The sequence below is a fragment of the Rhodococcus sp. RD6.2 genome (genome assembly GCF_001040705.1).
Taxonomy (GTDB): domain Bacteria; phylum Actinomycetota; class Actinomycetes; order Mycobacteriales; family Mycobacteriaceae; genus Rhodococcus_G.
The window spans coordinates 280,568-395,910 of the sequence record NZ_CVQP01000005.1; the positions used below are offsets into that span (position 1 = coordinate 280,568).

Consider the following 115,343-nt stretch of genomic DNA (forward strand, 5'->3'; position numbering starts at 1 on the left):
CGGCTCGTTGGACCACCTGAGCGACGCGGCCCGCACCCGCCGGACCGCCCTGATGACGCGGTACGTCATCGCGGCGCTGGCCGCGTGGGAACGTGGCGACGAGGACAGTCAGTCCCTCGACGACCTCGCACAGGACCTCGTCAGCACGTCCCTCGCGATGCTCCTGGCACCGTAGGCGGGTCCGTCACCGCATGCGGTGATCGGTGACCGCCATTCGGGGACCGAACTTCGGCTTCACGGCCTGACCGCTGACCTCCAGCAGTCGGACGGCCCGATAGCGCTGGGGGCGGAGAGGTTCCAGGTACTCGACCATCCCGGCATCGTCGAGCGGACGACCGAGCAGTGACCATCCGACCATCGCGGCGAGGTGGAAGTCCCCGACCGACAGCGCGTCGGCGTCACCGAGTGCGCGTTGGGCGACCTCGGCGGCTGTCCACACCCCGATCCCGGGGACGGCGCGCAGTCGGGTCGACGCCTCGTCCGGAGGCATCGTCACCGCCAGTTCGAGACGGTCGGCGACCGCGGCGGCGGTGACGATGGTGCGGGACCGTTTCGGATCGACCCCTGCACGGTGGAATTCCCACGACGGAATGCGGCGCCACGCGTCAGCCGTCGGCGGCACCCGCATCCCCGCCGGCGCGGGCCCGGGGGCAGGAACACCGTGCGCGGTGACCAGCCGTCGCCAGGACGCGCGGGCCGCGATGCCGTGCACCTTCTGTTCCAGGACGGCGGGGACGAGGGATTCGAAGACGCGCCCGGTCCGCGGGATGCGGAGGCCGGGCAGGCGCCGGTGCGCCTCGACGAGTTTCGGGTGCTCGGGAGCGAAATCCGTTGCGGTGTCGCTCTCTCCGAGGAGGTCAGGCAGGGTGTCGACGAACTCCCGCGCACCGTCACCCCACGCGCGGACGCCGACGGTCGTGGCGTCGATCTGCACGAGGCGACCGGTGACGGGACCGCTGCGCATCATCGACGTCCGCCACAGCGCACCGTCCGAGGCGATGCGGTGACAGGGGTCGCCCCGTCCGCGGCCGAGTATCGCGAGCGACGCCGCCATGAGCAGAGGCCGATCGCTGCGGTGCAGTGTTTCCACCTCCCCACCATTCGCGAACCCGGAACTGGTCATGGCTTCCACCATAGGGACGTGTCGGACGTCATGCCTCAGTCCGGCGGTCCGGGACGTTCGACCCTGTTGCCGCGGCATGCCGTCACGCAAGGGTGAAGGGTGAGCCCACGCGAGTGCGGGGCAGGCAGGAGGAGCCGGAGATGAGCACTGTGACCACCGGAGCGAGCGACGTTGCGTCGTGGTACGTCGACCCCGACCGGCCCTGCGCTCAGACCCCCGAGGCGTGGTGGTTCCCCGCGCCACGCGCGTCCCGGACCACGACCGCCCAGGTTGCGGCCCTGTGCGTCCGGTGCCCGGTCCGCGCGCAGTGCGCCGACGACGCTCGCACCTGCGACGACCGCTACGGCATTCGTGCCGGGGTCGACCTCGGCCACGTCGCCGAACCGGACCGGTCCCTCGTACTCGCGCAGATCGCAGGTTCGTCCACCCCGGACTGCGAGCCGATCGCGGTGGGACGTAAAGGCTTTCGCCGGGCCCCTGCCGAACTGATCCACCTGCCACGGGCCGGCGTCACGCACAGGGCGGACGCCGGTCGAGTGTCGGCAGCACCTCGTGCGATGACACTTCGGTAGGCGCTTCCGTCGGCGTCTTCGGCCGGCGGCCGACTGCCCTGTCGCTCAGCCCTCGTCGCGATCACCTGCCGCCGACCGCCCATGTCCCGCCTGGTGGGTGAGGTGATCGATCAGCGGCTGCGTGCGGTACTTGATCGCGGTGGTCAGCGCCAGGGTGGTCGAGGTGTGCGCGACGCCCTCGATGCCGAGGATCCGCTCGAGGACATGGAGGAGTTCCTCATGGGAGGGCGCCGCGATGCGGATGAGCAGGTCCTCGCGTCCCGTCGTCGTGTGCGCTTCGAGCACCTCCGGTATCCCGCGAAGCTGCTCGAGGACACCCTTCAATCTGCCCTGGACGGTCTCGGCTCCGACGAACGCCAGCACCGGTAGCCCGACGGTGGGGAAGTCGATGTCCGGGCGGTAGCCGGACACCACGCCGGTCTCCTCGAGCCGCCGCATTCGGGACGCGACGGTGTTGCGGGCGACGCCGAGACGGGAGGCCAGATCCATGATCTGCGCTCGCGGGTCCGCGGTGAGGAGTTCGAGTAGTGCGGCGTCGAGTTCGTCGATACTGATCACGGTGCTGCTCTCCCTGGAGTGATGTGGGTCACAACTGATCATACTGCCACGCTGAAACTCCGACTGTTGACGCTGCCGATACCTAGTTCGATCATTACTGCACCTCAAGGATGCAATTCGACTCCGCAGCGACCAGCAGAGGAGCCACACAATGACCGAACTCGCCGACCACCCCTCCGTAGCGAGTCCGTACGACCTCGACGACCGCTACCGACCCGGCACGGGACCCGTGCTGCTCACCGGTGTGCAGGCCATCGCCCGACTCCTCGTCGAACAGCATGTACGCGACCTGCGTGCAGGTCACCGCGTCGGAACCTTCGTCTCCGGCTACCAGGGCAGCCCTCTCGGCGGCGTCGACAAGATGCTGCTGGGCATGCCGACCGTGCTCACCGAGCACGACATCACGTTCGTCCCCGGACTCAACGAGGAACTCGCCGCCACCTCGGTGTGGGGCAGCCAGGCCGACCTGAGCGAGTTCGGCGGAACCGCCACCCACGACGGCGTCGTCGGCGTCTGGTACGGCAAGGGCCCCGGCGTGGACCGCGCCACCGACGCCCTGCGGCACGCGAACATGTACGGCGTCAGCTCCCGTGGCGGCATGCTGCTGCTCGTCGGCGACGACCCGGCTTCGAAGTCCTCCACCGTCCCTGCCGTCAGCGAACGATCGCTCGCCGCGCTCGGCATTCCGGTCCTGTTCCCGCGCAACGCCGCCGAGATCGTCACGATGGGAATGCACGGCATCGCGATGTCCCGGGCGTCGGGCTGCATCGTCGCGCTCAAGATCATCGCCGACGTCGCCGACGGCGCGTGGAGCATCGATGGAACCGTCTCCGACATCGACATCACCATTCCCGAGATCAGCTGGGAAGGACGCCCGTTCACGTATCTGCAGCGTCCGATGGCCGTCCCGACGGACAGCGTGATCGCCGAAGCCGACCTGTACGGCCCGCGTACCGAGCTGGTCCGTGCCTACGGCGCCGCCAACCACCTCGACGTCGTCGAGGTGAACCCACGCTCGGCACGCATCGGATTCGCCGCCACCGGAGCCACGTTCGACGCCCTTCGTCAGGCGCTGACGGACCTCGGTGTCGACGAGCAGGGGATGCACCGCGCAGGAATCCGCCTGCTGCGCATCGGGATGCCGACGCCTCTCGGCGCCGATCGCGTCCTCGATTTCGCCGCCGGGCTCGAACGCCTCGTCGTGGTCGAGGACAAGACCGCGTTCGTCGAGACACAGATCCGGGAGATCCTCTACGGCTCTGAGCACACGCCGCAGATCCTCGGCAAGCGGGACGCGAATGGCCGGCCGCTGATGCCGGTGGACGGCGAACTGACAGCGGGCCGGATCGCCGGGCCGCTGCGCCGCGTGCTTCGCGATGTGGTGGAGACGAAAAAGGCTCTTCCCCCGCAGCTCTCGCTGGAGGTTCTGTCGACCGAGCGCACCCCCTACTTCTGTAGCGGCTGCCCGCACAACCGCTCCACGGCACTGCCGGAAGGCTCGATCGGCGGCGGCGGCATCGGCTGCCACACGATGGTCACCATCTCGAACCGCGAGGACAGCAAGGTCACCGGCCTGACCCAGATGGGTGGCGAGGGAAGCCAGTGGATCGGGCAGGCCCCGTTCACGGACATCCCGCATCTGTTCCAGAACGTCGGCGACGGCACCTTCTTCCACTCCGGGCAGCTCGCCGTGCAGGCATGCGTCGCCGCGGGCGTGAACATCACCTACAAGTTGCTCTACAACGAAGTCGTCGCCATGACCGGCGCCCAGGACGCCCCGGGCATGCTCACCGTCGCGCAGCTGACCCACAAGCTCACCACCGAGGGCGTCAAGAAGATCGTCATCTGCGCCGACGAACCCAAACGGCACAACAGGAAACAGCTCGCCAAGGGCACCGTGCTGTGGCATCGCGACCGGCTCGACGAGGCGCAGCGGATGCTCCGCGAGATCGACGGCGTCACGGTGCTGATCTACGACCAGCACTGCGCCGCCGATGCCCGTCGTCAGCGCAAGCGCGGCACCCTGCCCGCTCGCGCCACCCGCGTCGTCATCAACGAAGCGGTGTGCGAGGGCTGCGGCGACTGCGGCACCAAGTCGAACTGCCTGTCGGTACAACCCGTGGAGACGGAGTTCGGCCGCAAGACCCGGATCGACCAGACGTCGTGCAACACCGACTACTCGTGCCTCGACGGCGACTGCCCGTCCTTCGTCACTGTCGAGGAGGCGCCTTCGGGTAAGGCCAGGTCCACCAAGAAGTCCCGCCGTACGCCTCCTGCCGTCACCGCCCCGGAGCTCGGGGCACCGACCGGAACCCAGAACGTCTACCTCGTCGGCATCGGCGGCACCGGCATCGTCACCGTCAACCAGGTACTCGGCACCGCCGCCCTGCGCGCCGGATACGAGGTGGAGTCGCTCGACCAGATCGGCTTGAGCCAGAAGGCCGGCCCCGTCGTCTCGCATCTGCGCTACTCCACCGGCGCACTCGAGCCCTCGAACCGGCTCACTCCGGGCAGCGCGGACGCGATCATCGCGTTCGATCTGCTCACCACCGCGACCCCGAAGAACCTCGCGTTCGGTGACCGTTCGTCGACGGTGACGGTGGCCTCGACCAGCCGGACACCGACCGGGGACATGGTGTACGACAAGTCGGTTCGTCACCCCGACGAGGATCAGTTGCTGGACCGGATCGGCACGATGTCGCGGTCGGTGTCGTCGTTCGACGCCCTGGCCGCCGCGCAGGAGCTGTTCGGCAGCACGACGTCCGCGAACTTCCTGCTGATCGGTGCTGCGTTTCAGTCCGGTGGGCTGCGCATCCCCTCCGACGCGATCGAGGAGGCCATCGGGATCAACGGTGTCGCGGTCGACACCAACCTCGCGGCCTTCCGCTGGGGCCGCGTCGCGATCGCCGACCCCGGCACCTTCCGTGCGGCGACGGAGCGCGCGCCACGCGCACCGAAACCGGTTCCCGCGCATCTCCTGTCGGGAACGACACTGGACGGCGAGGTTCGCCGCCTCGTCGAACGGCGCGCAGCGGACCTCGTCGACTTCCAGTCGGAGAAGCTGGCGCGGCGGTACGTCGAGGCAGTGCAGGAAGCATGGGCTGCCGAGCGTGATGTCACCGATCGCACCGAGTTCAGCGAAGCGGTGGCCCGCGGACTGTACAAGTTCACCGCGTACAAGGACGAGTACGAGGTCGCGCGGTTGCTCGTCGACCCCGACTTCGTCGCGGACGTGCAGTCGCAGGTTCCGGGCGGCACGCAGTTGACGTACAAGCTCCACCCGCCTGCGCTGCGCGCCCTCGGCCGGAAGAAGAAGATCGGCCTCGGCCCGAAGTCACATGCGGCGCTGAAGGTTCTCGCGAAGGGCAAGGTGCTGCGCGGAACCAAGCTGGATCCGTTCGGCTACGCGCACGTGCGCCGCGTCGAGCGGGACCTGCTCGCGCACTACACCGCGACGGTGCACGACCTGGCGACTTCCCTGACCGCCGACTCGTACGACCGCGCCGTCGAGATCGCCGCGCTGCCGGACCTGGTCCGCGGCTACGAGTCCGTCAAGCTCGGCAACGTCGAGCTGTACCGCGACCGCCTCCGCGCCCTCGGCGTCACTCCCCGCTAGGGGTAAGGGGAACCCGCGCCCGGTCCGACCAGGCGCGGGTTCTCCTCGTCCTGGGGGTCAGGCGTTCTGGTACCGGGCGCGGAGCTGATGCTTGACCAGCTTGCCGGTGGGTGTACGGGGCAGGGTGTCCGTGAAATCGATCGTGCGGGGCGCCTTGTAGTGCGCGACCCGCTCACGCACGTACCCGAGGAGTTCGTGGGCGAGTTCGTCGCCCGGCTCGATGCCCGGCTCCAGCTGGACGACCGCCTTGACCTCCTCGCCCATCTCGTCGTTCGGCACCCCGATGACGGCGGCGTCGAACACCTTGGGGTGCAGCGTCAGGACGTTCTCCGTCTCCTGCGGGTAGATGTTCACGCCGCCCGAGATGATCATGAATGCGGCCCGGTCGGTGAGGTACAGAAAGCGGTCCTCGTCGAGGAAGCCGATGTCGCCGCTGGTCGTCCACGTGGGATGGTCGGGGTGCGTCGCCTCCCGCGTCTTCTCCGGCGCGTTGTGGTACTCGAACGGGTGCTCGTCCCGCTCCCACCACACGGTGCCGATCTCCCCGGTCGGCAGCTCGACGCCCTCGTCGTCACAAATGTGGACGACGCCGAGAACCCCGTCGTGGCCGACGGATCCGGGCTTGGCGAGTGCCTGTTCACTGTTGATGAACGTGGCACCCGACCCCTCCGTGGAGGCGTAGTACTCGTTGATCACCGGTCCCCACCAGTCGATCATCGCGCGCTTGACCTCGGGCGGGCACGGCGCGGCGGCATGCACGGCGACCTTCATGCTGGAGACGTCGTACCGGTCGCGGACCTCGGCGGGCAGCTTGAGCATGCGCACGAACATGGTCGGCACCCACTGGCTGGCGGTCACGCGGTACCGCTGGATGAGTTCGAGGGCCTGCTCGGCGTCGAACCGGTCCATCAGGATCACGGTGCCGCCGACGGACGTGATGGTGCCGACGAAGCGAAGGGGCGCAGCGTGATACAGCGGCGCGGGGCACAGGTACACGGTGTCGGCATCGAACCCGTACAGCGGTGCGAACACGGCGGTGTACGGGTCGGGCGTGTCGTGGACCTGGCCGCCCGTCAGCTTCGGCTTGATGCCCTTCGGCCTGCCGGTGGTGCCCGACGAATACAGCATGTCCTGGCCGCGTGGCTGATCGGCGAGCGGTGACGCGTCGAACTCCGCGAGGGCGTCCTCGTAGTCGGCGAAACCGTCCAGTTCGCCGCCGAAGACGAGCCGGTTGGTGACGCCGGGGAAGGCGTCGGGAGCGAGGTCGATGGCGGCTGCGGCGTCGGCGGAGACGACGAGGGTGCTCGCGCCGCAGTCGTTGACGACGTACGCGGCCTCGGCGGGCGTCAGGTGCCAGTTGACGACGGTGATGTAGAGCCCGGTGCGCAGGGCAGCCCAGTACACCTCGAGGACCCGCAGGTCGTTTCCGGAGATCAGCGCGACGTGATCGCCCATCTTCGCGCCCGCCTCGCGCAGGTACTTCGCCAGACGCGTCGACCGTTCGTCGAGTTCGCGGTAGGTCAGTTGCTCACCGGTCGCAGGCCGGATGATCGCCGGCTTGTCCGGTGTGATGTCGGCAAATTTCCCCACGTACACGAGCGCCTCCTGAAGTGAACGTCAATTCTCACTCGTTCATACCCCAGGAGGTCGTCCGCGTCGACGGTTTCCCTATTCGAGTTCCCTATTCATGACCACAGTTATTTGACTGTGGTCACCCGATCGTCAGAACCAGGCCGGATCCACGTCGAGCAGCGTGCGGTCGAGGCTGCCGAGCAGATCCAGCTGCGGGCCCGTCCGTGGCAACTCGTACCGGAAGAAGTACCGCGCCGCGGCACGCTTGCCGTCGTAGAAGTCGCCCGAGCGCCCCTCGGCCGCGAGCAGCTGCTCCAGCCAGATCCACGCGACGACCAGGTGCCCGAACACCTCCAGGTAGATCGACGAGTTCGCCAACGCGACCTCGGGATCTCCGGTGCCCCATAGCTTTCCCGTCGTCTCGACAACCCGGCCCAGTACCGCCTGGAGCTGCGCGGCGTACTCGGCGGCAGCCCCGCCCACCGCATCCGCCCGCGCGATGGTGGCCCCCATCGTCTCCGCCAGCAGGGCCAGGCCGGCCCCGCCGCCCATCGTCACCTTGCGCCCGAGCAGGTCCAGGCCCTGAATACCGTGCGTGCCCTCGTGAATCGGGTTCAGGCGGTTGTCCCGGTAGAACTGCTCGACGTCGTAGTCACGGGTGTAGCCGTAGCCGCCGTGCACCTGGATGGCCAGGCTGTTCGCCTCGAGGCACCACTGGGACGGCCAGCTCTTCACGATCGGAGTCAGCGTGTCGAGCAGCAGCGCGGCGCGCGACGCGTCCTCACCCTCGGCGGTCTCCTGGTCGTCGAACAGCTTGGCGCAGTACAGGCCGAGCGCCATCGCTCCCTCGACATACGCCTTCTGCGCCAACAGCATCCGGCGCACGTCGGCGTGACGATCGATCCGCACGGGCGCCGACGTCGGATCCTTGTCGTCGGCGGCCCGGCCCTGCGTGCGGGTCGCAGCGTACTCGACGGACTGCAGGTAACCCGCGTAGCCGAGGGAGATCGCCAGGAATCCGACACCGATCCGGGCCTCGTTCATCATGTGGAACATGTACGATAGGCCGCGGTTCTCCTCGCCGACGAGGTAGCCGATCGCGCCCGCCCGACCGCCCGGCGTGTGGGTGCCGTCGCCGAAGTTCAGCAGCGTGTTCGTGGTGCCGCGGTTGCCCATCTTGTGGTTGAGGCCGACGAGGGTGACGTCGTTGCGTTCGCCGAGCGACCCGTCCTCGTCGACCAGCGTCTTCGGGACCACGAACAGGGAGATGCCCTTGACGCCCGCGGGTCCGCCGGGGACCTTGGCGAGGGCCAGGTGGACGATGTTCTCGGTCAGCTCGTGATCGCCGCCGGAGATCCACATCTTGGTGCCGGTGAGCCGGTAGGTGCCGTCGCCCTGCGGCACCGCCTTGGTGGTGATGTCGGCGAGGGAAGAACCGGCCTGCGGCTCGGACAGGCACATGGTGCCGAAGAAGCGGCCCTCGAGCATCGGGCGCACGTAGGTGTCGACCTGCTGCTCGCTGCCGTGTGCGACAAGCAGGTTCGCGTTGCCGACGGTCAGGAACGGGTACGACGATGTGCTCGCGTTCGCGGCCTGGAACCATGCCATCGAGGCGCGCGCGAGCACCGCGGGCAACTGCATGCCGCCGAGCGATTCGTCGAACTGTCCGGCGATGAGGCCCGCTTCGGCGAACACCTTGAGCGCCTCGCCGACCTCGGGGATGATCTCGACGGTGCCGTCGGCCAGCATGTGCGGCTCTTTGGCGTCGGCCTTCTTGTTGTGCGGAGCGAAGTGCTTGATCGCGATGTCCGCGCTCAGGTCGAGGACCGCGTCGAAGGTCTCGCGGGAGTGCTCGGCGAAGCGTTTGCGTTCGGTGAGCGAGGTGACGTCGAGCCACTCGTAGAGCAGGAAGTCGAGGTCACGGCGGGACAGCGGTGCGGTGGTCATTGGCGGACACCCTTCGTCAACTAAGCGCTCACTTAGTAGACCGTCGATGGGGCATGATGTCAACACGCGCGACACCTGAAGAGAGGCTCCCGATGAGCAAGCCGCCGACCCCCGTGAGCCCCACCGGTTCGCACTCGGGCCACAAGGACTCACCGGAAGTGGATGCGCTGTTCACCGACGTCACCTCCGACGTGGCCCGGCGCCTCATCGGTTCGGCCGTCACCGCCTTCGCCGACCGCGGCTACCACGCCACCACCACCCGTCACATCTCCGAAGGCGCAGGACTGAGCCCCGCCGCACTCTACGTCCACTTCCCGTCCAAGGAGGCGATGCTGTACGAGGTCAGCCGCATCGGACACCACGGCGTGCTGGACGCCATTCGCGCCGCCGCAGCGGAAGCCGACACCCCACTCGACCGCATGCGCGCGTTGATGCGGGCCTTCACGTCGTGGCACATCCGCTACCACACCGTCTGCCGGGTCGCGCAGTACGAGATCTCCGCCCTGACCGACGACCACTACCGGGAGGTCGCCGACATCCGTAGGGACACCGAACAATTCGTCCGCGACGAGATCCAGGCCGGCGTCGACAGCGGCGACTTCACCGTGCCCGCCGTCGCGACCGCCGCCCGCGCCCTCCTGTCCATGGGCATCGACGTGGCGCGGTGGTACCAGCCCGGCCGCCGCACCGACCCCGGCGTCCTGGTCGACCAGTACGCCGACCTCACCGCTGCCATGCTCGGTGTCCGGGTCGCCGGGACGGTCTAGACACACGCCCTAGTCTCGAACTCGTGACCCTCACCTTCTCCGCCCTCGTCGCCCGCGAGTCCGACGGGGCCATCACGCTGACCACCGAAACCCTCGACGACACCGCGCTCCCCGCCGGCGAGGTGCTCGTGCGCGTCGAGTACTCGAGCGTCAACTACAAGGACGCTCTCGCCGTCACCCCGCGCGGTGGGGTCGTCCGCGAGTACCCGATCGTGCCGGGAATCGACGTCGCGGGCGAGGTCGTCTCGTCCGACTCCCCCGCCTTCGCGCCCGGCGACCGGGTCGTCGCCCACGGCTACGACATCGGCACGGCCAGGCACGGCGGCTACGCCGAGTACGCACGGGTTCCCTCGGATCAGGTGGTGAAGCTGACGACGCTGACCCCGGCCGAGGCGGCGACCGTCGGTACCGCCGGCTTCACCGCGGCGATGAGTGTGCAGGCCCTCCTCGACCGCGGCCTCACCCCCGGCGACGGCCCGGTCCTGGTGACGGGCGCATCCGGCGGCGTCGGCAGCGTCTCCGTCGACCTGCTCGCGGCGGCGGGGTTCGAGGTGGTGGCGTCCACCGGCAAGGCCGACGCCCACGACCTGCTCACGTCACTCGGCGCATCAGAGGTCATCGGCCGACTGCCCGCCGACCCGGATGCGAAGCCGCGTCCTCTCGGCAAGGCCCGGTGGGCGTCGGCTGTCGACTGCGTCGGCGGCGCCACCCTCGCCGACGTTCTCAGCACGGTGCAGTACGGGGGCGCGGTCGCGGCGAGCGGACTGACGGGAGGCGCGGCACTGAACACGACGGTGCTGCCGTTCATCCTGCGCGGCGTCGACCTGCTCGGTATCGACTCCGTGCAGCTGCCGATCGAGAAGCGCCGCGCGCTGTGGCAGCGGATCGAGACGGACCTGCGGCCGCGGCACCTGGACTCGCTGACCCGCGAGGTTCCGGTCCAGGATGTCGCTGCGGTTCTCGACATGATCCGTGGAGGCGGCCAGACCGGCCGCACCCTGGTCCGCGTCGCGGACGCCTTCTGACACCGTCCGCGTCGCGGACGCCTTCTGACGTCCTCCCGCGTCACGGACGCTTCCGGTGGCGCGACCGGTTCGGTCACGCCACCGGGGTGCGATCAGCTGCCGAACGGCAGTGTGCCCGGCTCGATCTCGTAGCCGCTGCTACCTGCGGCGACGTTGCCGACCGAGCCGAGGATGAAGTTGATCGCATTCGTGATCATGGGTGTCCTTCCATGCTGATTCTTCGACCCGAACGAGTGATGGGCCGCCCGCAACCGTATTGACACCCGACGCCGGTGTCGACCTCGTTCAGCCCATCTGCAGCGACATGACAGGGTGTTTCCATGTGCGAACCTAACGATTCCGAGCCCACACCGTCCGACGACGATCGCCGCTCCGATGTGGACGCCGTCACGCGATTCCGCACCGACCACGGGCTCGAGCGCATCATCGACGTGCACACCCACTTCATGCCGAAGAGCGTCATGGACAAGGTGTGGGCCTACTTCGACTCGGCGGGCCCGCTGACCGGAGTGGCCTGGCCGATCCAGTACCGACACGACGAGGACGTCCGTCTCGATCGGCTCCGCTCGTACGGCGTGTACGCCTTCACCTCGATGATCTACCCGCACAAGCCGGACATGGCGGCCTGGCTGAACCAGTGGGCCGTCGAGTTCGCCGCCCGCAACCCCGACTGCCTGCACACCAGCACCTTCTGCCCGGAGCCCGGCGCGGCCGGCTACGTGGCCGACTCACTCGCGGCGGGCACCCGAGTGTTCAAGTCGCACATCCAGGTTGGCGACTACGACCCGAACGATCCACTGCTCGACGGCGTCTGGGGGCAGATCCAGGACGCGGGCGTGCCGGTGGTCATCCACTGCGGCTCCGGTCCGGCACCCGGACGGTTCACCGGCCCGGACCGGATCGAGTCGCTGATGGCCCGCTACCCCCGGTTGCCGCTGATCATCGCGCACATGGGGATGCCGGAGTACGCCCCATTCCTCGACCTGGCGGACCGCTACGAGTCGGTGATGCTCGACACGACGATGGCGTTCACCGACTTCATCGGCGACATGGCACCGTCCGATCCCGCCGATTCACGCCGGCTGCGCGACCTCGGAGACCGGATCCTGTTCGGCAGCGACTTCCCGAACATCCCGTATCCGTATGTTCACGCCCTGGACGCCGTCGCCCGCCTCGGCCTGGGTGACGACTGGATACGCGGCGTCTGCCACCACAACGCTGCCCGGGTGTTCGGACTCTGACCGTGCCCGTCCCGCGTGCGGCGCGGCGAATCAGAAGAGGGTGAGTTCCTTGGATTCGGCGGGCAGGTCGAACAACGCGGGCTCGGGATCGACCGGGCGCACCGGACGTCGCCGCACCTGTCGGGTCTTCTTCGCAGGCGAGCCGGTGGTCGCGGCACCCGTGGCCGGGGGCGTGGTCGGAGTGGTCCGGGCAGGCTGATGCGCGGCCGTCGCGGTAGCAGCGACGGCACGTGCGGCCTCGCCCGCGAGCCGGTCGGCTTCCTCGTTGTAGTGGTTGCCGACGTGACCACGAACCCAGCGGAACCGGACCGGGCCCTTCCGGTCTGCGAGGGCCTGGTCGATGTCGCGAATCAGGTCCAGGTTCTTGACCGGGTCGCCCGAGGACGTGCGCCAGCCCTTCTTCTTCCAACCGGCCACCCACTCGGACGCGCACTTGATCGCGTACTGGGAGTCGGATTCGATCAGCAGCGGCTCGTCGCCCGGATGGGCGAGGATCGCCTCGAGCAGCGCCCGGAGTTCCGCGATCTGGTTCGTGCCCGACCGCTCACCGCCCGACCGACTCGGTCCGTGATGGTTGACCCACGCCCAGCCGATCGCGCCACCGGGATTCCGCAGGCACGAGCCGTCCGTACTGACGATGATCACGGATGCACACTCTACGATGACGCGCCGACAAACGGTGCGGACGTGGCCAATCTCCCACCCGCGATTCGCCCGGCGTCGTCACTCCCCGACGAACTTCGGGGGACGCTTCTCCAGCATCGCCGCGACCGCCTCGTGGTGGTCGCGGGTGTGGTGCGCGAGCGCCTGCATCGCCGCCGACAGTTCGAGGAGCGATTCGAGGCTCTGATGCTGCCCCTCACGGAGCAGCTTCTTCGTCATCCGGAGCGCCTGCGGCGGATTCGCCGCGACCCGGGCCGCGAGGGCGTGCGCGGTCGGGAGCAACTCGTCGGGTTCGACGACCCGCGACACCAGGCCCCACTCGAGTGCGGTATCGGCGTCGATCGCGTCGCCCGTGAACGCCATCTCCGCGGCTCGCGCCAATCCGACGGCGCGCGGCAGCAACCAGGCGCCACCGTCACCGGGGATGATGCCGAGCTTGACGAAACTCTCCGCGAACTTCGCCGCCGTGGACGCGACACGCATGTCGCACATCAGCGCGAGGTCGCAGCCGGCGCCGACCGCGGGCCCGCCGACCGCGGCGATCACCGGAACCTCGCAGTGGTAGAGCGCCTTCGGGATGCGCTGGATACCCTGCCGGTAGCCGTCGCGCACGTCGGCGGGTGCACCCCCGAACATGCCGACCCGGTCCCGCATGTGCTTGACGTTGCCGCCGGACGAGAAGGCGGGGCCGTTGGCCGCGAGCACCACGACGCGGACCGTGCGGTCGGCGTTGACAGCGGCAATGGCGTCCTCGAACGCCTGCACCATGTCCGGCTCGGAGATGACGTTGCGGGTGTCGGGTCGGTTCAGGGTCCAGGTGACGATGTCGCCGTCCCGCTGGATTTCGATGGCGTCGCTCATGCGCCCAGACTAGGCAGCTTCGCCATCCGCGCGCCTTTCCGGCCGCCAGAGCAACCGAAACCACCTAGGGCTACTCGTGGGCCTTCGCGACCTCCGGGGACAGGATGGCGCCGTGGTCGGTGGTCAGCCCCGCCGCGAGCGCCGGGTCGGCGGCGGTCGCCGCCCGCCAGCCCAGGTCGGCGAGTGCGACGGCATACGGCAGCGTGGCGTTGGTGAGCGCGAACGTCGACGTGCGCGGCACCGCTCCCGGCATGTTCGCGACGCAGTAGAACACCGAGTCGTGCACCCGGAACGTCGGGGCGTCGTGCGTCGTGGGGCGGGTGTCCTCGAAACAACCACCCTGGTCGACCGCGACGTCCACCAGCACCGATCCCGGACGCATCCGCGACACCAGCTCGTTCGACACCAGCTTCGGGGCCCGCGCACCCGGGACGAGCACCGCCCCGATCACCAGGTCCGCGCCGACCACAGCTCGATCGAGTTCGTAGGAGTTGGACACCACGGTGCGAACCTGACCGCGGTAGCGGTTGTCGATCTCGTGCAGTCGGGCGGGGTTGAGGTCGAGAACGGTGACATCGGCGTGCATGCCGACCGCGATCTCGGTCGCGTTCTGCCCCGCGACGCCGCCCCCGAGCACAACCACGTCCGCGGGACGCACCCCCGGCGTTCCCCCCATCAGAACGCCGCGACCGCCTGCGTTCGCCATCAGGTGGTAGGCGCCGACCTGCGGGGCCAGCCGACCCGCGACCTCACTCATCGGGGCCAGCAGCGGCAGTGACCCGTCCGGGGCGCGCACCGTCTCGTACGCGATCGACGTGGTCCCCGCGGCCAGCAACGCCTCGGTGCATTCACGGGACGCCGCCAGGTGCAGGTAGGTGAACAGCACCTGATCGGCACGGAGTCGCGAATACTCTTCGGCGATGGGCTCTTTCACCTTGAGCACCAGCTCCGACTCGGACCACACGTCGTCGGCCGAGGACGCGAGGTGTGCGCCTGCCGCGCGGTAGTCGTCGTCGGGGAACGACGAGCCGACGCCCGCGCCCGCTTCGACGAGAACCCGGTGACCGCGGCCGACGAGTTCGTGCACTCCGGCAGGAGTGATGGCGACGCGGTACTCGTGGTTCTTGAGTTCGCGGGGGATTCCGATCCTCATGGTGGTCACCTCGGATTCGGTGCAACCGGACGGCGCGATCGGCGCCATCTCCAGTATGAAATCCCGGTGGCCTGCGCCCGGCGTCCCGCCGACAACTCTTTGGTCTCGATGCGACGCGTCCGGCCATTCAGGACGTCGGGGTGCGGCGGTAACGCCCACCACTGAACGCCGATATGAAACCGACCGTTACTTTTCCATGGGGGGACTGAATGAGGAATGCACTGATCGTCGCAACCTGCGCGATCGCATTGACACTGGGCTCCGCACCGGGAGCCGGTGCGCTCGCCCCGTTCACCGGGGTGGGCGACGCGGCACTGGCCGACGCCGCCCGCCCGATCCTGGAACGGGCACCCCACGACCAGGCGGGAGTCGCATACATCGACTCGACCGGGGTCCGGTATGCGTACTTCGGCGCCACCGAGGACTCCGAATACGAGATCGGGTCGATCACCAAGACCTTCACGGCGGAGTTGTTCGCCGACGCCGTCGCCCGCGGCGAGGTCCGCGAGGACACCAAGGTCGGGGAACTCCTCCCGGTCGCCGGCACCCCGGTGGCCGACGTGTCACTGGTCGAGCTGGCCGCGCACACGTCCGGGCTTCCACAGTTCCCCATCGCCCCGAACATGGTGCTGGGAGGCATCCAGTGGCAGCTGGAGGGCAAGAACCCCTTCACCTTCGACCGCGAGGAACTCCTCGCTCATGCCCGGTGCGCACCGCTGCTGACGAGGGGCGCCTTCGGGTACTCGACCCTCGGCTACGCACTGCTCGGCGAGGCGGTCGCCGCAGCGGCCCACACCGACTACACGACTCTGCTGCGCGAACGCATCGTCGAACCGCTCGGCATGAGCGACACCTGGCTTCCGCTCACCGCGGCCGACCTCCCACCCGACGCGAGCACCGGCTTCAACGAGCAGGGCAGGCCGGCGGACGCCTGGCCGATCGACGCCTACTCCCCGGCGGGCGGACTCCGTTCCACCGTCCCCGACCTGACGCGCTACGCCCGCGCCCTGCTGGACGGAAGCGCTCCCGGCGCCGACGCGATGACTCCGCGATGGGACCGGCTGTTCGGGGTCCGCAGCGCGATGTCCTGGGCCGTCATCCCTCGCGACGGCCGCCAGTACACCGTGCACAGCGGCGGGACGGGCGGCTTCCAGAGCGTCATCGTTCTGGACCGGGAAGCAGGCCGGGCGCTCGTCATCGCGACCAACAGGCTCGCCGGCCTGGAGATCGGCGCCTTCGACCTGCTGAAGGCCTTGGACGGCTGAGCGGGCCCACTACGGAAGCAATCTGTCCAGGAGAGGATTGGTGAAGATCCGGTGCGGGTCGTACGCGTTGAACGCCGCGCCCGCGGAATCCCAGTTGTCTCCGGACGGCACCCCCGCGCGATAGGTCTGCGGGATGACCGTGCCGATGGTCTCGGCGTCAACGAACGCGGCCTGGTCCGTGAAGGCCCAGCCTTTGGCCCACTCGGGACGGAACGTGGCGTAGTCGCCGCTGTAGTTCGCGCGCATGAAGCGCTCCATCTCGCGGAAGTACGCCGCCATCCCCGGCGTGCCCGGGACACCCACCACATTCATCCAGATCGCGGTGTCCCACTCCGGATGGTCCGGTCGCGGACGCAGGGCCGAGATCGTCGGCGGGCCCGCGGTTTCCACCGTGACCTCGGACTGGTCGTCGAGGCCGCACAGCCGCACCTCGAACGGGCCGTTGATCGGGTACTTCCCCTTCGCCTTGAGCTCCTGCTGCCGCTTGTTGTGCCAGGTGACGAACTCGTTGATGACCCGGGCGATGTTGGAACGCCTGGTGATAACGACGCCGCCACCGGCCGTCATCCGCAATGTCGTCGCCCGCAGGTAGAACTGAACGTCCTTGGACCAGCCCCACAGGTCGGCGCCGTTGGTGGCGGCCAGCCCAGCCTTGAAGGTGGCCAGTTGGGTCTGTCCGAACAGCGGGGTCAGCGCACCGGCGCCGTTGACGATCTGTCCGAGCAGATCCGTGACCGGCTTCGGCAGGTTGTCGGAGTACGGGTAGTTGTAGGGTCCGGTCACCTCCCGTGACTTCGACGGCTTGGTGGGGGTCGGGGTCCACACCTTGAGGTACGGGGTGTCGGTGAACGGGAACCAGATCGCCTCCACCCGGCCCGACTTCGCCACGAAGCTCTCGAAGGTCCGGCCCGCGGATCCGGCGGGCGCGAACAGCTCACGCCACGGAATGTCCGTGGATGACTCGCACCGCAGCCGATAGTTCGGTCCGGCCTGCAGGGTGACCTCGGTGACGAACGTGCGGCCGAGGTGGGTGAGCAGCGGCCGGATGCCCGGATCCGCCCGGGTGAACTCGCGCAGCACGTACTCGCCGCGCCCGGTGTCCCACACCACCGCGGTCAGCTTCGTGATGAGGTTGCTGATCGATCCGAACGAGGCGCCGGGGAGCACCGTCTCGCCGTCGGCGGGCAGGGTGGCTCCGTGCGCGTCGATCGCGAGGATGCCCGCGAGCGACAGTTCGCCGATGGCCGGCGAGTTCGCCCAGCCCAGGCCGTGCTTCTCCAGCTCCGTCAGCACGGCCATGAGCATCGCACCGCCGCCGGCGGTCACCGTCGAGCGCCCCGGCTCGGTGGACGGGTTGACGACGACGTGGTTGAGGTGGCTCAGAGTGTCGACCAGAAGAACCTTGTCGACGTTCTGTCCCGGCACCAGGGTCAGCGGGCTCCACCCGTGCATGGTGCCGCGCGGGCGCAGCCGGTAGCCGTTGGCGTGCGCCCAGTTGGCCACCCGCACGACGTCCTCCGCGGTCGCGGGCGCACAGGTCCACACCTCGTCGAAGACGATCTCCTTCACCCAGTTCTCATAGCCCTGCTGCGAGAGGGGGATGCCTTCCGGGAAGGCGGGCAGCGGCGGGAGCGTGACCCGAGCATCGCTCGACGGGAGCGCGTGGGCAGGTGTCCAGCCGAGGGTGGTCAAGGCGGCGGCCCCCGCCGCCGCGGTAGCGAGAAAGCCGCGCCGGGAGAGTTCCTGAGCAGTCATGCGGGACAACTTAGAACATATTCGAGGCCGGTGGTATCGAAATTGGTCCGATCCGATCGACCCTCTCGCCGACCGCGCGAAATGCCGCCTGTGCGTGGTGTACTGGACCGCATTGGTGGACCCCGAACCGCGCATTCCGAACGAAAGACGCCAGGGACCCGATGACCGACGTGGACCTCGACACCGAACCCGCCCGGTACCCGCCACCCGCCCCGCGCCGCGGGTGGCCCGTCCTCGCCGTCCTGGTGCTCGCCGTGCTCGTCTTCCTCGTGGGCGGCGCGGGCGGGGCCTACCAGGGCAAGCTGACCGAGGTCCAGAAGAACGACAACGCCGCGTTCCTACCCGAGTCCGCCGAGTCCACGATCGCCGCGAACGAGGCAGCGACCTTCGTCACGGTGCAGACCATCCCTGGATTCGTGGTCTACCACCGTGACGGCCCGCTCACGCCGGAGGACCGAGCCTCGATCGCGCGTGCCGGCGAGGCGGTCGCCGGGGTGGACGGCGTCGACGCGACCGGAATGACCCCGACCCAGTATTCGGCCGACGGAACCACCGCCGCCCAGTACGTCCCACTGGTCGCCAAGAAGGACGGCACCGACGTCACCGGCGACCAACTCGCGGCCACCGAACAGCAGGTCATGGACGCCGCGAAAGCCGCAGCGACCGCCGAACTCGAGGTGCTGCCCGCCGGTCCCGGCGGACTGCTCGTGGCATTCATCGACGCGTTCGAGGGACTCGACAGCACGCTGCTGTTCGCAGCGGTGCTGGTGGTGATCGCGATCCTGCTCGTCGTCTACCGCTCGCCGGTGCTGTGGTTCTTCCCGCTGCTGTCCGCCGGTTTGGCGCTCGGACTGTCGTCGATGCTGATCTATCTCCTCGCGAAGGCAGAGGTGCTGACGCTCACCGGACAGAGTCAGGGCATCCTGATGGTCCTCGTGCTCGGCGCGGGCACCGACTACGCGTTGCTGCTGATCTCCCGCTACCGGGAGGAGCTGCACCACTTCCCGAATCGGTTCGACGCGATGATCCGGGCTTGGCGCGAATCCGCCCCGGCGATCACCGCGTCCGCGCTCACCGTGGTTCTCGGCCTGCTCTGTCTCGGGTTCTCCGAACTGAACTCGAACAAGGGCCTCGGCCCCGTCGCGGCGATCGGCATCGGCTGCACCTACCTGGTGATGATGACGTTCCTGCCGGTGTTCCTCGCTCTGGCCGGCCGCTGGGTGTTCTGGCCGCGGATCCCGCACGTCGACCATGCCGCCGACCTCGCCACCCACGGCTGGTGGGGACGGATCGCCGCCGCCGTCGGGCGGCGCGACCGCCCGGCCTGGGTCGGCGCCACCGCACTGCTCGTCGTCCTGTTCGCCGTCGGGATCGGCAGCCTGCACACCAGCGGCCTGACTTCCGCCGAGAATTTCACCAACACCCCCGACGCCGTCACCGGGCAGCAGATCTACGACACCCACTTCGATCCCGGAACCGGAGCGCCCGCGGTGATCGTCACCAACGCGGATCAGGTGGACGCGGTCATGGCCGCGGCGGCCGCCACCCCCGGCGTCTCCACCGCGCCGGGATCGGTGTGCCTGCAGGTCGACTACGCCAAGCTGGCAGAGCTCGCCAAACTCGGCGCCGGCACCGGCTCCGCACTCCCGGCCGGCTGTCCCCCACCGATCCTGACCGTCCAGCCGATCGACGGTCGCACCGTGGTGAACGCGACGCTCGCGGACTCCTACGACTCGCCGGAGGCGCTCGCTACCGTGGACCGGCTGCGGGACGCGGTGCACGCGGTGCCGGGCGCCGACGCCCTGGTCGGCGGCAGCACCGCGGCCACCGCGGACGTGCAGGCCGCCTCGGTGCGGGACCGCAACGTGATCATCCCGATCGTGCTGGCGGTCATCTTCGTGGTGCTGGCCCTGCTGCTTCGCGCCCTGCTGGCACCGGTGATTCTCATTGCGACCGTGGTGCTCTCGTTCGCGGCGACGCTCGGCGTGTGCGGGTTCGTCTTCACGCACGTCTTCCACTTCGCCGGAGCCGACCCCTCGTTCCCACTGTTCGCGTTCGTGTTCCTGGTCGCGCTCGGCATCGACTACAACATCTTCCTGATGACGCGGGTGCGCGAGGAAGCGCAACGGCACGGCACCCGGGCCGGAGTGCTGCGCGGCCTGGCCGTCACCGGCGGGGTCATCACGTCCGCGGGCATAGTCCTCGCCGCGACGTTCGCGGTGCTCGGGGTGCTGCCGCTGGTATTCCTTGCCGAGGTCGGCTTCGCCGTCGCGTTCGGCGTCCTGCTCGACACCGTCGTCGTCCGCAGCGTCCTCGTCCCCGCGCTCTCCCACGACATCGGGCGCGCGATCTGGTGGCCCTCGGCGCTCTCGCACGCCGACCGCTGACCGGCGACACGCCCGGGCCTCCACCTCGGCGCGACACGCCGACGCGACGCGCCGGTCACCCACGAAGCTCGTGTGCAATCCGCACGACTAAGGCACACTCGTAGGCTGTCACCACCTTCCGTCGGGGCAACCATACGAAAAGGAGTGCCATGCAGCATTATTCGGTATCGAGGCGTATTCGACGTCTTACCATCGCAGCCCTCTCGACCCTCCTCGCCTCCGCTGCAGCGGTCACCGTGTCCGCCCCCGCGCACGCAGACATCACCCCCACCACCCTGGTCAACGGCGTCCTGTCGACCATCGGCGGCTGCCAGAGCCCCGTCCGCGACGCCATTGTCGGCTGCACCCGTATGGAAACCCTCACCACCCAGTTCCCCGTCGTCCTCGACCTCAACCAACTGGGAACCAACATCGTCGTCCTCGGTGCCGGCCTGTTCCCCGACGGCACAATGCGGCCCGTGCTGATCTCCCGCCTGCAGGCCGCCCTCCAGGTGGCCCGCCGCTACCCGCTGTCCCCGATCATCGTCTCGGGCGGCGTGCCCAAGAACGGGATCACCGAAGCAGGCGCCATGCGCGCGTGGCTGATCGCGAACGGCATTCCGTGGTTCCGCATCACCGAGGAGAACACCTCCCGGTCCACCGTCGAGAACGCACGCAACACCAACGGCATCCTCGCCGGCCGCGGCGCGACGAGCGCGGTGGTCGTCACCTCGCCCGACCACCTGCAGCGGGCGATGGTCGACTTCCGGACCGCGGTCGCGGGCCGGATCCCCGTCGCCGGGGTGGTCGCACCCTGACCGCATGACATCGTCGATGCGGTCTCGATTCGGTGAATCGTCAGCGGCACCGCCAACACGGGTGGCAGCCTTCAATCATGACTGCCAACGCACGTCGCGGTGATCGCTGATGGCTCGGCCCGTACGGGTGGTCGTGCTCGGCGCAGGGTCGTGGGGAACGACCGTGGCGTCACTGGCCGCGCGCAACACCCCGACTCTCCTATGGTCGCGTGACGCCGACTCCGCCGACGAGATCAACACCGCGCACCGCAACAGCCGGTACCTCGGCGACCATGCGCTGCGGAAGGACCTCCGAGCCACCTCGGACATCGTCGAGGCCGCACAGGAGGCGGACGTCCTCGTCGTCGGCGTGCCGTCGCACGCGGTGCGGGAGACCCTCACCCAGATCTCCGAGGACGTGCGGGCCTGGGTGCCGGTGCTGTCGCTGGCGAAGGGACTCGAGCCGGGGACTCGGCTGCGCCCGACCGAAGTGATCGCCGAGTGCCTGCCCGGACATCCGGTGGGGCTGATGGCCGGTCCGAACCTGGCGAAGGAGGTCCTGGCCGGCATGGCCGCGGCGTCGGTGGTCGCGATGCAGGACGAGCGAGTGGCCACCGCGCTGCAACCGCTGTTCGCGTCACCGGTGTTCCGCGTCTACCGCAACACCGACGTCCTCGGCTGCGAACTCGGCGGCATCCTGAAGAACATCGTCGCGATCGCGTCGGGCATGGCCGACGGTCTCGGCGTCGGCGACAACACCCGGGCAATGGTGCTCGCCCGCGGCCTCGCCGAGATGATTCGGCTCGGCGAGGCGATGGGTGCACATCCCCGAACCTTTTCCGGCCTGACCGGCGTCGGGGACCTGATCGCGACCTGTATCAGCCCCAGTTCCCGGAACCGGCGGGTCGGCGAGTACCTGGCGAAGGGCTTGACGACCGAGCAGGCCGTCGCGGAGCTAGGGCAGGTCGCGGAGGGGGTCAAGACCGCCCCGACCGTGATGGAACTTGCGCGCGACCACGAGGTGGAGATGCCGATCGCGGCCGAGGTCGAGGCCGTCATCGCCGGACGCCGGACCGCCGAGGACGCCTACCGCGGACTGCGGCACGTCGAGCCCGGGGACGAGGAGGACCTGGCCTGAGGCGTCTCGTTCGACCGAGAACAGGCAGGCAATGACAAAAGGCGCGTCGCCAATCCGGCACGCGCCCCGCCTGGTGTTCTCCGACTTCGGCACCCCTGCCGTCCGGCTGACAGGGTCGACCCATCAGAGTGTTTCGACATGTGCCGCCGGAAGTGCTCAGTCGGTGGTGCTTTCACGGTCGGTCGCGTCGCTCGATTGCTGTTGCGCCTGGCGGAGTTCGGTGTTGATGCGTTGGGCTTCGCTGAGCTGGTCTTCGAGGACGATGATCCGGCAGGCGGCCTCGATCGGGGTGCCCTGGTCGATCAGTTCGCGGGCGCGGGCGGCGATGCGGAGCTGGTAGCGGGAGTAGCGACGGTGGCCGCCTTCGGATCGCAGCGGGGTGATCAGTCTCGCGGTGTCGAGGCTACGAAGAAACGCTTGGGTGACGCCGAGCAGTTCAGCGGCCCGGCCCATGCTGTACGCCGGGAAGTCCTCGTCGTCGAATCTGTCTCCCGGGCCGCGGGCGTTCGGGCTGCTACTGCTATCTGGCTTCGGTGAAATGCGCGTGTCGCCTTTCGTATGAACGGACGTGGGCCCCGGCGCTTGTGTGGCGCCGGGGCCCGAGGGGAATTACTGAGCCAGACCGGCCATCAGGCCGGCATCCTTACCTGTTCCCCGCCTCGGCGGACGGGACGCGATTGTGTAACAGCTGACCGTGCACCACCTCCCAGTCGGGGACCTTCCTTCGATGTTCCGGGGCAGCGATCTCACCACCGCCCCGGATGCGGCGCCCAACCAACCGGCGCAGCAGATCCTGCAACTACCTGTTCCCTGCATTTCTCTACCGGCCGCCTTGACTGACCGGTAGATGGCGGGACGCATCGACTCTTCATGAACACATCAACACTCTTCTCGACGCGTCCCGCCCTACCTACCAGGTCTTCACCTTCATGCAGGTAGTTCGTCCTCTACCTGCCATCCCGGATCCTTCTGTATCGACGAGAGGAACAGTACAACGGGTAATCAGGATTGTCTACAGTCGCCACTGAAGATTTTTCGTGACGGCCTTCACTCGCGCGTAGGTGTAGGTCAGGAGGACATCGAATGCGGTACCGGCGGTGGCGTGCAGCGTTCTGGCGCCGCGTCCAGCGGATCGACAGCGCGTGGACGACGAGCGGGATCCGGCGGCAGGAGCGGATCGACGTCGACCGGGCCGGGATGCCGCGGTGCGGGCGGTTCCGCGCAGTCATGCCGCCGCGAAGAACTCCGCGCGGGCGGAGTTGGCCGCCGTGGCGGGACCGTGGAGAGCTCACACGGGTCGTTCACCCACGAAAGACACTTCGCCCCAGAGGGTTCGACAATGCGGCGGCGGTCCGGGCTCGTCGCGGTGTTCTCAGATCAGTCTGCGTAGCTTGGTTTTTCCCGATGATACGAAACACGTCGGGCCCCGCCCCCTACATAAGAGGGGCGGGGCCCGACGTTGCCTCACATCCCCGCGAGGGGGAAAGCGGGGGTGGATCAGATGACGGTGATTCCGGTCGCCTGGGGGCCCTTGGCGCCCTGGCCGATATCGAACCGCACATGCTGGCTCTCTTCGAGGTTGCGGAATCCGCCGCCCTGGATCTCCGAGTAGTGCGCGAAGACGTCAGCGGTGCCGTCCGAAGGTGCGATGAAGCCGAACCCCTTCTCGGAGTTGAACCACTTCACGGTGCCCTCTGCCATGTGTATCTCCTCTTGTCACGCTCAACAGCTCTACCGAAATGGGTAGAGCTGGGCCGGTATCACCCACGGCGATTCCTGAACAGGAGATCCATCCGCCCGCAACAAAGAATTTGCGAGCGCGGCTAAACGCGAACAAAAACTACGACCGAACGCAGTCAACCACACATTCGACGGCGTGTCCCCATTCAGTTGGACCACCGGAAGGCACGGCAGCGAGCGTGATGACGACAAGCGTTGCCGCAGAGGATCATCGGGCACCGAAATCGCGCAATCGATCTCCTCACCACTTCTTGGCACCGGGATGTCGATCGTCCGCGCCGCCGACGCAGGTAGGCGCCGCGGCGCGGACCACCGCACTCTCAACCGAACGAGCATTGCCCGGGTCCGCACTCGGCGGCTGTCCCGACAACGACCGTCCGGCGCTCAGCTGGAGAAGACGGAGTTGCCGGAGCCGAGGAGATTGAGCTTGACGCCCATCTCGGGCCACGCGAGTTCGGCCATTCCGTCCACCTCGATGGCGAGGCCGCTGTCGAAGACGCCGGGGCTGAAGTTGAGTTCCTTCACCGAGTAGGTGACCTCGAAGGTGACGCTCTTGTTGCCGATCGCCGACACCAGCCATCCGGCGGCATTGCTGACCGCGACCCCGACGTCCGCCGACGCGGAGGCGTTGACGTACGCGGTCGTCAGCTGACCGTCCTGCCAGGCGGTGACCTTGGCGCTGCCCTCGACGTAGACGAGTCCGATCGGGTTCAGGTCGACGATCCGCTTGATCAGCCGATCCGGGCCGTCGCCGGCCGAGATCGTGGTCCGGTATGTCACCTGGCCGTCGATCGCGATCGAGTTGCTCCCCACGATCGACTTCGTGATGGTGAGGTTGTCGACCTTCACGGTCGCCGAGGCCGGGATGTCCGGGACGCTCGCGGTCGAACCGAAGTCGCCCAGGATGGAGGACTGCGCCGTGGCGGTGGTCGCGGTGGCGAAGAGACCACCGGCGAGCAGCGTGGTGGCGGCGGCAACGGATGCGACACGGCGCAACGTGGTACGGGACATGCAGGATCTCCATTCGCTCGGGTGGACGCCGCGCATCGGTCCCCGGTCTCGACGAACGTGCGTCGGGTCATCGTAAGGAGGCGCGCCGATTCCCGTTGGAGAATAAAAAATGCTGCGGGACAGTATCTTTCGCAAGACTATGGGGCTAAGCATGCTGGACGAAGGCCGCCCCATCAGACAATCGCCCCGACTCGCGATTCCGTTTCGCATGGCATTCCCACAGCGTGACGCCGGTCGGCGGACGCTTCGACGACAAAGGGGCCGCCCGGCACACGCCGGACGGCCCCTTTCTCTGTGGTGTTGCTAGCTGCCGTTGCCGATCACGCCGCTGATGATGTCGGCGATGAAGTCGGAGGGATTCTCGATGATCGAGGACCCGGCGGAGCCGGTGGTGCCGCCCTCGCCGTCGGAGGAGCCGAGACCCAGGCCGGCGGAACCGCTGGCAACGCCCTCACCCAGGTTCTGCGTGCGGATGGTGGCGAACACGCCCATCGGATCCCAGCCCTGGCTGGTCTGGAAGAACTGGACGTCGAACGCCAGGCCGCTGTCGAGGGCCTCACCAACCTTGGCGTCCGAGGGCACCAGGTAGGTGGCCTCGAAGGTCAGGGTCTTCGCGTCGATCGACGAGACCAGCCAGCCGAGCGGATTGGCCACCCGGATGTAGTTGCCTTCGACGTTGACCTCGGGCGTGACGTTGACTGTCTTCTGTCCGCCGATCAGGTTCCAGGCGTTGATCGTCGCACTGCCCTCGACGTACTGGAAGCCGGCGGGGTGGACGTCCTTGATCTTGGTGATGGCGCGATCGAGGCCGCTCGGGACGGTGAAGGTGGTCCGGTAGGTCACCTTCTGACCCGGCGCGACCTTGCCGTTGCCAACGACCTGCTTGGTCACTGAGATGTTGCTGGCGGTCTTGGTGACCGCGTGCGGCTTCTGCTCGGCGGCGGCATCGGACGAGCCGACACTTCCGAGATCGGCCGAGCCGGCGGCGACGGCGGTGCCGGAACCGAGCGCGAGACCACCCGCGAGCAGAGCGGTGGCGGCGACGATGGATGCGCCCCGGCGCATCGACTGACGTGACATGCAGATCCTCCAGACGAATGGAACAACGTGCACGACGGTTAGCTGCCATGGCGCCCGACCCGCCGTTTCCTGGTCCTTTATATCGGACAAGCGTCCAACTTGATACTCGTTCCACTTACCCGAACCGAGTGGCCTGGGTCACTCGACGCGACCGGTTCCGGCAGGCGAGGATTGTTGCGCATCCTCACGACGCCGCCTATGGTGGCGTCCATGACGCGCATTCTCGTAGTTCGCCGCCGCAGCGGGGTCTGATTCGGACCGACCCCTCGTTGCGGGTCGTTGAGCTACGCGTTGGTCCTCCGTTCAACTCAGGAAGACCCCTCCCATGAATGCCTCGTCGAACACCACCACCGCTTCCGCCGACCCGTTCTCGGCCCGTTTCGGGATGCCGCTGCCCACCGAGATGCGCGCAGAGTGCGCGGGCATGAGCTGGCGCACCTTCCTCGCGACGTACTCGCCGTCGGGCGGTCCCATCCGCTTCGGCCGCTGGTCGGCGACGCCGCGCGGCGCGGGCATCAGCGAGTTCAAGGCCACCCTCGGCATAGGCGACGCCATCGCGCAGACGACCGCGACCGCGTGCGGACCGGTGTCCGCGCTGACCACGATGCTCTACGACGCCGGCTTCCAGATGGAGATCCTCTCCTTCCATCAGCTGCACATCGCGGCCGACCGGATCGCGACCGTCCTGCTGTGCGAGCACGACGGTCACCGGCACTGGGCTATCGGGTTCGGAGCCGACACGACGGAGTCGTCGATCGAGGCGATGATCTCGGGCGCGAACCTGCTTCACCGCTGACCACGACGCGCCGCGCATCGCTCCTCCTGCGCCTCGACTCTGCCGCTCCTACAGTGAAACCTGCACCCTCCGACCCACCCGTGTAGGCATTTCGGCAGGAGCACGCATGACCGCGAACACGCCCGACGACGTCCACACCGCCACTGCGCAGGACCTCCTCGCATCGCTGGGAGTCGACGTCGACCGGGGCCTGTCCGACACCGAGGTGAGCCGCCGCCGCGCCGAATACGGCGAGAACGTGCTGCAGGAAGAGGCCGGAGAGTCGGCGCTGCGCAAGATCATTCGGCTGCTCGCGGACAAGATGACCCTCGTGCTCGTGGTCGCGGCGGCGATCAGTGCACTCGTCTCCAAGGAGTGGGAGACGCCCGTCGTCATCCTCGCCGTGATCACCCTGAACACGGTGCTGAACTACGTTCAGGAGACCAGGGCGGAGGACAGCCTGCAGGCCCTGCGCGACATGTCCGTCTCGCAGTCCCGGGTCCGCCGCGACGGACGCGAGCAGCTCGTGCCCCGAACCGAGCTCGTCCCCGGGGACATCGTGCTGCTGGAGGCCGGTGACGCGGTGCCCGCCGACGGGCGGGTGGTCGACGCGGCCCGCCTGCAGGTCGCCGAATCCGCGCTCACCGGTGAGTCGCAACCGGTCGACAAGACCGTCGACGCGCTCGACGATCCGGATCTGCCGATCGGCGACCGCACGAACACCCTGTTCATGAACACCGAGGTGACGCGCGGACGCGCGGCGATGGCAGTGACCGGGACGGGCATGAACACCCAGATCGGTGCGATCGCCACCCTGCTGGGCACCGCAGGCACCGACAAGACACCGTTGCAGCGGCGCATCGACCAGCTGGCGACGCTGCTCACCGGGATCGCCCTCGTGGTCGTGCTGATCGTCTTCGCGCTCGGCCTCGCGCGCGGCGAGTCGTGGTCGGATCTGCTGCTGACGGCGGTGTCGCTCGCCGTCGCCACCATCCCGGAGGGGCTGACGGCGGTCGTCGCGTTCACCCTCGCAATGGGCGCCTCGCGCCTCGCGAAACGGGGCGCGATCGTAAAGCAGCTGGCGGCCGTCGAAACCCTCGGCAGCACGACGCAGATCGCCACCGACAAGACCGGCACCCTCACCCTCAACGAGATGACCGTGCAGCGGCTGGAGGCAGCAGGGCAGAGTTTCCGCGTCACCGGCGAGGGCTATTCGACGGACGGCCACTTCCTCAGCGACGGCGAACTCCCCTTCCCCGACCTGCGACGTGGCTTTCTCGCGATGGCGCTGTGCAACGACGCGTCGGTTCGCGACGCCGCACTGGTCGGTGACCCGACGGAGGGCGCGCTGGTGGTGCTCGCCGAGAAGGGTGGCATCGACGTCCAGGGTGCGCGCAAGAGCCACCCACGACTGGCGGAGGTCCCGTTCGACTCCGAGTACAAGTTCATGGCGACATTCCATGCCACGAGGACACCGGAAGGGGTCGACCGGATCCGCTGTTACGCCAAGGGCGCCGCAGGTGTGCTGCTGACTCGCGCGACCCGCCTCCGCGAGGGTGACACCGACCGCCTCATGACCGACGCGGACCGCACCACGATCCTCACAGCAGTCGATGATCTCGCGCGGGACGGCCTGCGCACACTCATGATCGCGGGCCGCACCCTCGACGCCCTGCCCGAGGACGCGCAGGCACTGCAGGACGCCGTCGACGACCTCACCGTCTACGCCGTCGTCGGCATCGTCGACCCGCCGCGACCGGAGGCGCGCGACGCCATCGAGATCGCGCACTCCGCGGGCATCGAGGTCCACATGATCACCGGCGACCACCTGACGACGGCATCGGCGATCGCAGGTGACCTCGGCATCGTCGGCGACGCCCTCTCGGGTGCCGACCTCGACCGGATCGAATCCGAGGCATTGCGTTCCCGCGCAGAACATCTCGGTGTGCTTGCCCGAGTCGCACCGGAACACAAGATCCGCTACGTCGAGGCGCTGCAGGCGGAAGGCCACATCGTCGCGATGACCGGCGACGGCGTCAACGACGCTCCCGCCCTGAAGCAGGCCGACATCGGAATCGCCATGGGCATCACGGGAACCGACGTGTCCAAGGGCGCGGCGAAGATGATTCTCACCGACGACAACTTCGCCACGATCGTCGCGGCGGTGCGCGAGGGTCGCGGAATCTACGCGAACATCCTCAAGTTCGTGAAGTTCCAGCTCACCACGGCCTGGGGTTTCGTGCTGATCTTCCTCACCGCGGGCGTTTTCGGGATCGCGGGGGGTGCACCGTTCACCGCGCTGCAGATCCTGTGGGTCAACATCATCATGGACGGCCCGCCCGCCCTCGCGCTCGGTGTCGATCCGACCAACCCGGACATCATGAAGGACAAGCCGCGCCCACCCGACGAGCGGCTCCTCACCCGCAACCGTCTGCTCCGCATCCTCACCCTCGGTGTCGCGATGGCCACCGGCACCATCCTCGTCCTCCAGTTCGCCGACGACGTCTTTCCAGAGAGCGCCGACAATCCTCTGTTCGCAACGACACTCGCATTCACGACGTTCGTCTTCTATCAGGTGTTCAACCTGCTCAACGTGCGCTCGGACAGGGGCAGCATCTTCTCGATGCAGACCTTCACGAACCACACCATCTGGGTCGCACTGGCAGGTGTCGTCGTCCTGCACGTCGCGGTCGTCAACGTCGCCTTCCTCCAGGACCTGTTCGACACCACGTCGTTGACGGCAAGCCAGTGGCTGTTCGCCATCGCGGTGGCATCGTCGATCGTCGTGATCGAGGAGATCCGCAAGGCCGTCGTGCGAGCGGTGTGGAAGTGACCGGAAGGGGAACCCGGACATGCTGACCAATCTGATCGTCACGTACCTGTCGCGCTATCGACGGTACGTCGCCGCGGTGGTGGTCCTGCAGTTCATCGCCACCGCCGCGATGCTGTACCTGCCGACGCTCAACGCCGACATCATCGACAACGGCGTCGCGAAGGGCGACACCGAGTACATCCTGCGAATCGGCGGCTGGATGCTCGTGGTCGCCTCGGTGCAGGTGCTCTGCATGGTGATCGCCCAGTTCTTCGGTGCCCGAGGCGCACTCGGTGTCGGCCGCGACCTCCGGCACGATCTGCTGCACCGCGTGAACACCTTCTCGGCACGCGAAGTCGGCACATTCGGCGCTCCCTCGCTGATCACCCGGTCCACGAACGACGTCCAGCAGATTCAGCTGCTGCTGGTGATGGGGGCGGCGATCCTGGTGATGGCACCGATCATGTGCATCGGCGGGATCGTCATGGGTCTCCACGTGGCACCCGGACTGGCCTGGATCCTCGTGGTGGCGGTCCCCGTGCTCGGAATCGTGATGGCACTGATCATCCGGGTGATGATCCCCGGATTCCGGGCGATGCAGACACGCCTGGACAACGTGAACCGAGTCATGCGCGAGCAGATCACGGGCATCCGGGTGGTGCGCGCGTTCGTCCGGGAACGCCACGAGATGCAGCGGTTCGCCGTCGCCAACGACTCACTCGCCGACGCCAGCCTGAGCGTCGGTCGCATGATGGCCCTGATGTTCCCCGTCGTCATGCTCATCACGAACGTGACCATCGTCGCGATCATCTGGGTCGGTGGGCACAAGGTTGCCGACGGCAGTGTGGAGATCGGCGCGCTCACCGCGATGATCAGCTACGTCATGCAGATCTTGATGTCGGTGATGATGGCGTCGTTCCTCGCGATGATGGCGCCGCGCGCGGCGGTGTGCGCGGAGCGGATCTCCGAGGTGCTCGACACGGAGTCGTCGGTGGTGCGCCCTGTCGCCCCGGTCGGATTCACCGGCAATCCCGGTGTCGTGGAGTTCCGGGGGGCGGAGTTCCGGTATCCCGGCGCCGACACTCCGGTGCTGCAGGACATGACCTTCCGTGTCGAGCCCGGCACCACGACGGCGATCGTCGGGTCGACGGGATCGGGCAAGACGACGCTGATCGGACTGGTGCCGCGTCTGATCGACGCCACCGCCGGATCTGTAGCGGTCGGCGGCACCGACGTCCGCCGCCTCGACCCCGACGCCCTGCGTTCCGTGATCGGCCTGGTGCCGCAGCGGGCGTACCTGTTCTCGGGAACCGTCGCCTCCAATGTGCGGCACGGGAAACCGGACGCGACGGACGACGAGGTCTGGGAGGCGCTGCGGATCGCCCAGGCCGACGAGTTCGTCCGGGCGATGCCCGAAGGGTTGGACACCCCGATCGCCCAGGGCGGCACCACCGTCTCGGGTGGCCAGCGTCAGCGCCTCGCTATCGCGCGGGCGGTGGTCCGCCGGCCGGCGATCTACCTGTTCGACGACTCCTTCTCCGCACTCGACCTCTCCACCGACGCCCGCCTGAGATCGGCACTGAGACCCGAGACGATGGCGGCCGCGGTGATCATCGTCGCGCAACGTGTCTCGACGATCATGGACGCCGACCAGATCGTCGTTCTCGACCGCGGTCGCATCGTCGGCCTCGGCAGACACGACGACCTGGTCACGGACTGTCCGACCTACACCGAGATCGTCCAGTCCCAGCTCGCGATTGCGGAGCAGTCGTGACGGGCCCGCGGGGACCGATGACGGCGCCGGTCCGGAAGGCACGGTCGTTCGGACCGTCGATGAAACGCCTGGTGCACCTGCTGCTCACCTACCGCGGCTTCATGGTCACCGTCCTGCTGACCATCGTCGGGGCCGTCGTTCTCACCGCGATCGCGCCGCGGGTACTCGGCCACGCCACCGACCTCATTTTCAACGGCGTGATCGGACAGACCCTTCCGGCCGGGACCACGAAGGACCAGGCGGTCGCGGGGCTCCGCGCGCAGGGCCAGAACACGTACGCGGACATGGTGAGTTCGATGGACGTGATCCCCGGCGTCGGCGTCGACTTCACCGCTGTCGGGCGGGTCCTGCTGATCGTCCTCGCCCTGTATGTGGGGTCGGCACTGCTGTCGTGGATCGGCGCCTACCTCCTCAACATCGTCGTGGTCGGAACGATTCGGCGACTGCGTGCCGACGTGGAGGCGAAGCTCCACCGGCTCCCGCTGCGGTACTACGACACGATCCCCCGCGGAGACCTTCTCAGCCGCGTCACCAACGACCTCGACAACCTCTCGCAGAGCCTGCAGCAGACCATTTCCCAGCTGCTGAACTCGGTGCTCACCGTCATCGCGATCCTCGTGATGATGTTCTCGATCTCGCCGCTGCTGGCGCTCATCTCGCTGGTGACGATCCCCCTGGCCCTCGTCGCGACGATGCTGATCGCACGCAGGTCCAAACCGCACTTCTCCGCGCAGTGGTCGTCGACGGGCAAGCTCAATGCGCAGGTCGAGGAGGCGTTCACGGGACACGAACTCCTGCAGGCGTTCGGCCGCCAGCGTGAGGTCGAGGACGAGTTCGACGAACGCAACGACAAGCTTTACCAGTCGAGTTGGCGAGCCCAGTTCATCTCGGGTCTCGTGCAGCCCGCGATCATGTTCCTCGGCAACCTGAACTACGTGGCGGTCGCCGTCGTCGGCGGGCTGCAGGTCGCATCCGGCTCGCTCAGCCTCGGGTCGGTGCAGGCGTTCATCCAGTACTCGCGTCAGTTCACCCAGCCACTCGCGCAGATCGGCGCCATGTTCAATCTCCTGCAGAGCGGCGTGGCGTCCGCGGAACGGATCTTCGACATCCTCGACGCCGACGAGCAGACACCCGACCCGACGCAGCCGCTCACACCGCAGACCAACTGCGGGCGCATCGAATTCGAGGACGTCTCGTTCCGGTACGTGCCCGAGAAGCCGCTCATCGAGAACCTCACGCTGGTGGCCGAACCCGGGCACATGGTCGCCATCGTCGGACCGACCGGTGCGGGCAAGACGACCCTGGTGAACCTCATCATGCGGTTCTACGACGTCGACACCGGGACGATCCGCGTCGACGGCGTCGACTCACAGGAGATGACCCGCGACGACCTCCGCGAACGCACCGGCATGGTGCTGCAGGATTCGTGGCTGTTCGGCGGCACCATCTACGAGAACATCGCCTACGGCGACCCGTCCGCCACACGCGAGGAGGTGATGGAGGCCGCGGAGCTCAGCCACGTCGAGCATTTCGTGCGCACTCTGCCCGACGGGTACGACACCGTCCTCGACGACGAGGGGGGCGGCGTGAGCGCCGGTGAACGGCAGCTCATCACGATTGCCCGTGCGTTCCTCGCCAAGCCAGTCGTCCTCATCCTCGACGAGGCGACGAGCTCCGTCGACACCCGAACCGAACTCCTCATCCAGAAGGCGATGGCGAACCTGCGCACCGACCGGACGAGTTTCGTCATCGCGCACCGACTTTCGACGATCCGTGACGCCGACGTCATCGTCGTCATGGAGGACGGCCACATCGTCGAGCAGGGCACCCACGACGAACTGCTCGCCGCACGCGGCGCCTACCGGGACCTGTACGTCAGCCAGTTCACGGGTCCCGCCGAAGTGGATCCCGAGGCCGTCCCCGTGCACGGCGGCTGACGCTGCCCACCTGCCCGCCGTTCCCTGGTTCCCTGATGTCACATTGGGTCACCTCAGGTTATCCAATGTGACATCAGGGAACTTGCGCTTGCGCCCCACGAACCGATCAGGATTCGAGAAGCGGGCGGCACCGTCCCGACGTAGCGTGATTCTCATGAACACAACGAGTGAAGGTTCGGGATTCTCCTCCGACGAGAAGGCCGCGATGAAGCAGCGCGCCGACGAGTTGCGCTCGACGAAGGGCCTCAAGGGCGCCGCGAAGCAGGCTCGCGAGCTCGAGGCGTGCGTCGACGCAATCGACGCTCTCGCCGGGATCGACCGCGAGGTCGCGACGACATTTCATCGCGTCGTCGCCGAGGAGGCTCCCGACCTGCGCCCGAAGACGTTCTACGGGTTTCCGGCCTATGCCGACGCCGACGACAAGGTCGTCATGTTCGTGCAGCCCAAGTCCAAGTTCGACACGAGGTATCCGACGGTCAATTTCGACGAGAAGGCCAACCTCGACGACGGCGACATGTGGCCGACGTCGTTCGCCGTCGTCGCCGTGACGGACGCGGTGGAGAAGAGGCTGCGCACGCTGGTGAAGCAGGCCGTGTCCTGACCGATCCTGCGTCGCGGAACACCCGATGGGTCGGGATCACGATCGACTGCGCGAACCCGACACGCCTGGCTTCGTTTTGGAGCGCGATCCTGGACATTCCCGCCACCTCGGAACACGGCGATGATCCGGGATGGGCAACGGTCGGCTCGCGCTTCGACGGCTGGCCACGCTTGACCTTTCAGCGTGTGGCCGAGCCCAAAATCGGAAAGGTCCGCATCCACCTCGACATCGCGGTCGACGACATCGACGCCGGCCGCCGCCGGGTCGAGAACCTGGGCGGGCGCTGGTCCGGTGTGCGGCACGACTACGACGAAGGAGTCGTCATGGTCATGCGCGACCCCGAGGACCACGAGTTCTGTCTGGTCCAGTTCTTCCGTTGAGACGCCGACCGGTCACCGCACGATTGACGAAACGATAGGACAAGGATCTTCGGTATGGAATTCGACGCGACGATCCCACTCGGATACGACATCGCCTATACGGTCATCGTGGCCCTGTGGGCGATCCTGACGGGCGCTGCGCTCGTTTCCGTCCTCAGAACCCACCACGACCGGTCGGGATCGAAGTTCTGGTGGTCCGCTCTCGTCATCGCGCTTCCCGTCCTGGGCGCATCCGCGTGGTTCTTGAGCAGTGACCGACGCCGCGACACGAAACGAGATCACGCCTAGGCTTCGGCCCAGGTCACAACCGAGACAGGCTGCTTGTCAAGGCATTTCGACGGTTTCGGCGCGGGCGATCTCCCCGATCGCGCGCCGCAGGTAACCGTCCACCGGTGCCTGCGCGACGGCGAGCAGGTCCGCGATGACCAGCAGCGCCTGGCGTAGAACCACGGGCCAGCCGACGCGAACGGTGTCCTCGTCGTAGTCGGTGAGGCCGAGCGATCCGGTGAGCACGACCGCGAGCGCGCCCACGTCGAGGGTCGGCAGCCACACCGCGGCGGCGCGGGCGCAGCGTTCGAGCACCTCCTGAACGGCCTCGCCCGTCAACCCGTCGGCGTGGGTGTCCTCGAGCAACTCCCGGACCATCGCCGAATGGACCGACCGCACCTGATCGGGATCCGCGGTGAGCAGCCGGTCGACGGCGTCGGCGTACGCCTCGGCCTCACCGGCCGTCGCTGCGGCGACGGCGTCGGACGTGCCGGTCGCGATGTCCTTCGCGGGACGCGGCCAGTCCGCGGGCCATTGCTGCACGGCGACGCTCCTCGGGTTCGGGCGCCGGGTCAGTCCAACTCGGCGCGCATCAGGAAGACGTTGTAGTCGGACCACGTCGAGATCGTGAAGTACAGGTCCTCGGCGGTCGACCACGGATGGATGAACCCACCGTACAACTCGGGGTACGACTCGACGCCCACCATCCGGACGGGCTCCGACCACGTGCCCTGAGGCGCATCGGACTCACGCAACGTGATGCCGGTCCGCAGGGTGTCGAGATAGCCGACGCGCCAGACGCCCCGGTCGTCGTCGTAGTCGACGGACAGTTCGCCTGCGGTGCCACGGATGATCGGGGTCGCCGCCCGCGGACCCCCGACCGGCGTCCACTCGCCGTCACTCCAGTACTGGTACGCGGACTTGTTGAGGACGTCCGCCTCGGGCACCCGCGCCAGCGCGACCTCGCCGAGCCGGGTGTTGGGCGTGCCGAACATGTACACGTACCCGCCCTGCGGGACCATCGCCGCGACCTGGAACCTCCCGAGCCCGAAGATGTTGTCCCAGCGCGCGTACGGGTCCTTCGTCCACGTCTGCCCGCCGTCGTCCGAGAAGGCGATGCCGCCGTGGTTGGTGAACCAGGTCGTCGGGATGCTGTTCCAGGTGCGGATCGACATGTAGCTCATGTACTGGCGCGACCCGATCGCGAAGCCCGACGTCGGGATCGTGGTGATCTCGACGTTGTCGATCTTGCGGCTGCTCAGCACCTCCGCGGCGTGGCAGCGGCTGTCCTGCACGAACTTGTCGATCGTCAGGCCGTCGGCAAGATCCGCGTCGGTGCTGAATCCCAGGACGTTGCTGCGCCAGTCGTCACCCTGTCCGCCGGGCGGGTGGAATCCGCGTCCGACGGTGTCGCCGAACGCGACGGCCACCTCACCCGGCTGCGACTCCCACATGATGCCGAGGTCGGTGCCGTTGACCTGCCACCGCTTGTCGGTGCGGTTGGTCGAGCTCGCGCCGGTCACCTTCGCAACCATGCTGACGTCCCGCAACTGCGGTGTGGTGCGCTTCGGCGACAGCGGCCCCGGCTCCGTCGGCGGAGTCGCCTCCGCCGGCGGGTCGGGCAGCTGCTGATCGGGGCCGGGCACCGGGATGCCGAACACGAACGGGTTGAAGTCCAGACCGATCTCCGGGATCCCGATCCGCGACGACAACCCGCCGGGCGGGTCGGGAACGTCGGTCAGGTCGGGGCACGGGTTGGTGCACGGGTCGGCGGGCAGCGGCTCCGGGGTGATCCGAACCGGGTCGGTTTCGGGCGCCGGGAATGGCACCGGCTCGACCCACGGGTACGGGATCGGGATGTTCAGCTTCTCCGGAATGACGGATTCGTGTTCCACCGGCGGATCGGACGCGCACGGACCCGTTCCGACCACCGGCGCCGCGGTCGCGGTGCCGCCGATCATTCCGCCCGCCGCGACCATCGTCGCGATCGCCGCCATCGCCACCGCCCGCTTGGACATCGCCACCTCCTCAGGTCGGAACAGCGTGCACGATTGCGGTGTTCACTGCACTCCCCCGCGCGCGGTTCGCCGGAAATCGCCACCGAACCGCGATCCGCCGTGACAGCATCCGGCATCGTTGGGGCATCGACGGATGGCCGTTCCGTCTCCTACGCTGTCGGGCTGAAGCTGAAGCGAGGTGACCGTGCACGACTCCCTGTCCCGCCCTGTCGGCCCCTATTCGTCTGGGCCGCCGGCCGACGCCTTGGCTGTCCACATTCCTGACCTGGAGCGTTTCGGTCTGGCTCAGCTGTGGCGGGCACTCGTGGTCGGCACGGTGATCGCGGCGTGTGCACTGTTCGCGACCGTCACGAAGCCGTTCACCCGCCGGAACATGGGATGGGCCGATGCCGCGTCGGAGGGCGTCGTCAACGGCTTCGAATTCCTCGGCCCGACCTTCGTCAAGCTGGGACAGTTGATGGCGTCGTCGTCGGGGATGTTCCCGCCTGCGCTCGCGAATGCCTGCCTGCGGTGCCTCGACGACGTACCGCCGGTGCCCGCCGCGCAGGCACGGGCCGTGGTCGAGGCGGACCTGGGCCATCCGATCGGCGAGCTGTTCGCCGAGTTCGACGATCGTCCGCTGGCCGCGGCGTCCGTCGCGCAGGTGCACGCGTGTGTCCTGCCCGACGGCCGCCAGGCCGTGATCAAGGTGCAGCGCCCGGGCATCCGCCACCGCATGCTGCTGGACCTGCGGACCGCCTATTGGGGTGCCCGCAAACTCGAGCGGCTCCACGACTTCTTCCGGATCGCCAACGCGACGGCGATCATCCGGGATCTGCACAACGCGACGATGACGGAGCTCAACAGCGCCGTCGAAGCGGACCGGCAGACCCGGTTCCGGGACGCACTGTGGACGTTCGGGGACAACAAGGGCGTCACCGCGCCCGAAGTGTACTGGCCGTACTGCGGGCCGCACGTCATCTGTATGGAACGGATGCACGGCATCCCGTTCGATCGGATCGAATCAGACGAGTCGGTGGACACCCGCATGCTGATCCGCCGCGGCGTGAAGGCCTGGATCGAGGCGATCACGATCCACGGCCCGTTCCACGGTGACGTGCACGCAGGCAACCTGTGGCTCCTCGACGACGGTCGTGTCTCCCTCCTCGACTTCGGCATCGTCGGCGAACTGCCCGAGGTGTGGCGGTCGATCCTGCGCGACATGTTCCACGCCACGCTGATCGACGGGGACTACTCCGCCGTCGCCCGCGGCATCCGCTCCCTCGGCTACACCTCGGACCTCGACGCCACGGACGCGGAGATCGGCGCCCAGGTCGGGGCCGTGCTGGCACCGGTGTTCGCGAACGATCTGGGCGAGCTGAAGCTGAGTTCGCTGATCGGCGCGCTCGTCACCATCGGCAGGCAGTGGGGTGTCGCGAGCCCGGAGGAGCTCGTGCTGTTCGGCAAGCAGCTCGGCTACTTCGAGCGGTACGCGACGCGGATGGCGCCCGGCTGGGTGATGGGCACCGACCTGTACCTGTTCCGCAACGTGTTTCCCGACGAGGTCGCGGCCCGCGCGGAACAGCTCGGCGTCACCCTTCCCGAGGACTGACGAACCGGCAGTTCCGGGGTCACACTGGAGTCCGTGGCAGTCCGGGATCGGCTCCATCTGTCGGCGTCCGCGGTGTGGGCGTACATCCGACGCGCCCCTGGCACGTACCTCTGGCTGGCAGTCCTACTGGTCACGACGATCGTCGGGCGGCAACTCCCCGACCCCGTCCTGAACGAGGTTCTGGGCGACCGATCGACCAACCTGCACCACCTGAGTGAAGACCCCCTGCGGGTGCTGGTCAGCAGTGCGTTCTGGCTCGCGGGCGGCCCGTGGATCTCCTACTTCGTGCTCTACAACATCTTTCACGTGCCCGCCGAGCGCTGGCTGGGGACACTGCGCTGGGCGTCGGTCTGCGTGATCGCGCACGTCGGCGCCACGTACCTCAGCGAAGGGGTCCTGTACTGGGCCATCCGGCACGGCGAGGCGCCGGCGTCCGCGGTGACCACCCTCGACGTCGGCGTCAGCTACGCCCTCGCCGGGGTGGTGGGTGTGCTCGCATACCGGATCGTGTCACCGTGGCGGTATGTCTACGTCGCAAGCGTCGTAACGTTCTTCGCGGTCCCGGTGCTCGTGAGCCAGACCTTCACCGATGTCGGGCACCTGAGCGCCGCGCTGATCGGCTTCGCGTGCTATCCGCTCACCCGTGTTCGGCGCGGCGTGTGGGATCCGGTGGCGGCAGTTCGATCGTTGCTTCCGCACCGACAACCGGCAGGCTGACAACCATCGTTCATCGCCGAACCAGTTCGAGTGCAGCCTGCTCGATCTCGCGTTCCGACAGCAGCACGAGCCGGGCCGCGTCACCGAGCGGAACGAAACTGTCGGCGCTCGACACACGTGCGATCGCCCCGGTGAACCCGGCATCGACGAGGGCGGTGAGCACACCCTCCGACACCCCGCCCGATGCCCGCGTCTCGTCGGCGACGAGAACCCGGCCGGTCGCGTTCGCCTCGCGCAGCACGTCGCCCGTCGGGAGCGGAACCAGCCACCGCAGATCGACGACGCGGACACCGATTCCCCTGTCCCGCAGCCGTCGTGCCACCCGCAGGCTCAGGTACAGGCCGTTCCCGAACGTGACGACGGTCAGGTCGGTGCCGTCACCGTAGGTGCGCGCCGCACCGATCGGGACGTGGTCGGCGGCAGTGGGATACGAGACGAGCCACCCGCCGTCACCGGGGTCGTGCAGATCGCGGGTGTGGTAGCGGGCGATCGGTTCCAGGAACACGCACACCGCGCCCGACGTGCGGGCGGCCGCGGCACAGGTCTGCAGCATCGCGGCCGCGTCGTCGGGGCGGGACGGCGACGCGACCACGATCCCCGGAACGTCGCGCAGTACCGCCACGGCGTCGTCGTTGTGGAAGTGGCCACCGAACCCCTCCTGGTAGCCGTAGCCGGCAACCCGCACGATCATCGGATTTCGGTACTGCCCGGCCGAGAAGAAGCCCAATGTCGCTGCCTCGCCGCGTATCTGATCCTCCGCGTTGTGCAGGTAGGCAAGGTACTGGATCTCCGCGATCGGCAGGAGACCCGACAGCCCTGCACCGGCAGCCAATCCGAGGATCGACTGCTCGTCGAGGAGGGTGTCGAACACCCGGGCCGCACCGAACCGCTCGGCGAGGCCGCGCGTGACACCGTAGACGCCGCCCTTGCGTCCGACGTCCTCGCCGAACAGCAGCGCACCGCGGTCGGCGGCCAGGATGTCCCCGAGAGCCCGATTGACGGCGCGAGCGAGCGTCACCCTATCCACCGATTCGGTTGTCGCCACCGATGATTCACGTAGGTGCCGCACGTGCCCGGCCACCACCGCGGGCGCCGCCGGAGCGAGGGGAGCCATCACCTCGGCGCGAGTGCGGAGCGGCGCCGCGCCAACCACCTCCCGCGCGACGGCATCGACCCGCTCGTGGACCTGCCGGTAGCGGTCGAGGACGGCGTCGGGTGTCAGGACGCCCGATTCCACCAGCACGCGTGCCGTCCCCACCAGCGGATCACGATCCAGGTCGGCGGCGATGTCGGCGGGTGTCCGGTACGCGGCTTCGACGTCGGAGCCCGCGTGCCCCAGCAACCGCACCGTCCTCAGGTGCAGAAAGGCCGGAGCGCGGTGGGTGCGCACCCACCGCGCGGCACGGTCCGCGGCGTCGACGGCGTCGACGACGTCGCACCCGTCCGCGGCGAAGTACTCCAAGCCGACGCGGGCGCCGTACGCGGCGGAGATCCACCCGGGCGCGGTGGGCACACTGATGCCGAGGCCGTTGTCCTCACAAACCAGCAGCAACGCCAGGGGTAGCCCGCGGTACGCGAGGTTGGTGGCGGTGTTGATCGCACCGACCGCGGTGGAGTGGTTCGCGGAGGCGTCACCGAAGCTGCAGACGGTGACCGCGTCGAGTGGCCACTCGCAGTCGACATCGAGTCGGGCAGCCCGCTCGATCGCGAACGCCACCCCCACGGCCCGCGGCAGATGCGACGCGATCGTGGACGTCTGCGGAATGATCGCGAGGTCGTGACGTCCGAACACCTTGTGCCTGCCCCCGGACGTCGGGTCCTGCGCGGCGGCCACCACGCCGAGCAGGACGTCCCGGACCGGATCGCGGCCGCCAACCTGCCTGGCCCTCTCCACGAAGAAGGCACCCGAACGGTAGTGCAGCAGAGCGGGATCCGTCGGACGCAGTGCACCCGCCACCGCGGCGTTGCCTTCGTGTCCTGCCGAGCCGATCGTGTAGTAGCCGTGCCCGGACGCGCGCAACCGCCGGGCGGCGAGGTCGAGGTGCCTGCTAGTCAGCTGGGCGTCGAACAGGTCCAGGCAACGCTGGGCCGACAATCCCGAACCACGACGGACGAACCCGGTCGGCACGTCGGCCGCCGCCACCATCGATGCGGTGGCGGCGACGAAACGGGCCCCGACGGGATCGTCGTCGGGTGTCAGCCCTGGGTGACCGCCGGATCCATCCACATGACCTCCCAGACGTGACCGTCCAGGTCACGGAACGCGCGGCCGTACATGAATCCCTGGTCCTGCGGCTCCATCCACGCGCTGCCACCTGCGGCGATCGCGGTGTCGACGAGGCTGTCGACCTCGTCGCGGCTCTCCGCGGACACGCACAGCAGCACTTCGCGGGCCTTGCTGGTGTCGCAGATGTCGCCGGCGATGAAGTCCTTGAACTTGGCCGTTTCCAGCAGCATCACCATGGTGTGTTCGTTGATCACCATGCAGGCGGTCTGGGCGTCACAGAACTGATCGTTGAACTCGAAGCCGAGTCCGTCGAAGAACTTCCGGGTGGCGGTGACGTCACTGACCGGAAGGTTGGGGAACATCATTCGGGACATCGTGGGCTCCGTTTCCGTGCGTACGACTGCATTCATCCTCAGCGTGAGGCTGTCGGATGTACAGACCGACACGATCACGAAAACTCATCGGAGCCCACGATCCGCCCGGCGATCAGCCGATCGGCAACGGCTTCGGCCAGTCCTTGCCACGGAACGTCGCGTCGATACCGCCGTCGACGAACACCACGGAACCGACCATGTAGGTGGACTCCGGGCCGAGAAGGAACGCGACCAGTGCGGCCACCTCCTCCGGTGTTCCGCCGCGGCCCGCGGGGACCACGCCGACGAAGCCCTTCATCGCCTCGCCAACCAGCGGATCCTCACGGCCCACAATCGTCATCGGGGTCTCGATGATTCCCGGCGCCACGGCGTTGAGGCGGATTCCGTCCTTGATGTACTCGGCGGACCGGGTCCGCGCGTACCAGGCCAGCGCCGCCTTCGTCGCCGGATATGCCTGGACCGATGCGATGTCACCGAATGCCGCCGCGAGTTCGGTCGCCTTCTGCTCGTCGCCTTCGAGGCACGCCTCCGCCACCTCCACGGGCCAACCGGGCTGAGCGGTGGTGGAGTTGGAGCTGACCAGCACCACCGCCGGTCTGGTCCCGGCGGTCAGCAGCGGACGCAGTCCCTCGAGCAATTCGACGGCGCCGAAGTAGTTGACCGCCACCATGTCCGCCACGGAACGGCCCGCCGCAGGCGCGAGGCCGGCGAACGGCACGAACCCGTCGATCGAGTCGCCCGCGAGCGCGGTGATCCGCTCGATCGCCTCGGCGCGGCCCGCGGCCGTACGCAGGTCGACGGTGACGTCCGCCGCCTGGACGTCGACGCCGATCACCCGATGCCCGTCGGACTCGAGGCGTGCCTTGGTCGCAGCACCGATCCCCGATGCGGACCCCGTCAGAACGTAGGTACCCAATTGACTTCCCTTCGCGACACCAGCCGTCGCGCCGGCATGCGCGGCGGTCACCCGGTCACGGTAGGTGCGTCGACACCGTCCGTCCGAGAAACCGTCCCATTCACCGGGCTATCGCCCGATCAGACTCGCTGGAACCGCGCGGTCAGATGATGCGTCAGCGGCGTCTCCGCGTGCGCCATCCACAGGTCGTAGCTCAGTGCGCCCTCTGCGACGACGAAACGCCTGCGCACCTCGTGGACGGGCTTCGCGTCGGGCGAGCGCGACAGCGACAGCGGCGTCAGGTCGAGCACGCCGTCGACGACGTCGCCGCGCTGGATCTCGACGAACCCGGTCGGCTGGCTCACCAACAGTTCCACCGCGCCGCCGCTGCGCCGCAGGTAGCCGTTCTCGGTGTGCATCGGCCGCTCCCGCCCCGGCGACCAGGTACGGGACCGGTACGCGAGGAACGGCTTGCCGGGCATCACCGTGAAGTCGATCTCCTCCTCGTAGGAGAAGTCGGCGATCGTCGGGTAGTGCCCCGTACCCGTGCCGGTCCAGGTGCCTGCGAACACCTTCAGTTCACCGAGCAGATCGTCCGTCGCGTCCATCCCGCACCTCTCGTCGCGTCGGGTCGGTTCGCCCGCTCTTGGCATTGTTCCCGAGCGTGGGCGGACGAGCCACCTACGATCAGACGTGAGACTGGCAGGGCAACGGGACGGGCCACCGACCAGGCACCACGGGTCCACCGATAACATTACCTTCACTAAAGAGATGGACGCGAAGGAACGAACAGCCGTGAGCAGGATCAAGAGCACCGCCCTCGCCGCCAAGGTGACCTCGGCCACTGACGCCGCGGCGGTGATCCGGCCCGGCGACACCGTCGCCATCAGCGGGTTCGCGTCCGCAGGGACACCGAAGGCCGTCATCCCCGCCCTCGCGGAGCGCATCCACGAGGTCCGCGGCCAGGGGGCGAACTTCACGATCAACCTGCTCACCGGCGCTTCGGTGTCGTCGGAAACGGAACGCGCACTCGCGGAGGTCGACGGCATCGCACTCCGGATGCCGTACCAGTCCGAGCCGACCGCACGCCGCAAGATCAACGAAGGCCGGATGGACTACGTCGACATCCACCTCTCGCACGTCGCACAGCAGGTCTGGGAGGGCTACTACGGCAACGTCGACGTCGCGATCGTCGAGGTTGCGGGGATCACCGAGACCGGCGACCTCATCCCGGCCGCCTCGATCGGCAACAACAAGACGTGGCTCGACGTTGCCGACCGGATCATCCTCGAGGTCAACTCGTGGGTTCCGTCGGCGATGGAGGGCATGCACGATGTCTACTACGGCACCGCGCTGCCTCCGAATCGCACGCCCCTGAACATCACCCACGTTGCGGACCGAATCGGTCAGCCCACGTTCCGGGTTGACCCGGCGAAGGTTGTCGCGGTGGTCGAGACGAACGTCGCCGACAGCGCCAGCACACTCACCGACCCAGACGACGTCAGCCTCGCGATCGCCGGGCACGTCCTCGACTTCTTCGAGCACGAGGTGAAGGCGGGTCGACTGCCCGCCGACACCCTCCTTCCTCTGCAGGCGGGAATCGGCAACGTCGCGAACGCCGTCCTCGGTGGCCTCGACCGCGGCGGCTACCGGAACATGACCTGCTATTCGGAGGTCATCCAGGACTCGATGCTCCGGCTGATCAAGGACGGTGCGGTGGCGCACGCGTCCGCGACGTCGCTGGCCCTGTCGGAAAAGGGCCTGGCAGAGCTCACCGACAACATCGACTTCTACCGCAAACACATCACGCTGCGACCGCAGGAGATCAGCAACCATCCCGAAGTGGTCCGCAGGCTGGGGATCATCGCGATGAACGGGATGCTCGAGGCCGACATCTACGGCAACGTGAACTCGACCCACGTGATGGGAACCAAGATCATGAATGGCATCGGCGGGTCGGGCGACTTCGCCCGCAACGGCTACCTGTCGTTGTTTCTCAGCCCGTCGACCGCGAAGGGCGGCGCGATCTCGTCGATCGTTCCGATGGTGCCGCACGTCGACCACACCGAACACGATGTGCAGGTGCTCGTCACCGAGCAGGGGCTGGCGGACCTGCGTGGCCTCTCGCCGCGGAAGCGGTCCAGAGTGATCGTGGATCGCTGCGCCCACCCCGACTACCGGGCACTGCTGCACGACTATCTGTCGCGCGCCGAAGCGCATCCCGGCGCCGGCCACACCCCCCACCTGCTCGGCGAGGGATTCTCGTTCCACGAGCGTTTCAACGCGACAGGCTCGATGCTGCCGTAGTTCCCGCCCCGACGACGGGTGGGTGGCCTATGCTCCGGCCACCTGAGGAAAAGGGGCGCCGGTGGGTGAGTTCGATCCGGATCTGCGGTTGGCACGGTTCCTTCCGCGCACACTCGTCACGAAGCGGACCGCGGGGCCGATCCGGTGGTTGACGCAGTTGCCCACATCCCGGCCACCGGCGGGCGGCGAGATCGTCCACGTGGACGCGAACGTCACGGTGCGTGTGTTCCGCCCCGCCGCACCGACGACGGCGCCCGTGGCGGGAGTGTTGTTCATCCACGGCGGTGGCTTCGTGATCGGCAGCGCCGCGATGGGCGATGCCCTGTGCCGTCGGATCTCGACCGAACTCGGTGTCGTCGCGGCGTCCGTCGAGTACCGGCTCGCGCCCGCCCATCCGTTCCCGACACCACTCGAGGACTGCTACCGCGGGTTGAGTTGGCTTGCCGCGCAACCGGATGTGGACGCCAACCGGATCGCGGTCATGGGTGAGAGCGCTGGCGGAAACTTGGCGGCCGCGGTGACGCTCTTGGCACGCGACCGCGGCAAGATCACGCCCGCGATGCAGTTGCTGTCGTATCCGATGCTCGACGACCGGACCTGCGATCGCACCGACGTCGACCCGCGACGACTCCGGGTGTGGAGTCCGTCGAGCAATCGATTCGGGTGGCGCTCCTATCTCGGCGAGGCCTCGGGTGCGGTTCCGCCGCTGGCCGCGCCGGCCCGATACGAGGACCTGAGCGGGCTGCCGCCGACCTGGATCGGCGTCGGCAGCCACGACTTGTTCCACGACGAGGACGTCGCCTACGCGGCGCGGCTCACCGCGGCGGGTGTTCCGACGACGCTGCACGTCGTGCCGGGCGCCTACCACGGCTTCGACCTGGTCGAGACCCGTAGCGCAGTCTCTCGCGCCTACCGGCGTGAACAGCGGCGTGCACTCGCATCGACGCTCGGCGAGGGTGGCGACGTCTCCGACGCCGCCTGAGTCTCCGGTCGCCGCCGGTCGCGACGACCCGTGATCCCAGCCCCGACACCTGTGATGTTAGCTTAGCCTAACGATAGTTACCGCGGCGTAGAGGCGCGGTCGCCACAGGAAGACGAAGTACGCATGACTGGCACGACGCGATGAGTGTTCACACGGGCTACGACGATCCCGGATTCGACGACCCGGACCGAGCGGACCCGCCCGCGCGACGCGGCATCCACTGGCCGACGGTGCTCGTGTCCACGTGCGCAGCCGTCGTCGTCGGGGCCGCGATCCCCGGCCTCGTCCTGCTCGGCATGCACCTCGGCGACGAGGAACAGCAGGTCGTGGTCACGATGGAGACCCCGCCCGGCCTGTCGGCCCGTGTCGCCGACAGCGGCGTCAGTGTGCTCGAACCGCAGACTGCCTCGGCAGCGCCGGCACCCGCGGCCCCTGCTCCGGCACCAGGCGCGGCCCCTGCTCCGGCAGCTGCCGCGGCACCGGCGCCAGCCGCTCCCGTCTCGGCGGCGCCTCCTGCGGCAGCTCCCGCGGCCGCGGCGCCCGCAGGACCGACCACACCCGAACTCTCCACTCTCAACGGTCTGCTGATGGAGGGCCTCGCCCCGGGCACGAGCGACGCCGCCCTCGCCTCGGGACTCGAAGGCGGGTCGGCGGGCGTCCCCACCGTGCGTGGCGTCGGCAACGCGCTGAACCTCGCCTCCGGGGTCTACAAGTGGAACCTCGAGGGTCCGGTGGCGGTGGACGGCGACGTCGCCCGCGCGCAGCTCACGACCTCACTCATGGGCGGTACCCCCGGCCGCGCCACGCTCAAGTGGTACTGGATCGACGGCCAGTGGAAGCTCAGCAACGACAGCCTCTGCTTCATGGCACACCGCGCCATGGTCAGCTGCACCGTGCCCGGCAACCCCGGTGGACCGAACGGGCACCCCGCGTGAGGCGCGTTCTGGCCGTCGGATTCGCAGCGGTCGCGGCACTCGTCCTGACCGCGTGCGGCGGGGACTCACTCACCTCCGCGGACGGCGAAACCGTCACCGTCAGCGGCAAGTTCGGTGACGCACAGATTCCGGCGGGCGCCGACCGGGTGCTGCCACTGTCGCCGCAGGACGCGGACATGGTCATCGCAACCGGTGTCGCGCCGATCGCCCTGCCGTCCGACGCCAACACCCTGGTCGCCACGGGCGGCACGGGCGTGTGGCCCTGGCAGGCGGACGCACTGACCGAGATGGGCTACGAGGTGCTGCCGCCCGACCCCGGCGGCGGTATCGAGGCACTGACGTCGGTGGAGGACAAGGAGATTCCCACCCTGCTGTTCGAGGGCGACGCTCAGGGTTACCTGGAGCACATCGTCGCGCTGGAGCCCGACGTCATCGTCGCGACCGGCCAGTGGAATCTCAACGAGGAGATGTACCGCCAACTCTCGGCCGTCGCACCGATCGTGCATTTCGATCAGCAGGCCAACGTCGAACCGTGGCAGGACTCGACCCGCAAGATCGGAAAGGCCCTGGGCCGCGAATCCGAGGCGGAGAGCGCGATCGAGAACGCGGAAGCCGCAGTCGCGGAAGTCCGAAACGCGCACCCGGAATTCGAGGGCGTCCGTTTCAACGCGGTGATCGGCGACCTAGCCGGCCAGTTGTACATCCTCTCCGGTGAGGACCGCGGCATCGGGATGGTCATGAAGGATCTCGGATTCCAGCTGTCCGACTGGGCCCGGACGGTGCCCACCGACGCGGACGGACGCGGGGTGGTGAGCTACGAACTCGTCGGAAACCTGGACACCGATGTGGCCGTGGTGATCTCCCCCGCCGGCGACATCGACTACATGCGCGGCAGTCCTCAGTGGAGCACCATGCCGATGGTGCAGCGCGGCTCCATCGTGTCGATCGCGCGCAACGCGGGAGTGCCGAACGCACTGGGCTTCCCGTCTCCGATCTCCCTGCCGTGGGGATCCGAGCGGATCGCGGACGCACTGTCAACGGCGGTGTCCCGGGTGCCCTGACCCGAGAAAGCCGACATGCGAACGCCGCGGCCGCCGCACCCTGCTGGGTGCGGCGGCCGTGGCCGTTCTGTGTCAGGCGTCTGGATGGAACTCGATCAGGTTGCGGCTCAGAGGTACTGGCCGCACACCGGCCATGCACCGGGGCCCTGGGTTGCGAGGACATTCTCCGCGACCGCGATCTGCTCTGCGCGCGAGGCGTTCTCGGGGGATCCAGTGCCGCCGTTGGCGGCCCAGGTGCTGTCGGTGAACTGCAGTCCGCCGCCGTAGCCGTTGCCGGTGTTGGTGGCCCAGTTGCCGCCGCTCTCGCACTGTGCGACCGCATCCCAGTCGTTGGCGCTGGCGGTGCCGGTGGCGAGGCCCATCGGGATGGCGACGAGTGCGCCCGTCACTGCCGCCCAGCCGAAGGCCTTCTTGGCCTTCGTGGCAGCGGTGTTGTGAGTACGGGTGAAGGTGGTCATCGAGATTTTTCCTTTCGCTGGCCGCGTTCGAGGCCGTGCAATGAAGTGGGATGTGGCGTCGCGATCTGGTCGCGATAGCCTCGACGCTGCCCCTGAGGGGTGTTGTGCTCGTGGCCGGTGTCCGCGGGGCAGTCTCGGTATCGGACCGGCGGTGGCTCCTGATCTCCGAGCCGCTAACGACAGTACGGCGGGCCAGCATCGTTGGAAACCAGGCACTTTCGGTGTCGCCGTCTGTGTCACTCGTCCAGGTTCGGACTTTCGTACAGTTGATTCTCCCTGGTCGACCCCGGGAAGTACGCATCGCGAACGATCGCGTTATCGTTACGTTATTGTGAGCCAGATCACATGCCTTGTGAGCGCCTTCTCACTCCGCCAGGCCCGAGTACGCAAGCACAAGGGGCCGGAACCCATCTCGGAAAGGTCACGCGAGGCTCTCGACTCCCATCTTTCGGGGTCGCTTCGCCGCCCTGACCTCTCCTCCTCCCCACGGCCACCAGTTGGCGCGTCCCATCAACGCGACCAGCGCCGGTACGAGCAGCATCCGGACGAGCGTCGCGTCGATGACGAGCGCGACGATCATCCCGACACCGAGAAACCGCATCGGCGTCAGGGACGACAGCGTGAACGCACCGGTCACCAGGATCAGCAGCCCGGCGGCCGCGGTCACCACCCGTCCGGTGTGAACGGCACCCGCCAGGACGGCGGACTCCGTGTCTCCTCCGGCGCGGTGCTCCTCGACCATCCGCGAGATCAGGAAGGTCTCGTAGTCCGTGGACAGGCCGAACACCACCGCGACCACCAGCACCGCCATCCCCGCGGCCAGCGGCCCGGTACTGACGCCGAGCAGCCCCGCCAGGTGGCCCTCCTGGAATACCCAGGTCAGGATCCCGAACGTGGCCCCGAGGCTCAGCGCCGCGACGAGCACGGCCTTGACCGGCAGCAGCACCGACCCGAACGCGATCAGCAGCAAGACGAAGGTCGCGAGCGCCATGATCGCAACCATCAGCGGGAACCGGTCCACGATCGCGTCCACGCCGTCCGCGGTCAGGGCGCTCTCGCCGCCCAGCATCACGTCGACGCCGTCCGGGACGTCGAGTGCCCGGATCTCGTCGAGCACCGCCATCGCCGGCTGTGAGCGATCCGGGACCATCAGCTGCGCCTTCAGGACGGTGACGTCGTCCCGAGTCCCGCCGACCACGACGGCAGCGACGTCGTCGACCGCCGCGATCCCGCGTCGAAGCTCCTCGACGTCCAACGCGGCGGGCCCCCGACCGTCGGTCCCCCGGGCCACGACGACGACACCGCTGCCCGCGGCCGGGAACTCCGCCGCGACCCGCTCCACCGCGACGCGCGCCGGGTCGCCGGCAGGCAAGGCCGTGTGGTCGATGTCGGTGAGCTTCACGCCGAGCACTGGAACGGCCAGGATCAGCAGTATCGCGGTGATCGACGTGGCGACGAGGACGCGTCGGGCCAGCACCGCTCGCGTCACCCGTTCCCAGAACCGCGCGGCGCGCGCCTGACCGTGGCCGAAGGCGTCCCGGCGCCAGCTTCCCGCCCCGATCCGGTGGCCGAGCAGCGCGAGAGCGGCGGGCAGCACGGTGAGCGACATCGCCGCCGCCATGACCACCGCGGACATCGCGCCGAAACCGAGTGACCGGAGCGATGCCTGCGGGAACACGAGGGTGCCCGCGAACGCGCACACCAGCAGCAGCGCGGAGAACGCGACGGTGCGTCCCGCCGTGGCGAGGGTGCGGGTCAGCGCGACCGCGGGGTCGGCGCTGCCGAGTTCCTCGCGGTAGCGGCTGACGACGAACAGTCCGTAGTCGATCGCCAGGCCGAGGCTCAGCAGGGTGGCGATGTTCACCGCGAAGACGTTGACCTCGGTGAACGACGAAGCCACCCGGAGGCACGCGAGCGCGCCGAGGATCGCAAGGACACCGACCGCGACCGGCAGTGACGCCGCGACGAGCCCACCGAACACGAGGACGAGGACGACGAGGGTGAGCGGCAACGACAGTGCCTCGGCGCGGAGCAGGTCCCGCTCGGACCGCGTGTTCACCGAGTCCGCGACCGCAGCGAACCCGGTGAGCTCGGTCGAGACACCGGGCACGGTGAGGTGCTCGGCGAGCTCGGAATAGGCTGCGAGACGCTGGTTCTCGTCGCCTGCCGCAAAAACCAGGGCCAGCGCGCGGTCACCTGTCTCCGACCGCAGGTATTGCGCCACCGGGGGCGTGTTCCACGGGGTGACGACGGGCCGGCTCAGCAGTGCGGGATCGACGGTGTCGAGCTGGGCTTGTACCCGGGGGCCGATGTCGTCGACGGTCGCTCCGGGCGGGGCAGAGTACACGACGACGACATCCGGGCTCTGCCGCCCGAACTTCTCCTCGACCAACCTCTCGACGCGCATCGACTCGCTGCCGGGGTCGGCGTACCCACCCGTACCGAGCCTGTCCCCGACGGTGGAACCCCAGGCACCCGCGACGACCACGAGGCCCGCGGCCAGCAGGAGAATCAGCCAGGGCCGCCGCAGGACCACTGCCGACCACCGGGTCACGGCCGTGTCCCCCCGGCCAACGCCGCTGCCAGTTCCGGATAGTGCGGCGCGAAGACACCGAGCGCACTCGCGCGGGCGTAGCGCGGGTTGTCCTGGTGCGCATCGAGTTCGGCGAGGTCGCGGAGGCCGTGATAGCCACCCCGGTCGCCGGACGAAGGCAGCGGCGTCAGTGTTCCGGCGACCACCTCGGGCAGAGCGCGCTCGAACAGCGTGTGACAGGCACGCAACCCCGCCATCATCACGTCCTGGAAGGTGTCCTCCGGACCGATCCCGAACTCCTCGACAGCGAGAACCGCGCCCGTGTCGACACCCAGGTCGACCTCGTGCAGCGTTGCGGCATAGCAACTCTCACCGGCGAGGAGCGCGTGCACGACGGCGATCTCGGGCCGTCCACGGTATGCCGGGAGCGGTCCGTTGTGAATGTTGAGCACCCGCAGTCCCGATTCGACGATCGGCGCCCGCAGGATCGTCGGATTGTTGACCGACCACACGACACCGTCGGTGCACGTCGCCACCACCGCATCCGATGCGCTGTTCACGTCGGATCCGGTGAGCACTGGGACACCGTCCGGCACCGTCTCGTCCGGATCGGTCCACACCAGGTCGATCCGATGCCCCGCGGCCTGCGCGCTGCGCACCGCTCGCCACAGCAGCGCGCCCCTGCCGATGAAGATCACGGCGCCTCCACACCCTGGCGGGCCGCGACCGCCGCCTCGACAACCCGTGCCAGCGTCATCTGCTGCACCAGGCCTTCCAGCCGCGCGACGAACCCGGCCTCACCGTCCGGACCGACCACGGTGCGGGACACCTGCGCGAGCATCTCCAGCGAGGCGAGGGAGTCGCCGCCGAGCGCGAAGAAGTCGGAGGTCGGGGTGACCGACACAGGGTCGATGGACAGTACCGTCGCCCAGATCGCGGCGATTCGTTCCAGATCCTCGTCCGCAGCACCGTTTTCCGCGGTCTCCGAACCAGCGGGGACATCGGCGACCGGGCCCGGGTCACCCCCGGGCGACACGCAGTCCGCCTCGGCACCGGGAAGGCGGGACACGTCGAGCTTCCCGTTGTCGGTCAGCGGCAGTTCCTCCACCTGGCGGAAGTGGGCGGGGACCATGTACGAGGGAAGCCGCTCCGCCAGGAACGCCCGCAGTGCCGTCTCGTCGAACCCGCCGGGTGCGACGACGTAGGCGTCGAGGACGCCGCCGGTGTCCGTCCGCCTGCCGACCACCGCGGCGGCGCCGACCCCGGGACACCGTTCCAGCACCGCACGCACCTCGCCGGGCTCGACGCGGTTGCCCCGCACCTTGACCTGTCCGTCGACGCGTCCGGCGAAGTCGAGGGCCCCGTCGGGAAGCAGACGCGCGAGATCACCCGTCCGGTAGGCACGTACACGGCCGGGGAGATCCACGAACCGGTCCGCGGTCAGGTCCGGGCGACCGAGGTACCCGTCGGCCAGCTGAGGTCCGGCCAGGTACAGCTCGCCGACTGCACCCGCCGGCACCAGAGCGCCGTCGTCGTCGAGCAGGTACGCATCGGTGCCGGCAGTGGGCGTACCGATCGGAACCGTCCCCGCATCGGGGTCGGGGTCCACGGCGATCACGTGGGTGGTGCACACCACGCTCACCTCCGCGGGGCCGTAGCTGTTGAGCAACCGCACGTCGGGTCCGAAGAACTGCCGGGCCCGAGCCGCCAGCGCGGGCGAGAGCTGCTCGCCGCCGATGACGACGGTCCGCACCGCACCCGGATCCAGGCCGAGCCGCAGCACCACCTCGAGCAGGCTCGGTGTGAAAAGGAAGGTGTTCGCCCCGGATTCGCACAGCATGTGACGCAGCGACAGGTGCGAGGTGTCGTCGGGAACCAGGGTTACGGCGCCACCGGTCAACAACGGTGCGAAGAACGCGGCGCACGCCATGTCCGCGGCGGGAGTGTGGTGGTGCGCGAACCGGGTGTCCGGTCCGAGCCCGTACCAGTCGGTGACCCCGTCGACGAAGTGCACGACACCGGCGTGCGGGACGCGCACACCCTTGGGGCGCCCCGTCGACCCGGACGTGTAGGTGACGTACGCGAGGTCGTTCCCATCGAGCTCCACGCGCACCGGCTCCGGCGCGTCGGCCGGCAGATCGTCGAGCACCAGGACCGGAACGTCCGACGGCGCCGCGTCGACGCGATCACGCTCGGTGAGCAGCACCGCCGCACCCGAGTCGGCGACGATGCCCGCGCGGCGCTCCGCCGGATGCTTGGGGTCGAGAGCGAGGAACGCCGCCCCGGCGCGGAGCACCCCGAGTTGCGCCGCCACCGCGGCGACGCTGCGACCGGCGAGGATCGCGACGATGTCTCCTCGGTCCACCCCGCGCTCGCGAAGAGCCGCGGCGATCGCGTCGGCGCGACGATCGAGCTCGCGGTAGGTGTACTCGCCGTCCGGGGAGCTCACCGCCACCGCGTCCGGCGTCGCGACCGCATGCTCCCGGAACCGGGAGTCGGCCGTGCCCGTGCTCGCCGCCGGGCCGCCCGACGCGGCGGGCGCGAGTACCCCGCCCGGCAGCTGCCCGTCGGAGGCCGTCAGCTCATCCGAGATCCGGTCGAGGACCGCCTCCAGCCGCTCACCGACTCCGGCGCCGGCCCGACACGACACGGTGATCTCGGTCGTCCCGTCACATTCGAGGACGACGAACGACACGGGCACCAGCCCGGTGTGCACCGGGACTGCACGTACGGCCGTGACACGGAATCCCGGCACGGACAGATCTGCGGTGGAGACCTGGCCCGCATGGGACACCAGGGCGGACACCACATTTCGATCCGCCTGGGCCCCGATCCGGTGTGCGCCGCGCAGCACGGTGCGGGCCACGGCCGCCGGAAGGTGTGCGAGCCCACCGTTGTCCATCTCGGCGAGCTCCCGCCGTTCCGTCATGCGGACGAGGATCCGCGCGTGCACCTGCGACCACGACTCACCGGGATCGACATCGAGGAACAGCGGCAGGGCCAGGTTCGCCGTCGAGCGCAGGGCAGGGTCGTGCCTGCGCAGGTCGACGGGAATCATCACCCGGATCTGCGACCCGACGACGTCGGCAAGCACGGCCGTGATCCGGGCGACCGATGCGGCGGCCGCGCCCGGGACGGTCCGATGCCGCCACAGGAACGGGCGATCCTTCGGCGGGCGTCCACTGGCCCCGAGCGGTGACCTGCGGGTCGGAACCAGCGTGGTCGGCTTGCCCCGCCGTCCGATCCGGGCGACGAGGTCGTGGTCCGCGGTCGGGTCGGCCGCACCGACCGGTTCCTCGCCGCGCAGGACGCGGAACACGTCCGCCGCCCACAGTGCCAGCCCGCGGGCATCCATCACTCCGTGGAACACGCGGAACACGACCGTGGACGTGTCGGCCCCGCTCACGAGCACCACTTCTGCGGTGCCGTCGCCGTCGGTGCCGAGATCGCGGGTGAGCACGGGATCGGTGTCCAGCGCGCCGAAGTCGATGCCGGCACCGCTCTGGACCGTGACGGGCGGGGTGACACCGGAGTCCACCCACCGGTCGCCGTCGCGGCGCAGCCGCGCGCCGGGGCAGGCGTCACTGGCGCGGGTCACCGCGTCGATCAGACGGGCGGCGTCCAGCACTCCCGAACCGGAGACGACGAGCTGGATTGCGAACGGCTCGGCGAGCGGCCGACCGGCGAGGTAGAGCCGTTCGGTGGCCGAGATCGGTCGTTCGAACCGATGGAGGGTGGAGGTCACGGCAGACCCTTCGTGGTGGGGGACGGCATGCACTACTTGAGGTGACGGGTCAGGTCGGCGATGCCGCCCTGCTCCTCGACCCAGGAACGGAACTCCGCCATCCCGCTCTCCCGGTCGACGACGGGAACGTATCCGAAATCTGCTGCTGCAGCGGAGGTGTCGAACGTCGCGGACCGGGTCATCAACGCCAGCACGTACATCGACAGCGGCGGCGACCAGCGGGTCGCGAGGTAGGGGATCTTCCACACCGCGTCGAGAACCCGGACGACCGCGCCGACGACCCGCAGATCGGGGGTGCGCTCGGCGATCCCGAATCCGAACTCGTGTGCCACCTCGGCCATGTAGGGCCAGATGTTCGTCACCTCGGCGTCGGCGACGAAGTAGGCACGTCCACCCACCCGGTCCGATGCCGCGGCTTTCACGCACGCGTCGACGATGTTGTCGACGTGGCACAGCGACGCGAGCACGTCCCGGCCACCGGAGAGGTTCGGCAACTTACCTGCCTGCGCACGTCCGAGCAGCCGCACGATCGGACCGGACCGGTCCCCCGGACCCCAGATCGCCCGCGGCCGCAGCGCACACGTGACGAATCCGTCGCCGTTCGCAGCCAGGACCTCCTGCTCGGCCGCGGCCTTCGTCTCGGAGTACAGGTTCAGGAAGCGCGTCGGGTACGGCACGGATTCGTCGACCCCGATCAGGTCGCCGCCGTCGTAGTCCATCACCGCACTCGGACTGGAGACGAACACGAAGCGCTGGGCGCCGTTCTCACGCGCAGCACGCAACAGAACCCGGGTGGCCTCGACGTTCTCCCGCTCGAACTGCGCTCGGACTCCACGCTCGTCGACCCGGGCCGCGCTGTGGACGACGATGTCGATCCCCCGGGTGGCCAGGGCGAGCGACTCGGGATCGTTCAGGTCGCCGTGCACGATCCGCATCGCCGACGTGTCACCGAGGTCGACGAGGCTGCTGGTGCGACGCACCAGGATGGAGACGTCGTGCTCGCCGTCGGCGACGAGCCTCCGTGCAAGGCGACCGCCGAGGAATCCGGAGGCACCGGTCACGAGCACCTTCACGGCGCATCCTCTCCTTCCGTGGTGGGTTGCGTTTTCCACCAGGTCATTCCGAACACCATCGTCAGGGCGGCGGTGGAGAGCGGCGACCGCGTTCCCCCCGCGGCGCGCAACGCCGCCGGGATCTGCGCGGCGTGCACGACGACGCTGAGGAAGGCGTCGAGCCACCAGGCACCGCGCGCCACACGGTGTCGGATCGGCCGACCCTTCGCCGCGACCATCAGCCCGTAGGCCAGATACAGCCACCCGAGGACGGGTATGGCACGGAGCGCCGCGGTCCTCATCGGCGCCACCGCCCCAGTCGAGAGCCGTCCAGTCGCCTGTCCGCCCACACCGAGAGCGACTCCCGGCCGATCTTCGCGTTGTGCCTGATGTCGACGGGGAAACCCGGATGAACCAGGAAGGTGTCGATCGTGTTCGTCAGGTCGAAATCTGCCCCGTGCGTCCGCAGGCGCGCGAGCACGGCCTCGGTGTCGGCACCGGATTCGACCTCGACACACACCACCGGACGCTGCTGTGTACGCGCGCCGACTCCGACGAGTGCCGTTCTCGCCACGCCGTCGACGGTGTTGAAGATCTGCTCCACCTGAACGGTGTGGAGTGTGCGTTCCCCGGTGACGATCCGCTGGGACTTGCGCCCGCAGAACCAGATCCGGCCCTCGTCGTCGATCCAGCCGATGTCGCCCGTGCGATGCCACACCCGCTCACCGTCGACGATCTTCCCGAGCAGGTTGGCCGCGTCGGGCCAGTGGTACCGCGCGCTGACGTTCGGCCCGGTCACCACGATCTCACCGACACCGTCCGCCGGTTCCGCTGCCTCGCCCCACCCCGTGATGGGGTCGTCGGTGATCGCGACGAGCCGGACGTCGATTCCCTCGACGGGTCGTCCGATGCAGGTGCCCGCACCGCGCCTGGTCCCGTCCGCGAGTCCGGAAGCGACTTCCCTGGATTCGATCGACGACATCGGGATCGATTCGGTTGCACCGTATCCCGCGTGCACATCGGCGTCCTCGGACAGGATGCCGCGAAGACCGGTGATCACGGCCTCCGGGACGGGCGCACCGCCCGAGAACACCGCCCTGATCGACGGTAGCTGCACCTCGTGCTCGCGGCAGTACGCGAGCAGTGGCGCGAGCACCGCGGGCGACGCGAACAGCGTCCGCACGTCGAAACGGGTGACCGCGTCGACGACATGTGCGGGATCGGTGGAACCGACGCGGCTCGGAATCAGCGGCGGCAGAACGATACCCGTTCCGATCAGGAGATAGAGGACACCGAAGACGGGCAGGGTCACCAACGCCGTCTCGCGGTCGGTCGCACCCGTCAACGCCTGGGTACGCTCCAGCATGGCCGCGAGGTTGCCGTGGGTGAGTTCGACGGCCTTCGCCGGTCCGGTGGATCCGGTGGTGAACGCGATCATCGCCGGTGCGGACGCGTCGACCGGCGTCGTGAGGCCGGACGGGACACTCCCGTTCCGGACACGCCCGAACTCGGCCAGTGTGCGTCCGCCCCAGAACCAGCGGCGTCCGACCGTGACGGGCACCCGCACGCCGCGGAACGCGCGCCGGAACAGCACCCGCACCGCGTGCGCCTGCGGAATCCCCACGAAGGCCTGCGGATCCACCGCCGACAGGCACCGCAACATCGGGCGCAGGCCCATGCCCGGGTCGATCACCACGGGGATCGCACCGGCCTTGAACAGGCCGAACAGGACCGCGTACAGCTCCGGCCCGGGATTGATCAGGACGATCGTGCGTGCGCCGCGTCCGATCCCTGACTCGGCGAACTTCCGGGCCAGGACGTCCGACCACTCGGACAGTTCGGCGAACGAGATGCCCGTGTACTCGGGAAGCGCGCCTCGCGCGGCGGGTGCCGCGTAACTGACGGCGGGCGCGTCCGGGCGGCGCCGGGCATGGTCACCGACGGCGTCGAACCACGCCGTGCCGACCGATGCGCTCACCGAGTACCCGGTTCGGGAAGGCGATACAGGCACGCCGCCGCGCTCGGGCCCGCGCCTGCCGCCACCATGAGAACGGTCCGTACGCCGTCGAGTCGACCCGACTCGATCGCCCGGTGATAATCGAGCGGGATCGTCGCCGTGTGCACGTCGTCTGCGTTCTCGCCGTCCCAGTCGAGTTCGGGGACGCCGAGCTTCGCGGACAGCGCGGCACGGAACCCTGGGGTCGGCCGCGACGAGATCAGCACCGTGGTGGCCGGGTCGACGCCATCGGCCAGCGCGCGGGCGCCGACCGTCACGGCCACATCCAGGATGCGGCGTTCGGCATCGTCCGCCCGCAGCACGGTCATCGCGGACCGGCCGGTGGTGCCCATCGTCGCGGTGTCGACGAAGCCTTCGACGGCGACCGGGCCATCCGCCAGTTCGGTGTGGAGCGGTCCGAAACCGTCCGGGCCGTCCACGTGTTCGAGGAGCAGGGCACCAGAGGCGGTCGCGTAGGGGAACTCCTCGGTCGGGTCGACGCCCGTCAGGGACGGGTGGGTGTCGCCGGCCACCACGAGGACCCGGCCCGTGCTACCCGTGACCAGGATCGCGGACGCGACCTGAACGGCGTTGAGCACCCCGCACGCCCCGTTCATCAGATCGAACGAGAACGACCGCGGGTCGTGTTCGTCGTACTCGAGGCCGATCCCCGCGGCCTTCTGGATCAACGCTCCCATTGCCGGCTCGACCATGTTCGAGTCGCGGTAGATGCCCGCGTTGACGAGCACCCCCACCGACTCGGGCGCAGCGGCTGCCGCCGCGAGCGCGTCGCGAGCGGCGCGGGCGGCTCCGTCGACTGCGCTGATGTTCTCGGCGCCGCGAACGGCGCCCGTTGCGGTGATGACGACACCCACGTCAGGCCTCCAGGGACGAGATGGTTGCGGACAGGAATCCCGTGACGATGCCGGACGCCGCGGGGATCATCAGGACCTTCGAGCCCGCCGGTATCCGCTTCTGCTCGATCTGGTCGTGCAGGACGACGAAATGACTCGTGGTCGACGTGTTTCCGTACTTGTCGACGACGCCCGGGGAGTCGGGCATCGGGGTGCCGAACTCACGTTCTCCGAGGGCATTCATCGCGGTGATGGCGGAGGCACCGAACTGGTGGTGGATGATGAAGTCGAACTCCTCGTCGGCGAAGGTCCGACCCTGCGCGGCCAGGTGGTTGCGCTGAGTGTCGGTCCACAGCAGGAATCGACTCTCGTTGTGCATGCGCCGGTTGTCGGTGTACAGCGCCACGCCCTGGGTCCGGTCGGACGGCATGCCGAGGCAGGCGTCCGCGTATTCGGAGGCCGTCATCAACTCGACGTAGTGGATCCGGTCGTCCTCTCCCTCGGATCGGTCGAGCACGACCGCCGCCCCGGAATCACCGACCGAGAGGGACGCGAACTGCGGGTTGTATCCCCCGACGATCTCCTGGACCGCCGTCTCGGCGATCGGCGTGATCGCCTCACCACTGACGACCATGCCGTTGCGGACGGCACCTGCACGTATCATCCGGTCGAGTAGGTAAGTGCCGGTGAGCATTCCGGCACAGGCGTTGGACAGGTCGAAGTGGATCGCCCGGCGCGCGCCCAGGTCCTTGGCGATCATCGCCGCGAACGACGGTTCGAAGTAGATCTTGGACCGATCCTTGCTTCGGGTGATCGACACGGAGATGATCACGTCGAGATCGGCCGCCTCGTAGCGGGACCGGTCGAGGCAGGCCCGCGCGGCCTTCGACGCGAGCGCGAAGGAGTCCTCGAAGTCGTCGGGCGATGTCGAGCGCACTCGGCGTTCACGCACGCCGGTGACGGTCTCGAAATCGAACGACGGCGGCTCGGCGAGCAGGCCGATCAGCTCGTCGGTGGTCTGGACGGTGCTCGGCAGATAGGCGCCGACGGCCTCGAATCGTGAGTGGATCAACTGCAGCTCCTCCGGTTCACTCCCGCACCGACGGCCCGCGGTGCGCGGAGTCCACGATTCGGGGAATTATGAAGTTCCCAAGTGCATTTCGATTGCTCGCGGTTCGGGCGGACGTATCCGCCCCGTGCATCGGCCTCCGTGATCCGTGCGGCAACCACGCTGCGTCATGGGAATGTACAGCGCCGACGGAGTCGCGTGGTCCATGAATACGAATATTCACTTCGAAGAACATGTGTTCGCGGAGTTACATACACTTGCGCGAGACGGCCGACACCTCGACTCCGAGCGCCGGACCCTCCACCTCGACACGAAGCAGGAAACCGATGCCAGCCTGGGCGTTCGACTGCCGCCTCGACGGCCGACGACGCCACAGGTCGCCCGACTCGAAGTGGTTGCGCGTTGAATCATGTTGACACTCAAGCCATCCAGTATCCACCGAGATATGAATCGGGTCACACTTGCCCGTGTTGCGCTTGAGCCTGCCGGTCGCCTGTGGTGTGGTGTCGTCGGCAAAACCTACTCATCGGTAACAAATGTGTGCGGGGCGGACCCCGTCGACGCCGGCACGTGAAACGAACAGCAGCACGTGGTTTTTCACGCGCCGGATCAGATCAGGAAGTCCGCCGCGCGATCCGCGAGGTCGAGAACCGGCTGCGGGAAGACACCGAGCCCGACGGTCACGATCGCGCCCGCCGCGACCGAGACGGTCGTGAGCGCACTCGGAATCACGACGTCAGGCGCGACCTCGGGAGGATCGGAGAAGAACATCAGCACGATCACACGCACGTAGAAGAAGGCAGCGATCGCGCTGCACACCACGCCGACGACGACCAGGGGCCACCCGCCGGCACCGGCCGCAGCCGAGAAGACCGCGAACTTTCCGACGAACCCCGCGGTCAACGGGATACCGGCGAACGACAGCAGCAGCAGCGCGAAGGTCCCGGCGAGCAGCGGCGACCGACGCCCGAGCCCCGCCCAGTGCGACAGGTGCGTCGCCTCCCCGGTCGGGCCGCGCACCAGCCCGACGATCGCGAACGCGGCCACCGTCCCGAAGCCGTACGCGACAAGGTAGAACAGCGTCGACGACAGACCGGCCCGATCCGCCGCGACGACGCCGACGAGTATGAACCCGGCATGCGCGACAGAGGAATACGCCAGCATTCGCTTGACGTCGGTCTGGGTCACGGCGAGCACGGACCCGAACACCATCGTCAGGATCGCCACCACCCACAGCAGGGGACGCCAGTCGTCCCGCAGCCCCGGCACCCCGACGTAGAGGACGCGCAGCATCGCACCGAACGCCGCGATCTTCGTGGCAGCGGCCATGAATGCGGTGATCGGTGTCGGGGCCCCCTGGTAGACGTCGGGTACCCAGGTGTGGAACGGCACGGCACCGACCTTGAACAGGAGGCCCACCGCGAGCAGTCCGGTGCCGATCAGGGCGAACGTGGTCCCTCCGGACGCCGTGGCCTCCGCGATGCCCACGAGCTGGACCGTCCCGGCCTCGCCGTACAGGAAGGCGACACCGAACAGGAAGAACGCCGACGAGAAGGCACCGAGCAGGAAGTACTTCAGGGCCGCTTCCTGCGACAGCACCCGCTGCCTGCGGGCGAGGCCGCACAGCAGGTACAGCGGCAGCGACAGCACCTCGAGGGCCACGAACATCGTCAACAGGTCCCCGGACGCCGGGAACAGCAACATCCCGCCGACCGCGAACAGGGTCAGCGGGAACACCTCTGTTCGCGTCACCCCAGCCGCGGTCGCTTCCTTCTCCGCGACACTGCCGGGCAGCACGGACGCCTGGGGCGTGAACGCATCCGCGGCCTGGTCCCGTGCCGCGACCCGATCGAGGCGACGCTCGGCGATCAGCAGGATCGACAGGATGGACACCAGCAGGATCGACCCCTGCAGGAACAGCGTCGGCCCGTCGACGACCACCGCGCCCGCCACCGCGGTGCCACGGGTGTCACGCAGCGCCACGACCGCGACGAAGGCGGCGCCCAATCCGCCGAGCGAGAGTACGAGATGACTGCCGTACCGGACGCGGGCCGGGGCGAACGCCTCCACGATCACCCCGGCCACCGCGACACCGAACACGAGGAGCATCGGCATGAGCAGGCTGTACTCGATGTCGGGTGCGGGCAGCGGGGACTGTGCGAGGACGGCGGCGGCTGTCGAGAACCTGCTCACGGGTGACCGCCTCCGTCTTCCGCTTCGATGACCGGGACCGTCGGTGCCGGATCCTCCTGGTGCACCGCCGTCAGCGTCGCGTCGACGGCCGGGGTGATCGCGTCGAGCGCCGGCTTCGGGTAGACGCCGAGGATCACCAGCAGGGCGATCAGCGGTGCCACCACCGCGATCTCGCGGCGACCGAGGTCGCGCACACCCTCACGGGCCGGTCCGGTCATCACCCGCTGGTACATCCACAGCACGTACACCGCCGAGAGCACCAGTGCCGTGGTCGCTGCGATCGCAGCGACCGGATAGCGGGTGAACGTGCCGATCAGGACGAGGAATTCGCTGACGAACGGCGCCAGCCCCGGTAGGGACAGCGTGGCGAGACCGGCGACGAGGAACGTCCCCGCCAGGACCGGGGCGCTGGACTGCACGCCGCCGTAGTCGGCGATCGCACGGGACCCCTTGCGAGCGACGAGGAATCCGGCGAGGAGCATGAGCGCGGCGGTGGACAGTCCGTGGTTCACCATGTATAGCGCGGACCCGCCCTGCGCCTGGCTGGTGAGGGCGAAGATGCCGAGCACGATGAACCCGAAGTGGGAGATGGACGTGTACGCGATCAGCCGCATCATGTCGGTCTGACCGATCGCGACGAGCGCGCCGTAGACGATGCCGACGACGGCGAGGGTGATGACGAGCGGAGCGAAGGTTCTGGTGGCGTCCGGGAACAGTTCGATGCAGTACCGCAGCATCCCGAACGTGCCGACCTTGTCGACCACGGCCATCATGAGCACCGCGGTCGACGGGGTCGAGTGGACGGCGGCGTCGGGCAGCCAGGTGTGCAGCGGCCACAGCGGAGCCTTGACGGCGAACGCGAACATGAAACCGAGGAACAGGGCGTTCGCGACGGGCGTGTCGATCACCAGCGTGCCGGACGAGACGGCGTCCGCGATGGCCCGGAAATCGAAGGTGCCGGACTCGAACGGGCTCGCGTCCCCCGCGGTGACCGTGTACAGGCCGATCACCGCGGCCAGCATGATCAGTCCGCCGAACAGGTTGTACAGCAGGAACTTCACAGCGGCGCGGGGGCCACGCGCGTCGCCGAAGCTGCCGATGAGGAAGTACATCGGAATCAGCATCGCCTCGAAGAACACGTAGAACAGGAGGATGTCGAGGGAGAGAAACGACATCAGCACCATCGCCTCGACCACGAGGACGAGCGAGACGTACGCGTGGACCGGTCTCGTCCCCGTCGCCCGATCACCGTCACGCCAGCCCGCGAGCAGCAGGACCGGCACCAGGACGGCGGTGAGCAACACCAACACCAGCGCGACGCCGTCCACGCCCAGTTCGTAGCGGGTGCCGAACGCCGGTATCCAGGAATGTGATTCGACGAACTGGAAGCGCTCCCCACCCGGATCGAATCCCACCGCGACCACCACGGCAACGGCGAGCGTCACCAGCGACGCCGCGAACGCAACCCACCGCGCGGCAACGCGCCCAGCCGCGGGCACACAGGCCACGGCACCCGCCCCGACGAGAGGCGCCAACCACAACGCGCTCAACCATGCGAAGCCGTCCACGCTCACCTCACCAACGCCAGCATCGCGACCGCCGCGGCCGCCCCGAGGAACATGTAGGTCGCATACGTCCGCACGAAACCGTTCTGCAGCTTCCGGATCCGCGTCGACGCACCCGCGACGCCCGCGGCGACGCCGGTGACGACGCCGTCGACGCCCCGGTCGTCAACGGTGACGAGCGCCCGCGTCACCCGGTCACCGGGGCGCATGAACACCGCCTCGTTCACCGCATCGCCGTAGAGGTCACGCCGGGCGGCGACGGTCAGCCGCGATACGGGTTCCGGCGCCACCTCCGGGACGGCGACACCGGCGTACTGCCGGTACGCGACTGCGACTCCCGCGAGCACGATGACGAGAGTGGTGACGGTGATCGTCCACACCGGCACCGGCAGCTCGTCATGGTGTTCACCGACCACCGGTTCGAGCCAGTCCTGCAGCGCGCCACCGTAGGCGAGGAGGAAGCCGGACCCGATCGAGCCCACCGCGATGAGCATCATCGGCCACGTCATCACCGCAGGCGACTCGTGGGGGTGCGCATCGTGTCGCCACCGCCGCTCCCCGAAGAACGTCATCAGCATCACCCGCGTCATGTAGAACGCGGTGAGACCCGCGCCGAGCAGCGTCGCGGCGCCGAGGATCCAGCCCTCGAACCCGCCGGCTCCGAACGCGACCTCGATGATCTTGTCCTTCGAGAAGAATCCCGCGAACGGGGGAATGCCGATGATCGCGAGATAGCCGAATCCGAAGGTGGCGAACGTGATCGGCATGAGTGCGCGCAGGCCGCCGTAGCGGCGCATGTTCACCTCGTCGTTCATGGCGTGCATCACCGATCCGGCCCCGAGGAACAGGCCGGCCTTGAAGAATCCGTGGGTGAGCAGGTGCATGATCGCGAACGCGTACCCGGCGGGACCGAGGCCCGCGGCGAGGACCATGTAGCCGATCTGGCTCATGGTCGACGCGGCGAGCGCCTTCTTGATGTCGTCCTTCGCGCAGCCGACGATCGCCCCGAACAGCAGCGTCACCGCGCCGACGGCGACGACCGCGGTGCGGGCGGCGGGCGCGAGGTCGAAGATCGCGTTCGACCGGGTGATGAGATAGACGCCCGCGGTGACCATCGTCGCCGCATGGATCAGCGCCGACACCGGAGTCGGGCCTTCCATCGCGTCCCCGAGCCACGACTGCAGCGGCACCTGAGCCGACTTGCCGCACGCGGCGAGCAGCAGCATCAGCCCCAGGGCCGTCACCGTCGCTTCGGTGGCATCCCCGACTCCCGCGAAAACACCCGAGTACGAGACGGTTCCGAAGGTGGCGAACATGATCATCAGTGCGATCGCCAACCCCATGTCACCGACGCGGTTGACGACGAACGCCTTCTTCGCGGCCGCAGCAGCCGTCGGCTTGTGGTGCCAGAACCCGATCAGCAGGTAGGACGCGAGACCGACGCCTTCCCATCCGACGTACAGGCCGAGGTAGTTGTCGGACAGGACCAGCAGCAGCATCGCCGCGAGGAACAGATTGAGGTAGGCGAAGAACCGTCGCCTGTCCTGGTCGTCTCGCATGTACCCGATCGAGTAGATGTGGATCAGCGAGCCGACCCCGGTGATCAGGAGGGCGAAGCACACCGACAGTTGGTCCAGTTGGAGCCCGAAGTCCACCTGAAGTCCCGCGACGGGAACCCAGCTGAACAGGGTTTCGTGCAGCGCCCGGTCGTCGGCCGCCCGGCCGAGCATGCCGAAGAACAGTGCCGTCGCGACACCGAACGACGCCAGCGCCGTCGCGCAGCCGAGCAGGTGGCCCCACCGGTCGCTCCGGTGGCCCGCGAGCAGAAGCACCGCGGCGCCGGCGAGCGGCAGGGCGAAGAGAAGCCAGATTCCCCCCGACATGGTCAGAACTTCAGGAGGTTGGCGGCGTCGACCGATGCGGATCGACGGGTGCGGAAGATGGCCATGATGATCGCGAGGCCGACGACGACCTCGGCGGCAGCGACCACCATCGTGAAGAACGCGAAGACGTGACCGTGCAGGTTCCCGTGCATGCGGGCGAAGGTGACGAACGCGAGGTTCGTCGCGTTGAGCATCAGTTCGATGCACATGAACACCACGATCGCGTTGCGCCGCAACAGCACACCAGCTGCACCGATGGTGAACAGCAGTGCCGACAGGTACAGGTAGTTCTCCGGATTCACCTCTCCCCCTTTTCACCGCCGCGGTGCGGCCGATCGTCACTGCTGTCGTCGCGCGGCGTCAGGATGCTGCTGACCGATTGCGGGGCGGGCGACCCGTCGGGCAGACGTGCTGCCATGTCCACGGCGTTGTGGCGGGCGTAGACGCCGGGCGTCGGCAGCGGTGTGACCTGGCCGCCGTCCCGGAACCGTTTCAGCGACATGGCCTTCTGGTCGGGTTTCGGTTCGAGGCGTTCGCGGTGCGCGAGGACCATCGCTCCCAGGGTCGCGACGATCAGGAGCGCGCCCGTCAGTTCGAACGCCCACACGTAGCGCAGGAAGATCAGCTCCGCGAGGGCGGGCACGTTGCCGAGTGTGCCGTCCGGCCCGGGCCCGCTGTTGGCGTCGGGCAGGTCGACGAAGGCCGTCACCGTGACACTGCCGATTCCCGCGATGAGAAGGACCCCGAATCCGACGCCTGCCGCGACGGCGGCAACTCGTTGCCCTCGGAGGGTTTCGACGAGTGAGTCGGACGAGTCGACGCCGATGAGCATCAGTACGAACAGGAACAGCATCATGACCGCGCCGGTGTACACGACGATCTGCACGACCCCCAGGAACAGGGCGTCCTGCGCGATGTAGAAGAACGCGAGCAGGATCATCGTCATCGCCAGGAAGATCGCCGAGTACACGGCCTTGGTGGCGCACACGACCCCGAGTGCTCCGATGACGCAGAGCGTGCCGAGAATCCAGAACTGCACGGCTTCGGCGGTACTCGTGCGAGTGAGCGGCTCCGCGAGCAGAAGGGCGTTCACGACGTCTCCCCTGTCGGGCCGTCACCGGTGACGTTGTTCCGGTAGTAGTCCTCGTCGGTGGCGCCGGGTGCCATGTCGTGCGGTGGCGCGGTCATTCCGGGTTCGAGCGGGGCGAGGAGGCGGTCCTTGCCGAAGATGAGGTCGGCGCGGTTGTCGTCGACGAGTTCGTCGTAGCTGTCGGTCATGGTGAGCGCTCGGGTCGGGCAGGCTTCGACGCACAGTCCGCAGCCGATGCAGCGGAGGTAGTTGATCTGGTAGACGCGCCCGTATCGCTCTCCGGGTGAAAAGCGTTCGCCCTCGGTGTTGTCGGCGCCCTCGACGTAGATCGCGTCGGCGGGGCAGGCCCACGCGCACAGTTCGCAGCCGATGCACTTCTCCAGACCGTCGGCGTAGCGGTTGAGCTGGTGACGCCCGTGGTATCCGGGCGCGGTCGGCGGGCGTTCCTCCGGGTACATCTCGGTGTTCGGCTTCTTGAACATCGTCGAGAAGGTGACGCCGAACCCGGAGATGGCATCGAGGAATCTGGTCATGACGAACCTCCGGACACCCGATCGAACGTGGGCAGTTTTTGTCCCGGCATCGGCGGGACGGGGAACCCGCCTGCCATCGGATCGAACGGTTGCTCCTCCGGCGGCGCAATCTCCGTCTCATCGGTTCTCCTGCGCCTCAGCAGGTTCCACAGCAGCGCGAACAGCGCCAGAGCCACCATCACCCCGGCGACGACGAGGGTGACGGCCCGCGCATCGTGTCCTTCGATCCGCAGCGCCTTCGCGGTGGCGACCAGCATCACCCACACCAGCGACGCCGGGATGAGCACCTTCCAGCCGAGGTTCATGAACTGGTCGTAGCGCAGTCGCGGCAGTGTGGCGCGCAACCAGATGAAGACGAACAGGAACGCCCACACCTTCGCGACGAACCACAGCACCGGCCACCATCCGCTGTTGGCGCCGTCCCAGATGCTGATGGGCCACGGCGCGTGCCAGCCACCGAGGAACAGGGTCGTCGCGAGCGCCGAGACGGTGACCATGTTGATGTACTCGGCGAGCATGAACATCGCGAACCGGAGCGACGAGTACTCGGTGTGGAATCCGCCGACGAGTTCGCCCTCCGCCTCGGGCAGGTCGAACGGCGCCCGGTTGGTCTCGCCGACCATCGAGGTCACGTAGATCAGGAACGACGGCAGCAGCAGGAAGACGTACCAGGTGCCGACCTGGGAGTCGACGATCCCGGAGGTGCTCATGGTGCCCGCGTCGAGGAACACGGCCGCGAACGACAGGCCCATTGCCACCTCGTACGAGATGACCTGTGCGGTGGACCGCAGGCCGCCGAGCAGCGGGTAGGTCGATCCGGATGCCCATCCGGCGAGGACGATGCCGTAGACGCCGACGGAGGTGACGGCGAGGACGTACAGGACGGCGACCTGGAGATCGGTGAGCTGCAGCGGGGTGCGATGCCCGAAGACGGACACCTCCGGGCCGAACGGGATGACGGCGAACGCCATGATCGCAGGGACGATCGAGATGATCGGCGCGAGGAGGTAGACCGGTTTGTCGACCCCGGCCGGGACGATGCCCTCCTTGAGCGCGAGTTTGATGCCGTCGGCGAGGGACTGCAGCGTGCCGCGGGGCCCGACGCGGTTGGGGCCGACCCGCATCTGCATCCACGCCATGACCTTGCGTTCGGCGAGCAGCGCCAGCAATGGCGTCACGATCAGGAAAGCGAAGATCGCCACCGCTTTCGCAATCACCAGCCACCAGGGGTCCCGGCCGAACGCGGACAGGTCGGCACCCGCGGCGAGGACGAGGTCGGCGCTCATCTCTCCTCGCCTTCGGCCGCGCGGCCGGGTCTGATGCGCACCAGTGCGCCGACCGTGACCCCGAGGTCGCGGTGCACGGCGCTGCCGGGCGAGTTCAGCGGCAACCACACCACCCGCTCGGGCAGATCGGTGACCACGACGGGGAGCGTCACGGCTCCGTGGTCGGTGCTCACGACGAGTGCACCGCCGTCCTGGCAGCCGATCTCGGCCGCCGTGCCCGCCGAGATCCGCGCGACCGGCCGGTGTGCCGTGCCCGCGAGGTGCGGTTCGCCGTCCTGCATACGCCCGGCGTCGAGCAGCATCCGCCACCCGGCGAGGATCGCCTGGCCGGGACCGGGACTGCGGGGTTCGGCCGCGGCGGTCGCGGGATCGCTCGCCGGGTCGCCGTCCCAGTGCCCGACGACAGCGAGTTCAGCTCGGGCCGTGGCGGCGTCCGGGAGGTCGATGGGTTCACCCATCTCGGCCGAGAGTGCGTGCAGCACTCGAAGGTCCGGCATCGCGCCGGTGCCTGCCAGCGCCGACTCGAACGGCCGGTCGCGGCCCTCCCAGTCGACGAAGGTGCCAGTCTTCTCCCCGACCGGCGCCACCGGGAACACGACGTCGGCGAGGTCGGTGACGTCGCTGCGACGCAGTTCCAGCGACACCACGAACCCCGCGGAACGCACCGCCTCCCGCGCCGCAGCCGGGTCGGGAAGATCGTCGAGTTCGACACCGGCGATCAGCAGGGCACCGAGGGTTCCGCTTCGTGCCGCGGCGAGGATGCCGTCGGTGCCGCGGCCCGGGGCAGCAGGCAGGTCGGCCTTCCACCGGGCACCGACCCGGCTCCTGGCGTCCGCAATCGTGACGGGGTGACCGCCCGGCAGCAGGGTCGGCAGTGCGCCCGCTTCGACGGCACCTCGGTCACCGGCTCGTCGCGGGATCCAGGCGAGACGAGCGCCCGTGGCGTCGGCGAGTTCACACGCCGCGGTCAGTGTTCCGGGGATCGCTGCGGCCCGTTCGCCTACCAGGATCAGCGCCCCCGACTGGCGGAGGGTGTCGTCGGCCGACAACGCCCGCAGCGCTGCGGGCTCACCGCCCGGGCCCGCCTGCACCAGACGTCCGGACAGCTTGCCAAGTCCGCGGCTCGCGTACGCCGCGACAGAGTGCACCGTGAGTCCGTTCCTGCGCACCGCCTTGCGTAGCCGCAGGAAGACGATCGGCGACTCCTCCTCCGGTTCGAGGTTCACCAGCAGTACCGCGGGCGCGCGATCGATGTCGGCGTAGGTGACGTCCATCCGTCGTCCCGCGACCCGGGCGGCGAGGAACGCGGTCTCCTCCGCAGAGTGTGGGCGGCCCCGGAAGTCGATGTCGTTGGTGCCGAGCGTGACCCGCGCGAACTTCGCGTAGGCGTAGGCGTCCTCGACGGTGAGGCGACCTCCGGTGAGGACACCGGCTCTTTCGGCGTCCCGCAGTCCGCGCGCCGCGACCACGAGCGCCGCCGACCACGACGCGGGTTCCAGTTGGCCACTCGACCCGCGCACCAGCGGGGACGTCAGGCGGTCGTCGGCGGTGGCGTAGGTGAATGCCCACCGTCCCTTGTCGCAGTTCCATTCCTCGTTGACCTCGGGGTCGTCGCCTGCGAGGCGCCGCAGCACGGTCCCCCGGCGATGGTCGGTGCGCTGCGCGCAGCCGGACGCACAGTGCTCGCACACACTGGGACTGGACACCAGGTCGAACGGGCGGGCGCGGAACCGGTAGGCGGCACCGGTCAGCGCGCCGACGGGACAGATCTGCACGGTGTTGCCGGAGAAATACGACTCGAACGGCTCCCCCTCCCCGATCCCGACCTGCTGCAACGCGCCGCGCTCGAGCAGGTCGATGAACGGGTCGCCCGCCACCTGCTCGGAGAAGCGGGTGCACCGCGCGCACAGCACGCAGCGCTCACGGTCGAGCAGCACCTCCGTCGACAGCGGAATCGGCTTCGGATACGTACGTTTGACGCCGTCGAAGCGAGACTCGCTGCGGCCGTTGGACATCGCCTGGTTCTGCAGGGGACACTCGCCGCCCTTGTCGCACACCGGGCAGTCGAGCGGATGGTTGATCAACAGCATCTCCATCACACCGCGCTGCGCCTTGTCCGCCTCCGGGGAGGTGAGCTGGGTGTGCACGATCATCCCCTCGGAGACGGTCGTGGTGCACGACGCCATCGGCTTCGGCAGCCGCGCGGCGGGTGCGCCGGGTTCGCGCCCGGGCAGCCACACCTCGACGAGGCACTGTCTGCACGCGCCGACCGGGTCGAGCAGCGGATGGTCGCAGAACCGGGGGATCTGGATGCCGACCAGCTCGGCGGCACGGATGACGAGGGTGCCCTTCGGAACCGAGACGTCGGCTCCGTCGATCGTCACCGTGACCAGGTCGGCGGGCGCGGACACGTTCTCCTGCAGTGTCATTGCGCCGCCGCCCCCGAAGTCAGTGCGGCCCGCGCCGGATCGAAGGGACAGCCGCCGTGATCGAAGTGCGCGAGATACTCCCCGCGGAAGTACTTGAGCGAGGAAGTGATCGGGCTGGCGGCGGCGTCACCGAGGGCGCAGAACGACTTCCCCGCGATGCCGTCGGCGATGTCGAGCAGCGTCTCCAGGTCGGCGGGCGTTCCCTCCCCGGCCTCGAGCCGTTCCATCACCTGAACCAGCCAGTAGGTGCCCTCCCGGCACGGCGTGCACTTGCCGCACGACTCGTGCGCGTAGAACTGCGTCCATCGCAGCACGGCCCGCACGACGCAGGTCGTCTCGTCGAAGATCTGCAATGCCTTGGTGCCGAGCATCGATCCGGCGACGGCGACACCCTCGTAGTCCAGTGGAACGTCGAGGTGTTCCTCGGTGAAGATCGGCGTCGACGATCCACCTGGCGTCCAGAACTTGAGCTGATGCCCGGCACGGATCCCGCCCGCGTAGTCGAGGAGCTCCCGCAACGAGATGCCCAGTGGCGCTTCGTACTGCCCCGGACTCGTGACGTGTCCGGACAGCGAGTACAGCGTGAAGCCGGGCGACTTCTCGCTGCCCATCGAGCGGAACCAGTCGGGTCCGTTGACGAGGATCGGCGGCACGCTTGCGATGGACTCGACGTTGTTGACGACCGTCGGGCTCGCGTAGAGGCCGGCGACGGCGGGGAACGGCGGCCGAAGCCGGGGCTGTCCGCGCCGCCCCTCCAACGAGTCGAGCAGCGCGGTCTCCTCGCCACAGATGTACGCGCCCGCGCCCGCATGGACGACGACGTCGAGGTCGTATCCGCTGCCGAGAATGTCCCGCCCCAGGTAGCCCGCCTCGTAAGCCTCCGCGACCGCGTTCTGCAGTCGGCGGAGCACCGGCACCACCTCGCCGCGAACGTAGATGAACGCGTGGTGCGCCCGGATCGCGTAAGCGGCGATCACGACACCCTCGACGAGCGCGTGCGGCGTCGCGAGCATCAGCGGCATGTCCTTGCAGGTGCCCGGTTCGGATTCGTCGGCGTTCACCACGAGATAGTGCGGTGTGCCCGGACCCTGCGACTCCGGCGAATCCTGGGGAATGAACGACCATTTCGTGCCGGTGGGAAATCCCGCGCCCCCGCGGCCGCGCAGTCCGGATGCCTTGACGATGTCGATGACGCCGTCGGGTGACATCGCGAGCGCGATCTTCAGTCCCCGGTAGCCGTCGTGCCGTTCGTAGGTGTCCAGGGACCACGATCGCGGCTCGTCCCAGTAGCGGCTCAGCACCGGCGTCAGCGTCATGGCAGGTCTCCCGTCCGCTCGGTCGGGTTCCCGGGCGCGGTCAGTCCCCGCTCGCGCGCGACCCGCAGCCCGGCGAGAGTGGCGTCGCCGGGCGCTCCCGCGTCGACGGCGCCGGAACGCGGATCGGCGAACCCGGCGAGGATGCGTTCGGTCTCCCGGAACGTGCACGGCGGCGCGCCTCGCACGGGGATCGGGGTGCCGCCCGCGCGCAGCGTCGTCACCAGTTCGGTCGCCGTGTCCGGGGTCTGGTTGTCGAAGAACTCCCAGTTCACCATCACCACCGGCGCGTAGTCACACGCGGCGTTGCACTCGACGTGTTCGAGGGTGACGGCACCGTCGGGAGTCGTGTGTCCGGGCTCGATGCCGAGTTCGTCGCGCAGACGGCTCAGGATCGCGTCACCACCCATCACGGCGCAGAGGGCGTTCGTGCACACTCCGACCAGGTAGTCGCCGGTGGGGGTGCGACGGTACATAGAGTAGAACGTCGCGACCGCGGACACCTCCGCGGCAGTGAGATCGAGTTGGCGGGCGCAGAATTCGACACCGGCCGCAGTCACGCACCCTTCCTCGGATTGGACCAGGTGCAGCAGCGGCAGCAGGGCCGACCGAGGCTGCGGGTAGCGGGCCAGGATCTCCTTCGCGTCCAGCTCGAGGCGCGTCAGGATCTCCCCTGAGTAGGACGTCACCGGTCCACCCCTCCCATCACGGGGTCGATGCTCGCGACCGATGCGATGACGTCCGCGACCATGCCGCCCTCGCACATCACGGACACCGCCTGCAGGTTCGTGAACGACGGGTCGCGGTAGTGCACCCGATACGGTCTGCTGCCGCCGTCGCTGACCATGTGCACGCCCAGTTCTCCACGGGGCGACTCGACCGCCACGTACACCTGTCCCGCGGGGACGCGAAAACCCTCGGTGACGAGTTTGAAGTGGTGGATCAGCGCTTCCATCGACGTGCCCATGATGTGTTCGACGTGCTCGGGCGAGTTACCGAGCCCATCCTCACCGAGCTTCAGGTCCGCGGGCCACGCGATCTTCCGATCGTCGATCATCACCGGCCCGGGGCGCAGCCGGTCCAGGCACTGTTCGACGATCTTCAGCGACTCCCGCATCTCGCGGACCCGGATCAGGTAGCGCCCGTAACAGTCGTTGCCGGACTCGGTGACGACGTCGAACTCGTACGTCTCGTATCCGCAGTACGGTTCGGCGCGACGCAGGTCGTGGGGCAGTCCGGTCGCCCGCAGGATCGGCCCGGTGATGCCGAGTGCCATGCATCCCGTCAGATCGAGGAACCCGACGCCCTCGGTGCGGGCCTTCCAGATCGGGTTCTCGTTCAGCATCAGCTCCATGTCGCGGAGCCGGCCCGGCAGCACGGTGAGCAGTTCCCGGGCGGCGGCGAGCGCCTCGGGCGAAACGTCCTTCGCCAGACCGCCCGGCCTGATGAAGGCGTGGTTCATCCGGAGGCCGGTCATCTTCTCGAACACGTCCAGGATCAGTTCGCGTTCCCTGAACCCGAACAGCATCGCGGTGACGGCCCCGAGCTCCATCCCGCCGGTCGCGAGCGCAACCAGGTGGGAGGAGATGCGGTTCAGCTCCATGAGCAGGACGCGGATCACGGTGGCGCGCTGGGGAATCAGGTCGGTGATGCCGAGCAGCTTCTCGACACCGAGGCAGTATGCGGTCTCGTTGAAGAACGGCGACAGGTAGTCCATCCGCGTCACGAACGTCACGCCCTGCGTCCAGTTGCGGTACTCGAGGTTCTTCTCGATACCGGTGTGCAGGTAGCCGATGCCGCATCGCGCCTCGGTGACGGTCTCGCCCTCTATCTCCAGGATCAGCCGCAGCACCCCGTGCGTCGACGGGTGCTGCGGACCCATGTTGACGACGATCCGCTCGTCGCCCGATTCCGCAGCCGCGCTGACGATCTCGTCCCAGTCTTGCCCGCCCGCGCTGTAGACGGCTTCGGTGGTGTCGCCCTGTGCAGAGTTCATCAGTTGTAGGCCCTCCGCTCGTCCGGTGGCGGAATCTGTGCGCCCCGGTACTCGACGGGGACGCCTCCGAGTGGGTAGTCCTTGCGCTGCGGATGCCCGTTCCAGTCGTCGGGCATCTCGATTCGCGTCAACGCCGGATGCCCGTCGAACACGATTCCGAAGAAGTCGTACGTCTCGCGCTCGTGCCAGTCGTTGGTGGGATACACCGCATACAGCGACGGCACGTACGGGTTCGCATCGGGCACCGACACCTCGAGCCGTATCCGGCGGTTGTGGGTGATCGACATCAGCGGGTACACCGCGTGCAACTCACGGCCGGTGTCCTGCGGGTAGTGCACGCCGTTGACCCCGAGACACAGTTCGAAGCGCAGCGCCGGTTCGTCCCGCAGCGCCCGGGCCACGGCGGGCAGGAAGGGCGCCCGCACGTGAACGGTCAGCTCGTCGCGGAACACGACGAGCTTCTCGATCGCGTCATCCGGAGGTACACCCGCCGCGTCGAGGGCCGCGGCGAGTTCGTCGGCGACCGCGTCGAACCATCCGCCGAGCGGACGGGAACTGCTCGGCGGCAACATGACCGGGCGCTCCAGTCGACCGTAGCCCGAGGTGTCTCCGGTCCCCCGGACCCCGAACATGCCGTGCCGCACGTCGATCACGTCCGCGACCCCGCGCTCGTCCGGCGGCCTGCACCCTTCGGGCCCTGCCGTGGCTTCCGCGTCGACCCGGCCGACATCTCCGGTGGGTTCATCCGATGTCATCGCAGCAACCCCCGCATCTCGATGGTCGGCGTCGCGGCCAGCGCGGCCTTCTCGGCCGCCCGCACCGCCTCGTCCCTGTTCACTCCCAGGGGCATCTGCTGGATCTTCTCGTGCAGCGCGATGATCGCGTTCAGAAGCATCTCGGGACGTGGCGGACAGCCCGGAAGGTAGATGTCGACCGGCACCAGGTGGTCGACTCCCTGCACGATCGCGTAGTTGTTGAACATTCCGCCCGACGATGCGCAGACACCCATCGCGAGAACCCATTTCGGCTCGACCATCTGGTCGTACACCTGGCGGAGAACCGGGCCCATCTTCTGACTGACGCGACCGGCGACGATCATCAGGTCGGCCTGTCGCGGCGACGCGCGGAACGCTTCCATTCCGAACCGGGCGAGGTCGTACCGGCCGGAAGTGGTGGCCATCATCTCGATGGCGCAGCAGGCGAGGCCGAACGTCGCGGGCCACAGCGACCCCTTGCGGGCGTAGCCGGCGATTCCCTCGACCGTCGTCAGCAGGAAGCCGCTCGGCAACTTCTCTTCGAGACCCATGATTCGCCCTCAGCTCCCCGATCGACCCGATCTTCCAGTGCTGCCGAATGATTCGATGCTCGAGGTCAGTCCCAGGTGAGACCACCCCGGCGCCACTCGTAGGCGTATGCGACCGACACGTTGAAGATGAACAGCGCCATCGCGGCGAGGCCGAAGGCACCGAGCGCGTCGAAGTGAACCGCCCACGGGTACAGGAAGACGATCTCGATGTCGAAGATGATGAACAGCATCGCCGTCAGGTAGTACTTCACCGGGATGCGCTGCCCACTCGCGCCACCGATCCCGCTGCCGTGCCGATCCGGTTGCGACGTCGGCTCGATGCCGCACTCGTACGCCTGCAGTTTCGCGCGGTTGAGGCGGCGCGGCCCGACGACGGATGCCACCAGAACGGAGAACACCGCGAACAGGACCGCGATCGCCCCGAGCACGAGAATCGGAATGTAGACGTTCACCGCTCTCCCCTCCGGACGGGAGGGTGCACCGGGCTGCGGGCGAACCGGCAGCAGCGAGGCACCGGTCGGCGTCCCGCCGACCCTGCCGTCCGTCCTGCTCGATCCGCCTCATGACCTGCTCCCTGGTCCGACGCATGCACTGAGCTGTCCTGCAACCGCGGGAGCGGAAATGATCGGCAGACCTGCTCCGGGCACGTCCGCTCCTGGAGCCGAACATACCCCCGGCCAGGCACACGTGTGAGCCACGACACTCCCGGGTCGGGTCGTGGCTGGAGACGTGCTGGCGAGAAGGGTCAGCCGCGCGCCGCGCGCAGCAGCGCCACGACTTCCTGAGTGAGCTGAATCGGGTCGATCGGATGCGGAACGGCGGCGGACGCCCGCGACCACTTCGCGAGCCAGGCATCGTCGGCACGACCGGTCAGGACGACGATCGGCGGGCAGTTGTCGATCTCGTCAGTGAGCTGCTTCGCGAGCCCCATGCCGCCCGCGGGGGTCGCTTCGCCGTCGAGGATCGCCAGATCGACACCACCCTCGTCGAGGTGCCGCACCACCACAGGTGCAGTGGCGACCTCGACGCACTCGATCTCGGGGAGGTCGGGGTGGGGCCGGGTGCCGAGCGCGGAGACAACCTTCCTACGCGTGAGGGTGTCGTCGCTGTAGACGAGGACGCGCAGGGCCGGATGATCGCTCACGGCGGGGATGCTACCGGCGACGCCTGCCGTGCCCGGTGAGGCGCGGCAGGCGTCGAGCGGTCAGATCCGGGTGACGTCGAGTCCGCCGTCCTGGTACTGCGACCGCAGCCGCTTCTTGTCGAACTTGCCGACGCTGGTCTTCGGAACCTCGCCGATCACGGTCCAGTTCTCGGGCAGCTGCCACTTAGCGACCTTGTCGGACAGGAACTCCCGCAGCGAGTCGACGGTGGCATCCGATCCCTCGCGCAGCACGACGGCGACGAGGGGCCGCTCGTCCCACTTCTCGTCCGGAACGCCGATGACGGCCGCTTCGAGGACGTCCGGGTGACCCATGACCGCGTTCTCCAGATCGACCGAGGAGATCCATTCGCCGCCGGACTTGATGATGTCCTTGGTGCGGTCGGTCAGCGTGAGGTAGCCGTCGGGCGAGATGGATCCAACGTCGCCGGTGCGCAGCCATCCGTTGTCGAACTTGTCGGCGGCGTCGACGCCGTAGTAGGAGCCGGTGATCCACGGACCGCGGACCTCAAGTTCGCCGATGCTGGTGCCGTCGTTGGGGACGACCTCGCCCGCGTCGTCGACGAGACGTGCCTGCACGGACGCCGGGAAGCGGCCCTGCGTGTAGCGGTAACGCCACTGGTCGTCGCCCTCGGCGCCCGCCGGGGGACGGGCAACGGAGCCGAGCGGAGACGTTTCCGTCATTCCCCACGCGTGCAGGACCTGGACGGCGTGCTCGTTCGCGAAGGTGTGCATCAGCGACGGCGGCACCGCGGAGCCACCGATGAGGACCTCCTTCATGAAGGAGATGTCCTGCGGGTGCTGCTCGAGGTACTGGTGCAGGCCGAGCCAGATCGTCGGCACGGCGGCCGCGAACGTCGGGCGCTCGGCGGCGATCAACTCGGCGAGCGGCGCCGGCTGCAGGAACCGGTCCGGCATGATCAGCGACGCGCCGATCATGAACGCCGCGTACGGCAGTCCCCACGACATGGCGTGGAACTGCGGCACCACGGCGAGTGCGCGGTCGCCCTGCTTGAGCGCAGGCCCGTCCGTCATGCAGACCTGCATGGAATGCATGTAGATCGAACGATGGGAGTAGACAACACCTTTCGGGTCACCCGTGGTGCCGGAGGTGTAGCACATCGCGGCGGCAGACCGCTCGTCCACCTCGGGCCAGTCGAAGTCGGTGGGCTGCTCCGCGATGAGGCCCTCGTAGGTGTGCACCTGCACGCCCTCGGGGACCTCGAGTCCGGCGGTCGAGTCTCCGGTCACGATCACGTGCTTGACGGTGGTCAGCTGCGGCAACTGTGGCGCAAGCAGCGGGATGAGCGTCGGGTCGACGATGATCACGTGATCCTCGGCGTGGTTGGCCACATGGACCAACTGCTCCGGGAACAGGCGGATGTTGAGGGTGTGCAGCACGGCGCCCATCGACGGCACCGCCAGGTACGCCTCGAGGTGCTCGGCGTTGTTCCACATGAAGGTGGCGACACGCTCGTCTCCAGTCACTCCGAGTCCGCGCAGTGCGTGCGCGAGCGCAGCACACCGACGTCCGACCTCGGCGTAGCTGCGCCGCCGTGGTCCGGCATCAGTCCAGGTGACGACCTCCGCGCCGCCGTGAACCGTGCTGCCGTGGCGCAGCAACTGGGCGATGGACAGGGGTGCGTCTTGCATGGTGCTCAACATGAATTGCTCCTCAAGTTCCGGCGTTCGCGCACCATTGTGACCTACAGCACAAGAACATGGGGGGGCGGGGTCATTAGCCATGCGTAGCGACGAACCCGGGAGGCCGTGTCGGGGTACGGGCCTCCCGGGTCGCCACCCCCGCCGTCGGCGGACTCGGCAGTGCGAGGGCGCCTCGAGACCGTCGGCGACGGAGAACTGGAGTTACCGGTCCTACTGGGCGGGCGGCATCAGAACACCGTCGATGAGATAGACGGTCGCGTTGGCGGTGTTCACACCACCGCAGATCACGGCCGCGTCGTCCACCTTCAGGTCGTCACCCGACCCGGTGACCGTCAGTGTCGCGCCCTGGGCGGTGGTGTGGGTGCCGTCAACCTCCGACGGGCTGAGCCGACCGGGCACCACGTGGTACGTGAGGATCGACGTCAGGGTGGCCGAGTCCGTCTTCAGCGACTCGATGGTCGCGGGGTCGACCTTCGCGAAAGCGGCGTCGACCGGGGCGAAGACCGTGAACTCGCCTCCGTTGAGGGTGTCGACCAGATTCACATCGGGGTTCAGCTGCCCTGACACGGCCTGAGTGAGGGTGGTCAGCATCGGATTGTTGGATGCCGCGACGGCGACGGGCTCCTCCGCCATTCCCTCCACCGATCCGGCGCCGGTCGGGACCTGCTCGGCGTAGGCCGCGCATCCCGGTCCCACCAGGTCGGATGCCGGGGCGGCCATGCCCGAGGTCATCGCCCCCGTGGACGGCATCGACGTCGTCGCCTGCGGCGTCGTGGAATCGGACGTGTCGTCTCCGTCCGAGGAACACGCGGACAGTCCGAGGAGCGCCACGGCGGCGAGGCTCACGGCTGCTGCGGTGCGGTTCGTCTTCATCTTCGGTTCCACCTTCTCGGGTCTCGAGGTCGGGTCCGACCTGTGGCCGGCTACCGGATGTCACCAGTGCTTCGGAGCCGGCGGCGGCACGGATGGGTGCGAATACGGAGTAGTTTTCGACCCATCCGATCCGCGCGTCGCATCGAACCCCCACCGTTCGACAACGCGCAGTCGACGGGAAAGGCGTGAGGGCATGGCCGAGCACGACGAGGACGCCCGCTGGGCACTCCCGGCACGCGCACTGTCAGGAGTTCTCGCCGCGGCCGTGACGCTCGGGGTCGGCGAACTGGTCGCGGCGGTGATCGACACGTCCGCATCACCATTCTTCGCGGTAGGGTCCACGACGGTCGACCGGAGTCCTTCGTGGGCGAGGGAATTCGCGATCGACACCTTCGGCACCAACGACAAGCCCGCACTGTTCGCAGGCATGAGCATCCTGATCGTGGTGCTCTCCGCGATCGCGGGTCTGGTCGAGCGGACGCACCGCCCCTACGGAAGCGCGATCCTGCTGGCGCTCGGTGTCGTCGGGGTGTACGCGGCCACCAGCCGTCCCGGTGCGAGCGCGGCATACGCCATCCCCACGATCGTCGGTGTCACCGCGGGAATCGTGGTTCTGCGGGTACTGACCAGGCGTTTTCGGGCCATCGGCGATGCGGGAACCGCGGGCGAAGGCATGTCTCGCCGACGTTTCCTCGTTCTCGCGGGCACCGCCGCCGCGGTCGCGGTGGCAGCGGGAGCGGTAGGCAGGCACCTCGCCGAGACGGTCGCGGACGCGGTGCGGAATCGGATGGGATTCGTCCTGCCCACCGTCGCCGCCGCCGACCGCGCACCCACCATCCCGCCCGGTGCCGACGTCGGAGTGGCAGGCGCGACGACGTTCGCCACTCCCAACGACGTCTTCTACCGCATCGACACCGCGCTGCAGGTCCCGAAGCTCACCACCGACGAGTGGTGCCTGCGGATCCACGGCATGGTCGACCGCGAAATCACCTTGCGTTGGGACGATCTCGTCGCGCGCACGCCGATCGAGCGGGCCGTCACGTTGACGTGTGTCTCCAACGAGGTCGGCGGCAACCTGGCGGGCAATGCCACCTGGATCGGCTACCCGATGAGGGATCTCCTGGACGAGGTCGGGGTGTCCGCGGACGCAGACATGCTGCTGTCCACCAGTTCCGATGGGTTCACCTCGGGCACCCCGCTTGCCGCGCTACTCGACGGCAGGGACGCGATCCTCGCGGTGACGATGAACGGGGAACCGCTGCCGTTCGAGCACGGCTACCCCGTCCGGCAGGTGGTCCCCGGTCTGTACGGCTACGTGTCCGCCACCAAGTGGGTGGTCGACTGGGAAATCACTCGCTTCGACCGCGCACAGGCGTACTGGACGCGGCGCGGATGGGCAGAGCAGGCGCCGATCAAGACGGCGTCGCGCATCGACGTTCCCGCGTCCTTCGCGCGGGTCGACGCCGGCACCGTCACCGTCGCGGGCACGGCCTGGGCGCAGCATCGCGGCATCTCCCGCGTCGAGGTCCGGGTCGACGACGGCCCGTGGAGAACCGCGACCCTCGCGCCCGAGTACTCGATCGACACGTGGCGCCAGTGGACGTGGCAGTGGCAGGCGTCGCCCGGCACCCACACCCTGCAGGTCCGCGCGACGGATGCGGCCGGGGAGGTCCAGACCGAGGACCGCGCCGACCCGATCCCCGACGGCGCCACCGGGTGGCACACCAGGTCGGTCACCGTCGGCTGACCACCCCCACAGCGCGAATCCGGATCCAGGCGTACGGTCGGGAGAGTCTTCGAGGACAGGACCACGTACCCACCACGAAGCGAGGAGTAACCATGTCGGACTTCATCGACAAGGCCAAGCACAAGATCGAAGAGCTCACCGGGCACGCGAAAGAAGCCGCGGGAAAGGCCACCGACGACAAGGATCTCGAGGCCGAGGGCAAGAAGGATCAGGCCACAGGAGGGCTCAAGCAGACCGGCGACAAGATCTCCGATGCCGCGCAGAAGGCCAAGGACTCACTGACCGACTGATCTGCCTCACGCGTACCGCTTGGAGATCGGCGACGGGAACCGGAGCATCACCCGCTCCCCGCCGAGCCACTCGTTCAGAGCTTCGGCTTCGGTGTCGAGCGCTTGCCGCACATCGGACTCCACGTCCTCCAGCAGGTGCGTGACCACCTCCCCGGCATCGTCCTGCCACCAGCCGCCGACGATCCGGCCGTCGCTCCACAGGGTCGGGCCCGCGTTGCCCGCGGTGTCGAAGAGCGGTTCGCGATGGGGGCCGAGGTACCAGTCGCGATCCTTCCAGCCCATCGTGGTGGGGTCGAGGGCGGGCAGTAGCGCCACCCAGGGTTCGGTCGGCGAGACAGGCTCGGCGTCGTCGGCCATGAGGTAGCCGACCGCCCCGTCGAGATCGACCTGGACAACGTCCAACGCGGACAGTGCTTTTCGCACCAGGGTGAGCGTCGACCCGAGCCACCACTTGAGGTCGTTCTCGGTGCCGGGCCCGAAGGAACGCAACCACTGCTCGACCAGCCAGATGACGCCGTCCACCTCGGCCATCGGCTCGATCACAGCACCGAGCCACGACTCCGTTGTCGCCCAACGGTTTCGCGACACCTTCCAGGAGCCGTCGTTGGTGGCGCGCACGACGCGACCTTCGGCGGACAGCACCGTCAGCACCCGCGGGCCGATCGAGACCTGCCCTCCCCAGCTCTTGCCCTCGCCGTAGCTCATCGAACCCTGCAGCACCGGGAGCGCGTCACGCAACGCGGTGTACGACGTCGGGTCACCGCCGTCGAGGGCGGCCAGCACCGCGTCGCCCGCCTCGTCGAGCCAGCGCGCACCGTCGGTGAACAGTCCGGCCTTCTCCACCTCGGTGATCAGGCGTTTGCGTTCCCGCTCGGCCACACGGGCGCTGCCGCCCGCCTGGGCGTACGGCATCGCCTCACGGGGGAACACGAACAGCGTCCGCCGCATCGACAGATGTTTGACCAGAGACCGGTCCTCGTACAGGGCGCGGTCGAGGTCGGCGATCGCCATGCCCGGCACCCGCGCCCGCGCGGACATGTACACCGTCGACGGATCGGTCGCGTGCAGGCAGACGAGCCCGCGGGCGGCGTCTGTCGCCGTCTCGGCCTGCGCTCCCGGTGCGAGGTGATGGTTGCGCGCGAGGCGGGCACGGCGTTCGGTGACGTCGACACGTCTGACTGGGTTCGGCACGGCCCCATTGTGGACCGCACCGCCGACATCGGCCCGAGGGATCCGCCAAACGCATCGTCGCCGTCCCTACGCAGGACCTGCGAATGCGCCCGGAATCATAGGGATGTCGCGTATCACCCAGGCCAGGTCATGAGGCATCCTTAGGGTGAGCAAGGATCAAATCGCCGTGAAAGGGCCTGAAATGAACAGTTCGCTACACGGCAGGCGTGCTTCGCCACACCACCGGGTTCCGGTGGAACACAGACTGTTCGGTGTCGACACCCGCGCGCTCTGGCCCGCGGCCATCGTGCTCGGCATCGGCCTGGTGTGGAGTATCGGGCTGCCACTGGTGAACGACGCGGTCGCCTGGGACGACCCGATCGTCGCCGGAGACTCGATCGACATGGGCGACGGCGTCAGCTTCGTACCCCCGGTCGGCTGGCAGCTGACCGACGGCGTGCGCGTCGGTGAGGAACCCATCACGGGTGTCACGTCCAACAGCAGTGCGCAGGTGTCCAGCGGCGGCGCACAGATCGACGCCACCGGCGGCACGTTCACCGGCGACGCCAACGCCCTCATGGATCAGGTGACGTCGAACCTGTCCGCCGACACCGGCGGATTCACGGTCACCGGCAGCCGGGGCACCCTCGTCACCGACAGTGGACTCGTCGGGGTCAGTGAGCCGTTCACCTCCACCGACGGCGACGGCCTCGTCGCAACCTTCATCCTGCCCGAGACGGTCGTCTCGGCGCCGTCGGCCGAGTCCGACGCGGCCCCCGCCGCGGCTGACGATTCGACGTCGTCGCGCGCCATCACCTTCACCGTCAACACCGCAGCAGGTCAGTACGCCGCGAACGCGGCCGACATCGACGCCACCCTGCGCAGCCTCACCGCCGGAGGATCCCGATGACCGTCCGTCACGACACCGACCCCTCCGACGACCTCCTCGCCGCGCAGGTACGGGCACTGGACGAATCCGGCTGGGGTGCCGGGTTCCGACTGTTCCAGCCACGCAACCCCGCATTCTGGGTACTGGCCGTCGGGCTGGTCGCCGGTCTCGCCACCGCGATCCCCATCGTCACGCACAGCGCCGCCCTCTACGGCACCGCACTCGCAGTGGGTGTCGTCGGGTTCGCGATCTACGCGATTCCGTGGTGGATCTTCCTGCACCACCACGACCGCTACACCCCCCTGCCTGCCAAATTCGTTGCGGTGGGATTCGTCTGGGGCGCCGTCGCCGCCACCTTCTGGATGGCCTACAACGCCAACAACGCCATGCTCCCGCTGTACGCGAAGCTGTTCGGCCACGATTGGGCGATGGCCTGGGGTGCCGGGCTGACCGCACCGTTCACCGAGGAGATCGCCAAGGCGACGGCGTTGGTCCTGCTCATCGGGTTGGGGTCCCGGTTGGTACGCAGCCCGTACGACGGATTCGTGATCGGCGCGTTCGCCGGCCTCGGGTTCCAGGTCGCCGAGGACATGCTGTACGCCGCCCAGAGCGCCGTCCACACCTTCGGGACCGACCAGATCGGGCAAGCGGTCAAGATCATCGCGTTCCGCGGCGTGTTCGGCATCGTCTCCCACACCCTGTTCTCCGCCATCTTCTGCGCCGGTTTGGTGTGGTTCCTCGGCAGGCCCCGGGCTCAGCGCAACCGAGTACTCGGGACGGCGCTCATGGCAGCGTCGATGTTCCTGCACTTCGTCTGGGACTCGGCAGGCGCACTCGCGGGGATGCTGCTCGGCAACTCCGGCCTGGGTTTCGCCTTCACCATCGCCGCTGTGATCGTGGGTCTGGTCCTTGTCGTCTGGGTCGCACGGCGGGCATCCGACATCGAAAAGCACTGGCTTCACGATCTTCTCGCGCCCGAGGTCGCGCAGGGGACGATCGGCGAGGCGGAGGTCGCCGCGCTCGCCGGCACCCGCAAGGACCGCAGGCAGTACCTCCGTCAACAGAAGAACGGCAAGCGTCGAGCGCATCACGTACTCGACGCGACGGCCGATCTCGCTGCCGGCATCGCGGGCAGCCACGGACCGGACAGTCCGGAGGTCGCCGAGCTGCGGTCCGAGGTGGTCCGACTGCGCGCGGAACCATCCGCACCGTGACGGCCTGACCGGACACACCGCACCACGATCAGGGTCGGCCCGCGCATGCGGGCCGACCCTGATGCGATTCCCACACCCGCGAAATGGAGTTTGTTAGGTTAGGGTCACTTTAGTTCCCGTCCGAGAAAGGCACTCGAACAGTGCGATCTCCCCGCTGGGCGTCCGTCCTCACCTCCACCATCACCCTCGTGGGTGTCGCCACGCTGGCCGCATGCAGCAGCGCCGACAACGCCGACAACGCATCGGCCGGCTCGGACGGCTCCTTCCCCGTCACCGTGGACCACAAATTCGGATCGACGACGATCGAGGCCCGCCCGGAGCGCATCGTCACCGTCGGATTCAACGACCTCGACTTCGTGCTCGCGCTGGGCGAGACACCCGTCGGAACACGCGCGTTCACCGGCTACGACTACCGGCAGCGCCCGTGGGCGCAGGGGTACGCGACCGACATTCAAGAGGTCGGCGGCATGGAGCTCGACTTCGAGAAGATCGCGCAGGCCAACCCGGACCTGCTCGTCGGCACCTACTCCGTCCTCGAGGAATCGGACTACAAGTCGCTGTCCGAGCTGGCACCGACCGTCGCCGACCTCCCCGGCGACAACCCCACCTGGGAGGACCAGCTCGAGACGATCGGCACCGCGATCGGGAAGCAGGAGAAGGCGGCGGAGGTCCGCGACTCCGTGCGCGCGGAGTTCGAGGCCGCCATCGCCGCGAACCCCCAGTTCGCCGGCCGTACCGCCGCGGTGGCGATGAAGATGGCCGACGGCTTCTACATCTTCGAGCAGCAGGACCCCCGGGGCGCCTTCTTCACCGAACTCGGCTTCGTCTCTCCCACCCAGACCGGTTCCATCACCGCCGAGCGGTACGACCTGCTGAACCAGCAGAACCTGATCGTCGTCGGCGCGACAAAGGACGATCTGCTGGCCGATCCGCTGTTCGCGCAGCTGCCGGTGGTCAAGGAGGACCGCACCGTCTATCTCGGCGAATTCGGCACCGACGTGCCTGCCGCACTGGGCTTCTCGAGCCCGCTGAGCCAGCCGTACCTGCTCGACGCAACACTGCCCGCACTGACCGCCGCCACCGATGACGACCCGGCGACGGTCGTCCCCGCGGTCGGCTGAGGCCCACGGTGGACGACCAGTCGGCCCCGACTCCCCTCACCACCGTCGATGAGCTCGAATGCGTCCTCGGTGAGCGGCCCCCGGTCACGCTGCTGAAGGCGATCCCATTCCTCGACGACCATTGCGCGTCCTTCTTTGCGCGCTCGCCGTTCGCGGTGCTCGGTGTGCACGGCGGCGACGGCGTACAACACAGTCTCGTCGTCGGCGGTCCTCCCGGCGTCGTGGCGATCGCAGACCGGAACACGCTCCGCGTCGAATCGCTCTCGCTCCCCGACGATCTGGGCGACGGCGGGCCCGCGGGCCTCGTTGCGCTGGTCCCGGGCTACGCGGAGACGATGCGCGTCAACGGCCGGCTGTATCGCGACGGGGAGGCGACGCTGCTGCGGGTCGAGGAGGCGTACCTGCACTGCGCGCGGTGCGTGACCCGCTCGGGGCTGTGGGACGACACCGACGTCGCAGATGCCCCCGCCGCGGCGGTGCCCGACTCCGATCTCGACGACCCGGCGGTGCGTGAGTTCCTCACGCGGTCCCGCTTTCTCACCGTCACCAGCACCGATGCGGACGGCGGCACCGATGTCAGCCCGAAGGGTGACGAGGCCGGGTTCGCCGTGCCGCTCGGCCCCCGTGTCCTCGCGTTCCCGGACCGCCCGGGGAATCGGCGCACGGACACCCTGCGAAACCTGTTGCAGCACCCCGAGGTGTCGCTGCTGGCGCTGGTCGCGGGCGACGACCGGGTTCTGCACGTCCGGGGCCGCGCGTCGATCACCGACGACCCCGACCTGCGGGCCCGGCTCGCCGCCGGGCTCGCGCAGCCGGAGCTGGCCGTCGTCGTCGAGGTCGACCACGTGGACCTGACACCCAACCGCGGCCTGGCCGCGGCCCGGTTGTGGAATCCCGAGGTGCGGGGCGGTCACGCGGAACTACCCAGGGCTGGGCAGATCTGGACCGACCACCTCGCCCTCGACAACGTCGGCTAGTCGGCAGTCACCTGGCGCGGGAACGCACCCTCAGGTCCCGTGCCAGGTGGTCGCGCTGTTCGACCACGAGGCGACGCAACGCCGCGGGGGCGTTCTCGTTCGCGTCGAGCCACTTGTCCACGGCCTCGGTGGAGTCCTTCGCCGGGAACAGTCCGACGACGAGACGGCGGGCGATCTCGATGCTGCGCTGCGCCCAGACGCCGGTCAGGGCCGCGAAGTACGAGGTGTCGTAGCGGGCGATCAGGTCACGCCGATCCCCCGCGCGGAAACCGCCGATGGTGGCGTCGAGGTGGTCGTTGGACAGGGAGGAGTCGGTGAGCGCCGACTCCCATGCCCGCGCCTTCACCTCGGCATCCGGACGGGCGGCGAGCGCACGCAGGTGCGCGGTGCGCCCGGACGCGGTGTCGTCGCGGGTGAGCTCGGCGTCGAGGTCGGCGGTGTCGGCGTGACCGGTCGCGGCGAGCGCCGTCCACAGCAGCCAGCGCAGGTCGGGGTCGAGGGACAGTCCGTCCGGCGCCGCGGTGGCGCCGTCGAGGAGGGCACGGATGTCGCCTGCTCGACGCTCGTCGAGTGTCGCGGCGGACGCCGTCGCCCGCGCCCACACCAACTGGGAACCCGAACCGGGTTCCGCGGCCCACAGTGTGGCCCAGCAGGTTTCGAGCCACTCACCGCGCCACCGGTCCCGATCATCGTTGCGCAAGTAGTGTCCGATCGCGAAGGCCGCATTCGTGGTCGCCGCGGTCAGCAGGGCCGTGTTGGGTTCGGTCGGGGCGAACCGGCGCGCCACCTCCAGGTAGCGGCGCGGGTCGAGTTCCCCGTCGCGGGTGGCGTTCCACAACGCCGACCACACCAAACCGCGGGCCAGCGGGTCGACGATCCGGTCAAGCGAGGCCTCGACCGTCCGGACGGAGAACCCCCCGAGCCGGACCTTCGCGTAGGTGAGGTCGCCGTCGTTGAGGAGCACCAGCGGCGTCTCCTTCAATTCGACGGGGGTGCGCGGGCGTGAGATGTCGATGTCGAGGCGCTCGGTGAGCACCAGCGAACCGGACTCGTCGAAGTCGTAGAGCCCGATGCCGAGGGTGTGCGGCCGGGGGTCGGTCTGGACCACCTCGAACCGCTTGCCGCGACGTTCGAGAGTCAGGGTCGACATACCCGTGGTCTGCAGCCACGCCTGCGCCCAGGCGTCGAGGTCACGCCCCGATGTCGCGGACAGTTCGCTCAGCAGATCGGCGAGAGTGGTGTTGCCGTAGGCGTGTTCGCGGAAGTAGCGGCGTGCTCCTTCGAAGAAGGCGTCCCGTCCCACGTACGCGACGAGCTGCTTGAGCACGCTGGCGCCCTTGGCATACGTGATGCCGTCGAAGTTCAGTTTTGCGGCTTCGAGGTCGACGATGTCCGCGACGATCGGATGGGTCGTCGGCAACTGGTCCTGCGAGTACGCCCACGCCTTGCGTCGGTTCGCGAACGCCACCCAGGCATCCGTCCACTCGGTGGCCTCGGCACTGGCGAGGGCGCCCATGTAGTCGGCGAACGACTCCTTGAGCCACAGGTCGTCCCACCACTGCATGGTCACGAGGTCGCCGAACCACATGTGTGCCATCTCGTGCAGGATCGTGTTGGCACGTCCCTCGTATTGGGCGTCGGTGGCGGCGCCCCGGAACACGTAGGCCTCGGTGAAGGTGACGCAGCCGGGGTTTTCCATCGCGCCGAGGTTGTACTCGGGAACGAACACCTGGTCGTATTTTCCCCAGGGGTAGGGGAATTGAAAGTTCTCGGCGAAGAAGTCGAGTCCCTGACGCGTCACCTCGAGGATGGTGTCGGCGTCGAGGTACTGCGCGAGCGATCCGCGGCACAGGACGCCGAGCGGGACGGTGAGGTCGTCGCGACTCCAGGTCGAGTCGACGCGATGGTAGGGGCCGGCGACGATCGCGGTGATGTAGGTGGAGATCGGCAGCGTCGGCGCGAACTCGACCACCTGGCGATCGTCTTGCTCCTCGCGGGTGACGGCCGCCTGGTTCGACACCACTTCCCACCCCGCGGGAGCGGTGACGACGAACGTGAAGGGCGCCTTCATGTTCGGCTGCTCGAAACACGCGAAGACGCGGCGGGCGTCGGACGGCTCGTACTGCGTGTACAGGTAGGTCTGCTCGTCGACCGGGTCGAGGAAGCGGTGCAGGCCCTCGCCCGAACGGCTGTAGAGCCCGGTGGCGCGGACGACGACGGTGTTGGACGCGGCGAGGCCGCGCAGGGTGATGCGGGCGCCGTCGTACGGGGCGTCGACCGGTTCGCCGTTGACGGTGACCGACTCGACGGATGCGCCGAGGAAGTCCAGCCACGTCACGGGGGCGGACGCGTCGAACTCCACGGTGGTGACTGTGGAGAAACCGGGTTCGGAATGGTCGGGCGCGGACGTCAGATCGAGTTCGACGCGGTAGGAGCGGACGGTGACGGACGCGGCGCGTGCTGCGGTCTCGTCACGGGTCAGGTTCGCGGTGCTCACCTCGTCGATCCTGCCAGTCGCGCAGGCACCCAGCCGCGAGGTTGATACCCCAGGGGGTATTATTGGTCGCTGTTGACCTCGAAAGGACACTGCAATGTGCCAGCCCACCCCCTGCTCCCGCTGCGGCAAGACCACCTGGACCGGATGCGGACAACACGTCGACGACGTGATGCGGCACGTCCCCGCCGACAAGCGCTGCACCTGCGAACGACCCCCGTCGGGTGGCTTTCTCCGCAGCCTGTTCGGCCGCTGAGTGCCGACGAAGATCCGCACAGTTCGGTGCCGGCGCCCAAGTCCGAAGCTCGTTGAGCCACGACCCGACCATCGGGTCCGCGGGCGCAGCCCCCTCGGCCTCGATCAGCGACCGCGCGGCTGACCCGCCGTATCCCGTGGCCACAGGCGAATGCGGCAGCACCGCGAAAGATCGGACACGCCTGATCTGCCGCGGTGCTGCCGACCCCCACGCCCGTTCCACGTGGGCCGAGTCGGTGTGGTTGGTGCGTTCGATCTGCTCAGCGCACGACGTCGTAGACGAGCTTGGCCACTCCGTTGGAGTAGGTCGCCGAATCTCGCAGGCGCAGCTGCTGCTTGTCCCGGTCGGTCCGGCTGAACAGACTCTTGCCCTCACCCAACACCACCGGGAACACCAGCAGGTTGTACCGGTCGATCAGATCGGCATCCGACAGACTCCGGGCCAGCTCGGCGCTGCCGTGGATGAAGATGGCGCCACCCTCGGTCTGCTTCAGGGCGGCGATGTCGTCGACGGACCGCAGGATCGTGATCGGACCCCAGCCGTCGGTCACGGCATCGTCGGTGAGGCTGGCCGACACCACGTACTTGGGGAGATCCTTGTATGCGGCGTGATCGGCGGAGTCGCGCCAGATCGGGGCGAACGCCTCGTAGCTGCGCCGGCCGAACATCAGCGCGGTCGTGTCCGCGAGTTCTTCGCCCTTGAGCGAGAAGGCCTCGGGTACGAACTCGGCATCCATGACCCAGCCTCCGCTGCGGTGCCCCTCCTCCTTGCCGCCCGGCGAGTCCACGACTCCGTCCAGCGACATGAAGCCCGTGTAGACAAGTTCACGCGTCAAAATTCCTCCTGAGATCCGAAAGCGAGACCGCTCCTGATTGTCCGGTACCGATCGCCTATGAGCCGGCCGATCCGGCGGGCCAGGTGAACTCGGGGTCGGTGACGTAGTCCCGACGGCGGGATTCGAGGGCCATCGCGACCATCTCGTGCGCGCCCGGACCGATGATTCTGCGCAGCGGTGGGTTCGGGTCGTTCACCAGCTGCAATAGGCCGGCGGCGGCGACTTCCGGTGCAGGTTCCGCCCATTCGTTCTCGGCGGCCCGCTCCGCGGGCTCGGTCGAGGTTTCGGTCGACGGCGAGGCCGACACGTCCGGGTAGTCCCGCATGCCGAGAACGGCCTCGCGGACGGGCGAGTACGCCGAGATGCCGTCGGCGAACTTCATGCTCGACTTGGCCCAGTCGGTGTCGAATCCGCCCATCTGGGCGAGGGTGACCTTGATTCCGAAGGGGCGTACTTCGTCGGCGAGCGAGGCACTGAAGCCCTCCATCGCCCATTTGCTCGCGTTGTACATGCTGAACAGTGGGAGGGAGCCGACCGCACCGACCGTCGAGATCTGCACGATGTGACCGGAACCCTGCGCCCGCAGGTGGGGAAGCGCGGCTTGCGAAACCCACAGGACACCATAGAAATTGGTGTCCATCTGATCGCGGATCCGATCTTCGGTCAGCTCCTCGAGCGCGCCGACAAGACCATAGCCCGCATTGTTGACGAGCACGTCGACGCGGCCGGTGACCTCGAAGGCCTTGGCGACCGTGGCGAACACGCCTTCCCGGTCGCGCACGTCCAGTGGCAGTACCGTGAGTCGCTCGTCGGCGAGATCGCCCATGGCGTGCGGGTCGCGGGCAGTCGCGACGACGGTGTCGCCGGCGGCAAGGGCCGCCACGGTGAACGCGCGGCCCAGCCCGCGATTGGCGCCGGTGACGAACCAGGTTCTCGGCATACACGCTCCTCCAGTTCTGGAACGAGACGTTTCGTCTCGTTTATGGTCGAAACCATGCACTACCTCGACGACATTGTCAATACGAGACGTTTCGTCTTGTTAAGATCTCGGTCATGGCCTCCCCATCTCCCACGCACGCACGCCGCCGCGAGCGCTCGCGCGTCGCCATCCTCGACGCCACCCGCGACCTGCTCGGCGAGGTTCCCTACGCGAAACTGACCATCGAATCCATCGCCGCCCGCGCCGGCGTCGGCAAGCAGACCATCTACCGGTGGTGGGAATCCAAGGGAGCCGTCGTCCTCGACGTGTTACTGGCGGCCAGCGAGAGCGCCGAAGGAACCGGGATCGAACTGCCGGACTCCGGCGACCTGGCCACGGACCTGAAAGTGGTACTGCGCGCCACCACAGCCGAGTTCGCCGACCCGTCGTTCAGCGCCCCGATCCGCGCCTTGATGATCGAGATCATCGCCGACCCCGCACTGGCCGCGCTCTATCGGGAAAAGCTGCAGCAGCCCACCCATCACGCGATACTCACCCGACTGCGCAGCGCCCAGGACGCCGGTCAACTACGCCCCGACGCCGACCTGGACCTTGCCATCGACATGCTCTACGCGCCCCTGACCCAACGCTGGCTGCTCCACACGTCCTCGCTCGACGACGCCTTCGCGGACGCCCTCGTCGACGGCATGCTGCGCGGATTCGCCTGATACCGAGCAGTTCCGCGTGCACCGTTGACCCCTCCCCCCGTTCAGGGGCATCGCACGCCGCACCCGCGTCGTACTGTCGAGAGTGACCATCGACGCGTGAAGAGGTGTGCCCGTGAACGACGACATCCGGACCGAGATCGACGCCGACACCGGCATCGGAACCATCACCCTGAACCGCCCGAAACAGCGAAACCCGCTGTCCAGCAGCGTGATGCGGCAGGTGACGGACGCGCTCGCCGTGCTGTCGATGAATCCGGCCGTGCGCGCGATGGTGATCGCAGCGGAGGGCCCGGCGTTCTCGGCGGGGCACGACCTGTCCGAGATGGTGGACCGCACCCTCGACGACGAGCAGGCCATCTTCGACACCTGCGTCGAGATGATGGATGCCGTACAGCGGATCCCGCAACCGGTGATCGCGGCGGTGCAGGGTCCGGCGATCGCGGCCGGCTGCCAACTGGCCGCTTCGTGCGACCTCGTCGTCGCGTCCGAGAACGCGGTGTTCGGGACGCCGGGCGTGCGGATCGGCCTGTTCTGTTCGACACCGATGGTGGCGCTGAGCCGTGCCGTCGGGCGCAAACGGGCCATGCAGATGCTGCTCACCGGCGACACGATCGACGCCCACACCGCCGCGGACTGGGGTCTGGTGAACCTCGTCGTCGCACCAGAAGACCTGAATGCCCAGGTCACAGCACTGGCCACGCGGATCACCTCGGCGAGCCCCCTGACCCTGCAGATCGGCAAGCAGGCGTTCTACAGGCAGATCGACCTTCCACAGGACCAGGCGTACACCGCCATGGCCGAAACGATGGCCACCAACGCCGTGACCTGCGACGCGCAGGAGGGCATGACGGCGTTCCTCGAGAAGCGTCCGCCCGTGTGGCGCGGCGCGTAGAGCTTGACGACACGCGGGGCGGGGGTACCGTGATTCCCGGTCGCGACCGCTCTAGCCTGGGGTTCTCACCCGGGATCACCCTGGGGCACCTCCCAGGGAACCGCGAGAAAGGCACACTCATGGCATTGCCCACCTTGACCCCCGAACAGCGCGCCGCCGCCCTCGAGAAGGCGGCCGCGTCCCGTAAGGCCCGGGCCGAACTGCGAGAGGAGCTGAAGTCCGGAAAGGTGACGCTTGTCGAGGTTCTCGACAAGGCCCAGACCGACGAGCTCGTCGGCAAGACGAAGGTGCTCTACCTGCTCGAGTCCCTGCCGAAGGTCGGCAAGGTGAAGGCCCGTGACATCGCGGAGTCCGTCGGGATCGCCGAGACGCGTCGCGTCGCCGGTCTCGGTGCCCGTCAGCGCGCCGATCTGCTGGCCAAGCTGGCCTGATTCGTCCCGCGTGTGAGCCCGGTGTCGCCCCGCGACGCCGGGCTCACGCGCGTTCGGGCCCCGTGGCACTCCCCGTCGCTGCGCTCGCGAGGCGCCCTCGATTCACGTTGATTCCAACCGGCGATTTTCGGCTCCGACTACGGAAGCGTGTCCTGTGACCGGGTAGTCCGTCGACAGGAGCGTGGCACATGGGTGCACGGATCGAGCTGAACACCGACGTCCTCGTCATCGGGGGCGGGCCCGCCGGAACGTGGGCGGCGCTGCGGGCCGCGCGAGCGGGCGCGGACGTGGTTCTCGTCGACAAGGGCTACTGCGGCACCAGTGGTTCGACGGCACCCGCGGGCACCGGCGTCTGGTACATCGCCCCCGAGCGGGACGCGAGGGCTCGGGCGAAGGCCGACCGCGAAGCACTCGGCGGACATCTCGCGGACCATCACTGGATGGACCGGGTCCTGGACCAGACATTCGAGAACATGAACCTCCTCGGTGAAGAGGGCCGCTACCCGTTCCCCGTCGACCCCGATACCGGGCAGCAGATCCGCACGGGCCTACAGGGCCCCGAGTACATGCGCCGGATGCGTTCGTGGATCAAGGCCGCAGGCGTTCGGATACTCGACCACTCCCCCGCACTGGAACTGCTCGTCGACGTCGACGGCCAGGTGCGCGGCGCCGCCGGGCACCAGCGCCAGGAGAACCGCGACTACCTGGTGAGCGCCGGGGCCGTCGTCATCGCGAGCGGTGGCTGCGCGTTCCTGTCCGGTGCGCTCGGCACCAACGTCGACACCGGTGACGGCGCCCTGATGGCCGCGGAGGCGGGTGCCGTGTTCTCCGGCATGGAGTTCTCCAACGCCTACGGCATCGCACCGCTCGGCTCGACGATCACGAAGACCGCCTACTACGGCTACGCGACGTTCTTCCACGCCGACGGGCGCGTCGTCGACGGCGCCGGCTCGGCGAAGGGTCGGTCGGTGATCGCACAGACCCTGCTGTCCGAACCGGTGTACGCGCAACTCGATCGCGCCGACGTCGAGACACAACGCCTGATGCGACTCGGACAGCCGAACTTCTTCCTGCACTTCGATCGTCGTGGCATCAACCCGTTCACGGACCGGTTCGAGGTGACGCTCCTCGCCGAGGGCACCGTCCGCGGAACCGGCGGCATCGACGTCGTGGACGACACGTGTGCGACGAACGTCCCCGGCCTCTTCGCCGCGGGTGACGCCGCCACCCGCGAACGCATCTGCGGTGGGTTCACCGGCGGCGGCAGCCACAATGCGGCGTGGGCGATGTCGTCGGGGAGCTGGGCGGGAACGGGTGCTGCACGGTTCGCGCGTCGTGCCGGGCGCGTCCCGGCGGGCGAGCTGCGCGGGGTCGGAGGCGCTGGACTGCGCCCGTCCGGGCGGGCAACCCTGGATGCTCCTGCCGTGGTGGCGGCCGCGAAGCAGGAGCTGGTGCCGTACGAGAAGAACTTCCTTCGAGACGGACCGCGGGTGCAGTCGGCGCTCGACGAACTCGAATCACTCTGGACTGCAGTATTGTTCGGGCTCGGCAGCGCGAGCGGGGAAGGCGGGATCCGATCGCGTCAGGCCGCCGCGATCACGGCGGTGGGCCGGTGGATGTATCATTCGACGTTGGCGCGCACCGAAAGTCGCGGCATGAGCAAGCGCGACGACCACCCGGACCTCGATCCGGCGCAGCACCACCACATCCTCACCGGGGGTCTCAACGAGGTGTGGACGCGACCCGCACCGCTGCGTTCGACCGCACTGCAGGCGGCGTCGTGATCGAGAAGCTGATCGCGGACGCCTGCATCGGCTGCGACAAGTGCGTCGACGCATGCCCGACCAATGTGTTCGACCGCACCGACTCCGGGATTCCGGTGATCGCCCGACAGTCGGACTGCCAGACCTGCTTCATGTGCGAGGCGTACTGCCCCACGGACGCACTGTACGTGCATCCGCTGTCCGAACCGCTGTCGGCGACGGACGCCGTACCCGACGGGCAGGTGGGGCGCTACCGCGCCGACATCGGCTGGGGTCGCGGCCGGGTGTCGGGCGCGAAAGTGGCGGTGGGACCACACATCCCACACGGAACTCTGCCCCCACGACTGGCTCCCGACCTGCTCAGACCTTGAAGTACATCACCTGGTGGCTGGTGGCGAGCAGCGTGCCGTCCCGGCCCCACAGTTCCGCGGACTGGTCGAAGTAACTCCGGCCGAAGTGCTGGGCGCGGGCCGTGGCCAGGACGGCGTCGTCGCCCTGCTCGGCGAGCGCGTCGGCGTCGACGTGGAAGTAGATGGTGAGCGAGACGGTGCCCGCCGGGCACATCTGACCTCGCCGCAGGAAGACACGCGGGTAGAAGGAGTCGCACAGCGCGGTCAGCGACGAAAAGTCCAGTGCCCGAGCCGGGTTGTCGCGAATCCACAGGGTCGTCGTCGAATCGTCGGACTCGCCGTCGATTTCGGTCATGCCACCGTCGACGAACCGCAGGTCGTAGTTGCTCATCCAGCGGATGAACTCGGGGCCCGGAGTGAGGGCGACCGACTCGGCGGGCGGCGCGACCGGCGGGGCGACCTCAGTGGACGACCAGGTTTCGCGGCGGATCGCGAACACGGCCGTCGCGGTGGTGGCGACGACCCCGTCCTGCGTCATCTCGATCGTCCAGTGCTGCGTCGAGTTGTTGGTGCGCGTCGGGCGGGCGTCGATCGTGAACGGCCCGTCGGCGACGGGGCCCGCGAAGTTGACCGTCAGCGAGACCGGGTCGCCGAGCCGTTCCGGGTGGCGTAGAGCCGCCGTGAGCATGGTCGCGGCGGTGATGCCACCGAACGGGCCGACCATGTTGGCGTAGGCCTCGGTGGTGCGGCCGGTGACGGTGCCGTCGCCGACCGGCTCGAGCTCGAGTGCGACGTCGAGCGGGTGAGTGGGTGTGGCGGTGCTGGTCACGGCAACTCCTGGCGATCGGCAATTATGTATGACACTCTACATAGAACACCTGCGTGCAGAAAGGCGGACATGCGGCGACGAGGGGACTCCACACCTGGGCCACGGGCGGCGATGATCGACGGCGCCATCTCCCTGATGCGCGAGCGCGGTGTCGCAGCGACCTCGTTCGCCGACGTCCTGGCCCGCAGCGGCGCACCTCGCGGCTCGATCTACCACCACTTTCCCGGCGGCAAGACGCAGCTCGTCGAGGAGGCCACCGTCTCGGCATCGAAGTGGGTCGGCACCGGCATCGAACGCATCCTCCACACCTCGGACACGGTCGGTGCGCTGCGTGCGCTCGTCGACATCTGGCGCACCGGCCTCGAGGAGAGCCGCTACGAGCAGGGCTGCCCGATCGCGGCGGCGGCACTCGGCACCGAACGCGGCGCACGCGTCATCGCCGGAGCGTCCTTCGACTCCTGGTGCACCCTTCTCACCACGAAACTCGCGGGCGAGGGCGTACCCGACGAACGCGCCGGCTCGATCGCAACCCTGATCGTGTCCGCGCTCGAAGGCGCACTGATTCTCGCTCAGGCGCAAGAGAGTTCCGCGCCGCTCGACGCCGTCGTCGACGAGCTCGAAGTGCTGTGCCGCTCGGCGGTGTCCTCGGTGCGCTAGACCCGCGCGGCACCTAGAATCGGCACCCTGTGACTACATGACGGGGAGCTGATCCGATGCCCGGCCAGGGTGACCACGACGACCTGCTGCTCAGCGACGACGAGCGACTGCACGCGCTGAACATTCTCGGCGACCACTACGCCGCGGGCAGGCTGGACAGTGCCGAGTTCTACGAGCGATCCGGCACGGTCGCGTCGGCACGGACGCTCGGCGCGATCCGCGAACCCTTCCTGGGGCTGCCCGGCGGGCTTCCCCTCGAACAGGTCGACGGGTACGTGCGGAAGGTGTCGGACGGTGCCGCACCCGCGGTGCGCGACAGCGCCGCGGTCGCCCCCGCCACCACACCCGAGGCGGAACTGCTGTCCCTGCGCTCCCGCGGCAACCTGGTCGAATCGATCGACTGGATGATCGTCGGCGTCACCCTGGTGACGTTCCTGGTGCTGCAGATCGTCGTCGGCTGGGACTACGCGTGGATCGTGTGGCCGTCGCTGGTCGTCACCCTCAGCGTCCCGCGGATGATCCTCAAGTACAGCGACGACGACGAGAAGACCTACGAGCGTCTCAAGAAGTCGGACGAGAAGGCGCGGCGCGAGCGGCTCGAGCAGGCCGCACAGCGGATTCGCGAACTGGAGAACCGCAACGACTGACCCGGCGCCGGACGTGCCCGGCGCCGGGGTGCCGATCAGCGATCGGCGTCCGTGTAGCGGATGACGCCGCGAATGTTGCGTCCCTCCAACATGTCCCGGTAGCCGTCGTTGATCTGTTCGAGGCGGTACTGCCGGGTGACCATGTCGTCGAGGTTGAGCTTGCCGATCTTGTACATCGACAGCAGCTGCGGGATGTCGTAGTGCGGGTTCGCGCCGCCGAAGATGCTGCCCTGCAGGTTCTTCTGAAGCAGGGTGAGCATCGACAGGTTCAGCGTCACCTGGTTGTCCATGAGGCTGCCCATCGCGGTGAGCACGACGGTGCCCGCCTTGGAGGTGATGCCCATCCACAGGTCGACGTCCTCGCCGTGCACCTCGCCGACGGTGACGATGGTCTTCTTCGACATGCCGCCCGCGGTGATCTCGGCGATGGCCCCGGCTGCTTCCTCGACACTCGCGAACGCATGGGTGGCACCGAATTTCAGCGCCTGCTCCCGCTTCCACTCGACGGGGTCGATGGCGAAGATGTAGCGCGCGCCGGAGTTGACGGCGCCCTGCAGCGCCGAGATTCCGACACCGCCGAGGCCGACGATGGTGGCGTCCTCGCCCGGCTTGATCTGCGCGGTGTGCGTGGCGGACCCGTAGCCGGTCGTGACGCCGCAGCCGACCAGGCAGGCGACCTCGAACGGGATCGACTTGTCGATCTTCACCACGGAACTCTTGTGGACGACCATGTAGGGCGAGAACGTGCCGAGCAACGTCATCGGGTAGACGTTCTGCCCGCCCGCCTGGATGCGGAACGAACCGTCGCTGACCGATGCGCCACCGAGCAGGTGAGCGCCCAGGTCGCAGAGGTTGCGCAGGCCGGCCTGACAGGACGGACACTTGCCGCACGACGGGATGAAGGACATGACGACGTGGTCGCCGACCTCGATGTCCTCGACCCCGGGGCCTACCTCGGTGACGATGCCCGCGCCCTCGTGGCCACCGAGGACGGGAAATCCGGCCATCGGGATGCCGCCGGTGACCAGATGGTGGTCGGAATGGCACATGCCCGACGCCTCCATCTGGACCTTGACCTCGTCTTTTCGAGGATCACCGATCTCGATCTCCTCGATGGACCACGGCTGATTGAACTCCCAGATCAACGCGCCTTTGGTTTTCACCGCACACCTGTCTCTCGTCGTCCCGTCACTTGTGCGGGAAAGCCTAGACACGCATACAGACGGGTGTCCAGGCATTGCGGGAAAGTGCGCGAGTTGACCGGAGTCCACCGGCGCGGCGGCGAGACGTGCGCGCCTATTCGACGGTCAGCACCCCGGTCATCTCGGGGTGGTACACGCAGTGGAACGAGTACGTGCCGGGCTTGTCGGGCACGGTGACGGTTCCGGTGGCGCCCGCCTCGATGTCCACGTCGAACAGGTCCTCGCTGTCCGCTGTGACGGAGTGTTCGGCCGAGTCCTCGTTGACGACGGTCAGCGTCTCGCCCGGCGACACGCTGGTCGGGAGCGCGAACGCGAAGTTCCGGATGGTGATCGTCGTCGCCTGATCGGCCGACGCGCCCGGCGGCGGGGTGGACTCGTCGGTGTCCGCGTGCATATCGTGCTCGGTCATCGGCGCTTCGGGCTCCGACGGTGTCTGTGACTCGTCGGACGAACTACAGGCCGTCATCAGCGCGAGCGCGAAGGCTGCGGCCCCCAGACCGGCACCGACGCGTCGCTTCTTCGAAACGATCATGGCGTCTCCCGACATCGACTGCCGTCCACGTAACCACGACCGCGGCCGCGAAACCATCACCAACGGGTATCAGTCGGTATCGACGGCGTTGGATCAGTCGATACCGACGGGGGTGGCGAGCAGTCGGTAGCCCTTCTCGTGCAGCGCGCGATGCTCGGTCCACCGGTCGGCGGTCCACCGGGGTTCGGTGTGCGCGGCACCGATCGCGGCGGCAGTGGAGGCGTGCAGATCGAATGCGAGGTCACGCCGCAGCAGACGACGCTCGCGATCCCCGGTTTCCGTGGACAGGTTCGCGACGGTGGCGGCAACCCGCTCGTCGGCGTCGACGAGGATCCGGCGGTGAGAACGGGGAAGCACCCACCACATCACCACGAGCGCGACGCCGACCCCGATGACCGTCTCGATCATCCGGTCCCGGATCGCGAGGCCGAGTTCCCCCGGCAGGCCCGTGCTGCCGAGGATCATCGCGAGTGGGGTGATCGCGGCCATCGCGATCCCGTAGTGCCGTACCAGGAACGCTTCGATCGCGGCCATCAGCACGGCGAGAACCAGCACCAGCACCAGACCCCGGAGCTCGAGGAACGACAGGGCGAAGAGGAGCACGAGACCGATGACGGTCCCGACGAACCGATGGACGGCGCGGTGCGTGCCCACCACCCGGTCGGGTCCCTGGTGCAGGATCATCGCGCTGGTGATGACCGCCCAGTCTGGGCGGCCCGTGTCGAGCACAAGCGCCAGCACGCCTGCGGTCGGGCAGGCGACGAGCAGCCGCACCAGGATCGTGGTGGTGCGTCCGTGCGGGTGCCAGGCCCGCGTGAGCAGATGACGTATCGGCGGACGACGCAGCGGCACCTGAGCGTGCAGATCGTCCTCGAGGGACGCGGCGGCGTGCGGGACGCCGTGGAGTGCCGCCGCGCACCGCAGATGTGCGGCGTGCAGCGTCTGCGTCAAGGCGTGCGGCGGCCCATCCGTGACAGGCTTGACCAACCCCGCGTCGTGCAGGCACTGCCATGCGCCGTGCAGGGACCGAACGGCATCCCGGCGCCGGTTCGGGGTGTTCTCGGCGAGCATCGCCTCGACGTCGCAGACCGCGGACCCGACCGCGGCACGTTCAGGGGTGCGCGGCCGGAACGGGAATCCCGACATGGCTACTGCCAGTGCCGACGCGGCACCGAGGGCCGTCCATCCGAGCGCCGACACCACCGGGACGCCTGCGGCAGGCAAGGTGGAGGCGATCACCACGCACAGCAGCGGCAGGAAGGCTCCGGGTGGTCCGGTGCGCAGGGCATCGACGACGTAGGCGCCGACAGCGACGACGACCGTCATCACCCCGACCATCAGCAACCACCAAATCGGCGATGCCTCGCGGGCATGCACGAGACCGCCCACCGTGGCGCCGATGCCGGCGAGAACGACCAGAGCGACCCCGACCAGGGCGACGATCCGCCACCGCACCCGATACGGGCGGCCTTCGCCGTAGACGACGGCGAACGCGCCCAGTGTGGCGACGGCGCTGACCGAGCCCGAACCGAAGGCGAGTCCGCCCAGTCCCGGCAGGGCGACGGTGGCCGCGGCGCGTGCGACTCCGGGCCACTTCCTGCCCTGGCTGGGCGCCGACAGCAGAGCCGACCATGCCGACGCCGGAACCGGGATCGGCAGGGTCTCGACTCCATTGGCTCCGCGCTCCGGCACGAGTGCCGACGCTAACGAAACAGCCGACAGTCGACCGCATCCAGAGCGGCCGCTGAGGGCAAGCTCACGAACGAATCGGATAAAGCACCCATACCGGCGGTGTCGCCGGTATGGGTGCCGCGCTCATCCGGGGTACTAGACGGACGTCAGGGCACCGGCGTCGGGGTGACCGAGGTTGTGGTCGACGCCGTTCCCGTCGGAGTGGCGGGCGACTCCGTGGTGACGGGCGACTCCGCGGTGGTCACCGGCGCGGTGACCGTCTCGGTGGGCACCGGCACCGTCGGCGTCACTGCCGCAGGCGACAACGGCTCGGTGGACGACGGCACCGGCACCGTCGTGGACGGGGCACTCGACACCGCGGCCGCTGCCTTCGCTCCGCTGGTGGTCGTCACCGATGTGGCGCCGGCCTTCGTCGTCGTGGTGGGAGGCGCCGTGGTCGTGGTGGTGGGCAGCGGCTTGCCTGCACGCGCATCCTCGGCCAGCTGGGTCAGCCACGCCGCCGCGTACTCCGCCGAAGACAACGGCTTGCCATCCGCCGTGTCACGCCAGTAGTCGAAGTGGTGTCCGACGTCGGGTCCGAGTGTCAGCTGGTAGGGATCGCTCATCACGACCGGGATGGTGTTCTGGTTCGTCACGATGAGGTTGACGACCTCCTTGAACAGCTTCTCCGGGAGGTACGCCAGCGGGGACATCTGCTTGGCGTCGATGGTGTCGGCGGCCGGCTTCACGGGCAGCGCCCCGTCCGGCTTGGTCGGCTTGTACGCCGGGTCCGAGACCGTCAGCAGCACGTCGAGGAACGTCTGGTCACTCTGCATCCAGTTCGGCTGCGACGAGATGACCGCGAAGGCGTCGTACGCGACCTTCCCGATGACGGTCGCGACCCCGATCCCGTTCTCCGGCGTGAGGCCGCCCTTCTCGAGCGAGTCGATGTCGAGTTGGCGGCCGACGTTCACGGCCAGCTGCAGCAGGGAGATGTTCTCCGGTATCGCGCAGGTCAGGTCGCCGTCGGAGCAGAACGCGGCGACCTTGCCCCCGAGCGCGCCGAAGTCGGAGCCTCCGGTGCCGGTGACGGCGCCCGCGCCGCCGGCGGTGTTCTCACCCTTCTGGTAGGCGGTGTCGAAGCCGTCGGGGTTGGTGTACGGGTTCTTCGCGCCGGGGAACGGACCCTGCTCGAATGAGCGTCCGGCGTCGGCGAAGATGACTACTCCGACGACGTTCGTGGGGTCGACGATGTCATACCCTTCGGTGCCGTCCTGGTGACCGATGTTCATCGCGACGCGGCGCGCGACGTCGGCGCCCTCGCTGTAGCCGACGACCGAGAATCGGGTGTTCGGGCACGCCTGGCGGATCTCGCGCATCACCGTCTGGGTGTTCTCGACGCCCTGCGCGACCGCCTCCTCGTAGCTGTCCATGTTCGCGGGGTACGCAACGTAGAGGTTGGCGTACGAGCCCGGCTTCAGCTTGTTCACCGAGGCAGCCGCGTTGGAAACCGGATCGACCCAGTGGCTGCTGTAGTCGTCCGACAGCGCGGCGGGCAGCGGGTTGCCCTTGTCGTCGACCAGGCGCGGGACGGTGTCGGGCGGGGTGTCGTTGCGACCGGCGATCGACACGGTGACCATGTCGTGGCACTCGGTCGTCGACGCCGTCAGCTCGGTCTCGATGGATGTCGGTGACTCGAACGCAAGCCACGCAGTGCCTGCCGCTGCCACCCCCAACGCCAGCGGAGCGGCCACCGCCGCAACGATCCGATGTCGCGCGAAGAACCCGCGTAGTGCCATGTCGTTCCCCTCCGTATATGCCGGACGACGAGCGGACAAACCCATTCCCCGAACTCACGTCACGTCACGGGGCATGTCGCACAACCCGATCGGGACGTTACAGACAAGTGGCCCGACGTGCGGCGTCGAGCAGCCCGTTCCCAGGTCCGGCGGCGACAAGGAGTAGGGGCTCGGGGACCGAAAGACGTGGCTGTAGGGACGTCGCGACTGCCCCCGTTACGCTGCGGTCGTCAGGGCCGATCCGGGCCGATTCGTGAATCTGCGGCCCGCTCCAGCAGCAACCTTCGTTCCCGTTCGTTGCCGGTGAGGCGCGCCGCCGCCTCGAACTCCGCGCGCGCCTCGTCGGTACGCCCCAGACGCACAAGGAGTTCCGCTCGGGTCGCTGGCAGGAACCGGTAGCCCGCGAGCGCGCCGCCCGCGACGAGGCCGTCGACGATCTCCAGGGCCGCGGCAGGGCCCTCGGCCATCGCGACGGCGGCAGCGCGGTTGAGTTCGACGACCGGGGACGGCGCGAGGCGACCCAGTGCCTCGTACAGCAGGACGATGCGATCCCAGTCGGTGTCGTCGACGGACGGTGCCAGGTCGTGGCATTCGGCGATCGCCGCCTGCAACGCGTACGCCCCTCGCCCGCGTCCGAGGTCGTCGGCGCGGGCCAGCGCGGACCGACCCCGCACGATGGCGCCGCGATCCCACCGACGCCGGTCCTGGTCCGCCAACAGGATCGGATCGCCGCCGATGTCGATGCGGGCGGGAAACCGGGCCGCGGTCAGTTCCATCAACGCGACCAGGCCGTGCACCTCCGGCTCGCGGGGCACCAGTTCGGCGAGAATCCGGCCGAGCCGCAACGCCTCCCGACTCAGATCGGGACGCATCCAGTCGTCACCCGCGCTCGCCGAATGACCCTCGTTGAACACGAGATACAGCACGCCGAGGACCGCGCCGAGACGGTCCGTGAACTCCTCGCGGCCCGGAACCACGAACGGCACCTTCGCCGCGGCCAGGGTCTTCTTGGCCCGCACGATCCGCTGCTGCACCGTCGACGTCGGCACCAGGAAGGCCCGCGCGATCTCGTCGCTCGACAAACCGCCGACGACCCGCAGCGTCAGCGCCACCCGCGCCTCCCGGGACAGCACCGGATGGCAGGCGACGAACACCAACCGGAGCACGTCGTCGTCGATCCGGTCCGGATCCCACGGCAGTTCCGGCACTTCCGTGGCGCGCCGCTCCTCCGCTTCGAGTTCACGGGCGATGGCGGTGAGACGGTCGTCGTAGCGCTCGCGGCGGCGCCATCCGTCGATGGCCTTGCGTTTCGCCACCGACGTCAGCCACGCACCCGGATTCGACGGGACGCCGGACTCGGGCCACTGCGCGAGGGCGTCGGCGAGCGCCTCCTGCGCGAGGTCCTCGGCGAGTCCGAAGTCGCCGACGACGCGGGTCAGCGTCGCGACGATGCGCGCCGACTCGATGCGCCACACCGCCGCGACGGAGCGCCGCGCGGATTTCACCGAATCCAGGCGGCGCTCCTCCGGGTCGACCACGTCAGCTCTTGCGGGCGTCGAGTTCTTCTCGCCAGCCCTCTTCCTTCTGAATCCACTCGTTGTCGGCAGGGAAGTCCTCGGGGCCGGACACCCGCCGCACCTCCAGCTTCGAGCCGGGCCCGAGCGGTGCACGCTTCGCCCACTCTGCCGCCTCTTCCCTGGACGAGACCTCGAGCAGCCAGAACCCGTTGAACAGTTCCTTCGTCTCCCCGTACGGGCCGTCCGTCACGAGCGGCGTGTCACTCGAGAAATCGACGACGAAACCCTCCTCCGGGTCCGTCAGGCCGTCACCGCCGACGAGGACACCGGCCTTCATCATGGACTCGTTGTACCGGCCCATGTCCTCGATGACCTGCTCGAACGGCACGCTCTTCGACGCCTCGATCGCCTCGTCGGTCGCGCGCATGATCAGCATGTACTTCATGGTTCGCTCCTTCGTCCGGGGCCGCGTTCCGACCCTCTCACTCACCACGTCGAACGGAAAGCCGGCGGATCGACACCGACCGAGGATTAATTTCGGACGGGATCCGGGACTGGCCGCGTCAGCGGTAGACGATGCTGCCGAACAGGGACATCTGCACGATTTCGTCGGCGAGATCGGCATCGACGTCACCCGGATCGAAGTCCGGATTCCTGGCGAGATAGTCCGCGACCGCGGCGCTCGCGGCGTCCAGATCGAACGAATGCCGCACCCCACCCGATTCGACGATGGTGGCACTGCGCTCGCCGTCCCACTCCTCCACACGCGCCCAGTGGGCGATGCCACCGCCCTCGATGGCTTCGAGCAGTACCCGCTGAGTGAGCGTGTCCGTGGTCGTCACGGCCCGAACCATACCGAGGACGGACCCCGCGGCTCGGCCGTTTCGTCCGACGGTCGGTTCTCGGTGACGACGGCGACTGCGCCGTCCGGAGAGTTCACAGGCGGGTCGGCCAGTGGCCAGGCTCGGGATACCACTTGCCTTTACCGCCTCGTTCCGGGCCGAGGGTGTAGACAGGACGGGTGACCAAGACAGCGCTGGTGACCGGCGGGACCGGCGGACTCGGAACGGCCGTGACGGCACAGTTGCTGGACGACGGGTGGCGAGTGGTCGTTCCGTGGATCACGGAAGCCGAACTCTCGCGACTCGCGCCGCACCCACGCCTCGAACTCGTCCATGCCGACCTGTTCGACCCCGACAGCGTCGCCGAGGTCGCGAAGATCGCAGGCGGCAACCCCGACGCCCCGCTCGGCGGCGTCGCGAACCTCGTCGGCGGATTCGCGATGGGCGGCAAGGTTCACGAGACGCCGATCGACGAGTTCGACAAGCTCATGCGCCTGAACCTGCGGCCCCTGTATCTGACCACGCAGGCGGCACTCCCCTACCTGGTCGACGCCGGGGGCGGATCCGTCGTCGCGGTGTCGACGAAGGCGGCGTTCGCGCCGTTCTCCGGCGCCAGCGCGTACATCACGTCGAAGGCGGCGGTGTGGGCGCTCGTCAGTGCTCTCGCGGTCGAGTACGCCGACGCCGGCATTCGTGTCAACGCGCTCCTTCCCTCCGTGATCGACACTCCGGGAAACCGTGAGTCCCAACCTGATTCGACGCGCAAGAACTGGGTGGACCCGTCGGACATCGCACGGGTCATCGCCTATCTGTTCAGCGATGCGTCCGCCGCCGTGACCGGCGCGCAGATACCGGTGCCCGGCGTCAATCGGTGACTGTCGGCCGAACAGTGGATGTTCGCGGAAACGCCACTCGGACCACGGGAGCTGTGCAAACATCTGGCAACCAAGCCGGAGGTTTCGCATGCACACTGTCGGCCGAAGACTCGGCATCGCGACGTCCGTGATCGCCGTCGCTGCCGCGCTGAGTGGGTTCCAGGACCCCGATACGCCTCCCGGCTGGTCGAGTTACACCATCGATCAGGGGAAACACGGTGCGCTCGTCGGCAGCCCCGCAGGAGTCTCCGGTCCGCTGGCGGGATGGATCGGCTCTGGTGGGGCGTCGCGGACCTACGACTTCGTCCTTACCCCCTCCTCCGAGTACGTCCTCACCTCCCCCACCCAACCCGAGGACCAGTTCGACTGGAACAAGCTGCCCGGATTCTCGGACTGCGGTGACGTCGACCTTGCCCGCAACGGCGCCATGTTCGGTTGGAGGTGGCGGATCGACACGTCACCTCACCGGCTGGAAGTCGTTCCCTATGCCAACGCCGACGGCGTGCACCAGTATCCGGACAGCGCCCTCGTCACCCTGTCGCACGACGACCTCGCCGCGAAGGAACCCCTGCGGTACTCCATCGAAATCGACGGCGCCCTCTACCGTTTCGCCATCGACGGCACGGTCCGTGGCCGTGCCGTCCACGAGTCGGCCACGCTCCCGCGCTCCTGCCCGACCCACCCCACGAACGGCGGAAAGTGGTACGCCGGCTTCTACTTCGGTGGGACGTCCACCGCCCCGTCGCAGATCGTGGGGTACATTCGCGAGCCCGCGGCCCAGCCGGGTGCGGACGATCCCGGTGGCACCGGTTCAGCGGGCTCCGTCGGTTCGATCGCCGGCTGACCGGGTCACTCGAACCCGCGGTAGACGCCGTCGGGGCCTGCGCCGTCCACGAAGTCCTCGAAGTCCATGTTCGAGATGGACAGGTTGTTCTCGATCGACCACATCTGAGACGGGATGACCCGAACGGTCTGGCCGCGACTGTGCCCGAACTCCTCGGCGCCGGTGTCGACGGCGAGGATCGGGTGCTCGGGGTCGGCCATCGTCGTCGCGTCCGCGATGAACACGTAGTACGGCGGCCGGTCCCCGATCATCTCGAGCAGGTCCGCTATCGACAGCCCGTCGTTCTCGGGGGTGTTGACGCAGGTCAGGATCGCCGCGAAGTCGGACTCGTCGCCGACACCGGGAGCCATCGCGGCAGCGGCGACGGTCCGCCACGCCGCGTCGTCGGTGAAGTCGGTTCGGATCAGTAGCGACACGTCGCCGTTGCCGCCGAGGTAGTCGGCCAGGCGGCGTCCCGTCCCCAGGCTCTCGTCGAGTTCGGCGTCTGCGGCGTCTCTCGCATCACGGTCGAGCGCCTCGCGGATCTGTTCCGGAGCTGCGGACGGTGGCGTCGCCGGAACGATCGAGGCGATGATCCGCGCGCAGTCGTCGGGTTCGAGCGCGTTGTAGCTGCGGATCTCGTACGTCCACGGGCCGACGGCCTCCCGGTGACGGACCTGGGGTTGGGTGAAGGTCGACAGGATCTCCGGCTCGCCGATCTCGGTGATCCATTGGCGCAGTGTGAAATACCCGGCCTGCCCGTTGACCTGAAGGTCCAGCGCCCCGGTGCGCGGGTCACCGTCCTGAGGTTGGGCCACGATGGTGAGCGGCAGCCACGTCACCCGGGGCTGCGGCATCTGCCCGAGCGCCGCCATCTTCGCCTCGTACTCCCGCTGAGCGGGCGAGAAGGACTGATCCGCTTCCTCGCGGGTCGGCCCGCTCCACGTGAAGAGGGTCCGGTCGACCTCCTCGTCGAGCACCGGATCGGACAGTTCCACCACCGACGATCCCTGCGAACACGACAGCGCCACACCGAGTTCCGCGTCGATCGCGTACGACACCTGACCACCGGACGCGGCGTGGGTGAATCGCACTTCCCACGCCTGCCGCCCCAGGACCTCGGTCGGCTGCGGCTCCCCGGCCTGCGTCAGCCGCGGCGGCATCCCCTGGTCGTCCAACGGCCACTGCGAATACGCCGTAGCCAGGTGCGAGGGGCTGTCGTTGGTGACCATCACCCACCGGCTCGGGGACTTGGCGGAGTGCACCATCGCACCATCCTCGGCCCGCCGGTACTCGTCGATGTCGTTCTCGATGTAGTTGACGTCACCAGCCGCGTCCTCGATGCGCCACGACGTCGGGGGCACAAACCACAGCCGCCCCACCGGCACACCATCGCTCCACATGTCGGCGCGAAGATTCCGCCCCATCGTGCCGTAGTTCAGACCCCGCACCTGTGCCCACGTCATCGCCATCCGCTCAAGCTAGGGCACCCTCCCGACAAGATCTGGCATCCCGCGCACGGTGTGCGCGCGACCACGCCGGTTGTGGATGACCAGGGGTTCGGTACCGTTTCGATGGCGACCCGCGACCGCGCGTCGCGCATGCCCGAACTGGGGAGGTTCCCGTGGCTGGTGGTCTCGTCGCCCTGCTGGACGACGTTGCTGCGATCGCGAAGGTCGCGGCTGCGTCCATCGACGACATCGGGGCCGCGGCGGGCAAGGCCAGTATCAAGGCCGCAGGTGTGGTCGTCGACGACACCGCTGTCACCCCGCGTTACGTGCACGGATTCTCCCCGGACCGCGAACTGCCGATCATCCGGAAGATCGCCATCGGTTCGATCCGCAACAAACTGCTGATCATCCTGCCGGTGGCGATGATCCTGAGCCAGTTCCTGCCGGGTGCGCTGCCGTACCTGCTGATCGCCGGTGGCCTGTTCCTCTGCTACGAGGGCGCGGAGAAGGTCTACGAGGCACTCGGTGGCGGCCACCACGACGCCCACGACGACGAGCCCGCCGCCGAACGCGGACCCGAGTTCGAGAAGTCGATGGTCAGCGGCGCGATCCGCACCGACCTGATCCTCTCCGCCGAGATCATGGTCATCTCCTTGGCGTCGGTGGAGGACGAGCCCTTCCTCACCCGGCTGCTGGTGCTCGTCGTCGTCGCGTTCCTCATCACCGCCCTGGTGTACGGCGTGGTCGCGCTGATCGTGAAGATGGACGACGTCGGGCTCGCCCTCGCCCAGCGCGACTCCACGTTCAGCCAGAAGATCGGCCGCGGCCTCGTCGGCGCGATGCCGAAGGTGATGTCGGTGCTCACCGTGGTGGGTATCGCCGCGATGCTGTGGGTCGGTGGCCACATCCTGCTCGTCAACGTCGGCGAGGCCGGATTCCACTGGCCCGCTGACATCCTCCACGACATCGAGCACTGGGCGGGCGAACTCGTCAGCGGCGGCTTCGGCGGCTTCCTGTCGTGGACCGCGGGGACCGTGACGTCCGCGCTGGTCGGTCTCGTCCTCGGCGCGCTCGTCGTCCTGGTCATGCACTTCGTTCCGAAGCGGAAGAAGAAGGACGCCGCGGCGCACTGACGCCTCCACCTCCATCCCCGCCGACTCCGGCATCCACCGCCGCAGCGGCAGAGAACATGCAGGTGTTCCCGGTGTTCCCGGATAGGTTGCTGCGGTGACGATTCTTCTCGGCGCGTCCGTGGTCTCGGTGCTGTGTGCCCTCTCGACGTGGCTGTTCGTACTGCCTGGGCTCTTGCTGTCGGGCGAGTTCGAGCCGGGTCCTTTGTTCGAGTGGATGGTCGTGCTTCCGACGCCGATCGGATTGGCTGCCGCGTGCGTCGCGATGATCGCCGGTCCGTTCGCTCTCGCTCGGGGCGCCGATCGTGCGTGGATCCCGGCGCTGGTGATATTCCTCGGCCAGTTGGCGACGGTGGTCCTGGCCGGGGCCATCCTGGTGTGGGCGTGGAAGTTTCCCACGACCGGCTGGGAGCTCCTCGCGTTGCCCGCGTCGTTGATGCTGGGACAGGTTGTGGCGGCGATCGGCGTGGGAGTGGAACTGGTTCGCCGCCGTCGTTCGCGCAGGCAGGACGCGATCAGCCCGTAGCCGACACCGGATGCACTCACTACAGAACTATTACACTCTTCCCACAACCGTTGAATGTATGTAACGTGGAGCCCGGGAGGTCTCCATGCGCACACTCGACCAACTCATGCCCGCCCTCAGCGCCCGGTCCGTCGCCCTCAGCATCATGCTGGGTTCACACCCCCCGAAACTGACGGCACGCGACCTGGTGTCCCTGGGCGCCTCGTTCGGAATCTCCGCGTCGACCATGCGGGTTGCGTTGTCCCGCATGACAGCAGCGGGCGACCTCGTGGCAGAGGACGGCGCCTACGTCCTGGCCGGGCGTCACCTGGACCGGCAGGTCGCCACCGACCGCCGCATCGCGATCCGGCGCCGCCCGTACGACGGCATGTGGCGCATGGCCGTCGTCACCGGCCGCGGTCGCGACGCCGACGCCCGCGCGTCCTTGCGTGACTCTCTCACGCATGCCCGACTTTGCGAACTTCGCGAGGGTGTGTGGCTGCGGCCAGACAATATCGCGGACCTGGACCTGACCGAGTTCGACGAACTCGAGACCTTCGCGACGATCCCCACCGACGACCGCCACCTGAGCCGGCGACTGTGGGACCTCAACACGTGGGCGGCCGAAGCACGCCTACTCCTGGACTTCCTGTCGTCCCAGCACGAACCGATCGAGCACCTGGCCGCGGCCGCCGCCGCAGTCCGACACCTGCGCACCGACCCCGCGCTCCCCGACGAATTGCTGCCCGAGCGGTGGCCGGGCGACGAACTGCGCTGGGCGTACGACGACTACCGCAACAACCTCACCGCGACGCACCTCTCCGCCGTCCGCGACAGCGAACGGACCGAAAGGAGTACTCCCCGATGAAAACTCACGACGTTCTCAACCAGTCGACGCCGCTCGCCGACTACGACTCCGCATCTCACCCGGTCTTCGACGAAGCCCTGATCCGGGCAGGCGCGGAGGACGCGCTCGACGAGGTCCACGAGGTCGGCCGCGCGGCAGGCACCGCGCAGGCACAGCAGCTCGGGGACCTCGCCGAGCAACACCCACCGATTCTCCAGACCCACGACCGGTTCGGGCACCGCATCGACCGCGTCGTCTACGACCCCGCCTACCACGAACTGATGCGCCGGGCCGTCGACTTCGGACTGCACGCCTCCGCATGGACCGATCCGCGCCCGCAGAGCCACCTCATCCGAGCCGCGAAGTTCAGTGCGTGGCAGGTGACCGACGCCGGGCACGGGTGCCCCGTGTCCATGACCTACGCCGCCGTTCCCGCGCTGCGCGCCGACGCCGAACTCGCGGAACTGTATGTGCCACTGTTGGCTTCCCGCACCTACGATCCCGAACTCGCAATCCCGACCACGAAGGCCGGGATCATCGCGGGAATGTCGATGACGGAGAAGCAGGGTGGCTCCGACGTCCGCGCGAACACCACCACCGCGACAGAGCAGGCGGACGGCACCTACCGGATCGTCGGCCACAAATGGTTCACCTCCGCGCCGATGTCCGACATCCTGCTGACCCTCGCCGTCGCACCGGGAGGCATCACCTGCTTCGTGCTTCCCCGGGTACTCCCGGACGGCACGCTGAACCCGATTAGGTTGCAGCGCCTCAAGGACAAGCTCGGCAACAGGTCCAACGCGAGCAGCGAGATCGAATACGAGAACGCCGTCGGCTGGCGGTTGGGCGACGAGGGTCGCGGCGTGCGGACCATCATCGAAATGGTCAACGGCACAAGGCTGGACTGCACCCTCGCGTCGGCGACGATGATGCGCCACGGCGTCGCGCTCGCAGCTCATCACGTCGGCCTGCGATCCGCGTTCGGCAAGACACTCATCGACCAGCCGCTCATGCGCAACGTCCTCGCCGATCTCGCGGTCGAAGCGGAATCGTCGACGACCGTGGGCCTGTGGCTGGCGTCGCTCACCGACGCAGCGCACGCCGGCGACGAACGCGCCGCTCTGCTGCGCCGGATCGGGCTGTCGGTGTCGAAGTACTACGTGTGCAAGCGGGGTCCCGCACACGTCGCGGAGGCACTCGAATGCTTCGGCGGCAACGGCTACGTCGAGGAGTCGGGCCTGCCGCGCCTGTTCCGCGAGTCGCCGCTGCCGAGCATCTGGGAGGGCAGCGGCAACGTCGCCGCACTCGACGCCCTGCGCGCCATCGCGAAGGAACCGAACAGCCTCACGGCACTGTTCGAGGAGTTCGACTCCGTCGCGGGCACCGATCAGCGACTCGACGCGTTCGTCGCGCAGCTCAAGACGCAGCTCGGTGACCTCGACGCCCTCGAGTTCCGTGCCCGGTCCGTCGTCGGGGATCTGGCTTTGGCCCTGCAGGGCACGCTGCTGGTCAAGTTCGGCCATCCTGCTGTAGCGGACGCGTTCACCGGCTCGCGGCTCGCTCGGGCGTGGGGCACCGTCTTCGGCACTCTCGACCGCCGTGTCGACGTTGCCGCGATCATCGAACGCTCCACGCCCAAGTCCTGACAGGGTCCGGCGTCAGCCCACCGACCGTACGGCGGGCGTCGGACTCCCGGAAGTCCGCTTGTGGATTCAATACCAGTATTTTCGGCCGCCCACCGCGCGTCCGGTGGCGCCCAGAATCCAGAGGACGACACCGACAATGATCAGGACGATCCCGATCGTCCACAAGATCGAGATGCCGGTGAGGAATCCGATGAGCAGCAGAATCAATCCGAGCACGATCATCGCGAACTCCATCCGTAGCACTCGACGCACGACCTCCCGGTCGCGCGCCATCCCACATCGGCGTCGCATCCGCCGCCTACCCACTTCGGCGTCGGCGCGGCCCCGATCTCACTCTGCTGGTATTCCCCGCGAACGCCGATTCGAAACCCCGCCCACCCTCTCAACCCACGAGGTCCACATTCCATGACCGACACCATCACCGAGGGGCCTGCGCCCTCCGACGCCCGCACGGATCTCGGCGCCTGCTACCGACTCGACTCCACCGAGACGGCGCCCGACGGCACCATGTGGGAGACGTTCACTCCCTCGGCGCACACCGCCAGCCCCTGGGGCCCTGGGGTCCAGCACGGCGGACCCGTCGCGGGCCTGCTCGCACGCGCGATGGAGCACTGCCAGCCACGCGAGGACACCCGTATCTCCCGTGTCGTCGTCGAGATCCTGGGTCCGGTTCCCCTGTCCCAGATGAAGGTTCGCGCCTGGATCGAGCGACCCGGACGCAGGATCGAACTCCTCGCTGCCGAGCTGCAGGCGGCACATCCCGACGGCACCGTCAGGACCGTCGCCCGAGCACGCGGGTGGCGACTCGCCACCGCCGACTCCAGCAGCGTCGTACACCACGCCGACGCTCGCCTGCCGTTCCCCGCGAGTCGGATCGCCGAGGACCAGAGCTCGTTCCCGCTGCCCGCCGCGTGGCGGGTCGGGTTCGTCAACGCCGTCGACTGGCAGGTCGTGTCCCCGGCCGGGGAGCGCAACACACGATCCGCGGCGTGGCTGCGCCTCGCTCACCCTCTGGTCGAAGGCGAGACGACCAGCGGCCTCGCCGAAACCGTTGCCCTCGCCGACATCGCCAACGGACTCGGAGCGCGACTCGACCCCCGCGAGTGGACGTTCATGAACACCGAACTGACCGTCCACCTCTTCGAGCCGCCGCAGGGCCCGTGGATCGGGCTCGAATGCGAATCCTCCATCGGCTCGGACGGAGTCGGCATGGGTACAGCGGTACTCCACTCGGAGTCCGGCCCGATGGGGCGGGCCGCACAGAACCTCCTCGTCGAGAAGCGCGCCGACACGGCGTAGCACCTGCGTGCGGCGTACCGCATCGTTCTGCCGGTACCGAACCGCCGTCACACCGGCCGGATCGGGCCCATCGGAGACATCCCGAGGTCGGCGAGAGCGGTGCTGCCCGCGGCGGCGTGCTCACCACCTGCGAGCACCCTGGTCCGCGCCGCCTGGTAGCGACATCCGGCTGCGTCGAACGTCGGTGCGGTGGCGTACAGACGCTCCCGGTCGTCGACGAGCAGCGCTTCCGCGCGTTCCACGATCGCACCGGCGACGGGATTTCCCGCGACGACGTCCTTGGCCTCGGCCACGCGAGGCCCTGCGTCGGGGCTGCCGGAGAGCACGGCGGCCTCGGCGCGCAGCGCCACGTACCAGTGTAGCCAGACCCAGGTGACCGACTGCCAGACATCAGCCGGGTCGATTGCCAGTCGATCCGCCGCGGAGTCCGGATCCCCGTTGTGCAACAACGTGATCGACTCATAGACCGAGCGGTAGCCGAATGCGCGATCCGACGGGATTCCGAGACGATCGTGAACGTCCGACCATTCCCGTCGCGCGTCCGAGTCGTCCCGGAGCCCGTGAATCATCCCGACCCCTGCCACGGCGGGCCCGAGTGCCGATCCTGTGGGGCGGCCCGCCCGCTGCCACGCCTCGAGGAACAGGGCACTGCGTGTCAACACCTGGTCGACGTTGCCCGCCAGCGCATCTGCCACGAGAAGCTGACTCGACGCCCGATGCCCGACCTCGGCGAGCATCGGATGATCGGCGAGCTGGCGTGCCCACCTCCGAGCACCCGGCAGATCACCGACACCGAGTCCGGCCTCGGTGGCCTCGGCGAGTGCGTCGATCAGTTCGTGCGACGCGGCAGGACCGTTCGAGACCGAGGCGAGCAAGGCCACCCGGCGCCGGACCGTCGCCGCCGCGGCGAACGGGTCTCCGGACCAGCTCAGAGCACCCGCCAGGGTGTCGAGTGCTGCAGATTCTGCGAGCGGGTCGCCCGTGCGATGCGCGAGGTCGACCGCCCTCTCCGCCCGGGCGACGGTCGCGGCCACGCCGGCGCCGGACGAACCGTCGGCCGCACCGAATGCCTCGGTCAGCGCCCACCCGGCCTCCGCAAGTGCCACGGCGGCACATGCGGCCGGATCGGTCCCCGCCATCTCCTGCGCTTCCGCGACGAGCGCGAAGACCTCCTCTTGCGGCATCACGCGCACGAACTTGCTCGCGAACCGGTAGGAGCTGTTGGCAGCGGTCGCCAGGTCGGCAGCCGCGGCCGCGTCGTTCCCGGCCCGGCGGGCGGCGTCCGCGGCCGCCCTGTTCAGGCGGTACATGTCGTCCCCCCGCATCCGGCAGCCCGCGACCGCTGCGGCATGCCGAAGCAGCGGTGCGGCATCCACGGAATCCGCAAGAGCGGCGGCCTGCTCGTACCGCTGCTGGGACTCGCCGAGCAGGTGACGCGTGAACGTGAGCTCCGCCAGGATCCGGGCTAGAGCACCCGCCTCCGTGCGTAGTTCCGGTCGGTCGCCGGCCCATGCCAGTGCCGTGCGGAGGTCGTCGGCGACCGCGTCGAACTGTGCCCGCCAGTCCGTACCGACCGTCTCCAGCGCGCCGGCGTCGTCGAGGCACCAGCGCAGGTGCCGCAGCCGGACCTCGGCTGTTTCATCGGAATCGGCGAGCTGCTCGCGCCCGTACTGGCGAATGGTTTCCAACGCGCGGTACCGGGTCCCCGCCGGTGACGCGAGGACCACCAGCAGGCTCTGCTCGGCGAGCCGCGCCAATCCGACTGCGACAGAACCCCTGTCCGTTGCCGCAACCTCCGCGGCGGACTGTGTGGTGAACGACTTCGCGAACACCGACACCCGCCGCAGCAGCACCTGATCGTCCGGCTCCAGCAGGGCGTGGCTCCAGTCCAGCGCTGCCCGCACCGAGCGATGCCGGTCGTCGGACCTGGCACCGCCTGCAAGCATCCGGAGCTGGTCGGAGAGCCCGTCGGTGAGACCGTCGAGTCCGAGGGTCGTCCACCGGGCGGCAGCCAACTCGATCGCCAATGCCATGCCGTCGAGTCCCTGGCAGAACTCGGCCACCTGTTCGCGCAGTGCATGATTCGGTGGC

103 protein-coding genes and 1 pseudogene (2 of these 104 running past the window's edge) are annotated in these 115,343 nt (G+C 68.4%); 44 read left to right on the top strand and 60 right to left on the bottom strand.

Annotated elements, in window-relative coordinates:
- Positions 1 to 175, top strand: the end of a protein-coding gene (locus RHCRD62_RS07855; RefSeq protein ID WP_050064132.1) for a TetR/AcrR family transcriptional regulator. 416 nt of this gene lie to the left of the window's left edge; 175 of the gene's 591 nt are visible here — the last part of the coding sequence; the start codon falls outside the window, past its left edge; it ends in the stop codon at positions 173 to 175.
- Positions 176 to 184: 9 nt separating this feature from the next.
- Here RHCRD62_RS07855 and RHCRD62_RS07860 read toward each other — a convergent pair whose 3' ends face one another.
- Positions 185 to 1,123: a DNA-3-methyladenine glycosylase family protein gene (locus RHCRD62_RS07860; RefSeq protein WP_050064527.1), complete on the bottom strand. Its 939-nt coding sequence runs from the start codon at positions 1,121 to 1,123 to the stop codon at positions 185 to 187.
- 140 nt (positions 1,124 to 1,263) lie between these two features.
- On the opposite strand from RHCRD62_RS07860, the gene RHCRD62_RS07865 reads away from it, so the two are divergent.
- The gene (locus RHCRD62_RS07865; protein ID WP_050064133.1) at positions 1,264 to 1,695 is read left to right on the top strand and encodes a WhiB family transcriptional regulator; all 432 of its coding nucleotides are present in this window, start codon (positions 1,264 to 1,266) and stop codon (positions 1,693 to 1,695) included.
- Between the two features lie 45 nt (positions 1,696 to 1,740).
- Here the strand turns inward: RHCRD62_RS07865 and RHCRD62_RS07870 are convergent, their stop codons facing one another.
- Complete coding sequence (locus RHCRD62_RS07870; RefSeq protein WP_050064134.1) at positions 1,741 to 2,253, bottom strand: Lrp/AsnC family transcriptional regulator; 513 nt, start codon at positions 2,251 to 2,253, stop codon at positions 1,741 to 1,743.
- 151 nt (positions 2,254 to 2,404) lie between these two features.
- Between RHCRD62_RS07870 and RHCRD62_RS07875 the strand changes: the two genes are divergently transcribed.
- Positions 2,405 to 5,869 carry an indolepyruvate ferredoxin oxidoreductase family protein gene (locus RHCRD62_RS07875; RefSeq protein WP_050064135.1) on the top strand — a complete coding sequence of 1,155 codons (3,465 nt, stop codon included), beginning with the start codon at positions 2,405 to 2,407 and terminating at the stop codon, positions 5,867 to 5,869.
- A 57-nt stretch (positions 5,870 to 5,926) separates the two neighbouring features.
- Here RHCRD62_RS07875 and RHCRD62_RS07880 read toward each other — a convergent pair whose 3' ends face one another.
- Complete coding sequence (locus RHCRD62_RS07880; protein WP_050064136.1) at positions 5,927 to 7,465, bottom strand: AMP-binding protein; 1,539 nt, start codon at positions 7,463 to 7,465, stop codon at positions 5,927 to 5,929.
- 126 nt (positions 7,466 to 7,591) lie between these two features.
- Positions 7,592 to 9,388, bottom strand: coding sequence for an acyl-CoA dehydrogenase (locus RHCRD62_RS07885; protein WP_050064137.1), 1,797 nt, complete (start codon positions 9,386 to 9,388; stop codon positions 7,592 to 7,594).
- Between the two features lie 92 nt (positions 9,389 to 9,480).
- On the opposite strand from RHCRD62_RS07885, the gene RHCRD62_RS07890 reads away from it, so the two are divergent.
- From RHCRD62_RS07890 to RHCRD62_RS07900, 3 genes are all read left to right on the top strand, one after another.
- Positions 9,481 to 10,155 (top strand): TetR/AcrR family transcriptional regulator, encoded by a 675-nt coding sequence (locus RHCRD62_RS07890; protein ID WP_084734139.1) that lies wholly within the window; start codon positions 9,481 to 9,483, stop codon positions 10,153 to 10,155.
- Positions 10,156 to 10,178: 23 nt separating this feature from the next.
- Positions 10,179 to 11,180, top strand: coding sequence for an oxidoreductase (locus RHCRD62_RS07895; RefSeq protein ID WP_050064139.1), 1,002 nt, complete (start codon positions 10,179 to 10,181; stop codon positions 11,178 to 11,180).
- Positions 11,181 to 11,500: 320 nt separating this feature from the next.
- Complete coding sequence (locus tag RHCRD62_RS07900) at positions 11,501 to 12,421, top strand: amidohydrolase family protein (RefSeq protein ID WP_050064140.1); 921 nt, start codon at positions 11,501 to 11,503, stop codon at positions 12,419 to 12,421.
- A 30-nt stretch (positions 12,422 to 12,451) separates the two neighbouring features.
- On the opposite strand, the gene RHCRD62_RS07905 is transcribed toward RHCRD62_RS07900, so the two are convergent.
- From RHCRD62_RS07905 to ald, 3 genes are all read right to left on the bottom strand, one after another.
- Positions 12,452 to 13,066, bottom strand: a complete 615-nt coding sequence (locus RHCRD62_RS07905) for a ribonuclease H family protein (protein ID WP_050064141.1) — start codon at positions 13,064 to 13,066, stop codon at positions 12,452 to 12,454.
- Between the two features lie 78 nt (positions 13,067 to 13,144).
- Positions 13,145 to 13,945 carry a crotonase/enoyl-CoA hydratase family protein gene (locus RHCRD62_RS07910; protein ID WP_050064142.1) on the bottom strand — a complete coding sequence of 267 codons (801 nt, stop codon included), beginning with the start codon at positions 13,943 to 13,945 and terminating at the stop codon, positions 13,145 to 13,147.
- Positions 13,946 to 14,015: 70 nt separating this feature from the next.
- Positions 14,016 to 15,098 carry an alanine dehydrogenase gene (gene ald / locus RHCRD62_RS07915; RefSeq protein ID WP_050064528.1) on the bottom strand — a complete coding sequence of 361 codons (1,083 nt, stop codon included), beginning with the start codon at positions 15,096 to 15,098 and terminating at the stop codon, positions 14,016 to 14,018.
- Positions 15,099 to 15,307: 209 nt separating this feature from the next.
- Between ald and RHCRD62_RS07920 the strand changes: the two genes are divergently transcribed.
- Positions 15,308 to 16,363 carry a serine hydrolase domain-containing protein gene (locus tag RHCRD62_RS07920; protein ID WP_050064143.1) on the top strand — a complete coding sequence of 352 codons (1,056 nt, stop codon included), beginning with the start codon at positions 15,308 to 15,310 and terminating at the stop codon, positions 16,361 to 16,363.
- A 9-nt stretch (positions 16,364 to 16,372) separates the two neighbouring features.
- Here the strand turns inward: RHCRD62_RS07920 and RHCRD62_RS07925 are convergent, their stop codons facing one another.
- On the bottom strand, positions 16,373 to 18,118 hold the full coding sequence (locus RHCRD62_RS07925) for a cholesterol oxidase substrate-binding domain-containing protein (RefSeq protein ID WP_050064144.1): 1,746 nt from the start codon (positions 18,116 to 18,118) through the stop codon (positions 16,373 to 16,375).
- Between the two features lie 161 nt (positions 18,119 to 18,279).
- On the opposite strand from RHCRD62_RS07925, the gene RHCRD62_RS07930 reads away from it, so the two are divergent.
- The 3 genes from RHCRD62_RS07930 (at position 18,280) to RHCRD62_RS07940 (ending at position 22,419) form a co-directional block, all read left to right on the top strand.
- Positions 18,280 to 20,505 (top strand): MMPL family transporter, encoded by a 2,226-nt coding sequence (locus RHCRD62_RS07930; RefSeq protein ID WP_050064145.1) that lies wholly within the window; start codon positions 18,280 to 18,282, stop codon positions 20,503 to 20,505.
- 149 nt (positions 20,506 to 20,654) lie between these two features.
- Positions 20,655 to 21,302, top strand: coding sequence for a YdcF family protein (locus RHCRD62_RS07935; protein WP_050064146.1), 648 nt, complete (start codon positions 20,655 to 20,657; stop codon positions 21,300 to 21,302).
- 109 nt (positions 21,303 to 21,411) lie between these two features.
- A complete protein-coding gene (locus tag RHCRD62_RS07940; RefSeq protein WP_050064147.1) occupies positions 21,412 to 22,419 on the top strand; it encodes an NAD(P)H-dependent glycerol-3-phosphate dehydrogenase in 1,008 nt (335 codons plus the stop codon).
- Between the two features lie 156 nt (positions 22,420 to 22,575).
- On the opposite strand, the gene RHCRD62_RS07945 is transcribed toward RHCRD62_RS07940, so the two are convergent.
- From RHCRD62_RS07945 to RHCRD62_RS26595, 5 genes are all read right to left on the bottom strand, one after another.
- Positions 22,576 to 22,959, bottom strand: a complete 384-nt coding sequence (locus RHCRD62_RS07945; RefSeq protein WP_050064148.1) for a MerR family transcriptional regulator — start codon at positions 22,957 to 22,959, stop codon at positions 22,576 to 22,578.
- A gap of 957 nt (positions 22,960 to 23,916) precedes the next feature.
- Positions 23,917 to 24,120, bottom strand: a complete 204-nt coding sequence (locus tag RHCRD62_RS07950; RefSeq protein WP_050064149.1) for a cold-shock protein — start codon at positions 24,118 to 24,120, stop codon at positions 23,917 to 23,919.
- 423 nt (positions 24,121 to 24,543) lie between these two features.
- Complete coding sequence (locus RHCRD62_RS07955; protein ID WP_050064150.1) at positions 24,544 to 25,170, bottom strand: hypothetical protein; 627 nt, start codon at positions 25,168 to 25,170, stop codon at positions 24,544 to 24,546.
- A gap of 303 nt (positions 25,171 to 25,473) precedes the next feature.
- Positions 25,474 to 26,250: a DUF11 domain-containing protein gene (locus tag RHCRD62_RS07960; RefSeq protein WP_084734140.1), complete on the bottom strand. Its 777-nt coding sequence runs from the start codon at positions 26,248 to 26,250 to the stop codon at positions 25,474 to 25,476.
- A 303-nt stretch (positions 26,251 to 26,553) separates the two neighbouring features.
- Complete coding sequence (locus tag RHCRD62_RS26595) at positions 26,554 to 26,676, bottom strand: hypothetical protein (protein ID WP_301280720.1); 123 nt, start codon at positions 26,674 to 26,676, stop codon at positions 26,554 to 26,556.
- Here RHCRD62_RS26595 and RHCRD62_RS07965 point away from each other — a divergent pair.
- From RHCRD62_RS07965 to RHCRD62_RS07995, 7 genes are all read left to right on the top strand, one after another.
- Positions 26,636 to 27,046, top strand: a complete 411-nt coding sequence (locus tag RHCRD62_RS07965) for an alpha-isopropylmalate synthase regulatory domain-containing protein (RefSeq protein WP_253277265.1) — start codon at positions 26,636 to 26,638, stop codon at positions 27,044 to 27,046. The two genes, RHCRD62_RS26595 and RHCRD62_RS07965, sit on opposite strands and share 41 nt — an antisense overlap.
- A gap of 106 nt (positions 27,047 to 27,152) precedes the next feature.
- The gene (locus RHCRD62_RS07970) at positions 27,153 to 29,858 is read left to right on the top strand and encodes a cation-translocating P-type ATPase (RefSeq protein WP_050064153.1); all 2,706 of its coding nucleotides are present in this window, start codon (positions 27,153 to 27,155) and stop codon (positions 29,856 to 29,858) included.
- 19 nt (positions 29,859 to 29,877) lie between these two features.
- Complete coding sequence (locus tag RHCRD62_RS07975) at positions 29,878 to 31,611, top strand: ABC transporter ATP-binding protein (protein WP_050064154.1); 1,734 nt, start codon at positions 29,878 to 29,880, stop codon at positions 31,609 to 31,611.
- Positions 31,612 to 31,628: 17 nt separating this feature from the next.
- Positions 31,629 to 33,548: an ABC transporter ATP-binding protein gene (locus RHCRD62_RS07980; protein ID WP_157050867.1), complete on the top strand. Its 1,920-nt coding sequence runs from the start codon at positions 31,629 to 31,631 to the stop codon at positions 33,546 to 33,548.
- A 154-nt stretch (positions 33,549 to 33,702) separates the two neighbouring features.
- Positions 33,703 to 34,149 (top strand): hypothetical protein, encoded by a 447-nt coding sequence (locus RHCRD62_RS07985; RefSeq protein WP_050064529.1) that lies wholly within the window; start codon positions 33,703 to 33,705, stop codon positions 34,147 to 34,149.
- Positions 34,065 to 34,529, top strand: coding sequence for a VOC family protein (locus RHCRD62_RS07990; RefSeq protein WP_253277243.1), 465 nt, complete (start codon positions 34,065 to 34,067; stop codon positions 34,527 to 34,529). Before RHCRD62_RS07985 ends, RHCRD62_RS07990 begins: the two co-directional genes overlap by 85 nt.
- 54 nt (positions 34,530 to 34,583) lie before the next feature.
- On the top strand, positions 34,584 to 34,817 hold the full coding sequence (locus tag RHCRD62_RS07995; protein ID WP_050064156.1) for a PLDc N-terminal domain-containing protein: 234 nt from the start codon (positions 34,584 to 34,586) through the stop codon (positions 34,815 to 34,817).
- A gap of 36 nt (positions 34,818 to 34,853) precedes the next feature.
- Here RHCRD62_RS07995 and RHCRD62_RS08000 read toward each other — a convergent pair whose 3' ends face one another.
- Both RHCRD62_RS08000 and RHCRD62_RS08005 read right to left on the bottom strand, forming a co-directional pair.
- The gene (locus RHCRD62_RS08000; RefSeq protein WP_050064157.1) at positions 34,854 to 35,339 is read right to left on the bottom strand and encodes a hypothetical protein; all 486 of its coding nucleotides are present in this window, start codon (positions 35,337 to 35,339) and stop codon (positions 34,854 to 34,856) included.
- Between the two features lie 29 nt (positions 35,340 to 35,368).
- Entirely contained in the window at positions 35,369 to 36,814 is a 1,446-nt protein-coding gene (locus RHCRD62_RS08005; RefSeq protein ID WP_050064531.1) for a glycoside hydrolase family 183 protein, read from the bottom strand.
- Positions 36,815 to 36,998: 184 nt separating this feature from the next.
- Between RHCRD62_RS08005 and RHCRD62_RS08010 the strand changes: the two genes are divergently transcribed.
- Together RHCRD62_RS08010 and RHCRD62_RS08015 are read left to right on the top strand one after the other, a co-directional pair.
- Complete coding sequence (locus RHCRD62_RS08010; protein ID WP_050064532.1) at positions 36,999 to 38,405, top strand: ABC1 kinase family protein; 1,407 nt, start codon at positions 36,999 to 37,001, stop codon at positions 38,403 to 38,405.
- Positions 38,406 to 38,438: 33 nt separating this feature from the next.
- A complete protein-coding gene (locus RHCRD62_RS08015; RefSeq protein WP_050064158.1) occupies positions 38,439 to 39,122 on the top strand; it encodes a rhomboid-like protein in 684 nt (227 codons plus the stop codon).
- Between the two features lie 10 nt (positions 39,123 to 39,132).
- Here RHCRD62_RS08015 and RHCRD62_RS08020 read toward each other — a convergent pair whose 3' ends face one another.
- The 4 genes from RHCRD62_RS08020 to RHCRD62_RS08035 form a co-directional block, all read right to left on the bottom strand.
- Positions 39,133 to 41,268 (bottom strand): thiamine pyrophosphate-dependent enzyme, encoded by a 2,136-nt coding sequence (locus RHCRD62_RS08020; protein ID WP_157050868.1) that lies wholly within the window; start codon positions 41,266 to 41,268, stop codon positions 39,133 to 39,135.
- 50 nt (positions 41,269 to 41,318) lie between these two features.
- Positions 41,319 to 41,723 carry a VOC family protein gene (locus tag RHCRD62_RS08025; protein ID WP_050064534.1) on the bottom strand — a complete coding sequence of 135 codons (405 nt, stop codon included), beginning with the start codon at positions 41,721 to 41,723 and terminating at the stop codon, positions 41,319 to 41,321.
- Positions 41,724 to 41,835: 112 nt separating this feature from the next.
- Positions 41,836 to 42,690, bottom strand: coding sequence for an SDR family oxidoreductase (locus RHCRD62_RS08030; RefSeq protein ID WP_349303975.1), 855 nt, complete (start codon positions 42,688 to 42,690; stop codon positions 41,836 to 41,838).
- Positions 42,691 to 42,758: 68 nt separating this feature from the next.
- Entirely contained in the window at positions 42,759 to 43,226 is a 468-nt protein-coding gene (locus RHCRD62_RS08035; protein WP_050064159.1) for a nitrobindin family protein, read from the bottom strand.
- A 163-nt stretch (positions 43,227 to 43,389) separates the two neighbouring features.
- Between RHCRD62_RS08035 and RHCRD62_RS08040 the strand changes: the two genes are divergently transcribed.
- The 4 genes from RHCRD62_RS08040 to RHCRD62_RS08055 all read left to right on the top strand — a co-directional run bounded on the left by RHCRD62_RS08040 (position 43,390) and on the right by RHCRD62_RS08055 (position 47,903).
- Positions 43,390 to 44,925, top strand: a complete 1,536-nt coding sequence (locus tag RHCRD62_RS08040; RefSeq protein WP_050064160.1) for a succinyl-CoA:acetate CoA-transferase ScpC — start codon at positions 43,390 to 43,392, stop codon at positions 44,923 to 44,925.
- A 61-nt stretch (positions 44,926 to 44,986) separates the two neighbouring features.
- Positions 44,987 to 45,907, top strand: coding sequence for an alpha/beta hydrolase (locus RHCRD62_RS08045; RefSeq protein WP_050064161.1), 921 nt, complete (start codon positions 44,987 to 44,989; stop codon positions 45,905 to 45,907).
- Positions 45,908 to 46,047: 140 nt separating this feature from the next.
- Positions 46,048 to 46,842: an MTB12 C-terminal domain-containing protein gene (locus RHCRD62_RS08050; protein ID WP_050064162.1), complete on the top strand. Its 795-nt coding sequence runs from the start codon at positions 46,048 to 46,050 to the stop codon at positions 46,840 to 46,842.
- Positions 46,839 to 47,903: an ABC transporter substrate-binding protein gene (locus tag RHCRD62_RS08055; protein ID WP_050064163.1), complete on the top strand. Its 1,065-nt coding sequence runs from the start codon at positions 46,839 to 46,841 to the stop codon at positions 47,901 to 47,903. The genes RHCRD62_RS08050 and RHCRD62_RS08055 overlap by 4 nt, the downstream gene beginning before the upstream one ends.
- A gap of 110 nt (positions 47,904 to 48,013) precedes the next feature.
- Here RHCRD62_RS08055 and RHCRD62_RS08060 read toward each other — a convergent pair.
- From RHCRD62_RS08060 to RHCRD62_RS08185, 26 genes and pseudogenes are all read right to left on the bottom strand, one after another.
- Positions 48,014 to 48,361: pseudogene (locus tag RHCRD62_RS08060) on the bottom strand (transglycosylase family protein); the annotation flags it as partial.
- A 421-nt stretch (positions 48,362 to 48,782) separates the two neighbouring features.
- A complete protein-coding gene (locus RHCRD62_RS08065) occupies positions 48,783 to 50,915 on the bottom strand; it encodes an MMPL family transporter (RefSeq protein ID WP_050064165.1) in 2,133 nt (710 codons plus the stop codon).
- Entirely contained in the window at positions 50,912 to 51,592 is a 681-nt protein-coding gene (locus tag RHCRD62_RS08070; protein ID WP_050064166.1) for a formyltransferase family protein, read from the bottom strand. The genes RHCRD62_RS08065 and RHCRD62_RS08070 overlap by 4 nt, the downstream gene beginning before the upstream one ends.
- On the bottom strand, positions 51,589 to 54,639 hold the full coding sequence (locus tag RHCRD62_RS25410; protein ID WP_084734141.1) for a non-ribosomal peptide synthetase: 3,051 nt from the start codon (positions 54,637 to 54,639) through the stop codon (positions 51,589 to 51,591). Before RHCRD62_RS25410 ends, RHCRD62_RS08070 begins: the two co-directional genes overlap by 4 nt.
- 32 nt (positions 54,640 to 54,671) lie before the next feature.
- A complete protein-coding gene (locus tag RHCRD62_RS08080; RefSeq protein WP_084734142.1) occupies positions 54,672 to 55,712 on the bottom strand; it encodes an NAD-dependent epimerase/dehydratase family protein in 1,041 nt (346 codons plus the stop codon).
- A complete protein-coding gene (locus tag RHCRD62_RS08085) occupies positions 55,709 to 55,993 on the bottom strand; it encodes a hypothetical protein (protein WP_050064536.1) in 285 nt (94 codons plus the stop codon). Before RHCRD62_RS08085 ends, RHCRD62_RS08080 begins: the two co-directional genes overlap by 4 nt.
- A complete protein-coding gene (locus RHCRD62_RS08090; RefSeq protein WP_050064168.1) occupies positions 55,990 to 57,669 on the bottom strand; it encodes a fatty acid CoA ligase family protein in 1,680 nt (559 codons plus the stop codon). The genes RHCRD62_RS08085 and RHCRD62_RS08090 overlap by 4 nt, the downstream gene beginning before the upstream one ends.
- The gene (locus RHCRD62_RS08095; protein WP_050064169.1) at positions 57,666 to 58,562 is read right to left on the bottom strand and encodes a beta-ketoacyl-[acyl-carrier-protein] synthase family protein; all 897 of its coding nucleotides are present in this window, start codon (positions 58,560 to 58,562) and stop codon (positions 57,666 to 57,668) included. The genes RHCRD62_RS08090 and RHCRD62_RS08095 overlap by 4 nt, the downstream gene beginning before the upstream one ends.
- 1 nt (position 58,563) lies before the next feature.
- Positions 58,564 to 59,613, bottom strand: a complete 1,050-nt coding sequence (locus tag RHCRD62_RS08100; RefSeq protein WP_050064170.1) for a 3-oxoacyl-ACP synthase III family protein — start codon at positions 59,611 to 59,613, stop codon at positions 58,564 to 58,566.
- A gap of 606 nt (positions 59,614 to 60,219) precedes the next feature.
- The gene (gene nuoN, locus RHCRD62_RS08105; RefSeq protein ID WP_050064171.1) at positions 60,220 to 61,803 is read right to left on the bottom strand and encodes an NADH-quinone oxidoreductase subunit NuoN; all 1,584 of its coding nucleotides are present in this window, start codon (positions 61,801 to 61,803) and stop codon (positions 60,220 to 60,222) included.
- Positions 61,800 to 63,371 (bottom strand): NADH-quinone oxidoreductase subunit M, encoded by a 1,572-nt coding sequence (locus RHCRD62_RS08110; protein ID WP_050064172.1) that lies wholly within the window; start codon positions 63,369 to 63,371, stop codon positions 61,800 to 61,802. Before RHCRD62_RS08110 ends, nuoN begins: the two co-directional genes overlap by 4 nt.
- A gap of 2 nt (positions 63,372 to 63,373) precedes the next feature.
- Positions 63,374 to 65,251, bottom strand: coding sequence for an NADH-quinone oxidoreductase subunit L (gene nuoL / locus RHCRD62_RS08115; protein ID WP_050064173.1), 1,878 nt, complete (start codon positions 65,249 to 65,251; stop codon positions 63,374 to 63,376).
- Positions 65,252 to 65,253: 2 nt separating this feature from the next.
- Positions 65,254 to 65,553 (bottom strand): NADH-quinone oxidoreductase subunit NuoK, encoded by a 300-nt coding sequence (gene nuoK / locus RHCRD62_RS08120; protein ID WP_050064174.1) that lies wholly within the window; start codon positions 65,551 to 65,553, stop codon positions 65,254 to 65,256.
- Positions 65,550 to 66,344 carry an NADH-quinone oxidoreductase subunit J gene (locus RHCRD62_RS08125; protein WP_050064175.1) on the bottom strand — a complete coding sequence of 265 codons (795 nt, stop codon included), beginning with the start codon at positions 66,342 to 66,344 and terminating at the stop codon, positions 65,550 to 65,552. The genes nuoK and RHCRD62_RS08125 overlap by 4 nt, the downstream gene beginning before the upstream one ends.
- Positions 66,341 to 66,874: an NADH-quinone oxidoreductase subunit NuoI gene (gene nuoI, locus RHCRD62_RS08130; protein WP_050064176.1), complete on the bottom strand. Its 534-nt coding sequence runs from the start codon at positions 66,872 to 66,874 to the stop codon at positions 66,341 to 66,343. The genes RHCRD62_RS08125 and nuoI overlap by 4 nt, the downstream gene beginning before the upstream one ends.
- Complete coding sequence (gene nuoH / locus RHCRD62_RS08135; protein WP_050064177.1) at positions 66,871 to 68,160, bottom strand: NADH-quinone oxidoreductase subunit NuoH; 1,290 nt, start codon at positions 68,158 to 68,160, stop codon at positions 66,871 to 66,873. Before nuoH ends, nuoI begins: the two co-directional genes overlap by 4 nt.
- On the bottom strand, positions 68,157 to 70,589 hold the full coding sequence (locus tag RHCRD62_RS08140; protein WP_050064178.1) for an NADH-quinone oxidoreductase subunit G: 2,433 nt from the start codon (positions 70,587 to 70,589) through the stop codon (positions 68,157 to 68,159). The genes nuoH and RHCRD62_RS08140 overlap by 4 nt, the downstream gene beginning before the upstream one ends.
- The gene (gene nuoF, locus RHCRD62_RS08145) at positions 70,586 to 71,905 is read right to left on the bottom strand and encodes an NADH-quinone oxidoreductase subunit NuoF (RefSeq protein ID WP_050064179.1); all 1,320 of its coding nucleotides are present in this window, start codon (positions 71,903 to 71,905) and stop codon (positions 70,586 to 70,588) included. Before nuoF ends, RHCRD62_RS08140 begins: the two co-directional genes overlap by 4 nt.
- Entirely contained in the window at positions 71,902 to 72,591 is a 690-nt protein-coding gene (gene nuoE / locus RHCRD62_RS08150; protein WP_367379636.1) for an NADH-quinone oxidoreductase subunit NuoE, read from the bottom strand. The genes nuoF and nuoE overlap by 4 nt, the downstream gene beginning before the upstream one ends.
- A complete protein-coding gene (gene nuoD, locus RHCRD62_RS08155) occupies positions 72,588 to 73,898 on the bottom strand; it encodes an NADH dehydrogenase (quinone) subunit D (RefSeq protein WP_050064180.1) in 1,311 nt (436 codons plus the stop codon). Before nuoD ends, nuoE begins: the two co-directional genes overlap by 4 nt.
- Positions 73,898 to 74,653 (bottom strand): NADH-quinone oxidoreductase subunit C, encoded by a 756-nt coding sequence (locus RHCRD62_RS08160; protein WP_050064181.1) that lies wholly within the window; start codon positions 74,651 to 74,653, stop codon positions 73,898 to 73,900. The genes nuoD and RHCRD62_RS08160 overlap by 1 nt, the downstream gene beginning before the upstream one ends.
- Complete coding sequence (locus RHCRD62_RS08165) at positions 74,650 to 75,204, bottom strand: NuoB/complex I 20 kDa subunit family protein (protein ID WP_050064182.1); 555 nt, start codon at positions 75,202 to 75,204, stop codon at positions 74,650 to 74,652. Before RHCRD62_RS08165 ends, RHCRD62_RS08160 begins: the two co-directional genes overlap by 4 nt.
- 65 nt (positions 75,205 to 75,269) lie before the next feature.
- Complete coding sequence (locus RHCRD62_RS08170; RefSeq protein ID WP_050064183.1) at positions 75,270 to 75,656, bottom strand: NADH-quinone oxidoreductase subunit A; 387 nt, start codon at positions 75,654 to 75,656, stop codon at positions 75,270 to 75,272.
- Positions 75,657 to 75,949: 293 nt separating this feature from the next.
- Positions 75,950 to 76,348, bottom strand: coding sequence for an Rv3143 family two-component system response regulator (locus RHCRD62_RS08175; protein WP_050064184.1), 399 nt, complete (start codon positions 76,346 to 76,348; stop codon positions 75,950 to 75,952).
- Between the two features lie 60 nt (positions 76,349 to 76,408).
- Positions 76,409 to 78,031 (bottom strand): long-chain fatty acid--CoA ligase, encoded by a 1,623-nt coding sequence (locus RHCRD62_RS08180; RefSeq protein WP_050064185.1) that lies wholly within the window; start codon positions 78,029 to 78,031, stop codon positions 76,409 to 76,411.
- Positions 78,032 to 78,241: 210 nt separating this feature from the next.
- Positions 78,242 to 78,904, bottom strand: a complete 663-nt coding sequence (locus RHCRD62_RS08185; RefSeq protein ID WP_050064538.1) for a fasciclin domain-containing protein — start codon at positions 78,902 to 78,904, stop codon at positions 78,242 to 78,244.
- Positions 78,905 to 79,097: 193 nt separating this feature from the next.
- On the opposite strand from RHCRD62_RS08185, the gene RHCRD62_RS08190 reads away from it, so the two are divergent.
- Together RHCRD62_RS08190 and RHCRD62_RS08195 are read left to right on the top strand one after the other, a co-directional pair.
- Entirely contained in the window at positions 79,098 to 80,651 is a 1,554-nt protein-coding gene (locus RHCRD62_RS08190; RefSeq protein ID WP_050064186.1) for a molybdopterin-dependent oxidoreductase, read from the top strand.
- A 92-nt stretch (positions 80,652 to 80,743) separates the two neighbouring features.
- Positions 80,744 to 80,941 carry a CsbD family protein gene (locus tag RHCRD62_RS08195; protein WP_050064187.1) on the top strand — a complete coding sequence of 66 codons (198 nt, stop codon included), beginning with the start codon at positions 80,744 to 80,746 and terminating at the stop codon, positions 80,939 to 80,941.
- Positions 80,942 to 80,947: 6 nt separating this feature from the next.
- On the opposite strand, the gene RHCRD62_RS08200 is transcribed toward RHCRD62_RS08195, so the two are convergent.
- A complete protein-coding gene (locus RHCRD62_RS08200; protein WP_050064188.1) occupies positions 80,948 to 82,132 on the bottom strand; it encodes a winged helix DNA-binding domain-containing protein in 1,185 nt (394 codons plus the stop codon).
- 232 nt (positions 82,133 to 82,364) lie between these two features.
- Here RHCRD62_RS08200 and RHCRD62_RS08205 point away from each other — a divergent pair, with 232 nt between their 5' ends.
- The 4 genes from RHCRD62_RS08205 (at position 82,365) to RHCRD62_RS08220 (ending at position 86,312) form a co-directional block, all read left to right on the top strand.
- Positions 82,365 to 83,021 (top strand): hypothetical protein, encoded by a 657-nt coding sequence (locus tag RHCRD62_RS08205; RefSeq protein ID WP_050064189.1) that lies wholly within the window; start codon positions 82,365 to 82,367, stop codon positions 83,019 to 83,021.
- Entirely contained in the window at positions 83,018 to 84,214 is a 1,197-nt protein-coding gene (locus RHCRD62_RS08210; protein ID WP_050064190.1) for a PrsW family intramembrane metalloprotease, read from the top strand. Before RHCRD62_RS08205 ends, RHCRD62_RS08210 begins: the two co-directional genes overlap by 4 nt.
- 140 nt (positions 84,215 to 84,354) lie before the next feature.
- Positions 84,355 to 85,335: an ABC transporter substrate-binding protein gene (locus RHCRD62_RS08215; RefSeq protein ID WP_050064191.1), complete on the top strand. Its 981-nt coding sequence runs from the start codon at positions 84,355 to 84,357 to the stop codon at positions 85,333 to 85,335.
- Positions 85,336 to 85,343: 8 nt separating this feature from the next.
- Positions 85,344 to 86,312, top strand: coding sequence for a pyridoxamine 5'-phosphate oxidase family protein (locus RHCRD62_RS08220; RefSeq protein ID WP_050064192.1), 969 nt, complete (start codon positions 85,344 to 85,346; stop codon positions 86,310 to 86,312).
- A 7-nt stretch (positions 86,313 to 86,319) separates the two neighbouring features.
- Here RHCRD62_RS08220 and pepN read toward each other — a convergent pair whose 3' ends face one another.
- Positions 86,320 to 88,809: an aminopeptidase N gene (pepN, locus tag RHCRD62_RS08225; RefSeq protein WP_050064193.1), complete on the bottom strand. Its 2,490-nt coding sequence runs from the start codon at positions 88,807 to 88,809 to the stop codon at positions 86,320 to 86,322.
- A gap of 94 nt (positions 88,810 to 88,903) precedes the next feature.
- On the opposite strand from pepN, the gene RHCRD62_RS26065 reads away from it, so the two are divergent.
- On the top strand, positions 88,904 to 89,062 hold the full coding sequence (locus RHCRD62_RS26065) for a hypothetical protein (protein ID WP_172671027.1): 159 nt from the start codon (positions 88,904 to 88,906) through the stop codon (positions 89,060 to 89,062).
- A 259-nt stretch (positions 89,063 to 89,321) separates the two neighbouring features.
- On the opposite strand, the gene RHCRD62_RS08230 is transcribed toward RHCRD62_RS26065, so the two are convergent.
- Together RHCRD62_RS08230 and RHCRD62_RS08235 are read right to left on the bottom strand one after the other, a co-directional pair.
- Complete coding sequence (locus RHCRD62_RS08230; RefSeq protein WP_084734143.1) at positions 89,322 to 89,897, bottom strand: dihydrofolate reductase family protein; 576 nt, start codon at positions 89,895 to 89,897, stop codon at positions 89,322 to 89,324.
- 55 nt (positions 89,898 to 89,952) lie between these two features.
- The gene (locus RHCRD62_RS08235) at positions 89,953 to 90,837 is read right to left on the bottom strand and encodes an SDR family NAD(P)-dependent oxidoreductase (RefSeq protein ID WP_050064195.1); all 885 of its coding nucleotides are present in this window, start codon (positions 90,835 to 90,837) and stop codon (positions 89,953 to 89,955) included.
- 113 nt (positions 90,838 to 90,950) lie between these two features.
- Between RHCRD62_RS08235 and RHCRD62_RS08240 the strand changes: the two genes are divergently transcribed.
- From RHCRD62_RS08240 to RHCRD62_RS08260, 5 genes are all read left to right on the top strand, one after another.
- On the top strand, positions 90,951 to 91,544 hold the full coding sequence (locus RHCRD62_RS08240; protein WP_050064196.1) for a TetR/AcrR family transcriptional regulator: 594 nt from the start codon (positions 90,951 to 90,953) through the stop codon (positions 91,542 to 91,544).
- 112 nt (positions 91,545 to 91,656) lie between these two features.
- Positions 91,657 to 92,436 (top strand): enoyl-CoA hydratase, encoded by a 780-nt coding sequence (locus tag RHCRD62_RS08245; RefSeq protein WP_050064539.1) that lies wholly within the window; start codon positions 91,657 to 91,659, stop codon positions 92,434 to 92,436.
- 119 nt (positions 92,437 to 92,555) lie between these two features.
- On the top strand, positions 92,556 to 92,867 hold the full coding sequence (gene mihF, locus RHCRD62_RS08250; RefSeq protein ID WP_050064197.1) for an integration host factor, actinobacterial type: 312 nt from the start codon (positions 92,556 to 92,558) through the stop codon (positions 92,865 to 92,867).
- Positions 92,868 to 93,055: 188 nt separating this feature from the next.
- Positions 93,056 to 94,651 (top strand): FAD-dependent oxidoreductase, encoded by a 1,596-nt coding sequence (locus tag RHCRD62_RS08255; RefSeq protein ID WP_050064198.1) that lies wholly within the window; start codon positions 93,056 to 93,058, stop codon positions 94,649 to 94,651.
- Positions 94,648 to 95,001: a 4Fe-4S dicluster domain-containing protein gene (locus RHCRD62_RS08260; RefSeq protein ID WP_050064540.1), complete on the top strand. Its 354-nt coding sequence runs from the start codon at positions 94,648 to 94,650 to the stop codon at positions 94,999 to 95,001. Before RHCRD62_RS08255 ends, RHCRD62_RS08260 begins: the two co-directional genes overlap by 4 nt.
- On the opposite strand, the gene RHCRD62_RS08265 is transcribed toward RHCRD62_RS08260, so the two are convergent.
- The gene (locus RHCRD62_RS08265) at positions 94,991 to 95,809 is read right to left on the bottom strand and encodes an acyl-CoA thioesterase (protein ID WP_050064199.1); all 819 of its coding nucleotides are present in this window, start codon (positions 95,807 to 95,809) and stop codon (positions 94,991 to 94,993) included. The genes RHCRD62_RS08260 and RHCRD62_RS08265 overlap by 11 nt on opposite strands.
- A gap of 111 nt (positions 95,810 to 95,920) precedes the next feature.
- Here RHCRD62_RS08265 and RHCRD62_RS08270 point away from each other — a divergent pair, with 111 nt between their 5' ends.
- Both RHCRD62_RS08270 and RHCRD62_RS08275 read left to right on the top strand, forming a co-directional pair.
- Positions 95,921 to 96,466, top strand: coding sequence for a TetR/AcrR family transcriptional regulator (locus RHCRD62_RS08270; RefSeq protein WP_253277244.1), 546 nt, complete (start codon positions 95,921 to 95,923; stop codon positions 96,464 to 96,466).
- 56 nt (positions 96,467 to 96,522) lie between these two features.
- A complete protein-coding gene (locus RHCRD62_RS08275) occupies positions 96,523 to 97,113 on the top strand; it encodes a DUF1707 SHOCT-like domain-containing protein (protein WP_050064201.1) in 591 nt (196 codons plus the stop codon).
- 35 nt (positions 97,114 to 97,148) lie between these two features.
- Here the strand turns inward: RHCRD62_RS08275 and RHCRD62_RS08280 are convergent, their stop codons facing one another.
- From RHCRD62_RS08280 to RHCRD62_RS08310, 7 genes are all read right to left on the bottom strand, one after another.
- A complete protein-coding gene (locus RHCRD62_RS08280; protein ID WP_050064202.1) occupies positions 97,149 to 98,276 on the bottom strand; it encodes an NDMA-dependent alcohol dehydrogenase in 1,128 nt (375 codons plus the stop codon).
- A 133-nt stretch (positions 98,277 to 98,409) separates the two neighbouring features.
- Positions 98,410 to 98,847 (bottom strand): cupredoxin domain-containing protein, encoded by a 438-nt coding sequence (locus RHCRD62_RS08285; protein WP_050064203.1) that lies wholly within the window; start codon positions 98,845 to 98,847, stop codon positions 98,410 to 98,412.
- 93 nt (positions 98,848 to 98,940) lie between these two features.
- A complete protein-coding gene (locus RHCRD62_RS08290) occupies positions 98,941 to 100,539 on the bottom strand; it encodes an FUSC family protein (RefSeq protein WP_172671028.1) in 1,599 nt (532 codons plus the stop codon).
- Positions 100,540 to 100,685: 146 nt separating this feature from the next.
- The gene (locus tag RHCRD62_RS08295; RefSeq protein ID WP_050064204.1) at positions 100,686 to 102,317 is read right to left on the bottom strand and encodes a cutinase family protein; all 1,632 of its coding nucleotides are present in this window, start codon (positions 102,315 to 102,317) and stop codon (positions 100,686 to 100,688) included.
- A 230-nt stretch (positions 102,318 to 102,547) separates the two neighbouring features.
- Complete coding sequence (locus RHCRD62_RS08300) at positions 102,548 to 103,855, bottom strand: RNA polymerase sigma factor (protein ID WP_050064205.1); 1,308 nt, start codon at positions 103,853 to 103,855, stop codon at positions 102,548 to 102,550.
- Between the two features lies 1 nt (position 103,856).
- Positions 103,857 to 104,279 carry a YciI family protein gene (locus RHCRD62_RS08305; RefSeq protein ID WP_050064206.1) on the bottom strand — a complete coding sequence of 141 codons (423 nt, stop codon included), beginning with the start codon at positions 104,277 to 104,279 and terminating at the stop codon, positions 103,857 to 103,859.
- 118 nt (positions 104,280 to 104,397) lie between these two features.
- Complete coding sequence (locus RHCRD62_RS08310) at positions 104,398 to 104,676, bottom strand: hypothetical protein (RefSeq protein ID WP_137872298.1); 279 nt, start codon at positions 104,674 to 104,676, stop codon at positions 104,398 to 104,400.
- A 179-nt stretch (positions 104,677 to 104,855) separates the two neighbouring features.
- Between RHCRD62_RS08310 and RHCRD62_RS08315 the strand changes: the two genes are divergently transcribed.
- Positions 104,856 to 105,551 carry an SDR family NAD(P)-dependent oxidoreductase gene (locus tag RHCRD62_RS08315; protein WP_050064208.1) on the top strand — a complete coding sequence of 232 codons (696 nt, stop codon included), beginning with the start codon at positions 104,856 to 104,858 and terminating at the stop codon, positions 105,549 to 105,551.
- Between the two features lie 88 nt (positions 105,552 to 105,639).
- Positions 105,640 to 106,395, top strand: coding sequence for a hypothetical protein (locus RHCRD62_RS08320; RefSeq protein ID WP_050064209.1), 756 nt, complete (start codon positions 105,640 to 105,642; stop codon positions 106,393 to 106,395).
- A 5-nt stretch (positions 106,396 to 106,400) separates the two neighbouring features.
- Here the strand turns inward: RHCRD62_RS08320 and RHCRD62_RS08325 are convergent, their stop codons facing one another.
- On the bottom strand, positions 106,401 to 107,846 hold the full coding sequence (locus tag RHCRD62_RS08325) for a DUF6924 domain-containing protein (protein ID WP_050064210.1): 1,446 nt from the start codon (positions 107,844 to 107,846) through the stop codon (positions 106,401 to 106,403).
- Positions 107,847 to 107,998: 152 nt separating this feature from the next.
- Here RHCRD62_RS08325 and RHCRD62_RS08330 point away from each other — a divergent pair, with 152 nt between their 5' ends.
- The 4 genes from RHCRD62_RS08330 to RHCRD62_RS08345 all read left to right on the top strand — a co-directional run bounded on the left by RHCRD62_RS08330 (position 107,999) and on the right by RHCRD62_RS08345 (position 111,953).
- Positions 107,999 to 108,958 (top strand): DUF808 domain-containing protein, encoded by a 960-nt coding sequence (locus tag RHCRD62_RS08330; protein WP_050064211.1) that lies wholly within the window; start codon positions 107,999 to 108,001, stop codon positions 108,956 to 108,958.
- 94 nt (positions 108,959 to 109,052) lie between these two features.
- Complete coding sequence (locus tag RHCRD62_RS08335; RefSeq protein ID WP_050064212.1) at positions 109,053 to 109,481, top strand: hypothetical protein; 429 nt, start codon at positions 109,053 to 109,055, stop codon at positions 109,479 to 109,481.
- A gap of 85 nt (positions 109,482 to 109,566) precedes the next feature.
- Entirely contained in the window at positions 109,567 to 110,328 is a 762-nt protein-coding gene (locus RHCRD62_RS08340; protein ID WP_050064213.1) for a PaaX family transcriptional regulator C-terminal domain-containing protein, read from the top strand.
- Positions 110,325 to 111,953 carry an acyl-CoA dehydrogenase family protein gene (locus RHCRD62_RS08345; protein ID WP_050064214.1) on the top strand — a complete coding sequence of 543 codons (1,629 nt, stop codon included), beginning with the start codon at positions 110,325 to 110,327 and terminating at the stop codon, positions 111,951 to 111,953. Before RHCRD62_RS08340 ends, RHCRD62_RS08345 begins: the two co-directional genes overlap by 4 nt.
- Positions 111,954 to 112,019: 66 nt before the next feature.
- On the opposite strand, the gene RHCRD62_RS25760 is transcribed toward RHCRD62_RS08345, so the two are convergent.
- Positions 112,020 to 112,175 carry a DUF6131 family protein gene (locus RHCRD62_RS25760; RefSeq protein ID WP_253277267.1) on the bottom strand — a complete coding sequence of 52 codons (156 nt, stop codon included), beginning with the start codon at positions 112,173 to 112,175 and terminating at the stop codon, positions 112,020 to 112,022.
- Positions 112,176 to 112,358: 183 nt separating this feature from the next.
- Here RHCRD62_RS25760 and RHCRD62_RS08350 point away from each other — a divergent pair, with 183 nt between their 5' ends.
- Positions 112,359 to 113,252 carry a thioesterase family protein gene (locus RHCRD62_RS08350; RefSeq protein WP_253277245.1) on the top strand — a complete coding sequence of 298 codons (894 nt, stop codon included), beginning with the start codon at positions 112,359 to 112,361 and terminating at the stop codon, positions 113,250 to 113,252.
- Between the two features lie 47 nt (positions 113,253 to 113,299).
- Here the strand turns inward: RHCRD62_RS08350 and RHCRD62_RS08355 are convergent, their stop codons facing one another.
- On the bottom strand, positions 113,300 to 115,343 hold the 3' portion of the coding sequence (locus tag RHCRD62_RS08355; RefSeq protein ID WP_050064215.1) for an ATP-binding protein. The gene runs 773 nt beyond the window's last position; 2,044 of the gene's 2,817 nt are visible here — the last part of the coding sequence; its start codon lies beyond the right edge, outside the window — the gene reads right to left on this strand; the stop codon is at positions 113,300 to 113,302.

Coding starts and splice junctions, on each gene's coding strand:
- RHCRD62_RS07860 (WP_050064527.1), bottom strand. CDS start 1,123: ATGACCAGTTCCGGGTTCGCGAATGGTGGGGAGGTGGAAACACTGCAC.
- RHCRD62_RS07865 (WP_050064133.1), top strand. CDS start 1,264: ATGAGCACTGTGACCACCGGAGCGAGCGACGTTGCGTCGTGGTACGTC.
- RHCRD62_RS07875 (WP_050064135.1), top strand. CDS start 2,405: ATGACCGAACTCGCCGACCACCCCTCCGTAGCGAGTCCGTACGACCTC.
- RHCRD62_RS07885 (WP_050064137.1), bottom strand. CDS start 9,388: ATGACCACCGCACCGCTGTCCCGCCGTGACCTCGACTTCCTGCTCTAC.
- RHCRD62_RS07890 (WP_084734139.1), top strand. CDS start 9,481: ATGAGCAAGCCGCCGACCCCCGTGAGCCCCACCGGTTCGCACTCGGGC.
- RHCRD62_RS07900 (WP_050064140.1), top strand. CDS start 11,501: ATGTGCGAACCTAACGATTCCGAGCCCACACCGTCCGACGACGATCGC.
- RHCRD62_RS07910 (WP_050064142.1), bottom strand. CDS start 13,945: ATGAGCGACGCCATCGAAATCCAGCGGGACGGCGACATCGTCACCTGG.
- ald (WP_050064528.1), bottom strand. CDS start 15,098: ATGAGGATCGGAATCCCCCGCGAACTCAAGAACCACGAGTACCGCGTC.
- RHCRD62_RS07920 (WP_050064143.1), top strand. CDS start 15,308: ATGAGGAATGCACTGATCGTCGCAACCTGCGCGATCGCATTGACACTG.
- RHCRD62_RS07925 (WP_050064144.1), bottom strand. CDS start 18,118: ATGACTGCTCAGGAACTCTCCCGGCGCGGCTTTCTCGCTACCGCGGCG.
- RHCRD62_RS07930 (WP_050064145.1), top strand. CDS start 18,280: ATGACCGACGTGGACCTCGACACCGAACCCGCCCGGTACCCGCCACCC.
- RHCRD62_RS07935 (WP_050064146.1), top strand. CDS start 20,655: ATGCAGCATTATTCGGTATCGAGGCGTATTCGACGTCTTACCATCGCA.
- RHCRD62_RS07940 (WP_050064147.1), top strand. CDS start 21,412: ATGGCTCGGCCCGTACGGGTGGTCGTGCTCGGCGCAGGGTCGTGGGGA.
- RHCRD62_RS07950 (WP_050064149.1), bottom strand. CDS start 24,120: ATGGCAGAGGGCACCGTGAAGTGGTTCAACTCCGAGAAGGGGTTCGGC.
- RHCRD62_RS07955 (WP_050064150.1), bottom strand. CDS start 25,170: ATGTCCCGTACCACGTTGCGCCGTGTCGCATCCGTTGCCGCCGCCACC.
- RHCRD62_RS07960 (WP_084734140.1), bottom strand. CDS start 26,250: ATGTCACGTCAGTCGATGCGCCGGGGCGCATCCATCGTCGCCGCCACC.
- RHCRD62_RS07965 (WP_253277265.1), top strand. CDS start 26,636: ATGCCGCTGCCCACCGAGATGCGCGCAGAGTGCGCGGGCATGAGCTGG.
- RHCRD62_RS26595 (WP_301280720.1), bottom strand. CDS start 26,676: ATGCCCGCGCACTCTGCGCGCATCTCGGTGGGCAGCGGCATCCCGAAA.
- RHCRD62_RS07970 (WP_050064153.1), top strand. CDS start 27,153: ATGACCGCGAACACGCCCGACGACGTCCACACCGCCACTGCGCAGGAC.
- RHCRD62_RS07975 (WP_050064154.1), top strand. CDS start 29,878: ATGCTGACCAATCTGATCGTCACGTACCTGTCGCGCTATCGACGGTAC.
- RHCRD62_RS07980 (WP_157050867.1), top strand. CDS start 31,629: ATGACGGCGCCGGTCCGGAAGGCACGGTCGTTCGGACCGTCGATGAAA.
- RHCRD62_RS07985 (WP_050064529.1), top strand. CDS start 33,703: ATGAACACAACGAGTGAAGGTTCGGGATTCTCCTCCGACGAGAAGGCC.
- RHCRD62_RS07995 (WP_050064156.1), top strand. CDS start 34,584: ATGGAATTCGACGCGACGATCCCACTCGGATACGACATCGCCTATACG.
- RHCRD62_RS08005 (WP_050064531.1), bottom strand. CDS start 36,814: ATGTCCAAGCGGGCGGTGGCGATGGCGGCGATCGCGACGATGGTCGCG.
- RHCRD62_RS08020 (WP_157050868.1), bottom strand. CDS start 41,268: ATGGTGGCGGCGGCCGACGTGCCGACCGGGTTCGTCCGTCGTGGTTCG.
- RHCRD62_RS08025 (WP_050064534.1), bottom strand. CDS start 41,723: ATGTCCCGAATGATGTTCCCCAACCTTCCGGTCAGTGACGTCACCGCC.
- RHCRD62_RS08035 (WP_050064159.1), bottom strand. CDS start 43,226: ATGGACGCGACGGACGATCTGCTCGGTGAACTGAAGGTGTTCGCAGGC.
- RHCRD62_RS08040 (WP_050064160.1), top strand. CDS start 43,390: ATGGACGCGAAGGAACGAACAGCCGTGAGCAGGATCAAGAGCACCGCC.
- RHCRD62_RS08050 (WP_050064162.1), top strand. CDS start 46,048: ATGAGTGTTCACACGGGCTACGACGATCCCGGATTCGACGACCCGGAC.
- RHCRD62_RS08085 (WP_050064536.1), bottom strand. CDS start 55,993: ATGAGGACCGCGGCGCTCCGTGCCATACCCGTCCTCGGGTGGCTGTAT.
- nuoL (WP_050064173.1), bottom strand. CDS start 65,251: ATGTCGGGGGGAATCTGGCTTCTCTTCGCCCTGCCGCTCGCCGGCGCC.
- nuoI (WP_050064176.1), bottom strand. CDS start 66,874: ATGACCAGATTCCTCGATGCCATCTCCGGGTTCGGCGTCACCTTCTCG.
- nuoH (WP_050064177.1), bottom strand. CDS start 68,160: ATGAGCGCCGACCTCGTCCTCGCCGCGGGTGCCGACCTGTCCGCGTTC.
- RHCRD62_RS08140 (WP_050064178.1), bottom strand. CDS start 70,589: ATGACACTGCAGGAGAACGTGTCCGCGCCCGCCGACCTGGTCACGGTG.
- nuoF (WP_050064179.1), bottom strand. CDS start 71,905: ATGACGCTGACGCCGGTGCTGAGCCGCTACTGGGACGAGCCGCGATCG.
- nuoD (WP_050064180.1), bottom strand. CDS start 73,898: ATGAACTCTGCACAGGGCGACACCACCGAAGCCGTCTACAGCGCGGGC.
- RHCRD62_RS08160 (WP_050064181.1), bottom strand. CDS start 74,653: ATGACATCGGATGAACCCACCGGAGATGTCGGCCGGGTCGACGCGGAA.
- RHCRD62_RS08165 (WP_050064182.1), bottom strand. CDS start 75,204: ATGGGTCTCGAAGAGAAGTTGCCGAGCGGCTTCCTGCTGACGACGGTC.
- RHCRD62_RS08180 (WP_050064185.1), bottom strand. CDS start 78,031: ATGTTGAGCACCATGCAAGACGCACCCCTGTCCATCGCCCAGTTGCTG.
- RHCRD62_RS08185 (WP_050064538.1), bottom strand. CDS start 78,904: ATGAAGACGAACCGCACCGCAGCAGCCGTGAGCCTCGCCGCCGTGGCG.
- RHCRD62_RS08190 (WP_050064186.1), top strand. CDS start 79,098: ATGGCCGAGCACGACGAGGACGCCCGCTGGGCACTCCCGGCACGCGCA.
- RHCRD62_RS08195 (WP_050064187.1), top strand. CDS start 80,744: ATGTCGGACTTCATCGACAAGGCCAAGCACAAGATCGAAGAGCTCACC.
- RHCRD62_RS08210 (WP_050064190.1), top strand. CDS start 83,018: ATGACCGTCCGTCACGACACCGACCCCTCCGACGACCTCCTCGCCGCG.
- RHCRD62_RS26065 (WP_172671027.1), top strand. CDS start 88,904: ATGTGCCAGCCCACCCCCTGCTCCCGCTGCGGCAAGACCACCTGGACC.
- RHCRD62_RS08235 (WP_050064195.1), bottom strand. CDS start 90,837: ATGCCGAGAACCTGGTTCGTCACCGGCGCCAATCGCGGGCTGGGCCGC.
- RHCRD62_RS08240 (WP_050064196.1), top strand. CDS start 90,951: ATGGCCTCCCCATCTCCCACGCACGCACGCCGCCGCGAGCGCTCGCGC.
- mihF (WP_050064197.1), top strand. CDS start 92,556: ATGGCATTGCCCACCTTGACCCCCGAACAGCGCGCCGCCGCCCTCGAG.
- RHCRD62_RS08255 (WP_050064198.1), top strand. CDS start 93,056: ATGGGTGCACGGATCGAGCTGAACACCGACGTCCTCGTCATCGGGGGC.
- RHCRD62_RS08270 (WP_253277244.1), top strand. CDS start 95,921: ATGATCGACGGCGCCATCTCCCTGATGCGCGAGCGCGGTGTCGCAGCG.
- RHCRD62_RS08275 (WP_050064201.1), top strand. CDS start 96,523: ATGCCCGGCCAGGGTGACCACGACGACCTGCTGCTCAGCGACGACGAG.
- RHCRD62_RS08285 (WP_050064203.1), bottom strand. CDS start 98,847: ATGATCGTTTCGAAGAAGCGACGCGTCGGTGCCGGTCTGGGGGCCGCA.
- RHCRD62_RS08295 (WP_050064204.1), bottom strand. CDS start 102,317: ATGGCACTACGCGGGTTCTTCGCGCGACATCGGATCGTTGCGGCGGTG.
- RHCRD62_RS08305 (WP_050064206.1), bottom strand. CDS start 104,279: ATGAAGTACATGCTGATCATGCGCGCGACCGACGAGGCGATCGAGGCG.
- RHCRD62_RS08320 (WP_050064209.1), top strand. CDS start 105,640: ATGCACACTGTCGGCCGAAGACTCGGCATCGCGACGTCCGTGATCGCC.
- RHCRD62_RS08325 (WP_050064210.1), bottom strand. CDS start 107,846: ATGGCGATGACGTGGGCACAGGTGCGGGGTCTGAACTACGGCACGATG.
- RHCRD62_RS08340 (WP_050064213.1), top strand. CDS start 109,567: ATGCGCACACTCGACCAACTCATGCCCGCCCTCAGCGCCCGGTCCGTC.
- RHCRD62_RS08345 (WP_050064214.1), top strand. CDS start 110,325: ATGAAAACTCACGACGTTCTCAACCAGTCGACGCCGCTCGCCGACTAC.
- RHCRD62_RS25760 (WP_253277267.1), bottom strand. CDS start 112,175: ATGATCGTGCTCGGATTGATTCTGCTGCTCATCGGATTCCTCACCGGC.
- RHCRD62_RS08350 (WP_253277245.1), top strand. CDS start 112,359: ATGACCGACACCATCACCGAGGGGCCTGCGCCCTCCGACGCCCGCACG.